Here is a 96,376-nt window from a genome sequence, read left to right on the forward strand (position 1 = left end):
TTAACTAACGTTGTAGAAATACCTAATAGATGGGCTACTTCTCGCTGCGTATGACTACCCGACCGGTAGAGTTCAAAAGCGCACCGCGTACGCTCAGGCAGCTCATCCAACGCATCCACCACCAGGGCCAAAGCCTGGCGATCAATCGCGATCACCTCTGGAGAATGTGATGCACAAGAGGCGTTATCCCCCTCCTCTTCTTTTGCAAACAGCGCTGACTCAAATACTGAGCGGCGGCAACGATCAATGGCGAGATTGCGTACCACACGTGACACATAGGATATGGGTTGCTTAATTTCAAAAAGCGTTGTTGCTTCTGAAATTTTCAGATAAGCGTCCTGCACGACATCATCGGCTTGATCAGTATTACCCAATACCTTGGCAGCGACACAGCAGAGCCGGGGCCGCTGATTAACGAAGATATCTTCTAACTCAGCGCTCCAGGTCTGGGTATCCACTGATTGGCCTCCTGCCTCAATTAACACTACGGAATAAATAGCAATAATTATTATTTGCGTTAAGGGGCAGTAAGTCAACCAATGAGAGCTAAGCCAATTTTCATAACGATATACTTGCTGATTTATCTAAGGGCGGCATGCCAAAGGTATGTGCTTCAGGCGTTAATTGTATCTCCGCTCTAACACTTCAACTTAGCCTAATCACTTCGATGCGGTGTTTACCCTCTTTCGAATAAATCTTTTCACTTCACTGTTAAAAATGAGAACCATTAGCACTAGAATGGGGCCATTACTCTTCATCCTTTTGTCAGGAGTCGTTCATGTTCGAGGTCAAAGGCGCCACCTTTGAAATCAATGGCAAGCCTATTCTCAATCCCATTGAGCACACCTTTCACGAGGGCAAGGTTTACGGTCTGATTGGCCATAACGGCTCGGGAAAATCGACGCTGATCAAGCTCATGGCTCAACAACAGCCTAACACTCAGGGCGACATCCTCTTTGACCAGCGCCCGCTGAGCGAGTGGGGCAACCGCGAATTTGCACGCCAAGTCGCCTACCTTCCCCAGCATTTACCCAGCGCCGAAAGCTTGACCGGGCGTGAGCTGGTAGGGTTTGGTCGCTACCCGTGGCATGGGCTTTTGGGCCGTCATACGCAAAAGGATAAAGACGCCGTGGAGCGCGCCATCGCCCTCACCCACACCGAGGCGTTCGCAGACCGCTTAGTGGATACGCTCTCGGGGGGGGAACGCCAACGGGTATGGCTGGCGATGCTACTTGCTCAGGGCAGCCGGTTCCTGCTGCTTGATGAACCCCTTGCTGCGCTGGATATCGCTCATCAAATAGAAGTGCTGGCACTGATCCGCAAGCTATGCGATGAACTGAATTTGGGCGTCATTATCGTACTGCACGATATCAATATGGCTTCACGCTACTGCGATGAATTAATGGCGCTGCACAGTGGTCGCCTGCTAGCCCACGGCACCCCAAATGACATGATGCTTGATAGCACTCTGGAAGCTATTTACGGGCTGCCCATGCAGGTAATGAAACATCCCAATGGAGAGCACAACATCGCCGTTGCCCAATGATGCGCCGCCTGCGTTACGGCCAGTTAGCGCTGGCCTGCGTCAGCGCGCTTACCTCCCTTCAAGTGGCGGCCTCAACCAATATCGTGACGCTGGATTGGACCATTGCCGAAACGCTGATTGCGCTTGGCAACCCGCCTATTGGGCTTGCGGAAATTCCTCAGTACAAGCGTTGGGTGGGTGCCGACCAGCTACCCACCAACGTTCTGGATATCGGCCTTCGCGGCCAGCCCAATCGTGAGCTGATGGCGCAACAAGCGCCCGACCATGTGCTGCTTTCACCGCTGTTTATGCGCTTGAGCGATCAGCTAAATTCCATTGCTCCGGTAACCGGGCTGGCCACCTACCAACGCGGCGACTCTCTCTGGCAGCGCCTGACACGCACCACCCACACATTAGCCGCATTAAACGGCGATGATTCAGCAGCAGTCTCCCTGATCGACGCTGTCGAAACCTACCTGGAGCATCGAAAAAGCCAGTTACAGGGGCAGCCTCCGCTACTCGTCGTACAGTTTATCGATGCCCGACATCTACGCGTATTTGGTAAAAACAGCCTGTTTGAGGCAGTGCTGGAGCGCTTGGGGCTGGCCAGCGCTTGGCAGCAACCCACCAACCAGTGGGGCTTTTCGACCGTGGCGTTAGAGGAACTGCTGAGCTATCCCGATGCCACCCTGGTGGTGGTCGAGCCGCTTCTTACCGGCATGGATAATGATTTTTCTGGCAATGCACTGTGGCAGCATTTACCTGCGGTTCAAGAACAGCGCGTTATTCAGCTACCTGCCGTGTGGAGTTTTGGTGGTTTTCCATCTGCTAAGCGCTTCGCTGATTTGCTCAGCGAAGCGCTGTTAGCCGATTAATCCTGGCTTAGAAGTCCAGTGCGGCGGAAAGCTTGACCGTACGCGGCTCGCCCTGGGTCAGGTAACCACCGGTTGCCGAGGCCCAGTAGTTTTCATCGGTGAGGTTTTCGATGTTGGCGCGCAGGGTTAGCGTGTTCGTATTGAGCGGCATGGCGTAGCGAACGCCAAGATCCCAGCGAGTCCAGGCATCGACTTCCAACTGATTGGCCGCGTCCAGGTACTGGCTGCCGTTCCGTACCGCTCGGCCACTGAGCGTCCAGCCCGGCGCTTGTGGAATGTCCCACTCGCTGCCAAGAACCACGCGATAGTTAGGCACGCCCACCGCGTCGTTGCCCTGGTTTGTACCATCAGTAGTGTGGGTTAATTCAGGATTAATCCACATCGCGCTGCTCAACAGGCGCCAACCCTCCATCGGCTCGCCGTAAACACTTAGCTCCACGCCACGGTTACGCTGCTCGCCATAGTAGGCGTAAACACCGGTTTCAGCGTCAATAAAGGCATTGGGCTGCTCGATTTGAAACAGACTTAAACTGCCGCCCAGGTTGCCCAAATCGAGTTTGGCGCCGACTTCGTTCTGCTCTGCTTCAATCAAACCAATATTCTGCCCGGCATTCACCGCCGTGGTGGGAGCCGTATCACCCGGCTGTAGCGCTTCAATATGATTAGCATAGAGCGATAGGGAGTCCGTCGGTTTCACGACGATGCCATATACCGGCGAAAGGCGGGTATCGCTGAACCGGTTGTCGAACTCACCTTCATAGCTATAGTTGGTGACCTCGATATCCTGATAGCGCGCTCCCAGGGTCAACAGCAGGCGATCATCCAGAAAGCCCAAGGTATCGGAAAGCGATATGCCGCTGTTGCGCGTGCGGCTACGCAAGTTCGGGTCATCCAAATCACCCCCTATCGACCCAGGCTCCCGGAAAGCCACGTCGGCTGGTTGGTAGATATTCGTCAAGGATGAGGAGGCTATTGCATAGGCCGACCGAGTGGTGCGATAGATGCTTGAATAGCCCAGATCCAGCTGGTGGCTGACGACTCCCGTATCGAAGGCCCCGCGTAAACCGGCCTGCCCGCCGACACCCTCAGCGCGATACGGCACGCTCATCTGGCCGACAGTGGCGGCACCATCCGCGCCATTGACGGTGGGCGATCCATAGGTTCCGTTTTCCCGGGTATTGCTGCCACCCAATGCTGCATAGGCCGTCCAGCTGTCGGTCATGTCGTACTCACCGCGCAGCATGGCAAAGTTGGTCTTAAGCTGTGTATTGGCCCATTGGGGTGCATAGTTGGTACTTGCCGAAGGGGCATTGGGAACACTGTCCATACCAGCGCCTACGTGAACCACCGAACGACCGCTTTGGATGGTATGGGCCTGGTGGCCAATATCCAGCGAAGCACGACCACGCTCACCGCGATAATCCAGCCCCACAACGGCCGACGTTGCACGCTGCTCTTCATTATCAATTGCGCTGTCCCCCCGGCCTCGCTCGATACTGGTACGCACGCCGAACTGATTCTCGGTACCAAAACGCCGCCCAAGCTCTACGCCACTTTCCACATAGCCGCTGTCGGTCACCGCGGTAGTCAGCTGGGTGAGGGGTTCATCTGCGGCGCGTTTGGGCTCAATATTGATCGCCCCGCCCACCCCAGAGCCGCTCGGCGACACGCCATTGGCAAAAGCATTGGCGCCTTTAAACAGCTCCACGCGCTCGGCAAGGTTGGTGGCAACCACTTGGCGCGGCAATACGCCGTAGAGGCCGCCATAAGAGATATCATCACCATCAAGCTCAAAACCACGAATCTGAAACTTTTCAGCGAAGTTGCCATAACCAAAACCGCTTTGTACCGAGGCATCGTTGATCAGCACATCCGCCAGCGTTTTTGCCTGCTGATTGTCGATTAAATCTGCGGTAAAGCCGATCACATTGAAGGGTATATCGGCGGCCGCGCGCTGCCCCCAGGTGCCAATACGCGCGCCAGCTGCCACCTGACCACCGGCAAACGCCGAAGTCGGCGTATCGCCACGCGCCGTTGCTTCGCCAATAACGGTTACGGTTTCAAGCGCGGCGTCGTTATTGGGCGCTTGCGCCCATACAGCGCCAGGCAATGGTAAAGCGCCCAGCAGTACAAAGGTGAAAGAGCGCCAGGAGGGGGAAGGCAGCGACATGAGTGTTCCTTATTTTTAAGAGCAATAGGGGGTAACAGCAGGGCAGCGATGCAAAGGCTACAACAAAACAAACTCATTTTCATTTGATATATAGACGCATTCAGCGTTGATCTGATATTTTATTGATATGCATTATCGTTTAAACTGCCCACATTCATGCTTCCCAGCGCCCAGTGTTGGAGTCCGGTTATGTCTTTTGCGTTACGTCAGACTGCAGCTGCCCTGCCCTCGTTGGCCGACTGTTATAAGGGCCCTTTAGCTCCCTTCACTCCCCCGCTGATTGGCACAGAAATACCCGCAGGCGCGATTAAGGCAGCTCGCTGGCGCAACCCCGCATTGTTAGAACAAGACATTTCGCTTTATGCCTCACGCTACCCAGGCGGCGATAAGCGTGCGATCACGTCGCTGTGGTCGAAATGGCATTTTGTTGCGCTAACCGTGCCTACTCTTGCGGCACAACTTATCCTCAACCGCGATTTACCGGTCGGGCTCGATAATGTCCATGTGATCGTTAATGAACAGGGATGTACAAAGCAGCTTTGGCTCCCTGATGAAGGCGTGCCGTTGGATACGCAAGCCCCGGGTAAGCGCTTTGCCAAATTGATTGATCAACACTGGGCACCGCTTATTGAACGTCTGGCCGCCATATCTGGTGCTGCCCCACGGGTGTTTTGGAGCAATGCCGGCGGCTGGCGGCTACCTGAATTTCTACGTGAATGCGCTGGCTGAGCATCCTGAGGTCAATCAAGAGGCGCTCAGTGCCGCACGGGCCCTGCTGGAATCACGCCACCTTAACGGGCAGCGTAATCCCCTGTTTCAGCCGGTGCGCACGTTTACACCCAAAGGCAGTGATGAAGTGAAGCAAGTGCGCAAGCTTTGCTGCCTGCGCTACTTGCTGGATGAGTTCAGCGTCTGCAGTAACTGTCCGCTGGAAGGCTGTGACCGCGTGGCTCGCAAGCGGTCAACGTAAACTAATACGGTTTAATGATTGATCTGGGCGACGGCATCCTGGCTCGCCACATCACGCTGCTCGCCGGTTAGCTCGCGTAGCTGCCCTTGAGACATTTCCAGCAAACGATCTGCGTGAACGAAGTAGCTGTCATCGTGGCTAATCGCAAACACCGTTTTACCCATATCACGCAGATGGGGCAGCAGTTCGCGATAAAATAGCCGCCTGAACTGCGGATCCTGGTCGGCGGCCCACTCATCCAGCAATAGAATGTCCCGTTCCTCGGCGATAGCCAACAGAAGTGCCAGGCGTTTGCGCTGGCCCTGGGAAAGCTGGGTATTGATTACTCTATCGCCCTCCCACTGCAGCTTTTGCTGCATCTGCAGACGCTTTAACCACGTATCGATAAGTATCGGATCGGCTTTTTCACCGCCGGCTTTCATGGCCAGATCAAACTGATGGAAATCGGTAAATACACTGGCAAATCGCGCCCGAAAGGCATGCCACTGCGCAGACGTAAGCACTTGCCCATCGACCTTGATCTGCCCGCTTTGCGGACGGTACAGTCCGGTTAACAGCCGCGCAAAGGTAGATTTACCACTTCCGTTGCCGCCAATCAGAAAGACCTGTTCGCCACGCGCCAGGGTTAAATTGACCGGCCCGACATGAAACCCCTCGCCCTGCTCACCAGAGGGGTAGTGGTAGGTCACATCGACAAGTTCCAGACGCTGCCAGGATGCAAAGGCATCATCGACCTCAAAACCCGGCTGATAGTCGGCAAGCTTCAGGCTTGCCAGCTTATCAAACGCCACCTGGGCGCTAATCAGAGTCGGCCAGGCACCTACCGCCTGAATAAGCGGCGTGCGTAAAAACAGCAGGGTTAATGCAAACGTGGCCGCCACGGCTGGTGTTGCCCAGCCAAGCCCATTAGCCATAAAGAAGACCACACCAATGGCCCCCAACATCATGATGTTGGACCAGTTACCGGCGCTCAGGTGGTACGTATCGGCACGAATAATATGGTAGCGGTAATCCCGGGCATTAGCAGTGTAGCTGTCATCAAAAAAACGCTTTGCCCGGTCGCGGTTTAACGCCAGCTCTTTGCGCCCTTCAATTGCCGATTGGTAGTCTTTATAAAGGCGATCTTCGGTTGCCCGTACAAGATTAAAATGCCGATATACCTTGGATACCAGCACCCAGCCCACCCCCATGGTGAATGCAATCCATACAATGGTAATCACCACCATTTCCGGTGAGAGCCACGCCAAATACGCAACCGAGGCAAGGGTTAACACCACGCCCTGGACGAGCTCGGGCAGGCGCACAAACCCAATGGTGATATTACGCACATCGCTTGAAAGACTCGCCAGCAGCGTGGCATTACCCAGCTGTTCAAGGCGCTCGATATCCGTATCCAGAATGCGTTTGACAAGCCTTGAGCGAAGATCATAAACAAAATGGTGGCCCAGCAAGGTAAGGGCTAATTGGGTAGCCAGAGTCACCACCAGTAGCACCGCCAACAACCCCAAAAACTGAGGTAGCGCTGACATGGGGCTGCCTACCTCTATTAGGCGTTGATTAATAAAGGCAATAACGCCGACCCCCAGGCCCGCGCTCAAAAGGCTTAAACCAATGGCACCTAAAAACGGCCAGCGGTAGTGACGAAAGACAACCTGCAGCAACTCCATTAGCGCTTCCTGACGGGAATATGAGCGGAAGAGTTTGACGTACTACTCCGTCAAGTCAATGCGCAAAGTGATTTTCATTTACAAATGAGGCAGTCCAGACACAGCTATCGGACGGTAGCTTAATAATGCATTAGATGAGCATCTGCGAAATAGCCGTATGGTTCTAGGAAAATGACAGCAAAACAGTACAGCTAAGTGCACCTAACGCAAAGGGCCAGAAGCGGCTGTGGCGATCTTCAGGCAGCTCCTCTTTCAAAACGTTGAGCACGATCCCACCGGCCACAAACGCATAAAGCAGGCTGATAATGGGTTCGCTCACATCCACGCTTAACCCTATCAGCCAACCGACGATAACCGCCGCGGCCAGCACCCAGCGGCCCTTGCTCAAGTAGATATCCCGATGATGACGCACCAGCCCCTGGTCGTTGACCAAAAAGTGCGCGCTCATTGCCAAAAAGAAGAAGATGATGGCGGGAAGTTCATTATTGCGATAAACCAACAGGTAGCCGATCAGCGCGTTATAAAGCGAGAAAGAGCCAATATGTATCCAAAAAACGCCTTTCAGCTTTTGAAAATTAACCGGGTTCTCCTGCTGGCCTTTATGGGAGTACTTGGTGGCGACTTGCTCAAGCCCATAAAACACCGCCAAACCAATTAACGCCACGATATAGGCGTTATGCTCCAGCACCGCCAGCAGGCCATGGGCGTTAATGGTTTCGTGGGCATCGCTTAGAGCAGGAAAGATATGGATAAAGACATAGGCAACAGAAACGCCACCCGCTAACGAAAGCCAGGCGCTGCGGGGCACAGCGCTTAGCTTACGTAGCCTGCTGGCGAAGATATGTACGGCAGCCAAACCGATAATGAAGGCAATCTGCAGGCCCATATATCATCGCTCCCTGCGAGGGTTTGGGCTTGAAACCTAGTCGCTTAAAACTAGTCACTTAAAACCTAGTCATTTAAAACCTAGTCGAATAGGCTCATACGTTTGGTGACGTTATCGTGCTTTCTTCGCCAGTGAAATAACGCACCCGTCACGTGCAGCACGATCAATACCAAAATGGCCCAGCCAAGACGCCCATGCCATATATAGAGTTGGTCAGAAAGCGCTGGGCGCTCGCTAATTAGAGCGGGCAGATGCCAGTGAAAAAACTCAACCGGGTACCCACCGCTGGCAGTCGCGACCCAACCCAGCAGCGGCATAATAACCAGCGCCAAATAAAGCAGATGATGCACGCTAGTGCTGACAATGCGCTCAAACGCATTCAAGGGCGGATCATGATCAGGCACCACAAACGCCAAGCGGGTAATAATGCGCAGGGTCATCAGCAGTAAAATCGTTAAACCCAAGGTTTTATGGCTGGTATAGAGCAGGTTAGTAAGCGTATTGCCCACCAGCGTCACCGTACGTTCATAGCCGACCGTTCCGATGGTTAAACCACTGGCCAAGGCAAGCAGTACGGCGCCCGCCACCAGCCAATGCAGTACCCGGTGTGGATAAATGTAGTGATCCAGCTCGTGCATTGAGCACTCCTAGCAGCAACGTTATATGGCGTTTAGTCTAGCTATATTAAGTCGATTAATCATTCAACGCTTGGCGCTTGATCTTATAGCGCCTCACTAGGGGCAGCTAACTGTTCACGGATCAACTCACCTAAACGCCGGGCCGGCTCTGATGGCCGGTGGGGCGCACGGTGCAGTGCCAACTCAATCATGGGCAAGGCTGGCAAGCCGCTACTTTCATCCAACGGGCGTAGTGAAGGCGTCAACATACTGCGCGTTACCACTACCACGGCAAGCCCGGCAATGACGATAGGCGCCAACCCCGCCATGGACTGACTGGTATAAGCCACCCGCCAATTACGTCCCGCGCCATGCAGAGCCTGCTCGGCGACTTCTCTAAATACGTCGGCGCCGGGCGAATAAAGGGCCAACGGTATCGGGTCGCTGAGTAGCGGCTGCTGGTTAACCCCCACCGCCCAGACCAACGGCTCGCGGCGGATAACATCACCGCCCGGCGAGTTGCGCTGGCGTGTTACCAAGGCTAAATCAAGCTCGGCGGCTTTAACCTGCTCGACCAAGTGCGCGCTTGTTCCGCAGATTACCTTTAACCCGACGGCCGGATAAAGCTGATGAAAGTAAGCAAACACCGATGGCAACAGCGAGGCGTAGTCTTCCGGAATGCCCAGGGTCAAATCTCCGGTCACCTGCTGGGCCTGCATATCGCCCCACGCTTCGTCGTTAAGCGCCAATAGGCGACGCGCGTGGGTAAGCAGCCGCTCACCGTCAGGGGTAAAGCGGATACGCCGTCCTTCACGTTCATGCAGGCTGAGCGCCAACTGAGCCTCCAGCCGCTGAAGCTGCATGCTCACGGTGGACTGGGTGTAATCCAGCCGTTTGGCAGCCGCCGTGACGCTACCAGTATCGGCAATCGCCACTAGCGTACGCAGCAGGGTGAGATCTAACGTTGGCGCACGCATATATCACCATTCTTGATTAAATTAATCACAAAAGATCGATATTGTGATGTGTTATTGACGAGTATGCTGCTTTGCACATGTTCTAGGCAAGGAGACCGCTCATGCAACGTACTCACTCCCCTATTGTGTTTCCTCGTTGGTATAGTGTTGGCGCCGCGTTGGTGGCCGTCATCCTATGGAGCGTGGCGCCACTACTTGCCGAATGTGCCCATACCTCTTCTCCGCTTCAGCTAACAGCGTTAACGCTGCTAGCGGGAGCCTTTGCCACCCTGCCGTTAAGTCGCCGCGTTAATGTAACAAGCTGCAGCTTGAACTGGCAGCTGGGCATCTGGGTCGGTATTCCGCTGTTGATACTCGGCGCGGTCAGCACTTACTTTATCGGCATGCGCCTTGCCCCGGCGGCCGAGGCTGCACTTATTACCTACACTTGGCCGGTATTGTTCGTGCTGTTAAGCCAGTGGAGCCGCTTTGGCCGGATACGCCTGGCAGGTATTATCGGGGCTTTAATTGCCTTTTCAGGCGCGGCTATTCTGCTGATACCGCAGGCGATCAGTAATGGCTTGGGCGGCGCGACGTTAGGGTACGGGCTTGCCCTGCTGGCAGCTTGCTGCTGGGCACTCTATTCATGGTTAAGCCAGGCCGCCCCGGTTTCGATTACCCCTCTTCTACCCCGCATGCTATTGATTGCCTGCGCAATCGCCACTATTGCCAGCATCGGGATGGAAGGTCAGCTTGTTCTGCCCAGCAGTGAAGCGCTGCTTGCTGGCGTGGCACTGGGTTTGGGCCCGTATGGAGTAGCCATGGTGGCTTGGGATAAAGCCCTGCGTTGGGGACATGCAAGTTTAGTGGGCAGCCTTGCTTATGGCGTACCCATTTTAGCGGGTTTCTTGCTGGTGCTCGCTGGCGTAAGCGTACTCGACTGGCGCTTACCCACCGCCGCCCTGCTGGTGGTTATTGGCTGCTTAAACGCTGGCCGATAAAGAAGGCGACAACGGCGGTTCGCTCACCTGCACGCTGGCCAACAATTCAGGCAGCCAGCTCGGTGTAAACGCATTGTCAGTAGCGTTGTGCAAATCAGCCAGGGACCACCAGCGATATTCTAGAGGGTGGCCCTGGCTTTCTTCTGCCGGCTCATCAAGGTCTACCTCAATAACAATGTCGACGGCATCAGGACAGCGGACAAGAATTTAGCGTAAATTCACGGGCCTAAATAGCGAGGCTTAGCCACGCCTTGTAAAGCCTCCAAGGGTATCGTGAGTTCTGGCTGGCCGACGGCGTAGGGAGCAATTTCGTAGACGTTGTATTTGATCACCCAGCTGTCTTCCAGCGGCGCCGCATTATGGTTTTCGCCTAGTGGCCAGCTTTTGGCATATTGATCGTCATAATCCAGCTCGGCCATCCACCGCTTGTGGGCCTGGGCCAATGCTTCTTGAAACGCCTCCTGCTGACCGCTTATCAACATGTCATTCAAGCTAACAACGCTCTGCTGGCGCTCATCAATGACCATAAACACCGTAGACGGCAGACCGTGCGCTTGCCCGGCGTGGTAGACGTAGCTTGTGAGCTCAAGCACTAAAAGATCATCGTGCTGGGCGTAAATACTAGCCTCCAGCTGCGCGTCACTGGCCATAAATTGCGGCAGTACGTCTCGATCCTCGTCAGCACGCACAAAGAAATCCTGGGCGTAGCTATCCCAGTCCTGTGCTGGCGTTTCGGCCCCATCCGTAATGCCCATGGCAAGCGTCAGTAAGCGCGTTTGCAACTCATCCGTCAGCGTCGGGGCATCTGGAAATGTTAACGCTGATATCTGCACCGTTGAGCAGTGCTCGCCCTGGCACTCGGGTGAAACGTACTGCTTTTCCAACGGCTGATATACCAAGGGACTGGTATTACTCATATCGGTCTCAGCCGACTGACAACCGCTTAACAGCAATGCGGTGATGGGGAATACACTTATTTTCCAACCTGACATGCCTTACCTCCCTGTTCTACGACTCTTGCCGCAAGTTAAGATTGAGACTAGCCAAACGTAAACGCCCTTGCCCACATAGTGGACAAGGGCGTTATCATCTCAAGCTATAACGAATTACATACTAGGCTGCATTTGTGTTGGCTCAGCGCTTACTTCCAGCTCAAAAAGCCCGCTGTCCATACCGCTGAAGCCACGTGCGATGATCGTATACATGCCCGGTAGCAGCTGTTGCTGCAGGCGTGCATCGGTGCCGGTGCCACCATCGTCGTCGCTGTAAGCTACGCCTTCGCCTTCAAGCTCCAGGTAAGCATCAAAATCACTGGAGCGCATATCCACCGTTACCAATGAACTTTCATCAAGCTCAAGCTGATAGGTCAGCGATTCACCGTTAAACCAGCCGCTTAACGTTTCATCCGGCGTTAGCGCACCGTCGTTACGCAGCTCAACGCCTTCCGGCAGCTCGCGTGGCTCCATGGTAACGCTAAACAGCCCGCTATCGTTGCCGTACGCAGTGCGTGCGGTTAACTGATAGGTGCCCGGCTCAAGAAAGTCGGCAATGCGTGCATCCAGGTTACCGCCACTGTCATCGTCTTCACGGTAATAGCCGTTAGGGCCTTCAAGCACCAGATAGGCATCGATATCGTCAGAGGCCATATCAATCTGGTACATGCCCGCTTCCTCCACCTCTACCTGATAGGTAAGCTCTTGGCCACTAAACCAGCCGTTTAACGAGTCGCTAGGCGCAATCGTGCCATCGTTACGCAGCTCGCCATCGCCTGGCAGTTCACGCGGTTCAGCCGACAATGTGAAAAGGCCCGCACTTTCACCATAAGGGGCGCTGGCAGTCAGCGTGTAATCGCCGGGGGCCAGAAAGTCAGAGATGCGGGCATCTAGATTCCCGGCGCTATCATCATCTTCACGCCGATAGCCATTAGGACCTTCGAGCACCAGATAGGCGTCAAACTCATCAGAACGCATTTCGACCTGATACATACCCGCTTCTTCGATGGTCAGGGTAAATTCGCTCGACGAGCCATCCAGCCAGCTGTCCAAGGGAGCATCAACGCTCAGAGCATTATCGCCACTTAGCTCAATTACTCGGCTATTGAGCGTATAAGGCCCGTAGCTGCTTCCATCAGCACCGCTGACCACCACCATATAATCGCCACTTTCTTCAATACGATGGCGGGCGGTGGGCGCGTTGCTGAGCAACTGCAATTGATCATCATAAAGCGCGACCACACCGTTCAAGGCGCCACGCAGGCTAAATTCGACCAGATCTCCCTCTTCCAGGCTGATTGCGTAACGGTCATAGCGGCTGCCATCGTTACCGTTAAGCATGTCGCTGGAAGTAATTTCTCCTGCCATGCGTTCGCCCAGCGTCACGCTTTCAAGCTCTGCTAATGCGCTAGGCGTTGCGCTTTGCTCAGCCGTTTCTGATGCCGATACGGGGTCAGATGCAAACGTTTCAGAAGGCAGGCTCTGGGCGACTAAAAAGCCGACAACAGCACCGCCTGCCGCAACCACTATTAATGCAAAAGGAGAGGATTTAGCCATTAGTGCGCCCTTGATAAAAGATAAAACAGTGGGTTGTTTCTCAGTACTTAACCATATGCAATGGTAAGTAAAATGCTCAATGAGCGATATCATTTTAATGTACCAAAACAACTTTACTTATATTTTGACCTATCTCTTTAAACCGCTGAAATAAAAGGGCATAACGCAAGCAGCAGAAAAAACGTAATTTTGGGGCCAATTGCGTCGAACGTCTTAAAGCTTGCCGAGCTTATCCAGGCGCGTTACCATCGCTTCGCCGATCCGGCACCTCATTGAAACTTGCGAGACTCTCGACACGAATAACTGAGGTACTCCAATGGGAGCCCCTACACGACTACTCCGAACGAGTTGTTTAGCTGTATTGCTTTTAGCTATTACAGCAAATAGCGCGTTCGCAAACGATATAGATGGACAAGAAGGCGTTGCCTCCTACTACAGTGACCGCTTTCAAGGCGCTCTCACTGCCAGCGGAGAAGCCTTTGACCAGCAGGCACTAACGGCCGCTCACCCAAGCCTGCCGTTTGGATCGAAAGTGCTGGTGACCCGCCCTGATACCGGGCAAGAAGTAGAGGTACTGATCAATGATCGCGGTCCGTTTGTTCAAGGACGCATTATTGATCTCTCAAAGCGGGCAGCCCGTGCATTAGGTATGCTGCGCCGTGGTACGGCCCCTGTTATGGTCACGTTGCTGGATTAACGGATAACATACCCGTAAGTGTGTGGTACCCCTTAGCCGCTCAACGCAATTCTAGTCACGCTGTTCGTAATATCGTATAGGGCGCTCTCAACAGAGCGCCCTATTTTTTTGCCAAAAAAAACGACACTGTAAAAAAATAACGAACTTGCAAGCAGGTTAATGATCTCTATGCTGCAAGTACATTGATCCGACATGGCTTTGCAGGAGGCACCCATGCAATCGCGTTATTTTACGCTTACCGACTATCCCAACGGCCTGCCCGAGCGCGAGCTGTTTACTCTAAAAACCCAGGAACTCCCTGAGCTCAATCCGGGCGAAGTGCGCATTCGCAACCGCTGGCTTTCCGTGGATCCCTACATGCGCGGCCGCATGAGCGGTCAGCACACATACGTTGCGCCCTTTCGTCTTGGCCAGCCCATGGAAGGCGGTGCGATTGGTGAAGTGATCGCCTCAAACGATGAGCGCCTGAAAGAGGGCGACATCGTGAGCCACATGGGCGGCTGGCGCGATATTGCACAGATTTCTTCGGCAGGCGTTTATCCACTGCCTGATGCCAAGGTGCCCGAGCAAGCGTACCTTGGAGTGCTGGGCATGCCGGGCATGACGGCCTGGACCGGCCTTAATCTTATTGCCGAATGCCGCCCCGGTGACAACGTTCTGGTAAGTGCGGCAAGCGGTGCCGTTGGCTCATTGGTAGTTCAACTGGCCAAGGCTAAAGGTTGTCATGTAGTGGGCATTGCCGGCGCCGCACATAAGCTCGCCTGGCTTGAATCGCTGGGCGTGGAGCCGGTTACCTATAAGGATCGGGGCGCCCAAGAGCTCAGCGACGCTATACAGCTTGCAAGCCCGGAAGGCATCGATGTGTATTACGAAAATGTCGGCGGCATTTGCCTGGAAGCGGCGTTAAGCCAGCTAAATGAAGGCGCTCGCATTGCCGTGTGCGGCATGATCGATACCTATAATGCTGAAAAACCCACGCCGGGGCCCAGCAATCTGTCGCAGATGGTTGTGCGTAAAGCCAGGATGCAAGGGTTCATCGTGGCAGATCACTGGGAGCATTACCCCGAGTTTCTTAAAGAAGTGGCACCGCAGGTAGCCGCAGGCGATATCGATTATAAAGAGACGGTTAAAGAGGGTCTGGAACAGACACCCGATGCGTTTCTGGAACTGTTCCAAGGCGGCAATACAGGCAAGATGCTGGTTAAATTGACAGATTAATACCGCTGTTTCTAAGCGTACGCTGCTTGAGTAATGTGCAGGGCCGCCCTCTTGAGGGACGGCCCTGTTTTTTTTGGCCAAGATTAATTCTCAAATCAGTTCGACCAAAAGCGAATTGATAATTAAAATAACCGTCAAGCCAATGTGTTTTAACCCATCGTTTGCACCGACTGATGGGTTAGCGCACGTTGCCAGCGGTTAGCTGGCGCCATCGCCTGCTAACCCTTAATACGTTGCTAACAGGGGAACTCTCATGGATGAAAACAAGCGAACTCGCGGTAAATGGCCTGCCTTGCTGCTAGGTCTTTTGCTTATTGTTGCTGGCTTGGCACTCGCCATCGGCGGCGGCAAGCTGCTTAGCTTAGGCGGCAGCGCCTATTACCTGATTGCCGGCATTGGCATTGCGGCTAGCGGCATGCTGCTTGCCATGCGCCGCGGCGCTGCGCTTTGGCTTTACGCCCTGATTTTAATTGCCACACTGCTTTGGGCATTGTGGGAAGTCGGTTTGGATTGGTGGCAACTGGTGCCTCGGGTCGCCATTCTTGCCCTCATCGGCATTATCATGCTGCTGCCCTGGTGGCGCAAACCGCTCCACTCACGCGGCGGAAGTCTTGCGCTGACGGCCAGCATTGCCGCCGCCATCGTGGTGGCCATTGCCAGTTTGATGGATGACCCGGCCCAGATAGAGGGCACCCTCGCAGAGAACCGCACAAGTGGCGATGTGAACCCGGCCCAGGTAGCCGGTGACGACTGGCCTGCCTATGGCGGCACCAATGCAGGCACGCACTACTCCTCGCTTAGCCAGATTACCCCAGACAATATCGGTGAACTCGAAGAAGTATGGCGTATTCAAACCGGCGATGAGCCCGGCTCCAACGCTCCGCCTGAAATCACTAACCAGAATACGCCGCTGAAGGTTAACGACAGCCTGTATATCTGCACATCACACAGCCGCGCCATGGCGCTTTCCCCGGAAACCGGTGAAACGATCTGGGAATTCGACCCACAAATCAGCACCCAGGGCGCCGACGACTTCTCCGGCTGGGCGCACATGACCTGCCGCGGCCTGGCCTATTATGATGCAGCCAACTACGCCACCAGTGGTGAAAGCGCCGACGCTGCCATTGACACAGATACTACCGACGAGCTTTCCGCGCTGTTTGCCGACAGCGATGCTTTTGACATCGATGTTTCGCTGCTGGGTGGCTTTGAAACCACCGCTGCGAATGAGGGTGAAAATGCTCCCTCGGCGATCATCAGCCAGACTGACGTCATGTGTCCGCGTCGCCTTTACCTGCCTACCGCCGATGCCCGCCTGATCGCGCTTAATGCGGATACCGGCGAACGCTGCGAAGGGTTTGGTGAAAACGGTGAGGTGGAGCTAACGCGCAATATCGGCGGTTTTGATCCGGGCGGCTACTACTCCACCTCGCCTGCCACCGTGACTGAAAACCTGGTAATTCTAGGTGGTCACGTCACCGATAACAGCTCAACCGATGAGCCGTCTGGCGTTATCCGTGCCTTTGACGTACGCACCGGCGAGCTGGTCTGGAACTGGGATAGCGGTAACCCGGATGACACCACGCCTATCGAAGACGGGGAAACCTATACCCGCAACTCGCCTAATGTCTGGCCGCCGATCAGCGTTGATGAAGAGCTAGGCCTGGTTTATCTGCCCATGGGTAACGCCACGCCCGACCAGTACGGCGCGGATCGTACCGAAAACGATGAAACCTATAGTGCGGGCTTGGTCGCGCTTGAGCTCGAAACAGGCCAGGTGGCTTGGGTCTATCAGTTTGTTCATCACGACCTTTGGGATATGGATATGCCAGCCCAGCCCGTGCTGATTGACCTGGCAACCGATGAAGGCACCCAGCCTGCGGTGATTCAGCCGACCAAGCAAGGCAGCCTGTATGTCCTCAACCGTGAAACCGGTGAAGCCATTGTCCCGATTGAAGAAATCCCCGTTCCTCAAGGCGCAGTAGAGGGTGACTGGACGGCAGAAACACAGCCACGCTCAGCGCTGAACCTATTGCCACCGCCGCTTACCGAGCGCGATATGTGGGGCGCATCGCCCTTTGATCAGATGATGTGCCGTATTCAGTTCAATTCATTGCGCTATGAAGGCCAGTACACGCCGCCGTCGCTGGAAGGCAGCATTATTTACCCGGGTAACGTCGGCGTAATGAACTGGGGCGGCGTCGCGGTCGATCCTGAACGTCAGGCACTGTTCACCGGCGCCAAGTACCTCGCCTTTGTTTCACGTTTGATTCCGCGTGACGAAGTGGAAGAGGGCCAGGGCTCGGCCAGCGAACAGGGCCTTCAGCCCAACGCCGGCGCACCTTATGCTGTTGAGCTAGGCCCGCTGCTGTCGATTTTTGATCTGCCCTGCCAATCACCGTCTTGGGGCGATGTAACGGGTATCGATCTGCAAAGTGCGGAAGTCGTCTGGAAACATCGTAACGGCACCACCCGCGACAGCATGCCCCTTGGCTTGCCGATTGGCCTGCCCGTGGGTGTTCCGGCACTCGGCGGCCCGCTGACCACCGCAGGCGGTGTTACCTTTATGTCGGGCACGCTGGATCAGTACCTGCGGGGTTACGATATCACCACCGGTGAAGAGCTTTATAAAGCTCGCCTGCCTGCAGGTGGCCAGGCCACGCCCATGACCTATACCGGCGCCGATGGCCGTCAGTACGTTGTGGTAACGGCCGGTGGTCACGGAACCTTTGGTACCTTGATGGGTGACTACGTGATCGGTTATGCCTTACCCGAGTAAGGCTTACCGACCGATATAGTCGACCGACACGAAAACGGGCAGACCCAAAGGCTGCCCGTTTTTATTGCCACTTTTATTTTCTGAAAACTATTTTCTGAAAGCTTAAAAGCGTACTTCCAAACCGCCGTAAACACTGCGCCCCGGCGCCGGCTCATAAAAACGCCCAAAGGTGCCGTTCAAGCGCACGTTGGCATAGTGGTCTTCATCAAACAGATTACGCACGCCCACGTAAGCGTTTAACAACGTATCGCCACCCAGTTGCCAGCCATCGCCTACCCGCAGGTTGACCAGCCAATAGCTGTCAATCTCCGTTTCATTGGCATTGTCGGCCACCATGTCACCCACGTACTGGGTTTCAAGCGTGGCAAAGCGGTGTGACAGCCCCTCCCAAGTTAGCTGATTGACCCAGGTCTGCTCGGGTAAGCCGGGGATGCGATTGCCGTCAAAGCGCTCGCTGGGCGTGGCAAACTCGTCAAACTCATAGCGAGCCAGGGTTAACGCGCTGTTCAAACGCCACTGGTCCGCTAACTGCCAGCCAAGGGAAAGTTCCAGGCCATCGCGGTTGGTATCGCCCGCATTCCGGTAGAAGGTACGCCCACCTTCATCAAAAGGTACCAGCTCATCGCGTACGCGCACCGAGAACAGGGCGAGGTCGTAATCCATGGCCAGCGGCTCGATATATCCCCGCGTACCCACCTCACGATTCCAGGCTTTTTGCGGCTCAATGGACGGGTTGAACCCACCGCCAGCCGGGTTGGCGAACTCGGAGAACGTCGGCGTTTCAAACGCAGTGCCGGTGTTGATATACACCTGATGCTGAGGGCGATAGCGATAGCTTAGCCCGGCGGAGCCGCTCCACTCATTAAAGGTACGCTCGCCGCTTTGATCACCATCGGCCAAGTACCGATCATCCACATCCAGATCAACACGATCAAAGCGCGCGCCCAGGGAAAGCGTTACTTGCTCGGTGAGTCCCAAATCACCCTGAGCAAATACCCCGGTAGAGGTTGCCGTTTGGGTTTCATCCGCCACCTGCTCACCTACGCCGCCCTGAGCATTGACGTCGCGCCGGAAGCGATCATCGTCCTGACGGGCCACGTCCACCCCCGCCACATAGCTTAACGGCAGCTCGCCCAGGGCGATTTCATGATGATACTCGGCACTCGCGCCCATATAGTCACGCTGGTAGCCGATACGGCTATCGCCCACATAGGGCAGTTGCTGTTCAAAATCACGCCGAGCGATAAAGCCTTTCAGGTAGAACTCACCTGGCCCTGCGGACAAATCCTCGTACTGCAAGCCGATAAGTTGCTGATCGACATTCTGCCCGGCGTCCAGCGCCAGCGAATTCGGCGCGGCCTGATGCCGACCGCTTGCCACTTCACCAGCATTCAGCGCGCCGGGGTCTTCCGAGCGAGGGTTTTCCAGAAGATTCACAATCGCCGTCAGCGCCCGCTCGCTACCCAGCTCGCGACGCAGCTTGGCATTGAGCAGGTATTTCTCGGTTGAGCTTTGATCGCGGTAGCCATCCACATTGAGCGCTGAAAAACTGACGTTGTGCGACCAGTCGCCCTGCGAACCACCGGTTTGCAGGGACGCCTTACGATACCCGTCGCTGCCCGCCTCCACCCGCAGGCGCGTACCCGGGTTTTCGCGCCCATCGGCGGTGGTCACATCGATCACCCCGCCCGCGGCGTTGCCGTAAAGCACCGACGAAGGCCCACGAATGACTTCGATACGCTCGGCGCTATCCAGATCAATCGCGTCCAGCTGCGCCTGACCATCGGGCAAGGTATAGGGAATGCCATCGACCATCACCGTAATCCCACGCACCCCAAACGGGGCGCGGGCACCAAAGCCCCGAATGGCAATCCGCTGGCCCTGGGCAAAGTTGTCGCGATTCTGAATGAAAACGCCGGGCACACCGACCAGCGTTTCATCCAGCCGAACACGCTGCTGGCCCTGGGCGATGGTTTCCTGGTCCACGGTGGAAACCGCCGCCGGCGTTGCGTAAAGCTCACGCGCCAAACGCGGTGCGCTTACTTCAACCGTAGGCAATGCCTGTACCGATGCTGGCTCGTTTTGCGCCCAAAGGGGGCTTGAGACCGCGAGACCCGTCAGCATTAGCGACGGCGGCAACAGTTTATACATGGATTCCCTTCCCTTTTTTTGATAATCGTTTTTTTGATAATCGGTTTTTTGATAATTCGGCGTAACTCTGGATGAACCACAACCTAAACGTTAAGTCTAACTAACGTGGACGCATTCGCTAAGTGTGAACCCTGCGTCTACACTTGCAAGGAGTAACGTATCGATTAAGCAAAGGAGGCTTTATGGCGTTTACTGCAACAGATCCTATCAAGATGATTTTCGCGATTATTTTGCCGCCATTAGGCGTCTTTTTTGAAGTTGGCCTAAAGGGACATTTCTGGCTCAACATCATTTTGACACTGTTTGGTTTTATTCCAGGCGTCATTCACGCGTTTTATGTCATTCTGAAGCATTAGGAACGCTTACCCCGTTACCCACAGCCCGAGCCAATGGCTCGGGCTGTTTCGTTTGGGCGGTATTTAATTACTAGGGGTTGCACGAAAAAACCACTAGGCGAGCGTAAGCCACTTTCTCGTAAAGCCTAGCCTGCGAAAGCTTAGCCTGCGTGGCGGCGCTGATGCAGGACATGAACCTTTTCATCCAGACCGGCGATGGGGCCTTCTACTTCAAGCGCCGGTACTATCTGACCGATAGGCAAGGCCTTGATCGGCGACGGTGCCACCCCCAGAGCCGCCAGCCAGCGTCCTAACTGCTCGGATGAACTGATATAAACGATGCGACCAAGCCCGGCCCATCCGTGAGCGGCCGCGCACATGGGGCAGTGCTCGCCGGTGGTGTAAACCGTTGCGTTGGCACGCGCCTCGGGCGTCATGTGCTGGGCCGCCCAGCGCGCCAGCGTGAACTCGGGGTGCTGAGTGGCATCACCGCTTGCAATGCGGTTGCGGTCTTCCGCTAGAATTTCTCCCTCGGCGCTGACCAGTACACTGCCAAAGGGCTCATCGCCCGCCTCAAGCGCCTCTTCTGCAAGCGCCAGGGCCCGGTTCAGATAGATCTGCTCGTGTGCCTTCATCGCGGATACTCCTGTAGGTTAGCCGCTCACGCCTTGCTGATGACCGTGGCGGAAGTCTCGTCTGTTTCAACAGGCGTCTCGCTGAGCTGCTCACCTTCACTTCGGGCGATCACCGTGGTGCCTACCAAATCGCCGGTCACGTTCAACGCCGTGGCGCCCATGCCTACCAGAGCATCAATGGCGGTCAGCAGCACCACGGTTTCGATGGGCAGCCCCACCTGGGCAAACACCGTGGCGATCATGATGATCCCCGCCCCGGGCACGCCAGCGGTACCTACCGAAACCAGCGTGCCGACCAGCACGATCTGCACCATGCTGACAAAATCGAGCGGCGCGCCGATCACATTGGCGGCGAAAACGGCGGAAATCGCGATGCGAATCGCCGCGCCGTCCATATTGAGAGTGGCTCCCAGCGGCAGGCTGAACCCGTACACGCTGCGCGAAATCCCCAGCCGCCGTGCCGCATTGATGGTCAACGGCAAGGTGCCGGAGCTGCTCTGGGTGGCAAACGCAGTGGCCATGGGCGTGCGCGCTTCACGAAAGAAGGTCCGAAGCTTTACCCCGAACAGGCGCATGATCACGCAGTAGATTAAAAGCTGCAGGGCCAGCGCGATATACAACACCATCACCATATCGCCCAACGACAGCAGCGTTTCCAGGCCCTGCTGGCTGACCGTCTCGGCCACAATGGCGAACACACCGATGGGCACCACGTGCAGCACGCCGGCCATGACCTTGAGCGTGACGTCGTTCAATCCTTCGATTACTTCATACAAGCGCTCGGCACTGCCTGGCTGGGTGGCTTGCTGGCGAAGTTTCAACAGCGCAAACCCGAACACCAGCGCAGTAAAAATGATGCCCAGCAGATTCTGTTCGGCAAAGGCGCCGATAATGTTGCTCGGCACGATACCGAGAACGACATCGACCAGGCCCGGGTTTTCCGGTGCCGTGAAGCTGGCGTTTTCATCCAGCGTCATGCCGCTTCCTGGGCTGAACAGCGAGGCCACACTCAGCCCCACGACAATTGCCAGCGCCGTGGAGACGAGATAGTAGGCAAACACCTTGCCTCCCACGCGCCCTACGCTCCCCTCGCGCGACCGATTGATACCCACCATCAGGGTAAACAGCACGATAGGCACGATAAGAAACGTCAGTAGGCGCAGCAGCAGATCACCCACCGGGCCAAGCCAGGTGGCGACTGCGTCACCGCCAAACAAACCAACGACCAGCCCCAGTAACAGTGCAATCGTGACCCGTAAGATCAACGAAGAACGCATATACCCTTTCAACAGTGCCGTCATGCATTCACCTTTACCAAAAGGGCTCAATAGAGCCCGTCAACTGAAAACGTCACTCTAAGTAGCCGGAGCTAAAATACAACCTCTATATACAACAGAACCATGGAAGCTTGTTTAAAGAAGAGCCAGCTTACGCCGAACCTGAACCCACTGCAGCGCGGCGAAAGGCTTGGAAAAGCAACATAAGTTGACTAGGCTAGAGGCCCTCTCTCTTATTAAAGGTATTCGTCCAATGCGCTATTAATGCCGCCGTCCTGTTTTCGACGGCCACGTTCTCCGTCCCTTATTAAAAGGGGAATGTCAGGCATTGATAGGTACATCCGATGACGAAGACGTTTATCTCGCTCGATCGCGTTTCTTATACGCTACCCCACGGTCGCCTTCTGTTTTCCGAGTTAACGGAAACCTTCGACACCACGCCCACGGGCCTGGTAGGGCGTAACGGCATGGGTAAAACGCTGCTGGCCAGGCTAATGGCGGGCGAAATCGCACCTTCAACGGGGCGCTGCATGAGCACTGGCGAAGTGCGCTATTTATCGCAACGCGTTACCCAAGAAGCCTCCGGCACGCTAGCCGACCTGGCAGGCGTAGGCACCACTTTAGCAGCACTTGCCCGTATTGAGGCGGGCAGCCCACATCCAGACGACTTTGATGCGCTGGGTGATCGTTGGGATATCCGCCAGACCTTACAGCGAGAGCTAGAGCACAGTGGCCTTGCACACCTTGACGCGACAGCCCCGGCCGCGACATTGAGCGGCGGCCAAGCCATGCGCGTTGCCCTGATCGGCGTGCTGTTATCCAGGGCGGACTTTCTTATTCTGGATGAGCCCAGTAATCACCTGGACGGCCCGAGCAGGGAAGCGCTTATCGAGCAGTTGACCCATTGGCCCAAAGGGCTGCTGGTTGTCAGCCATGACCGACAACTGCTTGCTCACCTGCCGCGTATCGTGGAGCTGTCGCCGCTTGGACTACGCAGTTACGGCGGTAATTATTCCTTTTACGCCGAACAAAAGGCGAGTGAACAGGCAGCGGCTCAAACGAACCTTGAACACCATCAAAAAGACAAAAAACGTGCAGAGCGCGCACTGAATCAGCAGCAGGAACGTCAGGAAAGGCGTCAGGCACGTGGCAACCGCCAGCGGCGCGATGCCAATCAGGCAAAAATCCTGCTGGATCGCCAAAAGGCGCGCAGCGAACTTTCCGTCGGCCGCCTCGCCCGCCAGCAGGCAGAAACACACAGCCAGCACCTAAGCGCTATCCAGCAAGCGCGGGAGCAGCTTGCTGAAGATGCTAATATCGCGCTACATGACATTGCCGTGCAGCCTGCCAAGCGGATGATTGCTGAACTAACCGATATCACGCTTTCTTACGTTGCAGGAAAGCTTAACCTCAGCCTGCAAGGACAGCAGCGTTTAGGCATTGTTGGTTCCAACGGCTCGGGTAAATCCACACTGCTTAAACTCCTGGCGGGGCAACTTCTACCCCAAACAGGCGAAAGCCGTATTCATGTCAAAAGCGCCTATCTCGATCAACACCTGGCCCAACTGGATAAAACCCAGAGCGCTATAGAGCAGTTAAAAGCGGCCAACCGAGCGGCACCTGTCAGCCTGCTGCGAACCCGGCTGGTACACCTTGGGCTTACGGCTGAGAAAATTAGCGTTGCCTGCGCAAAGCTAAGCGGCGGTGAACAGCTCAAGGTAGCGCTGGCGTGCGCGCTTTATGCCGACCCGCCCGCGCAGCTATTGCTGCTGGATGAACCCAGCAACCACCTCGACCTGCCCTCGCTACAGGCACTCGAAAGTATGCTGAGAGGCTACCCTGGCGCGCTGGTAGTGGTCTCTCATGACCAGGATTTCTTACGCCACCTGGCACTGACCGATTATCTGCGCGCCACATCAGACGGCTGGGTACTGGAGCCAGCCACGAACCGCTAATCATGCCACTGGCGTTTGGCCTTCCTGAAGCCAGTGGTCAAACGCCTCGTCTTGAACGGTGTCGCGAGCGGCGTAGTAGACCAGCCGTAGATGGCGGTCTTCATCGACGATCAGCGAGGTATGTTCAAAATCGATCGCTCCTAACGGCTTTAGATGAAAATGGCGAATGCCATGACAAGGCCCGTGGATATCCTGCCCTGCCCACCACGCTTTAAAATCCGGATCCACTTTCACCAAGGTCTTGATCAGTTGATTGATTGCCGGGTCTTCAGGCGCACGGGCCGCATCACGTTTGAAGCTGGCAAGCAGTTGCCGTGCCTGCGCTTTCCAGGGGTCGAAAAGAGCGCGCGTAGCCGTATCCATAAACAGTAGCCATAGCAGGTTACGCTGCTCCGGAGGATGCTCGGAGAAGCCAAACAGACGAGCTGCGGCGTGGTTCCAGGCCAGCACATCCCAACGTAAATTCAACACGTACGCAGGCCGCGTGGGCAAGTCGTTCATCAGGCGATGTACCAGCGGCGGTACACTGCACCAGGTTTTCCCCGGTTCAGCGGGAAGACGCTGATGCGCCAGTAAAAAAAGATGACGTCGCTCAATGGCATCGAGCTTTAGCGTGCGCGCAAGACGGTCGAGAAAATCCGCCGAGGCGCGAATATCTCGACCCTGCTCCAGCCAGGTGTACCAGGTCAAGCCTACCCCTGCGAGTGCTGCCACCTCCTCACGGCGTAACCCCGGCGTGCGGCGCCGCTTGCCCACGGGCAAGCCAACCTCTTCCGGTGTTACCTGCTCACGTCGGCTGCGTAAAAACTCCCCTAGCTCTGTGCGGGTGCGTTTTAACGAACGTTCCAGCGCCATCTTATTGCCTTTAGTAATAGTATAAATAGTTAAATTGTACCCCCTTTAAAGCCTCTCCAGAATAGCGCCTTCACCACTTGGTAGCGGTCAGCAACACACGCTAACAAGTACATAATGAGCCTGACTGGAGAGCCTGATGGCGTTTTCTTCTCGACTATCGATTTATCTTATTGCCTTGGGCGCCTTTTCATTAGGTATGGCGTCCTATGTCACCGCAGGGCTTATTCCCCTGATCACCTCTGCATTTCTAGTCTCGGATGCGATGGCGGCACAGTTAGTGACGGCGTTTACGCTGGCATATGGCCTGATTTCGCCCATCGCAGTTGCGCTGCTCCCAGGCAATCAGCAGCGAACGGGGTTAATTATCGCGCTAGCACTTTTCGTTGTGGCGAATGTGGCAAGTGCGCTGGCCGCAAGCTTTGCAATGCTAGTGGCTTGGCGAGCGCTGGCGGGCGTGGGAGCCGGGGTTTATCTGGCATTGGGAATTGCGGCCTCAGCGACGCTGGCGCCTGAAGCGCAGCGCGGCAAAGCCATCGCGGTCATTATGGGCGGCATGGCAAGCGGCACGGTACTTGGCGTGCCGCTTAGTCTGTTACTCGCCGAGCAACTGGGCTGGACATCAGCCATGTGGCTGATTGCACTGCTCGGCGCGACTTCCCTGGCAGGCCTTTACCTTAAGCTACCCGACATTCCCGCTGCGCCTTATGTTTCACTGTGGCGCAAGCTGCCTATTTTGAAGCACCCCGCCACGCTGACCATTTTGGCCGTCTCGCTCTTGGGTGCCATAGCAAGCCTTGGCATGTATACCTTTATTGCTCCGTTTATGGCGGCATCCCCTTCCGGCGAAACCGCGTCTATCGCGCTCTACCTATGGGTTTGGGGCGTCGGCGGGATTCTGGGCAGCTTTTTAATTGGCCCGATTGTGGATAAAAGCCAAGGCTCCAGGGTTGTGCTGGTGATTATGCTGTTATTGGCAGTTTCTCTGATTAGCCTGCCAGTCGCCGCCTCCCTGCACCCATGGCTTGCGCTTGTGCCTATCAGCTTATGGGGAGCCGTTGGCTGGGCGTTACAGGTACCGCAAAATAATGCGCTAATGCGCGTTCGCCAACAGCATGGCGATGGTAATCTCGCGGTGGCGCTGAATGAATCAGCCCTATACCTGGGTAGCGCTATTGGGGCGGCAGCTGGTGGGCTTATGCTTTCCAGCGCGCTACCTGTCTGGATACTTGCTGTAAGCGCCAGTGCGCTAGCAGCCGCTGGGGCACTAGTGCAGCTCACCATGGGCCCGCGGAGTCATTAAGCAATTAGTATTAAATACTTAGCGCACGGCAAGCCGTCAGCGGATAAGAAAGAAGGAAATATTGCCTCGGCCTGGAAAATAAATACAAAAAGCCTTTGACGCGCGACGCCAATCGTGACACTGTAGCGTCAGTTGGTTAGCAAGCAGCATGGTTTCAGAAGTGTACGATCTTTTTCGGCAAGCCTGATATTGTATTCCTTGTTTCACCCGCTACTTAATCTGGGTAATACCAGGAACATCATTACAGCGCATATGCGCGAAAGGATTTAATCATGGCAACTGGCACAGTTAAATGGTTCAACGACACTAAAGGCTTCGGTTTCATCGCTCCTTCTGACGGCAGCGACGACCTGTTTGCACACTTCTCCGAAATTCAGTCTGACGGCTTCAAAACCCTTCAAGAAGGCGCTAGCGTTTCTTTTGACGTTACCCAGGGTAAAAAAGGCCTTCAGGCTTCTAACATCAAGCAAACTTCTTAATATTTATTATTAAGTGTTTGTTCAGACCTTAGGGTCTGACTGACAAGGCCCGCTTCGGCGGGCCTTGTTGCGTTTGGGTTCAGTAAAGTTGTAACCAAACCAAACAAGCCGCCAACCACGGCTTGCCTGCCCTTCTTCTATGCGTTTTTAATCCATTTATTCACTCGCACATCAACACTCACGGTGAGTGTCTCCAGTGCTGCCGCTCTTTCGCGGCCCTCAGCGCTTGCCCGATAAAGATGCGGGGTCATGGCCAGCAGATCCGCAATGGACTCTTTACCATTCAGTGTGAGCGAGTAACTGACCGTTTCAGCTACTTGCGCAGTGAATCCTTCCGGCACTAACTGCTCACCACTGCGCTCAGGCTTGAGCGTTGGATAAATGATTTCGCGCAGCTCGCGCAAATGATTTGCGCCTGCTTCTACCTGTAACAGTATCCCCCCCGGCTTGAGCACCCTGGCAAACTCGCTCATCACGTGAAAGCCGAACATGCATAGCAGCCTATCCAGCGAGGCAGATTGCACAGGCAAGTTAGCGTTACTGCCTACTACCCAAGTGGCAGACGGGTCTTTTTGACGACCCTGCTCTTTATGAAAACTCTGTTTGGCCGAGGCCATGGCCGCCCATTTGGAAATATCCAGGCCAATCAGCTCAAGCTGGGTATTATCAGATGCCGCCTGGGCCAGCTGGCGCAAGTAATAGCCCTCACCACAACCGGCATCCAGACAGCTAAGCGGCATATCTTCCGGCGCGCCGCTCAAGGCAGCGTGATTGATAGCGTCTGCAATGGGCTGATAATACCCGGCATTCAGAAAACGCTGTCGGGCAGACACCATGGCCTTGCTATCGCCTGGGTCGTTTGAACGCTTGTTTTGAACCGGCAAAAGGTTCACATAGCCCTGTTTGGCAATATCAAAACTGTGCCCGGCCGCGCAGCGCCAAGCGCCTTCGGCTTGAGTCAGCGGGTCGCCATCAAGCGGGCAGGCCAGGGCTTTAAACGCGGTTCTATTCATAAAGAAAGCTACGGTTGCTGAAAAGATAACGGGTCATGATGAGTCTCTGCGAACAAGGCAACGATAAAAGGTGGGCAGTTTACCTGACCGCGTCAGTACGTACTAACACGCCGTCGTTGCTTGTTGCCCACTCGCCTTCATCACTCTATTGTTGCGGAAGCTTACGCGCATAGCCCTTGAACAACCCATGCTGCCACTGGCGCACCGCGAGCACCGAGGTAGTACCAAAGCGCTGAGTGATGGGCAGGCTGCTTTCCCGTTCACAGAGTTCATGGAACTCCTTGGCCAGCCGCTGCATGATCTGTTGCCACTCGTCGTTACCCGCCCGGGAGAGCAGGCCGTTGAGGACCAGCAGCTTTTCGCTTTCGCTGTCAAAACGTGAGCGAAAAAAGTCGTTGGCAATATGTTGCTGGAAGAACTGCTGAATAGGGCCGCCAGGCCGCCAGCGAAAATTAGGCGCTACTCTGCGTTTAATTCGGTTACCCGGCAACAGCTGGATAAGGGCAAGCCGTTCAAGCTTAAGCAGTTGCTGGGTGCATTCCGCTTCGCTTAGCTGATACTGATGATGAATCTCAGCAAAGCTATAACCATTGATTACGCAAACGGCAATCAAGAATAGCTTGGGGTCGTCAGCAATACTCTGCTCTTGTGCCTGGGTAAGCTCTTGCAGGCGGCGCTCTTCGGTTTGCATGGTCTGCACCAGCTCGGCAAATTCAAGGTTGAGCTGCTCACAGATGCATTCAAGGCGTGCTAACGTGATATTGCGTTCAGCAAAAAGCCGCTTAACTGAGGCTTCGCTTAATCCAAGCCACTGAGCCACATCGGCGTAGGTTTTTCCCTGCATTCGCAGTTGGCGCTTTAAAGTATTAAGCAGTGAGTCGGTTTGAGACACAGCGACCTCCTGGCGTAAAGTATCGAATAACGATACTTTACCGCACAAATAACGCAACTCATCTTTAAAAGGTTGCGTAAACCAGAGCTATAAAGGAAAGTCCGATGACTTCGAGACGCAAACAAGGCTAACGAACCATGCAACGACTGCTCCGCACGCCAGGTGCCTGGCCTTATCTCATCGCTATCTTTCTCAATGCCTTTATGGATTTAGGGCATAAGATTGTGATTCAAAATACAATCTTCAAAAGCTACGATGGCACCGTCCAGATAGTCTTGACGGCGCTGGTGAACGGGCTGATTCTGCTGCCCTTTATCATGCTGTTCAGCCCTGCCGGTCATGTCGCCGATACCTACCCCAAAGTGCGCATTCTACGCTTTTCGGCGTGGGCAGCGGTGGCCATTTCACTGGGTATTACCGCCGCTTACTACCAAGGCTGGTTCTGGCTCGCCTTCGCCATGACGCTACTTCTGGCGATTCAGTCAGCTTTCTACTCCCCGGCCAAATACGGCATGGTCAGAACCCTGTTTGGTAAGCCGCGTCTGGCAGAAGCCAATGGCCTTATCCAGGCGCTTACCATCGGCGCTATTCTGGCCGGCACAGTGATTTTCACCGCCTTCTTCGAAACCTGGACACCTCTTGCGAACCAATCCCCTGACCAACTGTTGCGCCAAATTGCCCCGCTAGGCTGGTTGCTGGTGGTTAATAGTGTGATTCAGGTGCTGGCTCTTTACCGCTTGTCACTGGATGCCCCACCCACGCCAGGCACGCCGCTTACCTGGCAGCGCTACATTAAAGGCAGCGCTCTAAAATACAATCTACGCCTGGTGGCATCGCAGCCCGTATTAAAGCTTTCGATTATTGGTCTGGCCACGTTCTGGTCGGTCGGCCAGGTGCTGCTGGCGGCTTTCCCCGCCTATGCCAAAGGTGCTCTAGACATCGGTAACACGCTGGTGCTTCAAGGTATTCTCGCGGCCAGCGGTATCGGCATCGCACTGGGCTCGGTACTCGCCAGCAAGCTTTCCCGCAATCGGATTGAAACGGGTTTGATTCCCGTTGGTGCCCTGGGCGTGGCCGTTGGCTTGTGGTGCCTGCCGCTCCTCACGTCGCCGCTTGGTCAGGCGCTGAACTTTGTGTTTATCGGCTTGATGGGTGGGCTATTTATCGTGCCGCTCAATGCGCTAATCCAGTTCCATGCCGCTGACAATGAGCTGGGTACCGTGCTGGCCGCCAATAACTGGATTCAAAACCTCGCCATGCTGGGCTTTTTGGTGCTCACGGCGCTATTCGCTTTAGCGGGCGTGGATAGCCACTATCTACTGCTATTGATTGCCAGCGTAGCGATGATCGGTGGCGGCTACACCATCGTTAAGCTGCCCCAGAGCCTGGTGCGCTTTTTACTCGGTTTTCTGCTTACCCGACGCTACCGGGTGGATGTTCACGGCCTGGAAAACATGCCCGCCCAGGGTGGCGTGCTGCTACTGGGCAACCATATCAGTTGGGTGGATTGGGCCATGGTGCAGATCGCCAGCCCCCGGCCGGTACGCTTTGTGATGCTTAAAAGCATTTATCAACGCTGGTATCTACGCTGGTTCTTTAAAGCGCTGGGCTGTATTCCGATTGAACGCGGCGTTGGTGCCGAGCAGGCGCTGACAGCGGTCGCCGATCAGCTCAACGCCGGTGAAGTGGTGTGTCTGTTTCCGGAAGGCGCCATCAGCCGCACGGGACAACTGGGCGAATTCCGCAAAGGCTATGAGCGCGCCTGCAAGATGGCCAACCCCGACGTCAAAATCGTTCCGTTTTATCTGCGCGGACTATGGGGCAGCCAGTTCTCGCACTCCTCCAGCAAATTGAAAGAGCTGCGCTATGCGCCGCTGCACCGCTCAATCGTTGTGGTGTTTGGCCGCACGCTACCTAAAGAGACCCCGGCGGACGTGCTTAAACGGCGCATTTTCGAGCAGGCTACCCGCTCCTGGCAGCTTTCGATGGAAAACCTGCATACCCTGCCGGATGCCTGGATACGCAGCGTCAAGCGCCGCCCCGGCCAACCAGCCCTGGCTGACACCATCAGTCGCCCGCTGAGTGCCGCGAAGGCGTTAACCGCCAGCATTCTGATGGCCAAACGTATTCGCAAGCAAAGCAAAGCGCAAAACGTTGGCCTGCTGCTGCCCACCAGCAGCGCTGGCGTACTTGCCAATATGGCGTCACTACTGGCGGGTAAAACGGTAGTTAACCTCAACTACACCGCAAGCCAGGAGGCGCTGGCGTCTGCCTTGGCACAAGCGGAGATTGAAACCGTTTATACCTCGCAGCGCTTTGTCGAAAAGCTTGAACAGCGCGGGCTGAATATTGCCGAGCTGCTTGCCAAGCAGAATGTTGTCTACCTGGAAGCGCTGCAAGCCTCAATGGGTCGGGGTGAGCGCCTGTTTACCTGGCTTTCAGTGCACCTACTACCTACGGGGCTATTGCGCCTGCTTTATTGCCGAGCGCATGACGCCGAAGCCACCGCAGCCATTCTTTTTTCCAGCGGCAGCGAGGGGCAGCCGAAAGGGGTAATGCTCAGCCACCGTAACCTGATGGCCAACGTGAAGCAGACCTCCGACGCGTTGAACACTGAACATAACGACGTCATGCTGGCCTCACTCCCGCTGTTTCACGCCTTTGGCCTAACGGTTACCCAGTTCTTGCCCTTGATTGAAGGTCTACCGCTGGTGTGTCATCCCGACCCGACCGATGCCGTGGGTATCGCAAAAGCAGCAGCCAAGTATCAAGCGACCATCATGTGCGGCACATCCACGTTCCTGCGCCTGTTTACGCGTAGCTCCAAGGTTCATCCGCTGATGCTGGATAGCATAAGAGTGGTGGTGGCCGGGGCGGAAAAGGTCGACGACAGCGTACGCAGCGCGTTCCAGCTTAAGTTTCATAAGCTGATTTACGAGGGATACGGCGCAACGGAAACCTCCCCCGTGGCGGCGGTCAACCTGCCCGACGCACTGGATATCAACTATCTGCAGGTTCAGCGTGGCGCCAAGGTAGGAAGTGTGGGCATGCCCTTGCCCGGCACGAGCTTCAAGATTGTTGACCCGGAAAGCTTTGCAGAGCTCTCCACGGGTGATGCGGGCATGATTCTGATCAGCGGTCCCCAGGTCATGCAGGGCTATTTGAATGACCCGGCACGCACCCACGCTGCGCTGTGCGAAATTGACCATCAGCAGTGGTACGTGACTAACGATAAAGGCTATCTAGACGAGGATGGCTTTTTAACCATCGTTGACCGCTACTCGCGGTTTGCCAAAATCGGCGGCGAAATTGTCGGCCTTGCCGCAGTAGAACAGGCCGTGAAAGCCACGCTGAACGACCCGGACACGGCCATCATGGCGGTCAACATACCGGATGCAAGTAAAGGCGAGCGAATTGTGCTGCTATCCGAGACACCGCTGGATGCTAAAACGGTCAGGGCCGCGATGCTGGAAAATAGCATATCGCCCATGATGTTACCCAGCTACTGGCTAACGGTAGATACCCTTCCCCGCCTGGGTTCTGGCAAGCAGGATATCGCTGGAGCCAAGCGCTTGGCACAGGAAAAACTAGCCGAAAATGAGAAGCAGCCAGCGCCTTAGCCCAGGCAACCGTGTGTCGGCAGTTTAAGAAGTAGCACGTGTTCACCCCGAACACAGACAGCGCTTCAGCCTTGAGGCGCTACCTGATCTTATCGGCTGAACCTCGGTGTAAATTAGTAGATTTTATTCACTGAAAGCGCTGAGTTTTATCCATGGTTTCTAAATTGATTGTGTATTAGATTGCTACTGGCTATTTCGAGGTAGGGTGTTTCCTCGAAGCCCCATACCCGAAACTAAGGAACGCGTTATGCCCAACCCCGCGATCAATATTTACAAGCAGCGCCGCAGTCAATATGTCATCGGTAAAGATATCCCCATTAGCCAGACTGTAGTAACCGCGCTGATCAAGGAAGCCGTCAAGCAGGCGCCTACCTCGTTCAACTCACAAAGCTCGCGTGCGGTGATTTTGTTCAATGAACAGCACGACAAGTTCTGGCAGCTAGTCATGGATACGCTGCGCAAGATCGTACCGGCTGACTCTTTTGAGCCTACCGAGAAAAAAATTAATAGCTTTGCCGCCGGCGCGGGCACCGTCCTGTTTTTTGAAGACCAGGATGTGATCAAAGGGCTGCAAGACAAATTCCCGCTCTACGCTGACAATTTCCCTGTTTGGTCAGAGCACGCTACGGGTATCGCCCAATTTGCCGTGTGGACAGCGCTTTCAGAAGCCGATATCGGCGCCAGCCTGCAGCACTATAATCCCATCATCGACGACGCCGTATTTGAAGCGTGGGATCTACCGTCTTCCTGGAAGCTGCGTGCCCAGATGCCTTTCGGCTCTCATGAAGCGCCGTTCGGTGAAAAGACCTATATGAATGACGAAGAACGCTTCCGCGTCTTCTCCTAAGCAGCAAAGCCTCCCCGTATAGAAGCGCCTTACCGCCCGCTGGCGTATTCAAACCAGCGGGCGGTAACGTTTAAATACGGCATTTATACCAAGACGTTAGCCGCCCCTGACCTTACGAAGCGGGCTTTTTATTTGAGCTGTCCGTATCGTTAGAACTTTCCGACTCATCTGTATAGCGCGCGCTTTCTGTCTCGCCCGAGCTTTCTGATTCGTCGGAACGTTCTTCGTCTGATGAATCGGATGCTGCATCCGCGCTTTCTTCATGCTCAGACTGGTCCTCGTCTGAATGCTCTTTCTGCTCGGCATCTGCCTTTGACGCAGCCTTCTTGGGCCTTTCACCTTTGGCCACATCGTTATGGCTGATCACCATAACTTCGCGAGGCCACCACTCTGGATGTTGATCGCGAATAAATGTCATCAGCTTTTCTCGAACATTCATTTCCGCGGTCCAGCCGGAAAGCGGGTCAGACGTCATCAAATAGCAGGTAATGGTCTGGGCCGTGGCAGTCTGCCCCGTGACATAGCAGAGCAGCTTATGGTGCTCGACCACACTGTCCTCTTCCTTGGCAACAGCCAGAAACTTTTCTCTGATCACTGAAATATCGGCGCTTAAGTGAAGAATCAGCTCCAGGCCGCGGTATATTTTGGCGCTTTTAACCGAGAGGTTTTCAAAGGGTTTGGAGGTAAAGTAGGTGACCGGCACGATCAGCCGCCGATCATCCCATACCCTCAAACGGATAAACGTATAGAAAATGCCCTCTACATAGCACCACTGCCCTTCGAACATCACCAGGTCGCCGATACGAATCGGTTTAGCAAGCGACAGCTGAAAGGAAGACAGGATATTGCCCAGCACCGTTTGCCCGGCAATACCCACGAGTACCGCCAAGACGCTCGCCGAGGCTAAAATCGATAACCCCAACGTTTCAAAGAGCTGGATCTTGCTTAAAACATAAATCGAAACGCTGATTACCGTAAGCAGAATGATGCCCCGGCGTAAGGCGTATAACGAGGTTAAAAGCTTACGCTCATCCTTGGGTTTGGTGTCGTCAATTTCCCCCACCAGGCGGCGCGTCATGCGCAGCATAATGGTATCTATCAGGCGAAGCGCAATGGTACCGAGGCTCCAGGCCAGTATGGCGATCAATACAATCCGAAAAGTGGTTGTGGCGACAGCGGAAAACGATACGACGTAGTCGAGCAGCGTTTGGGTCACCAACGACATCATGATCAAGGCCATCGGACCTTTAATTCGCGCAGCGAAGATGCTTCGTGCCCCGCTCGGCAGCAAGCGTGCCATCAGCTCAACCAAGTGGTAGCTTCCCCAACCCACGAAGGTAATCACCAACAGAAAAATCGGAATGGCGATCCATTCCCATATCTTGAGCATCCCAAACGAAGCCTTTAAGCGGCTGGGGATATACTCTTCCAGCATTGAAGGACCGTACTCTTCATAAAGATCCGGGATGTAGGTAATGCTGTCTGGCATGATCAACCAGACGGGGTCCTGGTCATCTAACCGGTAGCGCCCCAGGCGAATATCGTAGTCCTGGCCTTCTATTTTCAGCGACGCAAGCTCAATATCTCGGCGCGGCTGGCCCGCCAGGGGGTTTTGACCGGTGGGGTCTTCAACAGCGGCGTCCTGACGACCGGAAAGGTTTGAGGCATTCATCCACTCACCGCGCCGCAATACTTCGGCTAACTGACGGGTCAACAACGCGCCTTGGCTCTGCTGCTCTTCCGCTGACAGGTCATTAAGATTCAGCATGTGTGCCGCTTCGGCAAACTTTTCCTCGTTGGTTAACCTCAAAAAACTGCGTATCGACTCACGCGGGGTTGCGCGCCGAACGTCGTCAGGCGCCTCATCCAACCCTTCATTTAGCGTACTAATCGCGAACCAACGGCTATCCTGGTCTTCTTCTCCCTGAGATTGCGCCGTGCAGAGGCTGGAAAATGCCAATGCTATTACCAGCACTATCCATGTAGGCCACGAGCCGTGTGCTTTCATAATTACTTTATCCATAGAGGTGAGCCGACGTTTGTCCACCAACGATCAGTAGGTAACACTGTTTTATCCGTGTCAGTGGTGAAACGAATTACAGCCTACCTATGTGGATCAAGCAAGCCAAAGCCTGACCGTCTTATCAGCTCAGTCAGGCTTTAGTCTTACCCAGGCGGCGCTAACGTGCCTTACGCCTAAGCTTTACTCCAGCTTGGTAAGCCGCAGCCGGGAAATTCTGGAAGAGGGCAAAAATGAGTCTGACCGCGCTTCTTCCCAGTACTGCTGAAACACCGTGTGCTCGCAACGGCCACTGAGCAGTTCATCAGGCTTTAAAAAGGTAAACATCTGATCGTAAGACTGAATCTCGTTTTCAGACACCCGCCGAATAATGTGCTCAGGCCCCAGCTCACTAGGGTGGCTAAGCCCGGCGGCGCCCAGCATTTCCGCCAACGCTTTTAAGGTATTGCGGTGGAAGTTGTACACGCGGTCTGTTTTGTCAGCGATATCCAGATGGCGGCTGCGGTTGGGATCCTGAGTAGCCACGCCGCTTGGGCACTTATCGGAGTGGCAGTTGAGCGCCTGGATACACCCTAGAGAAAACATGAACCCCCTGCCCGCATTACACCAATCGGCCCCCAGCGCCATGGTGCGGGCAATATTAAAGCCGGAGGTAATCTTGCCTGCCGCGCCAATTCGAATCTCCTCGCGAAGCCCAGCGCCCACCAGCGTGTTGTGCACCAGCGTTACAGCTTCGGTGAGCGGCACCCCCATACGGTTGATAAACTCAAGCGGCGCAGCGCCGGTTCCGCCTTCACCGCCATCCACCACAATAAAATCCGGCCTTTCACCGCTTTCCAGCATGGCTTTAACAATCGCAAACCATTCCCAGGGGTGACCAATCGCCAGCTTGAAACCTACCGGTTTGCCGCCGGAAAGCGTGCGCAGCTGGCCAATAAAGCTCATCAACTCCAGCGGGGTTGAGAACGCTGAATGGGCGGCAGGAGAAATCACATCCTGGCCCATAGGTACTTCTCTTGCCTCAGCAATCTCGGCGGTTACCTTGGCTGCGGGCAATATGCCCCCGTGGCCTGGCTTGGCGCCCTGAGAAAGCTTGATCTCGATCATCTTAACCTGATCATCCGCTGCGTTGGCGGCAAAGCGCTCGGCGTTAAACGTGCCGTCCTCGTGACGACAGCCGAAGTAGCCGGAGCCTATTTCCCAGACCAAATCACCGCCATGCAAGCGGTGGTAGCGAGAGATCGAGCCTTCGCCCGTGTCGTGATAAAAGCCACCCTTGTAAGCGCCGGCATTCAGCGCCTCGATGGCATTACCGGAGAGCGAGCCAAAGCTCATCGCCGAAATATTAAACACGCTGGCAAAGTAGGGCTGGCTACAGCGACTACCGCCCACCTGAACGCGAAAGTCAGCGTCTTCAATGGTATGGGGAAGCAGCGAGTGATTAATCCACTCATGGCCCGGCTGATACATATCCCGAAGCGAACCAAAGGGCTTCTTGTCGCTCTCGTTTTTAGCGCGCTGATAGACCACGGCACGCTGCTCGCGGGAAAAGGGCCGTTCATCCAGATCCGACTGAATAAAGTACTGGCGTATTTCCGGGCCGATCGACTCCAGAAAATACCGAATATGGGCAAGCACAGGATAGTTACGGCTTACCGTGCGCTTGCGTTGGCGCACGTCGTGTAAACCCAGCAAGGCAAGGCTGCCAAACACCACCACGCCCAATAACCATATAAGCGAGAAGGACAGCCCTATGAGTGAAATAGCCAACAGACACCAGCAGGCAACAAAGGCAACGTTACGCAGTGGCAGGCGGGTGAGTCCTCTTGCTTCAATCATGTGCGCTAAAACTCCTTGGGGGGCGGATTAATCATTAGCAAAGTAATGACTAGCATAACGTACGCGGCAACCATAAAGGTAAGTTGAGCATTAAGTGTCGTACGAATGCAGCTGCTGGGAGGACAGCGTATTCATGTTCCATTCAGCGAATACGTTTATGCTACGTGCAGCCAATCGAATACCCATTGGGTTGAATGCCATTGTGTTGAATGCCGTCTGGAGCATGAGTATGACAGTAAAATATTGTGGCGCGGGCCGCCTGGTTGCCGCGCTGACATTGGTGTTAATAGCGACTAGCGCAGCTGCTGAGCAGCCTTCACAGGGTGAGCAACCTTTACGAGTTGAACAACTGCAACGCTGTGGCAATCTGCTGGCGATGGATATTCAAGAATTCTGCCTGCGTGTCAGCGGGCTGGATGACACCGATTTTCAAGTGAAGCTCAACGGCACCCCACTTCACGCAGAAGGCCTTGACCACGATGGAGATCGAGTGCGGGTGCGCATCAATAGCGCCGATGCGCAAAGCGGTCCTCTGTGGTTCGAGCAGCACGAACAGTCCAGCAATCCGGTTTGGGTCAGCCTCAGAGGCAGCCATGTGCTGGCGGCCACGGATCAAGAGACCGCCAAGAACATGGATGACATTACCACCTACGTGGATCTGATCAGTCTGATCATTGAAGAAGACTACGACGGTGCCGAGGAGGCCCAGCGGCTGGCAGAAAAATACGGCGCTGAAGTCGTCGGCATGATCCCGCCGCTCAATACCTATCAATTGCGCTTACCCGTCGACAACCTGGAGGAGCGCGATGCGTTAGTACTCAGGTTAGGCAGCGAGGTCAGCATCGATGCGGTCGTCGTCGAAGAATCCGGCGCAGAAGAAACCGCTGAGAGTGAGGCAAACAACCTACCCAATGCAGATGACCAGCGATGGGCATCCAATCGCTTTCTGGATGCCGTGAACTATTACCAGCGGCGTCTGCCGCAGAACGGGGATATCGAAACGCAGCCCATACGCATTGGCGTCATTGAGAGAGAAGTCGACTTTGATTCGCCGGATTTTGCCGATTACCTGGGCGACTGCCGTAAAGATTCGTCAAGAACCTGTGTTTATGCACGCGATGCCGCCACGCCCGATGGGCACGGCACCACGGTTGCCGGCGTTTTGGCCGCGGCCTGGAATGAAGGCGGCAACAGTGGTTTTCTACGCGGCTTGGACGAGGTAGGCCCTGGCTTTGATGTGATTGTGGACCGCAATTCAGATGCAGGCATTACCGCCAATGTCGCCGCCTCGGTGAACCTTGTGGAAGACGGTGTCCGAGTGCTCAACTGGAGCTGGGGCATCCACCGGGTAGGCGCTACCGATATTAACGGCGACGAGGTTGATTCATTAGTGCGCTCAGGCATTGCCATGAGCGGTTATGAAGAACTGCTTGAAGAGTTCTTCTTATGGCTGCGCCGAGAACATCCGGATGTAGTGGTCGTGAACTCAGCGGGCAACGCATCATCGTTTTCTGGGAGTGATGATTATCGGCTGCCCTCCTCGTTCGTGACCGAGCAGCTGTTCGTAGTGGGTGGGCATGAGCGCAGTGATGAGGACGTCCCGGTGGAAGATCCCCGTTACGTGATCAAACGTGAAGCATCGAATATCGATATGCGCGTGGATATCACTGCGGCGGCCTGTGTGCGCGGATCTTCCCTGATAGAGGGCGAGCAAGGCGAAGCCCACTGTGGAACCTCCTACGCAACCCCATTGGTGGCCGGCCTGTTGGCCGCAATGATGTCGATAGATCCAGAACTCACGCCAGCGCAGTTACGCATTCTGCTCCGCCGCGGCGCCATGACCATCGGTGAAGAGTACGATTTCGAGCCGACTGATGCCGATGACCTGACCGCACCAATTTTACCGTCAGAACGCGCCAATGACCTGAATCATCCGGATATTGGCCTTTCCGCTCGGCTGAATATGTACAAGACGCTGGATCTAACGGTGCAGAGTCTGGAACGAGACCGCTAGGCTATCTAGACCGACGCAGAAAAGCCCACCCCACGGGGTGGGCGATCGCCGCATCATACTCTTTTAGGAACCATCAACTTGCTTGCCGTACGCACCGTGATAACGATGGCGCTTGCGGCAACGACGATCAAAAACGCTCCTAACGTCAGCATCGCCGTGAAGCCGAATAAATCGAACAGTATGAGTCCGGCGACACATCCGCTCAGGAATGAAAAAATCGTTATTAAATGGGTATGTAACTGCTTTTGAAAAAAGCGCCGATCAAGCGATCCATCACGTGACACGAAGGATGACAAGAACGAGCCTAGCGCGATGCCCGCATCGGTCAGTGTGCCGGTCACATGCGTCGATCTCACCCGACCATTGGACAGTTGCGTTGAGGTCGAGTTATGCACCCCCATCAAAAAGCCCAGCATTATCAGCACTTGCGAGTTGAAGTGCGTCGAATACACCAGAATTTCAAAAAGTGATACGGCGACCAGAGCCGCGCCTTCAACTAGAAGTATCAGACAGAAGATGGTTCTTATTTTCTGACCTGCGATCACCGCAATACGGGCAAGCATCCCTCCCATTACGAAGGCAATGAGCAGAGTTGCCAGAAACAGAAACCCATGCGTATCGGAGCTTGCCACTTCGCTTGGCATTTGCGAGACGTTGCCACTCATATGCGAGGGGAGAAAACCAAAGGCGCCCAATGCCATGGCATTGAGAATACCCGCAGCCGTCGCCAGCACCATTGCCAGATAACGATCTTCGGTATGAGATCGAGCTTTCTTCTTTTTGATTAGCACAATTGCGTCTCCAACTACCGGGCTGACAGTGAGTAGTTACGACACTAATACTAAAGAATAATTCTCATTTGTCTAATTAAGTAAGTACTTCCCTATTAGCACCTGGCGCCAAACCTTAAATAGCCAGCAAACACTGCAGACGAAGACTCTCTTGTCACTCCTCCCCTGCAAAGCAAGATTCGTTTAAGCTCTCTATGCTATAAAAAGAGTGAAACATCTGGCATCTATCAGATAACTCACTAAGCTCTTGTCTCTTTACATGACTTCAGGCCACGTTAAGGATGTTATGGGTCTTCAAGAAATCGCTTTTGGCGGCATTTATCTCAGCCCTCTGCTGATTTACGCATTGATTGGGTTTGTCGCCACTCTGGTGACCCGCTCCTTGCTTCATTGGATAGTCGGGCAGTACGCGCTGTGGTACGAGGCATGGTTCGACATCTCTCTTTTTGTCATCTTTACCGCAGCCACCACCTTCATCTTTACCATTTTGCTTGAAAGCCCTTAAGAGAGACCCTTAATGCGCCCTTCGCTTCGTATTCTGCTGACCCTTATTATTGTCGCGATTGCCGTTGCCGCCGGTGCCTGGCTATGGCGCTATTACCTTTATACGCCCTGGACGCGCGACGCCCGCGTGCATGCAGAAGTCATCACCATTGCCCCGGATGTCTCCGGCTGGGTACGCACCCTTAACGTGGCCGACACCGATTACGTTGCCCAGGGTGATACGCTGTTTGAGATCGACGATGCACGCTATCAAGCGGCAGTGAATAAAGCCCAGGCAACGGTAGAACATCGTCAGGCAACGCTTGAGCTCAACCGGGCCGAAGAGGGCCGCCGCAATCAGCTGCGCAATAGCCGCGCGATTAGCGCTGAGGATCAGCAGGTTGCCCAGGTAAATTCGCGCATTGCCGCCGCTGACCTGCAGCAGGCTGAGGCTGATCTGGCAAGCGCCCAGCTTGACCTGGAGAGAACCCAGATTAACGCGCCGGTAAGCGGTCATGTGCTGAATGTGCAGCTTTCGGCCGGTAACTACGTCAACCGCGGAAGCTCAGTACTGGCGCTGATCGCCGCCAATTCTTACTACGTGGTGGGTTATTTTGAAGAAACCAAAATGGCCACAATTCACGTGGGCGACCCGGTCGATGTCGTCTTAATGAACGGCGATACGCACCTTAACGGCCACGTGGTAGGGATTGGCCGGGGCATTGCCGACAGCAATACCAACCTGAACCAGCAACTGCTGCCTCAGGTTGCGCCTACGTTCAACTGGGTACGCCTGGCGCAGCGCATCCCGGTACGTATTGCCCTGGATGAAATCCCCGATGAAACGTTGCTGAGTGTCGGCATGACGGCCACCGTTCATGTCCGTCCTGTCGAGCGTCCTGCCGAGCGCGCTACCGAAACCCAAAACGCACGGCCTGAGTAACCCATGTCGCCGTTCGTTCAAACGTATTTAATGCCCAACGCCACGGCGGTCAAATTTGCCATCAAGACCACCCTGGCGATGATGCTCGCGCTCTATGTGGCGCTCTGGTTTGACTTGGAACGCCCCTACTGGGCGCTGATGTCGGCGGCGTTTCTTCAGATTCGTCCGATGAGCGGCATGGTGATCGAAAAAGGCATCTGCCAGCTTGGCGGCACTTTTATCGGCGCCGTGGCGGGCATCATTATCATGGCCCTGTTCGCTCAAGCGCGTATACCCGCGCTGATTACCCTGACCGGCTGGATCATGCTGTGTACCTATGTCGGCTCGCTATGGCGTAACAACTACACCTACGGTTGCCTGATGGCCGCGGTGACCGCCATGCTGATCGTGGTTATTTCCAGCGGTAGCACGCCTGCGGGGATTTTCGATATCGCGGTGGCGCGCCTTTCTGAACTGGGGCTGGGCGCGGTCTGCGCGATGCTGGTCAGTTCGCTGCTATGGCCATCCCACGTGGGAACGCACCTGGCGACCCAAGCAGACAGCGTCATCAATGAAGCTTTTGAGCATGCCGCCCTGCGCCTGGAAGCCAGCGACGACATTCCTGCGATGCAGAAGGCCCTGCGCGGCAGTTTAGGGCCATTAACCTTACTTGAATCCGATAGCCAGGCGGCCCGCTTTGAAGGCCCGGTCGGCCCTGGCCGAGTGCGCGCGACCCATGTCCTCACACGGCGCACGCTGCGCTTTTTCGCCAATTTGCAGGCGCTCCATCAGCTCATGCACGATCATGCCGACCGGCTTGATCCACAAAGCCTGAAGCTTGCCTGTCAGGTGGCTCAGGGGTTTCGGGAGGCCGAGCACGTTAAAGGCGTTGCTGACGCCAGAAAAACGCTTCAGGCGCTACGCCATCTGGTGCATGAAAATAACGACGAAACCACCTTGGCACCGCTGGATCGTCGCCTGCGCCTGGGGCTACGCGAGTCCATTGGCCACGCCATGGTGATGCTTGACGCCCGCGAAGCGATAGCCTCCCCGGGGCGCTATCAATTGCGCTCATCGCCGCTGGCCTGGCACCGCGACCACCTCGCCGCAAGTATCAACGCGATACGCTCAGGGATTGTGTTCTCGCTGCTCGCGGTCTTCTGGATTGTTACCGCCTGGCAAAGTGCCATGATCGCCATGATGCTGGGCACCCTGTTTTCGGCCTTCTTTGCCAGTCGTGACAACCCGATAGCGATTACCATGATGTTCTACAAAGGCATGCTGGCGGCCATTCCCAGCGCCTTTCTGTTCGGCCATGTGCTGCTCTCTCAGGCCAATAGCTTTCCATTGCTGGCACTCATTTTCGGGACACCGCTATTTTTAGGCCTATTAGGCGCGACTAACCTGGCCACGATGGGCTACTGCCTGGCCTTTACCATCTTCAACATCCTGCTGACGATGCCCGGCAACGGCATGGACTTCTCGTTTGACAGCTTCGCCAACCGGGTAGTCGCGGTGGTAATCGGCCTGAGCTGCGTGGTAATGGGCTTTCGCCTACTGCCAGGGCTGGGGACTCGGCTTAGGCGGCGGCGTTTGATCAAGGCAATATCCAATGATATTCACGAGCTAAGACGCCGTTCAATTCGCGATGCTGAAACCCGCTTTAGCGGCCATATGGCCGACCGCCTTCTGCATCTGGCCCAGCACGACGATATGCTGCCCGAAGAACAGCGCCACCTGTTTATTCTTGGCCTGACCGGGCTTGATTTAGGCACCGCCACACTGCGGCTGCGCGACCGGCTTGACGATGCGCCGCATCCACTCATTCGTGAAGCGCATCAAAATGTGCTGCGTGCCTTAGCGGTGGGTTTTGAAGACAGCGCTACTGGCCACCTGCCAAAAGGCATTCGTGAAGCGGGAAAACAGCTGGAAGACGCCATTACCACCCACGGCGATATCTCCGCCGACCGCCGCGTCCTGCTGGAAGGTCTGATTGAGCGCCTGGAACTCTCGCTTGAGCGCCTGGCGCGCATTATGGCAGAACGTCCGCAGCGTAAGCCTAAACCGCAGGCCAAGCACTTTGCTCAAGAAGCACAAGACCCCTAGCTACTTGGTGAAAACCGGCTCTTTTAGAGCGGTGGAGGCCCCTGGGGCTATATCGGAAGACGTGAAGGAATTTAGCCGCTTGGCAATGGAGGTGCTACATGTCTCGTCCACGCAGAGTCTGGCTTGCGGTCGCCGCCATGTTCTTTCTCAACGGCGGGCTGTTCGGCACCTGGGCTTCGCGCATTCCTACGGTGGCGTTGCACCACGACCTGGATGGCGGACGGCTCGGCCTGCTGCTACTCGTGCTGGCTTTTGGCGCTCTGATCTCGTTTCCGTTGGCGGGCAGAGCTTCGGATACCTTCGGCGCCGCGCGTGCGACCCTCGCGATTGCTCTCGCCTACACCCTTGCTCTAGTGATGATCGCTTGCGCTTTCAACCTCTGGTTGACGGCGGCGGCGCTGTTTCTCTTCGGTGCCGGCCATGGTGCCATGGATGTCACCATGAACAGCTGGGCTGGCGAGGCGGAGCGCTTCATCGAAAAGCCGGTCATGTCATCATTTCATGCCATGTGGAGTTTGGGCGCAGGCGTCGGTGCCGCGGCGGGCTATCTGGCGGTCAGCCTGGAACTATCGCTGCTTACCCACTTTTCGCTTATCGGCATCGCGATGTACGTGAGCATGATCTGGCTTGCGAGTATCGGCTGGAAATCTGAAACAAGGCCCCGTCCGGCGGGGGCGAAACGCTTTCCGCTGCCCCATGGTGTCCTGCTTTGGGTCGGGATCATCGCCCTGTGCGCCTCACTTGGTGAAGGCGCCATCGCCGATTGGAGCGCACTGTTTCTGGTCACCGTCACGTCGGCGACCACGGCCCAAGGAGCAATAGGGTACGCCGTATTTTCGCTGGCCATGGTCATCATGCGCTTGATCGGCGGCGGCGTGATTTCCCGGCTAGGCCCGGCAAACGCGGCACGCTTTGCCGGGTGTTCGGCCACCATCGGCGTGCTTCTCGCCGTCATTCCCGCCAACTTCATGGCCGCGCTGCTTGGCTTCTTCTTCCTGGGTATCGGCTACGCGCTTATCATGCCGCTGGCATTTTCCCGCGCGGCCAACGATCCCGATACGCCACCGGGCGTCGCCATCGCCAGCGTAGCGTCCCTGGGCTATGGCGGCATGCTGCTCGGGCCGCCGTTGATCGGCTTTACCGCTCACTTCATCTCGCTGCACTATGCCTTCGGAATACTTGGCCTGCTGGCAGTGTGCATCGTGTTCATTGCCTCATCACTTGAGCGCTTCTAGCGCCTGTTCAGCCAACGCTGGTTTTCAGCTATCGTTTAGCCGAACAGGCGCGCTAGGTGCTGGGTGTAAGCGGCCATATCGCGCTCGACGTCCGGTGCCTTGATCACATCGTTGGCGATAAAGATGGGCAGCGCTTCCAGGCCAATAAATTCCTGAGACTTGTGGAACGGGAAGTAAACGCCATCAACACCGCGACCCTCAAAGAAGTTATCCGCTTCATCGAAGGCGGCCAGCGGTGCATTCCAGGTAAGTGAAAGCATATAACGACGCCCTTGCAACAAGCCGCCGCTACCGTATTGCTTGGTGGGGTCCTGGCGCGAGCGGCCGTCGCTTGCGTAAAGTGAACCGTGCCCGGCGGTAAAGACTTCATCAATGTAGCGCTTAACGGTCCAGGGCGCGCCCATCCACCAGCCGGGCATCTGATAGACGATGGTGTCCGCCCAGAGGAACTTTTCCACCTCGGCCTCCACTTCGTAGCCCTGCTCAATCACCGTTTCACGAACTTCATGGCCCTGCTCGGCTAACGTACTCCAAGCCACATCATGCAGGGTATTGTTGAGCTCACCGCCAGAATGGGCGAACGGCTTGCCGCCATTGATTAACAGAATCTTCATCGTTAAAAACCTCTTACCCAATAGATAACCTTGCCTGTCGATAGGTGATAACCCTACCGGTATGGCTTGAATGTTGGCTATTATGAGATGCTCACAGGCATGGAAAAACCCGCCCCTTGGCAAGAGACTTTTGATATAAAGTCAACAAACGTGTTTTAACCCAATAGGCGCGAGCCGCAGTTATGAAAACCACCCTTGAAGAGCAGCAGGCATTTATTACCGTAGTGGATAGCGGTTCGATCACCGGCGCCGCCGAACGGTTGAGTATTACGGTGTCGGGCGTCAGCCGAGCGCTTAATCGCCTGGAACGCAAGCTGGGCGCCACCCTACTGCGTCGAACCACGCGGCGCCTGGAGCTGACCGAAGAGGGCGAAACGTTTTTAGATCACTGCCGCCGCATCTTGACCGCGGTAGAGGCGGCGGAAGAGTCGGTTCAGGATCACCACGGCCAGCCTCAAGGGCGGCTGCGGGTAAATGCCGCGCCCAGTTTCATGCAGTTCGTCATTGTGCCAGTGCTTGGTGAGTTTCGCGCCCGCTACCCAGGCATAACGCTACAGCTGGACACCCACGACCGTTTTGTAGACCTGCTGGAACAGCGTGTGGATTTAGCCATTCGTATTGGAGAGCTTGACGACTCATCGCTGCATGCACGGCGCCTGGGCCATAGCCCGCTTCGTATTCTGGCAAGCCCCGCTTACCTTAAGCGCGCGGGCACTCCACAAAGCATTGAAGACCTTGAGCGCCACAGCCTGCTCGGCTTCAGCCAGCTTGACCACCTTAATCGCTGGCCGCTGCGCCGTGCCGATGGTGAATACTTACGCATTACGCCCGCCCTCTCCGCCTCCAGCGGCAGCACGCTGATTGAGCTCGCGCTTAAAGGCGAAGGGATCGTCTGTCTAGCCGACTTCATGACCATCACGCCCCGCAAGGCAGGTGCATTGGTCGATGTACTGCCCAATCATACCGAACGTCAAATGCAGGCCGTCAATGCCGTCTACTACCGTCAGGCCACGCTATCCCAGCGCGCCCGGCTGTTTATGGATTTTCTGGCCGAACGCCTGCCGGGGGAGTATTTGCAGGGTTAAAAGTCTGGGCTAACGATGATTAAAGCCCAAACATCAGCGTTCGATGCGTCGAAAGTCCTGCCATGACACCGTCAGCCACGGCAAAAGTAACGGATCCTCCCGCACGGGCTACATCACCGCAGGCAAAAATGCCTGGAATGGAGGTAGCCTGCATCGCATCGGTTTTGACGATGCACCCCATTGGCGTTTCTTCAAGCTCACACGCCAGTTGAGCCACTAAGGGCCCAAGGTGCAGCGTCGGGGCAACGAAAAGCCCTGCTAGCGAAAACTTACGCCCATCGCTCATCATTAATTCAATGCCCGCACCGGATTGTTCAGCCAATTGAGCAACGGCGCCACGCTCAATATGTGCACCGCGTGCCTCCAACTGAGTCAACTGTTCGCTACTCGGCTCGAAGGCATCGTTCAAAAACAGCGTGGTTGCTCCCCAGTCCGGCAGCATCAAGCCATGGTGCATCGCAAGCTCAGAGGTCGCCAGCACGCCAATCCCTACCTTGCCCAACTCGTAGCCGTGGCAGTAAGGGCAGTGAAAAACGTGTTTGCCCCACAAGCCGGCGAGCCCTGGTAAGCTCGGAAGCTCATCGGTCACGCCAGCGGCCAGAATAATGCGCCGTGCCTGATAGGTGCTGCCATTATTGAGCACTACCAAGAAGTTATCCGCCTGCCCGGTTACCGCCTCCACACGCCCTGCCTGCCACTCAACTGTTGGGTACTCCATTAGCTGACTGCGAGCGTCTGCCGCTATTTCGCCCGGCGGCACACCATCTTGAGCTAAAAAGCCATGCGAATGGGCGGCAAAACGATTACGTGGCTCCCCCGCATCAATCACCACTACGTTTCGCCTTGCCCGCGCCAACTGCAGACCCGCTGCCATGCCCGCATAGCTTCCGCCAATAATCACTGCATCAACACTCATCATCTGTCTCCCGTTGTGCCCGCCAGAGTAAAACCATTTCATGTATCTTTTATTGATACATTAAAGACCTTACAAGAGCAAGTCCCGTATTCTCAGGAGTAAAGGAGTCAGCGAAATAATGCGCTATCAGAGCGTCGGTAGCTGATAACCCTTGCGCGTGGCGATATTGTCAAACTGTTCGGCAAGCTCCGCGAGAGTAACGGCGCCCAAGCGATTGATAAGCAAAGCCTCGGCCTCATGCATGGCGTCAAAAATCGCCGCGTTGACTACCTGTTCTACCGCGCAATCAGGGTTGGTATGATCCGTGCCAATAGCGAAAATGCGCGGCCCACCCACGGCGTTGTGGATGTCCAGCAGGGTTACGTTGTGCAAATCGCAGGCGATACGCCAACCGCCGTTATGTCCCTTTTCGGATTTCACATAACCCGCCTTGCGCAGCCCCGCCATTGTACGGCGTACTACGGCCCCATTGGTGCCCAGCATGGCGCCGATCTGTTCAGAGGTAATCGGCCGGGATTCGCGGGCAATGTGCAAAAGCACATGCAGCATACGAGAAAGGCGGCTATCGGTTCTCACGGGAAAACATCATCCATGTAGAAACAAGGGAAATGAAGGATAGCCGAACTTTAGCATATTCATTACCGGGCGCTGGCATCCACGTCACGCTTTTCCAACGTGCCCGGCTGTGCATGGAGTTTTTGATAGAGCCGTTGTCGATGATGTATATAAACGCTTAAACCAACACCTCCATGACGAATATTTTACCGTTTTGACGGTTAAGCAGAGCAAGAGTATCAGCCGTGCCGAGAGCCTAGTATCTGCTTCAAAACGCGCGATTCCAGTACAAAAGGAACGGACATATGATCCTCACCCTCGACTGTATAAAAACTGCTGCGTAGGCCGTATGCCGACAGTGGTTCAATTCGCTGATAGAGCTGACTGGCATCCTGCTGGTTCTGAAGAGAGTCGTGGTCAGCCACGATCAATGACAAACTGTGGTGGATAACATTAGCCTCGCCTGCTTCAACCTGCTGCCTGAAATCGCGTTCATGTTTCAGCAGATAGCTATCATCCCACCAAAGGCTCGGGCTGGCGGCAACCAAGTGATTAAACAGATCTGGTCGGGTAAACAGAGCATAAATCGCAAACATGCCGCCAAACGAGTGGCCATAAAGGCTCTGGTGATGAGTATCCACCGGGAAGCGTTCAGCGACGGCGGGCATCAACCTATCCTCGATAAAATCCAACAGCTCATCCTGCCCGCCCTGAGGAGGTGTGTTATTTTCCTCTGGTACCGGCGGTGATAAGTCGTAGGAGCGCCGCAAGAAATTATGGGGCGCCTCGCCAGGATAGGCGATGCCGACAATAATGGCCTGGCGAAACTGCTCTTGCGCCCGCTTGGCCTCATGCAGGGAAGCGAAATACGCGTTGGCATCCAGCACATAGATCACTGGGTAACCACCGCTGTAGGGCACCTCGCCTTCGGGCTTGCTGATCAGAATCCGATAGGCAGCGCCCTCCTCATTTTGCATCGACCATTCCAGCGTCTGGTCAAGGGTTACTGGCCGTTCAGGCACCGGCTCCTGGCTCGGCGCCGCCACCGCTGATACGGGCCCAAGCAGCAGCCCATTAAATATTAAAGTACTGATAAATAACTTCATGGCAGGTTGCCTCCTAACCACTGTAGCCCTATTACTGGATTCACCACTGGTACGAGATGCTGCCAATCAGGCTGCGGCCGGCTCCGCGATAGCAATAGATGCCCTCGCAGGAAATATGCTCTTCATCCGTTACGTTAGACGCATTGAGGCTGGCGCGAACGCCCTGAAATGAGCCGCCGAAGTCATAGTGGGCCGCCAGATCAACGAGGCTGTACGCGCTGTTTTTATAGCTATTGGCATTATCGATGTATTCAGTACCGATATAGCGCACCCCGCCCGACAGATGCAGTCGATCAAGCTCGGGAACCCGATAATCCACCCACAGAGATGCTAAATGACGGGGTGTATTCGCTAGATCACTGCCCTCGTTGCCATCGTTATCTTGCGTTATTTCAGCTTGGTTATAGTTGTAGCTTGCCGTCATACGCAGGTCGTCGGTGACATTTCCAACAGCCTCAAGCTCAAATCCACGGGTACGCACTTCTCCGGTCTGCTCCTGAAATAGCGGATTGTCCAGATTAGTAGTTTTACGATTGGTTTCATGGATTTGGTAGATTGCTGCTGTTAGCAGCGTATCACTGCCCATTGGCTGATATTTCAGCCCCAGCTCGAACTGCTCACCGTCGGTGGGATCGAAGTCATTGCCTTCTGCGTCGGTACCGGCCTCAGGCAAAAACGACTGCGCATAGTTAAAGTACGGCGATAGCCCAAAGTCAAACGCGTAAAGCGCACCAAAACGCCAGGTGTTCTTCTCATCCCGGCGTTCGCTGGTAATTTCGGTAAGATGGTTGTGGGTTTCATCGTGCGCCCAATCGTGGCGAACGCCTGCAGTCAGACGCCAGTTATCGAGCTTAATCTGATCCTGTAAATAAAGACCTTTGCGGTGGTTTTTACCACTGTCATCCGTCCAGACGGTACTCGGCTGGGCCACTGGTTGGCTGTAGTCTGGGTTGTTGATATCGATGGAGGGCGCGCTGCCTCCAGCATAAGTAACATCGTTCTCAAGGAAGGAGTAATCAGCACCTAACATCACCTTGTGCTCCACCTCGCCTTGATTAAATGTTGCCTCAAGCCGGGTATCAGTACTCAGAGACTCCATCTCTTCGTAAAGACCCACACTGCTACGACTCAAGGTTGAGCCGGATAAGGCGCCCGCTGAAAGATACTGGTTGGTAGTATCTACTTGGCCGTATCGCAGGTTTTGCTGCAGCTGCAGATGGTTATTAAAACGGTGGTTCAACTCATAGCCCAAAGCCCACTGCGTTTGATCCAGCTTATCGAAGTTCTCATCACTGGACCAAAAATGGGTCAGGTTTTCACCGTCCTGATAAGGGCGCGGAGAAGCGGAGGTTAGACGCTCCTGATACTGAGTGATAAAAGTGATGTCGGTGCGATCACTAATCTGCCAAGAGAGAGACGGCGCCAGCAAAGCAACATCATTACCTACCTGCTCAATATCCGTTTGCGCATCGCGCATCACGCCCACCAAACGGTATTGAACATCGCGCCCCATATCGCCACCAACATCGAATTGGCCTTGCAGATGATCATGGCTACCTACCTGAAGCTGCACTTCCCGCGTTGCGTCTGCCTGAGGACGCTTACTGACGCGATTAACCAACCCACCCGGTGAAAGCTGGCCATAGCGCATTGAGTCCGGACCTTTGACGACTTCGATGCGCTCCAGGTTATAAGGCACGGTGGAATAGTAAGACAACCAACCGCTATTTGGCTGGCGCAATCCATCAAGGAAATCGCCATGGTAAACCGTCGGGTAGCCCCGTATTGAGATCAAGTCAAAGCGTGGATCCATACCCGCCGCTTCAGTTCGAACCCCAGCAGTATAAGCGACCGCCTGCTCTACCGTCTGTGGTTGACGGTCACGCAGCTGTTCATCCGTTATAACACTGACACTTTGCGCAAGCTCTATAAGCGGCGTATCAGTTTTGGTGCCCGCCGAGGTGCTATAAGCCAAATAACCGCCGTTACTGATTTTGCTTCCCAATACCTCAACGGTATCCAAAACCATGGCTTCTGCTTTATCAGCTTTCTCCATTACGTAATCGGCAGGGCCCTGCTTGACCACCTGCAAACCACTACCCTGAAGTAACTGTGTAAAACCTTCTTCCACGCTATAACGTCCATGCAAGCCATCGCTTTGCAGGCGTTCTGTGAGGCTCGAGGGAAAGGATAGAACGATACCTGCATGACTGGCAAACTGGCTTAATACGCTGCCTAGTGGCCCCGGCTCGATACTGTATGTACGGCCTGCCGCCTGCTGTGTTTGGCCCTCCACTGTTTGTTGCGCCTGCGCTAACGGCGCGGATAGTGGGGCCATCAGCAAGCAGCCCAATATAATACCCAGCACGCGCGAGGGTTTGTTGTAATGCTGGCGAAGAAGCATGGGCGTTTGGCAGAGCTTAAAATGCATTGTCATCGTTATCTCGTTAATTTCAGAGTCAATAAATCTCTCTATGGGTCGAACGAGATCGAAAAAGGGACAAAAAATAATAGAGTTTTTTTAACTAACCTCTTTTATGGTTACCCAGTAGTGGGTCAGACGGTCGATTTTAACCGGCAACGCATTGGCAATAGCCTGTAGTGCCCGGCCAGTATCATCAATAGGAAAAGAGCCGGACACCCGCAGCCCGGCAATCGAGGGGTCACAACGCAGCACGCCTTTGCGATAACGGCTCAATTCGGCCACTAAACTACTTAGCGGCCAATCCACTACCACTAGCAAATCGCGTGTCCAGCTATCTGCTTGCGGGGCGGCGTTGGCAACCTTCACATTACGTGTACTCATCCACGCCTGCTCACCGGCAACAATACGCTGGGTCTTATCACCAGCCGACAAGGGGATCAACTCGACCTCATCTTCCAGCACAGTGACCTGGGTAGACATATCTTGCTTGCGCACCGTAAAAACGGTTCCCAACGGTATAACCAGGCCCTGTTCAGTGCGTATCTGCAACGCTTTATTAGCAGCAACTTTTTTGGCGCGTTCACTTGTGCGTATAAAGATTTCGCCTTCGTAGAGCCGGATCACTCGTGCCGTCGAGGTTTCCACAACGTCCAGTGCAGTGGCAGTATTGAGTATCAATTGCGTACCATCCGCCAAACTATATTTGCGACGTTCGCCTCGTGCGGTACGATGACTGGCCATCCAGCTTTGCGTAGGGGCTTGTCGCCATGCCAACGAACCAATCGCGCCTCCGGCAGCCAACAAAGCAAAACTGCGCAATACTGCCCGGCGGCTATGTCCCTGATACTGTTTAAGCTGCAACGTATTGAGTGACGCGGTGCCGGGCACTGACTGTAGCTGTCGGCGTAATTTTTCCACCTGTTGCCAAGCATAAGTATGAGCCGGATCGGCCTTCAACCAGGCGTCATGTGCCTGCTTTTCTTGCTCGGTAACATCCTCGGAGCGCAGCAGCGCATCCCACCGGGCGGCAGATCTGAGGGTGTCTTTACGGGCTGCCTGATTATCAATCATCGCGGTTATTCACACATAAGCAGCAAACAATGCTCAGTGGCTTTGGCCATATACTTTTTTACTGAGCTTACGGATACTTCCAAACGCTCGGCGATCTCGGCATAGCGCAGCCCTTCCAAATGGCAGAGTAGAAATGTCTGGCTGACCTTATGGCCCAGCCCCTCCAGCATCGCATCGATCTGAAACAGCGTTTCCAGAATAAGCGCCTGCTCTTCCGGAGAAATGACTACAGGCTCGGATTGATGTTTCAGCGCTTCCAGCCAGGCCTTTTCCAACGCATCCCGGCGCACAAAATCTATCCATACCCGACGGGCAATAGTGGTCAAAAAACTGCGCGGTTCATAAATTTTACTAATTTGGGCAGTATTGCCTGGGGAGGTAAGAATGCGCAGGAAGGTATCTTGAGCCAGATCAGCCGCCTGCCAACTACAGCCCGTTTTGCGCTGCAGCCAGCATTGCAACCAGCCATAATGTGTATTGTACATTTCGGCCAGCGGCGTATTTTTAGCTGAACCAGGCATTGCCCTCTCCAAAACAGTCAGCAAACCGAAGTAATTCTAATAATAGTAACTATTTAATGCAAATAATTACCATTTGTTTTAACTGTGTTTTTGGAGGGGTCTTTTTGAGTTCATGGAATGCGCTAAGCCATCGTAAGCGATAAGCCTCTTGATACCGTTGATTACTGTGGCGTGGCAAACGCGAGTTAACGCTCTGACTGGCCTCTACGAGTGATGCTTATTTTGCAGCGCATCGCTAAACGCGGCGGCCAGGATGCCCGTGGGCATGGCGATAATGCCGATGCCTGCCACAGCGGTTAAGCCTGCAAAAAACTTACCCAGTGCGGTGATGGGCGTGACATCGCCATAGCCCACTGTGGTCAGGGTGGCGATGCTCCACCATAGGGCGCGCGGTACGCTGCCAAAAGCTTCCGGCTGGGCGGCGGCTTCTACCACATACAGGCAGCAGGATGAAAACAGCAGTAAAAGCCCTGCCACTCCGGCACTTAGCAACAGTTCATGGGTGCGAGATTTAAGGGCGTCTGCCAGGGCAGACCATGCCTGGCTAAACCGTCCCAAACGTGCCAGACGCAATATGCGCGCTAAACGCAGAAGCCGCAGTAAGAAGGCATTGTTATGGGTCATAAAACCCAGGAAGAAAGGCAGAATGGCGATTAAATCCACCAGCGCCCAGAACGAGAAGATATAGCGAATACGCCCTGTAACACCGCGATAACGCGGATCTTCACCGATCGTATATAGCCGCAGCAGATACTCAATCGTAAATACACCGATAAACACGGCCTCCAGCGCTGTAAATAGCCCTGGCGCCATCGCTCTGAGCGTCGGCTCGGTTTCCAGTATGGCGGTAAGGGATGCAAGCAGTATGAGCAGACAAATAAGCTGGTTGAGTCTCGACAACCCCTTTTCATGCCAGGCTTCTGGTGCTAACTGGTGATAGAGCTTGGCTTTATTCATGCCCTCGCTCCAGCGGGCACCGGTTGACGCACATCAATCGACGTACTGCCACAGTGGCATAAATATTCAGGTGCTTATTCCCTTGGTCGTCTCAGGCTTTGAACCTTTAATGGTTAGAACCACTTTTTATTAACTAAATCCAAGTAAACCCGAAGGCGTAATCGATTGTAAAGAAAAAGGCATGGTGTCTTTTAAATCTTGATTAGTCAGGTATGGGTGTCCTTAACGCAAAGCCCCCGACCTGGGCCGGGGGCTTATCAAATACCTGAGCTTACAGCATCAAGCTTAGGACTCTACGTGGAACGCCATGGTCGCGTTAACTGCCTTTTTCCAACCGGCATAAAGCTCGTCGCGCTTTTCGTCTTTCATCTGTGGCGTAAAGCGCCGCTCTAGCGCCCACTGTTCTACGATTTCATCGCGTGATTTCCAGAAACCGACTGCAAGACCGGCAAGATAAGCCGCACCCAGTGCGGTGGTCTCGTTCACCTCGCAGCGCAGTACGTCCACTCCCAGTATATCGGCTTGGAACTGAGCAAGAAAATCATTGGAGATCGCCCCGCCATCGGTGCGCAGCTCGGTCAGCGCAATGTCGGCATCTGCCTGCATGGCTTTGAGAACATCGGCGCTTTGATAGGCAAGCGATTCAACCGCCGCGCGCACAAAGTGCTCTTTTTGGGTGCCCCGAGAGAGCCCAAACATGGCGCCGCGCACGTTGGAGTTCCAGTAAGGCGCCCCCAGGCCGGTGAAGGCAGGCACCATATAAACGCCGTCATTATCCTTGGCGCGGGTGGCGTACGCTTCTGAATCGGACGCCTTGCCCAGCATTCTCAGGCCATCACGCAGCCACTGGATTACGGAGCCTGCCACAAACACGCTGCCTTCCAGAGCGTACTCCAGCGTGCCATCCACTTCCCAGGCAACGGTAGTGAGCAGGCCGTTTTTGGAGGGCGTGGCGTGGGTGCCGGTATTCATCAGCGTAAAACAGCCGGTGCCGTAGGTATTTTTCGCCATGCCCGGCTTGAAGCAGGCCTGGCCGAACAGCGCGGCGTTCTGGTCGCCAGCGATACCGGCAATCGGTACCTCCTGGCCCATCAGGAACTTAGGCAACACGTTGCCATAGATTTCACTGCTGGATTTAATCTCGGGCAGCATCGATTCGGGTACGCCGAACAGCTCGAGTAGCTCCGGGTCCCACTGCCGATCACGAATATTAAACAGCATCGTGCGGGATGCATTGCTGACATCGGTCGCGTGTACGGCACCGCCGGTCAGGTTCCACACCAGCCATGAATCAATGGTGCCGAACAGCAGATCGCCCTTTTCGGCTTTCTCCTTAACGCCCGCTACGTTCTCGAAAATCCACTTCAACTTGGTGGCGGAAAAATAAGCGTCAATCACCAGGCCGGTTTTATCGCGAATCATATCGGCGTGGCCCGCTTCACGCAGCTCATCGCAGATCTCGGCGGAGTGACGCGACTGCCAGACAATGGCATTGTGCACGGCCTGCCCGGTATGTTTGTCCCATACCACGGTGGTTTCACGCTGGTTGGTAATACCGATGGAGGCAATTTCGGAAACATCCACGCCGCTGTTATTAATCACCTCGGTCAAGGTGGTCAGCACGCTGGTCATGATCTCGCGGGGGCAATGCTCGACCCAACCTGGGCGCGTAAAAATCTGTTCGAACTCATGCTGCGCTACGCTGGCTATCCGGCCTTCATGGTCAAATAGCATCGCCCGCGAGCTGGTGGTGCCTTGATCAATAGCGAGGACGTAGTTTTTCTGGCTCATGAAATGCCTCTCAAGCGTTAACGTTAAACGATTATTTTAAAATCAAATCAGCATGCTGGCTTAATAAACCCGGCTGACTTAATAAACCCGGATAATTTAATAAACATAGGCGGCAAGCCCGGCGAGGATGCTGCCGACAGCAGGCCCCAGGATCGGCACCCAGGCGTAGGACCAGTTGCTCGTCCCTTTATGCTTAATGGGAAGTAGCGCGTGAGCAATGCGCGGCCCTAAATCCCGAGCGGGGTTGATCGCATAGCCTGTTGGCCCGCCTAGCGAGGCACCAATGGATACTACCAGCAGCGCCACTGCCAGCGGACCAAGCCCTGACGGCGTATGGCCAAACATGATAATGACAAACACCAGCACAAAGGTACCAATGATCTCGGTGACCAGGTTCCAACCGTAGGAAGGGATAGCCGGGCCTGTGGAGAACGTCGCCAATATGCTTGAAGCATTTTCAGTAGCGTCGTAATGCTTTTTATAGGCCAGGTAGCAAATGGTTGCACCCAACCAGGCGCCAATGACTTCAGCCGTAAAGTAGGCGACGGTGGTCATAGCGTTGATAGGAATACCGGGGGCGTACTCGTTCGCCGGGCCTACCAGCAACGCAAGCGTAACGGCAGGGTTGATATGGGCGCCGGTGTCATAGGCAACATAAACCGCACAAAAAACCGCGAGTCCCCAACCAAAGAAGATAACGATGCCATCACTACTGTTACCGTTGGTTTTATTCAACAGCACATTAGCTACCACTCCGCACCCCAATAACGTTAATACGGCCGTACCGGCTATTTCGTGTAGAAAAATTGTTTCAAGCATTGCTACTCAGCTACCCCGTTTGACCGACTCGTCACTCTTTGAAGCAGCCGGATGTTCTTTTTAGAAAATTTCGTTTTCTTTTTGGCATCCTATAGCGGGCATTTTAAAAAACAATATAAAAAAACGAACTTTTACATAATCACAATATAAGAATATGATTTTAATATAATTATATGCAAATATAGACATTAGTTTAATGCGTGTTCGCTTATTATAAACAACCACTAACTCGATCACACAAAGATCCTAAATTGTCAACTAACGAACATTTTATTTTGGATAGTTATTGAATAGTTTTCTTCTGTGCATATTTTTTAAAAAAGTATAACCGTAGTGATTTTTGGGTTAGCAAAACGTGACCTATACTCAGGGTGGCAGCGATTGAGCTGGCCATCCTAAGCCCGTATTAAAAGCGGGCCTGACCACGTTTTTTGGGGTCACTTATCAAGGAGGAACGTACTATGTCGAGGTCTTCACCGACGACCTATCTAAGCGGCATCCACCCGCTTCATGCCTTATTACTTGCAAGCACCTTTCCACTTTTTCTTGGCGCTACGCTAAGTGATTACGCCTACTCGAAAAATTTCCATATCCAGTGGAGCACGTTTTCTTCCTGGTTAATTGCCGGGGGGCTTGTTTTTGCGGGACTGGCTTTTCTATGCGCAATTATCGGCCTCTTTCGTGCCGAACATCGCCGCGGGCTTGTCCTGGTCTATCCATTGATTTTGCTGGTCACCTGGATACTCGGCTTTATCAATGCGCTAGTTCATGCCCGTGATGCATGGGCCATGATGCCTACCGGCCTTATTCTTTCGATCATCGTTACCGTACTGACCGTCGCGGCGATTTGGATCGGTTTTTCTCGGCGCACCGTCGGAGCAACGTCATGAAATATTTTGCACTTCGCTATACAACGCCTTTGGCACTGCTGCTGACTGCCAGCGGCGCTTACGCTTTTGATGTCGAACAGCCCTTCGGCCCCAACCCTACACTCCCTGAACCGCAGCGCGGGCTGCTGCCAGATATGACGGTTCCCGAACCTGCCGAATGGGGCGACCAGCTGCCTACGGTTCCCGAAGGCTACACCATCACCAGGATCGCTTCTGATCTCAAGGTACCCCGGCAAACCATCATGCTGCCCAACGGCGATATTCTGGTAGCCGAAGGCAGTGGCGGTAATGCGCCAGCGTTAAAGCCCAAGGACGTAATCGCCGGCTATATCAAGGACCAGGGCAACACCTCTGTAGAAAGCGGCGACCGCTTAACCCTGCTGCGCGATGAAAATGGTGACGGCAACTACGAACAGATGATCTTCGCGGAGGATCTGAACGCGCCGTATGGACTAGCTCTGGTAGATAACAACCTCTATGTGGCCAATCAGGACGCGCTGGTGCGTTTTGATTATGAAGAGGGCCAGACAGAAGCCAGCGGGCCGCCTGAAGTCATTGCGCAGCTACCTTCAGAGATCAATCACCACTGGACCAAGGCGATGACCGCCAGCGCCGATGGCCAATATCTTTATGTGGGTATCGGCTCTAACAGCAATATTACCGAGCGCGGTATGGAGGCTGAGGTTAATCGCGCCGAAGTGTGGGAAATCGATGCCGAAACGGGCGCTCACCGGCCCTATGCCACTGGCCTGCGCAACCCGACAGCGCTTGCCATTCATCCTGATACCGAGCAGCTCTGGGCAGTGGTGAACGAGCGTGACGAGTTGGGCTCGGACTTGGTGCCGGATTATCTCACCTCCGTTCAGGAAGGCGGCTTTTACGGCTGGCCCTACAGCTACTGGGGGCAACATGTCGACCCACGCGTACAACCGGAAGATCCTGAAAAGGTAGAATCCGCCATTGCGCCTGACTACAGCCTGGGCTCTCACGTGGCACCGCTTGGCTTGGCGTTCTCTACCCCAGCCATGGGCGAAGAATACGCTGAGGGCGTTTTTGTCGGCGAACACGGCAGTTGGAACCGTGCCGATCCGGTTGGTTACAAGGTAAGCTTCATCCCCTTCAACAACGGCCAACTCTCTGACAGCGATCCGATTGATTTTGCCAGCGGGTTTCTTACCGATGATGGTAGAGCACTCGGCCGCCCTGTGGGCGTGACGGTTGATCCGGACGGCGCGCTGATCATCGCCGACGATCTGACCAATGCGATCTGGCGGGTGACACCGGATAATCCGCCCGCTCAACAGGCGTCCGAAGCAGACGACGCTGAGACAGAAGATCCTGAAGCAGCAAGCCCTGATATAGAAGGCTCTAACACAGAAGACCAGGAAAACGAAGATCTGGAAACAGACGAGTCCGTGACAGAGACCACTGAATAACCCAGCCAGTTGTCAGCGCCTCAAGTGGCTAAGGGCCAATCAAACGCCGGGTGGGCATTCCCCATCCGGCGTTTTTACCTACTGAAAATGCTTAAAACCCCAGTAGCCGCTTACGCACTGGCCGAATAGCCACCAGTGCCAGTATGCCGAGCGCCAACCACTCCAGCCAAACAGGCAGCAGCTCCTGCACCTCGCTTGCCTGCTCGACAGGGTTCCAGCCTGTCATACCCAGCACCGTGTCAAACACCCAGCCCACCAGCACGGTCACAGCAAGCACGCTGGTAAGGTATACGGCCAGTGCCGGATTGCCCAACTCGCGGCGCAGAATGGCCAACGTCGCCAAGCTGGTGATCGGCCCCGCCAGTAAGAATACCAGCGCCATGCCGGGTGAAATCCCGGCCAACAGCAGCCCGGCGGCCACCGGCGTAGCCGCCGCTGCGCAGATATAGAGTGGAATCCCCACTACGGCCATCAGTACCAGCGCCAGCAGGCCGCCCGAGTAATAAGCCAGCGTATCCGGCGGTACCAGGCTAACCAGCACGCCGGCCAGGAGTAGCCCGGCAAACATCCACGTACTGATGTCGTCCAATAAATCGCTGAATGCATAACGCAATCCGGCTTTCAGGCCAACGGGTTCGCCGGTGTCTGAATCGGGCGTATGGCAACCCGATGAAGCGCAGCAGCCACCGGACGTGGCCGGCACTGGCGTTTCAGTTTCACGCGTAAACCCGACCAGCAGCCCGGTCACAATGGCGGTTACCAGCGCACCTGCGACCCGCACTACCGCCATCAGTGGGCCAAGCAGTACGCTGGTAAGCAAGATGGAATCAACCCCGACCCCAGGCGTGCTGATTAAAAACGACGTGGTGGGCCCACGTCCGGCACCGCCACGGTGCAAGGCAATAGCAGTGGGAATTGCGCCACATGAGCACAGCGGTAACGGCATGCCAATGAACGCCGCCCGTACAATGCTGCCAAGGCTGCGGCCGCCCATCCAGCGCTGGAGCAAATGTTCCGGCAACCATGCCTTGATCAACCCAGCAATTAGCAGCCCCAACAGCAGCCACGGGGCTGCCGTTAGTGCGATTTGCATTAGTTCGAATATCAGCGTCATGTCATCATCTACTTATCCACAGAGGGAATAGGGTCTAGCCTAAACCCTGTAATCGTTACAGGGTCAAGCTGATGAAAAACGCTTATCGCATTGGTGAGGTAGCTACCCGCACCGGCTGCTCACCGGAGAGTATTCGCCATTATGAAAAGCTGGGGTTATTGCCTGCTCCAAAACGCAGCGAGCAAGGCTATCGGCACTACGATCAAGCAGCGCTAGAGCGTATAGGTTTTATTCGTCATGGTCGCAGTCTGGGGCTTGATCTACATAGTATTCAGGAATTGCTGGCACTTTCTGACCACCCTGATACCGACTGCGGCGCAGCTGACGACATCGCCACTCGACATCTTCAGCATTTGGAAGCGCGCATTGCCAAGCTGCAAGCGCTCGCCGCTGAGTTACGCCAAGTGGTACAACAGTGCCGGGGCGGCAAAGCCGCCGACTGCCAGATTATTCAAACGCTGTACGACCACACCCACACCTGCAGCGAACGCGGCTGTGGGTAAAGAGATGCTGGTAATAAAGGCATAGGTAATAAAGGCATAGGTAATAAAAACGTAGGTAAATAGGGAGGTGGCACGCGGAATTGAATTCCCTCATTTTCACGCAGCGTCGTCTACGCTGAGGTTAGAGTAATCGTAAACAAGGAGTAGCACATGATCGAAACAAGGGAAGAACTCGACGAGATCAGAAAGACTTGCCGCACAATGGTAACCAAAAGCTCAAGCCTTTCGGCGGGCACGGCGATCATTCCCATTCCCGGTTTAGATATCGGCTCAGACGTTGCCATATTGTTAAGGCTGATTCCCAAAATTAATGAGAAATTCGGTTTAACGCCCGAACAAATCGAAAGCCTGGATACAGAATCCAAAGTAATGGTGATGACTGCCATTTCCAACGTGGGCAGCAAGATGGCCGGAAAATACATCACCAAAAAACTGGTTGTATCGCTGCTGCAAAAGATGGGCGTTAAGGTTGCCGCGAAAGGCGCTACTAAATTTGTGCCCTTTATCGGCAGCGCCGTGGCCGGAGGTATCAGCTTTACAGCGATGAAGTATATGGGCAATAGCCATATCGACGACTGCTATGAAATTGCCTTGGCGGCGATGGAGAACGACCTTCCTGCCAACGCGACAGAGCCTATGTTTGAACCCAAGCCATCCGAGCTTGATTAGAGCAGTCTGTTACCATCGTAGCGCTTACCGTTATCGCTCCCCCTATAAGTAAGCGTCAACCTCGCTCCACCGTTTAAACCCTAAACGGTGGACGACCAACAGCGCCAATACCCCCTATTGCTTGGCAAAAGCCAGTAGATACATAATTATGCTGTGCTTTTTCAAGAACATAACTGTCCCTTCAGGCATGCCAAACAGATCCTGCCACGAATATTAAACATTCTCATGTACATTTACATTTAAGAACCGTTTTTATATGATCCTTCGCCATTAATCGACACAAAACCAGCGAACAAGCGCCGTCAAGGCGTGCAAGGGATCCTATGAAAACGTCATCACTTCATGTCTTGAACACGGCCCGGCGGCCAGTGCAACATGCCACGCTAACCGCGCTTGTTTCCGCCTCTTTACTCGCCTCTGGTAGCGCTTTCGCGCAAACCACTAGCGCCGATAGTCCTGAAGCGCTGAGTACCGTCACGGTGACCGGCACCAATCTGTATGAAAACGTTGGCTACACGCGGCGCACCACCAGTGCAGGCACCGGTTTAACGCTTACCCAGAAAGAGCTGCCGCAAGCCATTAGTATCGTTACGGAACAACGCATCCAGGATCAGAATCTGGATTCCATCGAGTCGGTGTTGAGTAACACTACCGGTATTTCGGTGCGCAATGTCGATAGTGATCGCGTTAGCTTCGCATCGCGCGGATTTCGTATCAATAGCTTCCAATACGATGGGATTCCTACGCTCAATCGAGATAATCGCTGGTATTTTGGAGAGGGACGGCTAAATACAGCGATCTACGACCGTGTGGAAGTAATCCGTGGCGCCAACGGCTTGACCACGGGCTCGGGCAACCCCGGAGCATCGATCAATTTCGTACGTAAACACGCCGACAGCCGCGAACTTACTGGCTCTATTTCCGGCACCGTGGGCAGTTGGGACAAGCGTGGCACAACCGTCGATGTCACCACGCCGCTCACGGCCTCTGGCAATGTACGCGCTCGCTTTATCGGCGGTTATGAGGAAGGTGGTGCCCACCTTGACCGCCAGGACAAGCGTCGCACCTTCGGCTACGGTATTATCGATGCCGACGTAACTGAATCTACAACGCTCTCCCTGGGTTTTGACTATCAGGATAGCCACACCTCCTCGCCCACCTGGGGTGGTTTACCGCTATGGTTCAGTGACGGGACGCCCACCAACTATTCGCGCTCGTTCAGCGTGGCGCCGGACTGGTCCTATTATGACTTCGAGTCCGAGAAAGTTTTCGCGGAAATCAGCCACCGGTTCGACAACGACTGGCAGGTGCGCGTAGTCGGCGCTCATGAAAAAACCGATATGGACGGCAAGCTGGCCTACCCCTACGTGGAATCAACCCTACCGGATCAAATGGGTGCTGGCGGCGTTACCTTCTTTACCGGGTGGAACCGTGGGCACCGTGAAGTCGACTCTGTAGACGTGCAGGCAAGCGGCCCATTTGCGCTTTTAGGCCGTGAGCATGAGCTGGTCATCGGCGGCAACTACAGCGACCAGACCAATAACTACGAAAACACCTTTATTGATGGGTTTACCGTCGATGATTTCAATAGCTGGGACGGTTCGGCCCCCAACGAAGGCTGGGCGCCCTTTACTCCCTCTGAAGCATCCAGCACCCGTCAGAAAGCCGTTTATACCGCTTCCCGCTTCTCGCTTGCTGACCCGCTAACACTGATTGTCGGCGCACGCTATACCGAGTGGGAAGGCATGACCCAATTCCGCAGCCTTGATCAACAGAGCAAGTACGAAGTCACGCCTTATGGTGGTCTAGTATACGACTTCAACAATACCTACTCGGCCTTTGCCAGCTACACCGAGATTTTCGAGCCACAGAATTACCTCAATGTTGACGGCACTTACCTGGACCCGGTGGTAGGTAAGAACTACGAAACCGGCCTCAAGGCGGCCTGGCTCAACGGCTTGCTTAACGGCTCCTTCTCGGTCTTCCGTATTGAGCAGGAAAACGTTGCCGCAGCCCTCCCGATGGGCCCAGGCCAAACCGAGACGTTTTATACCGCCGCTGAAGGTGTCGTGAGCGAAGGCTTTGAAGTAGAGCTGAGCGGTGCAGTGACTGATGATCTGGATATGACCGTTGGCTACTCTCACTTCACCGCGAAGACCGAAGACGACACGCTCAATATTAACCAGCCGCGCTCCTTGTTCAACCTGTTTGCAAGCTACAACGTGCCGCAGAAACCTGAGCTGACCGTGGGCGGCGGGGTTAACTGGCAAAGCAGCCTTTTCGCCGGCAACCTGTCTACACCAGCAGGTATTCCTACCGAATACGAGCAGGATAGCTACACTCTGGCCAACCTTTTCGGTCGCTACCAGTTCACGCCGGAGCTATCGCTTCAGGTTAACGTGAAGAACCTGTTCGACGAGAAGTACTACAGCAATGTGGGTGGCTACGGCGTTTATGGCGAGCCACGCAGCATCTCCTCAACGCTGCGCTACGCGTTCTAACTTGCTGGCGCAAGCGTTAGCACCGTGCTGACAAGATCGCCTCCATTCGGTACTTATCGGGTGGAGGCGCTTGCATAATTGAACCGGAGAACCTAATGACCTGGTTACGTAACCGCAAAACGCTCGGCTTGGCAGCTCTTGCCACCCTTACGCTTGCCTCAACGCTGGCAAGCGCACAGCAATACCCGCTTGAAATCGAACATGCCCTGGGCACGACGGTACTTCAGGAAAAACCCGAACGGATCGCGACGGTAGCCTGGGCCAACCACGAGGTGCCGCTGGCGCTTGGCGTGGTACCGGTGGGCTTTGCTGCCGCCAACTTTGGCGCCCCCAACGGCGATGGCCTGCTTCCCTGGGTCGATGCCAAACTTGAAGAACTCGAAGTATCACCCCCGGCGCTCTTCGATGAAGGCGACGGCATTGATTTTGAAGCCGTGGCTGCCAGCCAGCCGGATGTCATCCTTGCCGCGTACTCAGGCCTTAGCCAGGCGGACTATACCACCCTGAGCCAGATTGCCCCGGTAGTCGCCTACTCCGAAGGGCCCTGGGCGACGGACTGGCGCGATATGATCCGTCTCAATAGTGCAGGCATGGGCATGAGCGATGAAGGCCAGGCGCTGATCGAGCGCCTTGATGCACAGATTGCCGATACCGCCGCGAACCACCCCGAGCTTGCCGGAAAAACGGCCATGTTCGTTACCCACCTTGACCCCACCAATTTGGGCCGCATCTCGTTCTATACCGACAACGATGCGCGGGTGCGATTTTTCCATGATCTCGGGCTGACCTCGCCTGAGGTAGTCAAACAGAACTCGGCCCCCGGAAAATTCTCGGGCGAAATCAGCTCAGAGCTGATCGATGAGCTTAATGATGTGGATATTCTCGTGACCTATGGCGGGCAGGCGCTGATTGACCAGCTCGAAGCCCACCCGCTGACCTCCCGGCTTCCGGTGGTTGAGCGCGGCGCCATCGTGTTGCTCGACAATAGCCCGCTGGGTACCGCGGCCAACCCTACTCCGATGTCGATTTCATGGTTGTTAGACGATTATGCTGACCTGCTCTCAGAAGCCGCCCACCACGCAGAGTAGCGGTGTTACAGCGCCTCACCTCAGGCCAGCCACTCGCACCACTCAATCGCGTAAAAAGCTGAGCACGCGCTTTGCGGGTGGCCTACTGCTGCTAGCGTTGCTTGCCCTTGCGTTAATGCTTTCCGTAGCGTTCGGTGCCCGCGAAGTTGGCTGGCCAGAGATTATTGCAGCGCTCAGCGGACAAGTTGACACCATTGGCGACGCCGCAGTGGCCAGCCGTTTGCCGCGTACTCTGCTGGCAGTGCTTGCTGGTGCCGCGCTGGGCGTATCGGGTGGCGTTATGCAGGGCCTTACGCGTAACCCGCTCGCAGACCCCGGCCTTTTAGGCGTGAATGCCGGGGCGGCGTTGGCGATTGTGATCGGCATCGCCTGGTTTGGGATCGATGAAACCACCGCCTATATTTGGACGGCCATTCTGGGGGCCGGGCTTGCCGCCGTGGCGGTTTACGCGATAGCAAGCCTCGCCCGTGGTGGCGCCACGCCCCTTAGGCTGGCGCTTGCCGGAGCCGCTACCACGGCGGCATTAAGCTCGCTTGCCACCGCCGTTATATTGCCACGTGGCGATATTGGCGGGCTGGTGCAGTCCTGGCTGGTAGGCGGTGTCGGCGGCGCCACCTATGAACAAATCACGCCCGTGCTGCCCTTTTTGGCTGCTGGTTTTGTAATCACCCTACTGGCCGCGCGTAAGCTCAACCTGCTGGCGCTGGGCGACGATACCGCCGCCGGGCTGGGCGAAAAAGTCGCCGTCGCCCGGGCCATGTCGGCGGTGGGCGCAGTACTGCTGTGTGGCCCTATCACCGCGATATGTGGCCCGATTGGTTTTGTGGGTTTAGTCGTGCCGCACGCCTGCCGACTGCTGGTCGGGGGCGATTACCGCTGGTTGTTGCCGTTCTCCGCCTTGGCAGGCGCTGTTCTGTTAACGCTTTCAGATGTATTTGGCCGACTGGTGGCGCACCCTTCCGAACTTGATGTGGGTATCGTCACCGCTTTTATTGGCGCGCCCGTGTTTATCTGGATCGTACGCAACCGCAAAGTAGGCTCCCTATGAACCGCCTGACGCTTCAACCAGCCGCCAGGTTCAGCCAAATGCGCCGGGTGCAAGCCAGACAGCGCGTGCGTATGCTGGCGATTTTAGGGGCTATCCTGCTAGCCGGTGTAATGTTGACCCTAACGCTGGGGCAGTCATTCACACCACTTACAACGGTGCTACGCATTCTCGGTGGTGCCGAGGTGCCCGGCGCAGGTTTTACCGTGCGTGAGTTACGCTTGCCACGCGCGGTTATCTCAATACTTACCGGCGCCTGTTTCGGCCTGGGGGGTATCGCCTTTCAAACCATGCTGCGCAACCCACTCGCCAGCCCCGATATTATTGGCATCAGCACCGGGGCGAGCACCGGCGCCGTGTTCGCTATCGTGGTGTTTTCCATGAGCGGCCCAGCCGTATCTGTCGTGGCAATTGTTGCCGGGCTAGGCGTTGCGCTGTTGATCTATATGCTTTCCTGGCGGCAAGGCGTCACCGGCGGGCGGCTGATCTTGATCGGGATCGGGCTCGCCGCGATGCTGCAAAGCGTTACCGCTTATCTGCTGATGCGCGCCCCCAGCTGGACGCTACAAGAAGCGCTGCGTTGGATTACCGGCAGCGTAAACGGTGCCCAGCTTGATCAGGCGCTGCCGTTGTTGATCGCCCTGCTGCTGTTCGGCGGGCTGCTGTTAAGCCGCAGCCGCGATCTTGAAACCCTGCGCATGGGGGATGATATCGCGGCGGGGTTGGGCGTTCGCTTAGCCACCACGCGTATTACCATTGTGATCTCGGCCGTGGCGCTGGTCGCCTTTGCCACGGCCGTTTCAGGCCCGATCGCTTTTGTGGCGTTTCTATCCGGCCCTATTGCGTCACGCCTGATGGCGCATCGCGGCTCGCTGCTGATACCTTCTGCGCTGGTAGGCGCCCTGCTCGTTCTACTGGGCGACTATGCGGGCCAGTTCTTGTTACCCGCCCGCTATCCGGTCGGCATTGTGACCGGCGTATTAGGCGCACCCTATCTGGTTTATCTGATACTTCGCGACAACAAAAGCAGAGGCACCCTATGAGCGCTTCGTCGCTACTCGCCCAGAGCCTGGTTGCAGGCTATGGCGAACGTACCATACTCAATGACGTCAGCCTGACGGTTCAAGCCGGGAAAACGACCGCCATTGTGGGCGCCAACGCCTGTGGAAAATCGACCCTTCTGCGCGTGCTCTCGCGGCTGCTTACTCCTGAACAAGGCGAGGTGCTACTCGATGGCAATGCCATTCACCGACTACCCACCCGCCGTTTAGCGCAGCAGCTGGGCTTTCTACCCCAATCTCCCATCGCGCCAGAAGGCATTACCGTGCTTGAACTGGTGAGCAGAGGCCGCCACCCGCACCAAGGGCTTTTCAAGCGGTGGAGTGCTGCCGACGAAGCCGCCGTGGCAGACGCCTTGAGTGCTACCCATATGACTGCTCTGGCCGAATGCGCGGTGGACGAACTCTCCGGCGGGCAGCGCCAGCGGGTATGGATCGCCATGGCGCTGGCCCAGCAAACCGACGTACTGCTGCTGGATGAACCCACCACCTTTCTGGATATCAACCACCAGATCGAAGTGCTCGACCTGCTTACCGACTTAAACCAGACCCGTGGCACAACGATTGTGATGGTGCTTCATGAGCTCAACCTGGCCGCCCGCTACGCCGATAGACTGGTCGCCATGGCGGGCGGCAACATCTACGCGGTTGGCGAACCGGAAGAAGTATTTACCGAACAGATGGTCCGTGATGTATTTGGCCTGGAAAGCCGAGTCATCGACGACCCGGTAACCGGCAAACCGATGATGATACCGCTGGGGCGGCATGGAGCGTGTAAATAAAGCAATACCCCTCTTTTGCAGCTAAAGAGGGGTATTTAATGTAGTGGCTGGCCTGAACAGGCGGGTAGAACATTACCCGCCTGACTCAACTCTTAGCAATCGATCTTGAGTGCTTTCAACCGCTCATTGTCGATTTCTATCCCCAGCCCCGGTAATTCAGATAAGGCCAGGCGGCCCTGAGAAAGCGTTAGCGGCTCCGTCAGAAGCGCTTCACGCAGCGGGTTGTCTGCCGACACGTCGAACTCAACCCAGGTCGGGGTGTGGGCTCGGTCCGGGTGCGGCTGCGGCGGGATCGCGGCCGCGAAATGCGCCGCCGCCATAATCCCAACGGCACTTCCCCAGACGTGAGGCGAGATTCTTAACCCGTTGAGATGGGCCATATCAGCGATGCGCAGTGCCTCTACATAGCCACCACACAGGTTGAGGTCCGGCATTAGAACGTCAACGCCTCCCGTGGCGGCCAACTCACGAAACTCCACTGCATTGACCGACGCCTCGCCCGCTGCAATGCGGCCTGCACGGCGAGCTGCAAGGCGGCGAAAACCGGGAAGATCCTCCGGCGCTACCGGCTCCTCAATCCAATAAGGACGCAGCGGTGTCAAAGCAGCCATCGACTCCAGCGCGATATCCGCCGTGTAGGCACCGTTAATATCCGCCATGATCGCTACATCATCACCCAGAATTTGGCGGGCACTCTGCATCCGCTCAAGGTCACTTTTGACGCCATGACCGATTTTAATCTTGTAGCCTTCAAACTGTCCGGCAACGCGTTCGAGCTGCGCTTCCAATGGCAGTGCCGCGGGCTCATGGAAATAGCCGCCAGACGCATACACCTGCACCGACTCTTGCTCTTCCCCGCCCAATAATCGGTAGATCGGTAGTCCCAGCAGTTTGCCCAAGGCATCGTGTAGGGCGATATCCAAACCACTAACGGCAGCAGCAAGCTGGCTTTGGGCACGTACGTGATAAAGCACGTTCGTCATACGCCGCCAGATCACTCGATGATCAAACGCGCTTTTGCCCACGTAAGCCTCGCGAAGGATATCCAGGTAGGCAAGTGTGGTCTTTGGCGGGCCATAGCATTCGCCAATACCTATAATACCCGCCGATAGACGCACGAAAACGAGAGTTGCCATTCGCGCATGGCCGATTTCCCGAGCGCTTCCATAGCCCCCGTCCGCCGGTAGATAGCTACCGATGGGCACCATATCAATCGCCTCTATAACAGCATCCTGGGCAACCGAGCGGTTATTTTGCAGATGGTTCATACGACTAAATCTCCAGACTAAATCAGGCTAGGCAGCCATAGCGTCAAAGCAGGAATAAACGTGATCAACAGCAGTGACACCAGAAGCGCCGCGATAAAGGGAAGCGTTGCCTTTACCGCACGGGGGAATGAGATATCGGCGACGCGAGCCAGAATGAAAAGCACTAGCCCAACCGGGGGCGTGAGTAGACCAATCATCAGGTTCAGCACCATAATGATGCCGAACTGAACGGGGTCGACGCCCGCTTGAATAGCCAGTGGCAGCAGCACGGGTGTCAGGATGGTGATGGCTGCAACCGTCTCCATAAAGCAGCCGACCACTAACAAAATCAGATTGATCAGTATCAGAATAACGATAGGATTATCGGCTACCGTCATCACCGCTTCTGCGAACGCAGCAGGAACGCCTTCACGCGTCAAAATCCAGGCAAAGATCGAAGAGGCGGCAACGATAAGCAGCACCACAGAAGTCATTTCCACCGTTTCGCGAAAGACGGTGATGATCTGACGCCAACCTGCGCTGCGATAAACCAGCGTTGCCAATACCAATACATAGGCCACGGCCGCAATAGCGCTCTCGGTTGGGGTAAAAATCCCCAGCACGATACCGCCTACGATAATGACGGGGATAAGCAGCGAAAGCGCTGCATGTATAAACGTAGAAAGCAGACGGCGTAGCGAGAAGCGCTCGCCAATCGGATAGCCACGCCGATGAGAGATCACTGCGACCATCGCCATCAGCATCGCCGCAATCAGTAAGCCAGGCACAATGCCGGCAATGAACAGCTGGCCAATGGATGCAGACGCCACAACCCCATAGACCACAAGCGGAAGCGACGGCGGAATAATCGGCCCGACTGTCGAGGAAGCCCCGGTAATTCCCACGGCAAAATCAACATCGTAGCCTTTATCGCGCATTGCCTTGATCTCAACGGCACCCAAGCCACCAGCATCAGCGATTGCCGCACCCGACATACCCGCAAATATCACCGAGGCGCCTACGTTAACGTGCCCCAGGCCACCGCGCGTCCACCCCACCATCGCATCGGCGAAGCGGAAGATTCGCTCGGTTACCCCGCAGACATTCATCAAGTTGCCTGCCAGGATGAAAAAAGGCACAGCGAGTAGCGGAAAGCTATCGACACCACCCACCATGCGCTGAATCAGAATAATATCCGGGATCCGGCCAGAGGCCAGTAGATAAACCAGCGATGACCCAGCCAACGCTACCGCGACCGGCGCACCGATCAATAGCAGACACGCCAACGCTACGAAAAGCAGAATGATCATTTCTCCTCCTTGCCTCGCCAGAAAGCAATGCCCTGGCGGGCCAAACGAAATGCCATCGCCGCGCAGGCTACGGCAACCACGGTATAAAGCCAGCCTTTCGAGATCGGCAGCGTACTCATGCTGGAATGCCAAACCCTTTGGCCGACCTGCCATGCAAGCCATGCCACGTAGCCAAAAAATGCTGCGCTAAGCAGGTTATTGAATCCTCGCAGCCAACGCTTCGCCTTATCCGGCAAGATGAGCTCAAGGATTTCCACGTAAATATGGCCACGTCGGGAAGCAGCGCCCGCCGCGCCAATGAACACCAGCAGCACCAATAGCATGCGGGCGCCCTCTTCAGTCCAGCCGATGGAGTGGTTAAATACATAGCGCGACAAAAACTGCGCAAAAACCACGCCACCCAGCAGCACCAGAACCCCTAGTGCCACATGATCTTCAAACACCCATTTGGGCGGCGGACTATCCGCGCAGACGCCAAGCGGTTGCTCAAGATCACTCCCGGCCACGCTCTCGCGGCCGGGTTGTGCTGACATCGCCGCTACTTCACCACGGTGATCGCCTTTATCCCCCATCATTACTCAATCGCCTCCAAACGCTGGTATTGATCAACGGTCCAACCGGCGTTCTCATCGGTCAGTTTCGGCCTTACCATTTCAGCGAAGGGTTCGCGGTCTACCTCATGCACTTGCGTTCCCTGCTCCTGGAACCAAGGCACCAAGTCTTGCTCTTGCTGGTGGATATCCAGGCTGCCCTGCTCGGCAGCTTCGCTGAAAACGTCCTGGAATAGCGCCTGATCCTCGGCGGAGAGCTGTGACCAAGCGCTACCGTTCATAATGATCGGCTGGCTATCAAAGATATGCCCGGTCAACGAAATATCGGACTGTACTTCATCAAACTTCATCGCCTGGATGATGGGCAAAGGGTTCTCCTGGCCATCAACCACACCTTGCTGAAGCGCCAGGTAGACTTCCGAAAAGGCGATTGGCGTAGGGTTGGCCCCCACCGCTCTGGGGAACATCAGTAACAGCGGAGCATCCGGCACACGAATTTTCATGCCCTGCATATCATCTGGGGTAAGGATCGGCTTATTGGCGGTGACGTGGCGCTGGCCGAAATAGATCAAACCAAGCGGTACATGCCCGGTAGTATCTTCATACCCCTCGGCAAGTTCCTGGAAAAGGTCGCTTTTTGAATAAGCCATCCAGTGATCAAAGTCTCGGAAAACGAAAGGCGCACTACCCAGCGCAATCGGCGGATAAGCATTCCCCGCGAATGCATTACCGGTATAAATGATGTCTACCGTCCCCAGGTCGAGGCCTTCGTTAAGCTCAACCTCATTACCTAGCTGGGATGAAGGAAAAACCTCAATACTGTGCCGCCCCTCGCTGCGCTTTTCGATTTCCTCAGCCGCCCATAGCGCCCATTTATGATGACTATGGCTTGCCTCATAGATATGACCAAACACAAAGTCATTAGCTTGAGCTAAAGGTGCTAACGACAACGCAAGAAGAAAAGTTGTTAGTTGATGACGTGCTCGCATTATTAACTCCTTATTAGTTTTCAACCCGCCCTTGACAGTACACTCCGGCTAAACAAATTTATCAATTTGTTTGTTGTGAGCTTAGAAAAATGGAAATATGGCTTTGTTTTAAAAGTAGAATAAATAAAATAAGGAGTTATTAAACGTGACAACAAAGACTAAGGTAGAAAAGACTAAAGACTTACATGAGGACATGCGAAGCTGGATTCTTCGCGGCCAATATCTTCGCGGTTCGCGGTTACCCACAGAGGCTGAGCTATCGAGCCGCTATGAGTTAAGTCGCAGCGCGGTAAGGGAAGTTGTTGCGCAACTGAAAGCTGAAGGCCTTGTAGCATCCCGCCAAGGTTCTGGACTTTTTGTCGTCGCAAGACCCACTACAGCACTTGATGCACCAAATTTTGTTAACAACTTTAGCGACATGATTGCGCTGTTTGATTTCCGAATGTTAATTGAAACTGAGTCGGCGGCTTTAGCTGCATCAAAACGTAGCGAAAGTGATATTGAGCGTATTGAAGCCAAGAGCCGCAATTTACAAGAAGTCTTTCGAAATGGCGGACAAGGCACTCAGGAGGATTTTGATTTCCATCTACAAATTGCTAAAACATCGGGTAATAAGTTTCTTCTTAGCTCCATATTAGCCCTACAAACTGGGGTGATTTTTTCTGCCAAACTAGGCCAAAAAACATCGGATTTACCCAGGTTTCTTCAGTCCAAACAGGTCACCCAGGAGCACGCTGCGATCATTGAGGCTATTCGTGCGGCTGATGAAACGCAGGCAAGAACGTCCATGCAGCGCCATATCGAAGCTTCACTTTCGCGCATTTTGCATGGCCAGCCGTAAGCGCAATATCTTTGCGCTTGGAAAACCGCGTCATCGACGACCCGGTAACCGGAAAACCGATGATGATACCGTTGGGACGGCATGGGGCATGCAAGCGTAAGCATGCATTTACTGCTGATATGGAGACACAGGCCTGAAGAAGATGTGGATGTGCTTGGCCGTTCTGTACAACCTGGTGCTTAAGGCAACTATCAAGCAATCCTTGGTAGCAGCCTTAACGTCACACCCCTTTATCGAAACTTAATGCCTGTTAAATGGGGGAAAGAGGCTGCTCAATGGCACGCCCAACCTGTAGCACTTTGGCGTCATCAAATGCCTTGCCCATAATCTGGACGCCTACGGGCAGCCCTTGATGATCCTTACCAAATGGCACCGTCAGTGCGGGTAGTCCTGTCACATTGGCGGGTGCGCATAAGCGCACATACGCTTCGGAGACACTCTCTTGGCTGCCGTCTTCCCAATCAAACGTATCCTGCTCCAAGCTTGCTGCTGTCTGGGGCACGGTGGGTGTCAGCAGAACGTCGATCTCTGAAAACAGGGAACACCAGCGCTTAGCGATGAGGCCTCGGGCACGCTGCGCCTTCAGATAAACGCCTGCTGGCAGCAGTTGTCCGGCTTCGAGCAAGGTGCGTACATCATCACCGTATAGCGATGCTGATTGGCGTATGTCCTTGGCGTGTACGGTTGCTGCCTCGGCCACCATCAGGCCCCACTGAGCCGGAATAAGGTAGTCAGCCAGCGGAATATCCACCTCCACCAGCACGGCGCCCTGTTGTTCCAGATGTGCTGCCGCACGCCTAACAGCCGCAGCGACTGGCTCCGCAACGTGGTCAAAATAATAGTTACGTGGGATACCAACACGCAGCCCATGCACACTCGACTGTGCGTTGATATCGAAAGAGGCAGGAGGAGTACGGCTAGCAGGGTCGCGCGCATCAAAGCCCATCACTGCCTGCAATAACAGGCCAACATCCTCTACCGTGCGCGCCATAGGGCCCGCATGATCGAGCGACCAGGCCAGGGGCATAGTGCCGTGGCGAGAAACCAAGCCATACGTCGGCTTGAATCCGACCAGCCCGCAAAGTGCTGCGGGCACCCGAATCGAGCCACCGGTATCGGTCCCCATGGCTGCCCAGGCTCCGCCGTAAGCAACCGCTGCTGCAGCCCCCCCACTAGAGCCCCCCGGCGTACGCTGTGGATCAAGCGGATTGCGCGTTTGTGGTGTGGTCAGGCCGAAAGCGAACTCATGCGTATGTGTCTTGCCCAGGATTATGGCTCCGCCACGCAGCAAGGCATCCGTTACCGCGCTGTTGGCCTCTGCCCGATGACCGTCCCGAACACGGGAGCTGGCAGTGGTGGGGTGGCCAGCAATATCGAACAGGTCTTTCAGTGCGACAGGAATTCCATGCAGCGGCCCACGATAACGGCCATGTTGAATGTCTCGCTCGGCCTTAAGTGCCTGCTGACGGGCGGCTTTTTCCCATACAGATACAAAAGCGTTGATCTCGAGCTCTCGCTCACCAATACGCGCCAAGGCTGCATCCACCAATTCTACTGGCGATAGTTCGCGTGCCGCGATGGCGGCACTGGCTTGGGCCAGTGTCAGGTTTAATGGGTTTAGCATGGTTTGTTCCCCTGGCTAGCATCAAAGGCAAATGAAGGAGTGCATGATTCATCGATAGGTAATTCGTCAAGCCGGGCAATGACCGTGTGTATGTGATGCAGCACATCAGCAATCATTGGCGCACGTTCAGAGTCCAGGGGCAGCCCCAGGCTGGTAGCTAGAGCCAGAGTTTCCTCGGCGGACATAGGAGAGACATTTTGAACAGTCATGCTTGATTTCCTTTCTTTATTGAAGTGCGCGCTTGCATAAGCAGCAGGATAATGGCGAGCAAGGCCAGTGCAGTGATCACCGCACCATAGATATTGACCGCAGCCAGCAAGCCGGCCTTCTGAGCCAGGAAGCCGACAGCCATCGTGGGCACGCTATGAGCCAGATAACTTTCGATATAAAACACGCCCATCAGCGCAGCACGTTCATGGGGCTCGGCCAACGGCAGAACACTGCGCACAGCCCCGAGAAAGCTCGCGCCAAACCCGAACCCCGCAATGACCGACCCGACCAACAGCAAGACAGCGTTTCCCTGGTTAGCCCCGACCAAAATGACGACCAGTCCTGCGACCAAAGCAAGTTCACCAGACAAGAGGGTTGTAAAAGAACGCAACTTGCGAGCCGCCAGAACCGCTGTGGCGCCGGTGAGCGTTAGTGCTGCGACGACAAACCCACCCAGCCATGGCGTGTTTACATGCGTAACGTCAACGACCAGCGATGGCATAAGCGATAGATAAAAACCACCTAGCATCCACACTGCCATGTTCGCAGGGGTGACAGATAACAAAGCCTTGCGCGCTTGCGGCGGCACGGTAAGGCGTGGTTTCAGGCTTGCCCATGCCCCCGGGCGATTCGCCGCCGTCTCCGGCGCCAACCAAATCAAGCCCAGCAACACCAGAAAAATAGCCAGCAGTAACACGTACACCATGTGCAGCGGATCAGGCGCCAATACAACCAACGAGGTACTGCCTAGCGCACCGGCTGCCATGCCAAGCAGCGGTGAGATGCTGTTGATCACAGCTCCCCGCTCCCGACCAACATCGAGTATCGCCGCACCAACTGCCGCAGTAGCCATACCAGTGGCAAAGCCCTGCAGAGCGCGCGCACCAATCAGCCAACTCGGCCCGGCCGCACACAAAAAGCCCACCATAGCGATGATCTGTAGCGACAACGCCAAGGTAATAACCGGGCGTCGGCCAATATGATCTGAAAGCCTCCCCGTCACCAGCAGTGCCAAAAGCAGTGCCAGTGCGTAAGCGGCAAAAACCACCGTCAACAGTGTTGCGCTAAAGCTCCACTGCTGCTGATAAAGCTGATACAGGGGGGTAGGCGCACTCGATGCTGCCAAAAAGGCAATCATTGTCGCGGTGTGCAGGAAAACAGAACGGGAGGAAGACAGATTCCAGTTCGAGGAACGGCGGAGGGGAGCAGAATCGTTGATGGACATGATCTCTCTCAAAAGGCAAAATATTAGCTTTAAAGAGCATAATCTCAATAAATCACTAACGCAAATATTTTGCTTTAGTGATTTATTGCACCGTACCGACGAATAGGCACTGAAGGAGCACATGATCAACAAACCCACCCCCCGTCCAGGTGGCCGCAGCGCTCGTATTCAGGCTGCCGTTCATCAAGCCGTTCGAGAGCTGCAACAAGAGCAAGGCCGGGCCGGGCTTACGGTGCCCGCTATCGCCACACGCGCTGAAGTCACCCCCTCGACGATCTACCGTCGCTGGGGTGATCTTGCCCAGTTACTGGCCGACGTTGCCGTCGAGCAACTACAGCCAGAGCAGCCGCCAGCCGATACGGGAAGTTTGCGTAGCGACTTATTAGCCTGGCTTGTTGAGTACTTTGAGGAAATGTCATCAGCCCCAGGGCGGGCGATGCTCCGCGATGTTCTAGGCACAGAAGGCCATACCAGCGCAGGTAAATGTGATGGCTTCTTGCGTCAGCAGATCGAAGTAATCAACGAACGCGGCCTCGCCAGAGGAGAGCAGCCGATAGATATAGAACTGGTCACCCAAATAGTAGTGGCGCCTCTGATGTACCGCATACTGTTTGCCAACGAAACACCGACTGAGCAGGCCATAGAAGCACTTTTCGAACAATTAGTAAGCTCAACAGATGCTTAATAAAAAAGCCCCGTGTTCTGGATAACACGGGGCTTTTGGCAAGGGGTGCTGTTGGGCTCAAGACGCCTCGACTGCGGCACGCCCTTTAATGATCGAGCGGACAAGCAGCAGATACGCCACCGAACCACAGGCGGCCATGGCCAGAACGACCGCTTCAAGCGTATGCGGCAGCACGGCGGATAGCGCGCTTAATATCCCGGCGATACCAAACTGGGCCGCCCCCAAAAGCGCTGCAGCCGTGCCACCGCTGGTAGGAAAGAACTCCAAAAAGCAGGCTTGAATATTGGGTGAGATTGCCCCTACCGTGCCGATGGTCAGCATCATGGCGGCCAGGAAGGCATACATTGACCAGTCCATGAAGGCAGCCATCACCAGCAATAATATGCCGACCGCCTGGCAGCCCGTTGCCAACTGAAGAATGCGAAACGACGGCAATCTGGAAAGCAGTATCCGATTAATTATATTGAAGATAAGCATGGCGACGATGTTAGCCGCAAACAGCATCGAAAAACTCGAAGGCGACTGCTCGAAGTGTCCCTGATAGATAAAGGAAGCGTAGGTGATGAACATCATCAGGGTAGAAAAAGACGCGGCCTGCCAGGCAATGAACGGCAGTGCTGGCTTGGTAGATAGCACAAGCTTGTAACGCGCCAGCAGGCTCATCTGCGGGCTTTTGGCGCGTGACACCTTACCCTTGCCGGAAAACAGTACTCGCACCAGCAACGGCACCAGCAGCACCGCGTATGCCGCCAAGGCGAAGAAGATATAGTGCCAGGAGCCTAGCGCTAGAATCGCGCTGCCCACACTCGGCGCAATCCCCGGCGCCAGCACCATGATAAAGCCCATCATCGAAAACAGTTTCGCGGCGTCGCGGCCCGCCACCCGGTCGCGCACCAGCGCCGGTACCGACACCAAGGTCAAACCCGCGCCAATCGCCTGAATGGCCCGCCCGCCCAGCAAGGTGTTCAAGGAATCCGCCATGCCGATGGCAATGCTTGAGATCGCAAAAATCGCCAGCCCACTCATCAGCACCCGCTGGCGTCCGAAGCGGTCTGAAAGCGCACCGCCAATTAACTGACCCAACGCCATCGCGAACACGTATACCGATACGCTCAGCGATACCGCCTGCTGAGAAATCCCCAGCGATTCGCCGATGACCGGGAAAGCCGGTAGATACGTATCCATGGAAAACGGGCCCAGCATCATGGTCAATGCCAGGCTCAGCACCACAATGAAGGGCGTTTTAGATTGGGTCATGAGAGCTCGCGATAAATGGCGTAATGATGAACATCCTCAGCGATATGATACCGATTGATGCCATTATCAGCCAATATTCGCCAATTTAATGGCGCTGCAACCGCGCGCTACTCGCTCATTTTCAGCTCTTTGACCACGGCATCAAGATGACGAGAGTTGATTTCAGCAGGTGAGTTGGCGCCAATCAGCGTCATGGTGACGCGCATGTCAGCGGCGATCAGGTCGAGCAGATGAGAAACGCCCTGTTCACCTCTTGCCGCCAGTGCGTAAGCGTAAGCCCGCCCCAGCAGCACGCCTTTCGCGCCGAGCGCCAGCATTCTCACTACATCAAGCCCAGAGCGGATACCGGAGTCTGCCAGTACCGTCAGCTCATCGCCCACGGCTTCGGCAATATGCGGCAACGCCTGGGCGGTGGAAATGGCCCCATCCAGCTGGCGCCCGCCATGGTTGGAAACCACGATGCCATCAGCCCCCATGCGCACCGCGTCTCGCGCATCTTCCTTGTCCAGCAGCCCTTTTATGATCAGCTTGCCCTTCCAGCTATCGCGAATCCATTCAAGCTCGCTCCAGCTAATCGAAGGGTCGAAGTTTTTGGCCAGAAACCCCATGTAGTCGTCCATGTTCATCTGGCGTCCGGTATACGCCTCGATATTACCGAACGACAGCGGCTTGCCCTTGAGTCCCACATCGAACGCCCACTGCGGGTGGGTGATTGCCTGAGCGTACTGGCGCAGCTTGGCATTGGGGCCCGACATACCCGAGCGACGGTCGCGATAACGCGAGCCCGGCAGCGGCATATCCACGGTAAACACCAGTGTTTTCATGCCCGCTTCCCAGGCGCGATCCAGGGCGTTTTTCATAAAGCCGCGATCTTTCAATACGTAAAGCTGCGACCAAAGCTCGCCGTGGGCATTTTTCGCCACTTCCTCAATCGAACACACCGACACCGTGGAAAGCGTGTAGGGAACCCCGGCTTTCTCGGCTGCACGCGCGGCCTGTACCTCACCACGCCGGGCGTACATTCCCGTTGCCCCGATAGGTGCCAACCCCAACGGCATTTTCCAACGGTTGCCAAACAGCTCGGTTTCAAGCGATGGTGTGCCACCACCCTGCAGTACGCGTTGACGCAGAGGAATCGCCTGTAGCGCCTCCACGTTATTGCGCAGCGTGCTTTCGGTCACCGAGCCACCATCAAGGTAATCGAACAGAAAACGAGGGATACGCTGCTTGGCAGCCTGCCGGTAATCAGAAGGGCTTGAAATGATCATGAATTCGCCTTAACTCGACACGGGAAACGGAGAAGTGACCGTACACTTGAAACCTTAATGCTAACCCCAGCTAGCGTACCAAGTAAAGCCGCGTCTAGAGCGATTCGCGCCCCTGAACTTTAGTCTATGAGCGGTTTTGTTCATGCCCAGACTCGTGCTCAGCCATTAGTGCAACTACCCAATCAATGAACACACGCAGCTTGGCGCTTACATGACGGTTGGGCGGAAACGCGATAAACATTGGCATGGGATTAAGGTGCCACTCCTCAAGCAAAGGCACCAGCTCACCCCGTGCGACGTGTTCCCTGGCCATGTAATCAGGTAGCAAAATCGCACCAAGCCCCGCCAAACCTGCCGCTAGCCCCGCATTGCCATCATCGACTGTAATCCTATGGCGTCCCTGGATGCTAACACTCTCTGCTTCGCGGCGAAGGGTATAGAGAGAAGCCAAACCGGCACGCCACTTGAAGCTAACGATGTAATGAGGCGGAGCGGATAACGCTCGCGGATGCGACGGTACCCCCGCCTTTTGTAAATAGCTGGGGGCGGCGTAAACCCCCATCCTCAGCTCCCCTACCCGACGCGCCACCAAAGATAAATCGGTAAGTTCTCCGCCGCGCACCACGCAATCCACGCTTTCATCAATCAAATCCACCATGCGATCGCTTACCCCCATATCGAGCTGAATATCGGGATACTGCGCGTAAAAAGCCGGTAGTGCCGGTATCAAAATCATTCGCGCAAACGGGCTGGGCACATCGACCCTAAGCCGTCCGCGAGGCGAAACCACCGCATTGGAGAGGCTGGTTTCAGCATCATCCATATCGGCTAACAGTTTTATAACGCGCGCGTAGTAGGCCGCGCCATCTGCCGTCGCATTAACTTTGCGTGTGGTGCGGTTGAGAAGTTTTACCCGCAGCCGTGCCTCCAACTGCTGCACCAGCTGGGTCACGCTGGTTTTACTGATATGCAGCGTTTCAGCGGCCTTGGTAAAACTGCCCGTCTCGACGACCCGAGCAAATGCCTGCATTGCATTGAAACGGTCCATTACAGCGATACCGCCTTGTGATTGTTTGGAAAGTGCGAACAGTGTTGATCAGGATTCTCCGTTTATCCAGCTTGAAGGCAGGCCTAGAGTAGGTTCACCCAACGGACAGACCTGCATTGAACGACTGATGGAGAAAATATATGGCAAAGCGTGACGTAGTTTATCCCCAAGGCCGACAGGCTCTTTATGACAAGAATGCCTATTCTGCAGCCGTCCGCTCGGGCGACTTGTTATTTGTATCGGGCCAGGTGGGTAGCCGTGAAGATGGCTCGCCTGAGCCTGACTTCGCCGCACAGGTTCAGCTTGCCTTCGACAACTTGCAGAGCGTGCTGGACGCCGCGGGCGCAAGCTTTGACGATATCGTCGATGTCACAAGCTTCCATACAGACCCTGAAACTCAATTCGCTACCGTGCTGGAAGTCAAGACCCGCGCGTTCCCAGATAAACCCTACCCAAACTGGACGGCGGTCGGCGTAAACTGGCTGGCAGGCTTCGATTTTGAAATCAAAGTGATTGCGAGGCTACCCAAGTAACCCAGAAGGTTCGCTTGTTTTGCAACAGCAGTGGTGAAGCCCGACATTGCAGAAACCCGAAAAACGAACAATGCTTGAACAGTGTTTGTAGTAAAGGAGTTTTGCAATGGCGGACTTCAAGCAGCGCGAGTGGGTGAAATGGAAATGGGCAGACAGCTGGGCCGAAGGCCAAGTGACCCGGAAATTTCAGGAAGAAGTAACCCGCAAACTGCAGGGCAGCGAGGTAACTCGCAAAGGTAGCGAGAAGAACCCCGCGTACTTAATCAAGCAAGAGAACGGCAGCAGAGTCTTAAAACTTCATACTGAGCTTAAGAAGGCATAGGCAAGGAGGCCACAGTGCGCATCCCACAGCCCGAAATACTCCATTTTGACAGCGATGAAACGAGCGGCTATCCCAATTCCCCCCTGCCTGTACTGATTTACCGCGAGGTTCTTGACCTCAGCAGTGCAGATGAGCGGGCCGATGCTTTTGAAAGCATGTTCAAGCAGCACGGCTGGCCGCCAGCGTGGCGTTACTATCTATATGATTTTGACCACTTCCACTCCACCGCCCACGAGGCGCTAGGCATTTTTCAGGGTCAGGCAAGAGCCCGACTGGGCGGTCCCAATGGCCGAGAAACAGTGCTTTATCCAGGCGATGTTCTGGTGCTGCCCGCCGGGGTTGGGCATGCCTGCGTAGAGGCTGACGACGATTTCTGCATGGTCGGCGCCTACCCACCAGGACAAGACCCGGAGAACGAGCGCGGCGACCCGGCCGAGCTTGCAGCGGCACAAGCGCGAGTGGCTTCCGTCACCATTCCAGACACTGCTCCGGTGGGCGGCCCGCTCAAGCCAATGTGGGAACAGTAACCATAGACGCGGCCAATCAAGCCCGCTAGACGACTGGTCTAATTAGGCGTAAGCTAGCGGTATGAACATGACACCAGTCACCGGCGATGTCCGGCAGCACATTCTTAACACCGGCCAGGTCATCATCGGTGGCAAAGGGTTCTCAGCAGTGGGCCTTAACGAGATCCTCAAAGCCGCCGGGGTGCCCAAGGGCTCTTTTTATCACTACTTCAGCTCCAAAGAAGCGTTTGGCGAAGCGCTACTGCAAGGCTACTTCACTGAGTATCTCGCGCAGACGGAAGAACGCCTTACCCAGCCGGGCGCTTCCCATGCTGAACGTTTGCTCAGCTACTGGGCACATTGGCGGGATACCCAACACCACTGCGACCCCAGCGGCAAATGCCTGGCGGTGAAGCTTGCCGCTGAAGTCAGTGATCTTTCAGAACGCATGCGCTGCGTGCTGCAACAGGGCACCGAGCGCATTATTGCCAGGTTAGCGCAGTCGATCGAAGCCGCGGTTGCCGATGGCTCGTTGCCTCAATCTGTCAGCGCTCAAGGCAGTGCCCTGGAACTAGCCACCACCCTCTACCAGCTATGGCTAGGCGCCAGCCTGCGCGCCAAGATTACCCGCGACCGGGTGCCGCTGGATGCCGCCTTCAAAGCCACCTTCGCGCTATTAAACCTCGACCCCAACCGCTCTCTCACCCAGGAAAGGTCTCAATCATGAAAATTCTCGTTGTGGTTACCTCGCACGATAAACTTGGCGACACCGGCAACAAGACCGGCTTCTGGCTCGAAGAGCTAGCTGCGCCCTACTATACCTTCATCGACGCAGGCGCCGAGTTAACCCTGGCCTCCCCCGCCGGTGGCCAGCCGCCGCTCGACCCCAGCAGCAATGCACCGGACGCCCAGACCGAGGCTACTAACCGCTTCCAAGCGGACCTTGACGCCCAAGCAGCACTGGCCAACACTCATCAGCTTGCCGATATCGATATCGCCGAGTTCGACGCGGTGTTCTATCCCGGCGGCCACGGCCCGCTGTGGGATCTGGCCGAGAGCGCCACGTCCGTGCGCCTGATCGAAGACGCCATTGCCGCCAACAAGCCGGTCGCCACGGTATGCCACGCCCCCGGCGTGCTTCGCCATGTAAAAGGCAGCGACGGCAAACCGCTGGTTTCGGGCCGCAAAGTCACCGGCTTCAGCAACAGCGAAGAAGACGCCGTGGGTCTGACAAACGTGGTACCGTTTTTAGTCGAAGATATGCTCAAAGAGAGCGGCGGCGAATACAGTAAAGGCGATGACTGGAGCTCTTACGTACTCGTCGATGGCCTACTGATTACCGGGCAAAACCCCGGCTCGTCTGAAGCCACCGCCGAAGCGCTGTTAAAGAAGCTTTCCTGATAATTAACCAAGGAGAATGGAATGCCGGCTTACGTTGTACTGACTCGTGAACGCACTCACGACGCCAAGGAAATGGAGCAATACGCCACCAAGGCCAAAGCCGCCCGCGAAGGCCACGACCCGAAGCCGCTCGCCTTCTACGGTGACTTCGAAGTAATGGAAGGCAGCGACATGGAAGGCGCGGTAATCCTGCGCTTCTCCGACATGGCCGCCGCCCGCGCCTGGTATCAAAGCGACGCCTACCAGGAAGCCCGCAAGCATCGTTTTCAGGGTGCTGATTATCGCGTTTTTATTGTTGATGGGGTTGAGGAGGCTTAAGAGCCTTTCCTGCAGTTACGCATAGACGCACAAAAGGCCGTTCGTAGTTTAACGAACGGCCTTTTTTATCGCGGCTTGATAACAGCAGACCACGTATGTTTTCAGCAGCTCGGCGCCAGCGAACCCATCAAATTCAAAGATGCCCCGTATAATTACCGAACGGTAACTAGCATTAAGTTCTAATCCTTATACGTAGCAATAATTACCGATCGGTAACTTATAAGTTGTTAGGTGCTAAGTTTAGGCTTAGACTTACCGAACGGTAATTAAATCGCAGGTTCTCATGCCTACTAATGATATTTCAGCCCCTCTAACCACTACCATTCGCCAAAGCGAAGACCTCGGTAAACTGGTGCGCCAGCTGCGTAGCGAGCAAGGACTGTTACAGTACGACTTAGCTGGCCTCGCGGGCACGGGCAATCGCTTTATCGTTGACTTGGAGCGAGGCAAGCCGACTCTTCAATTGCAGAAGGTGTTGGATGTACTGGATTTGCTAGGGCTTGAGGTCATCGTGCGACGCAAGGGTGGCGACCGTCATGGCAAGTGACGATACGCTAACAGTTTACCAAGGCGAGAAAGTCGTCGGTTGGCTTTACGATATCCAACCGCTGCGCTTCGAGTATGCTCTAGAATGGCTGGAGTACTCCAAAGCGGTAAGTCTCTCACCCTCGCTGCCGCTCACGCAGCAGGTTCATGCTGGCGATAACGTGCTGGCCTACTTTGAAAACCTGCTACCAGAAGGCGATCTGCGCCATCATTTAGAGCTTCGCCACCACACCACGACCGTTTTCGGTCTGCTGAAAGCTATTGGTGGGGATACGGCTAGCGGCTTCACCTTAATGCCACCGGACGAGTCACCGGCCCAACCACACTATCAGCCTATCAGTTGGGAGAGCGTAGCAGAGCATTTACAACACCGGGAACGTGGCTCTTTGATTTCGCAACAGGGCGAAGAACCACGTATATCTTTGGCCGGTGCTCAAAATAAATTGCTACTGATGGTGCAGCCAGACGGAACCCCCGCCATACCTGAAGGATCGGCACCCTCTAGCCATATTCTCAAGCCAGACATTCAAGGCTTGAAAGGTGTATGGGCCACCGCCCTCAACGAAACCTTCTGTATGCAGTTGGCCGCTGAACTTGGGTTTGACGTCGCCGAGGCGAATTACCAGCCCGAAACCCGCGCCTGCCTTGTGCGCCGATACGATCGCATTCCCGATGCACACGGCAACTTACGGCGCCTGCATCAGCTCGATTTCTGCCAGCTCGCTGGCACACCTTCGCTGATCAAATATGAAAGCGACGGCGGCCCAGGCCTCATTCTCTGTCGTGAACTCCTGCAGGAGGTTGGAACACCAGCCAAGGATCTGCAGCGCCTGATCGGCTGGCTATTCTTCAACTTGCTGATCGGCAACAACGACAGCCACGCCAAGAATCTCGCCATTCTCTACTCTGACGAAGGCCCTCGGTTGGCGCCATTTTACGACTTGATGAGTACGACGCTCTACAGCGGACTCTCGCGACGCTTTGCACTTCGCATCAACGGTGAGGATCGTCCCGGCAACATTGAGCGTTCTCATCTCGAAGCAGTGGCCCGTTCACTACGCTTTCAACCACGTTATTTCCTACGCCAAGGGTTCGAACTCGCTGAACGCATGCCAGCGGCCATCGACAGCACCCTTACCACACTGGGTACCGTAGCTCATAAAGGCTCTGAGCAGACTCTGCTAGAGCGGCTGGAGCAGCGGCTTTTAAGTAATTGTCGAAAGCTTCCGGAGCGATGGTCGGCACAATAATGTCTTTTCCAGGATGCTGACTACCGCGTGTTTATTGTGGATGGGGTTGAGGAGGCTTAAGCCTTTTTGCAATTACGCATAGACGCACAAAGGGCCGTTCGTGGTTTAACGAACGGCCCTTTTGTATTTTAAATATCAACATGCCTAAGCCGAATGGCTCCAAACAGCTCGGTTGCCTCACCTTTGGCGATTAAGGTGTGCTTCAACTCGCCAATAGCTTTCAAGGCTTCTTCCAATCCCAGCGACTGCATATCAGGTTGCTTGATGTTTAATTCAGCTAATTGCTGCTCATCGTAGCCTTGTAACAAACTCCAAGAGCGTGCGTAATCGCTGATCACGCGGGCGACGGCTTCACCTTCTGTGGAGACCAAGCCTTGATTGGTTAAGGTGCGGCTGAGCAAACTCACCGCCTGCTCGAACTCTATTCCTCGCTCGGTTAAGCGTTGCTGGTTGAGTGTATAGCCATAAACCAAGTGGTCTTTTAGTACCAGGGTGGCCCATTTGCGAAACTGCACGCCGCGCTGAGACTTCACACGGTAACCCACTGAGATAACCACGTCTAAATTGTAGTATTCGACCTGATAGATTTTACCATCAGCGGCAGTTGTTGCATTTTTTGCAACAACTGACTCCCTTTCAAGTTCACCCTCTATAAAGACGTTGCGAATGTGGCGAGATATTACAGATTTATCCCTCCCAAATAGGTTAGTCATCTGATCTAAACTTAACCACACGGTTTCCTGCTCCAGCGTTACCTCAATGTGTGTTTGTCCATCTTCGCTGGTGAATATCTGGATTTGTTGGTCATTCATGATCGCTTTCTTTAGGTTTACAAGCTCAATGCATTTCCAAAGCAAGCTCCCTTCAATGCAGCGTATATCTTTTTTTGCTGCAAAAACGTTCATTAGCCTGCTATAAGGCTAATCAAACTTTATCAAAAAACATTCTGCAATGTGCATCAGACGTTTTCAGGCTTTGTACCCATCTGCGTTTTGCGTTTGGCTCAGCCAAACAGTCTTTTGCTAAAGCCTGGGCCGATTCAATGTATGAAAACCATCACCACCAGCACCACTGTCAGTAATAGCAAATACACCCTGGCATGAATACGATCAGGGATGCGCCCGATCCAGATCGACGCTAGGCGGATACCGAGCCATGAGCCCACCGCAAGTACCAGCAAGGCGCGCAGATCCACATAACCTGCATACCCGTTTCCTAACGCTGTGTGATTGGCCGACAGCAACACATATGTCGCGGTGCCACTCACCGCCATGGGCAACGACAACGGGTTGGCCATGGCCGTGGCCGCCGTCATACTGGCCCCTCTGCGTCGCATGAGCGGCACGGTCATCACGCTACCACCCACGCCCAGCAAGGCGGCCACTGTACCAATGCATGTACCCGTCATTGCTGTTACCGCACGCCCTATAGGACGCACATCACTTCCCGTTTGATGCAGAAAACCAGGCCGCAGAACGGCATCCGCAATAGTGATGCACAGATAGCCGATGAAAACCCAGCGGACCCAGTTCCCACTTAACGATACTGCCACTGCCGCGCCGAGCACCGCCCCCATGGCGATATAACCAACTAATGGGCGCACTAGATGCCACTGCACGGTCTGTCGCCGATGATGACGCCATGTTGCCATTGAAGCCGCGAAGATCATCAGTGCAGTCGAGGTGGCCACCGCAATATGCATGGCCGCCAAACCCGTCGCGCTATCCGACCCATGGACGGCAATCAGTAAGGTATACAGCAAGGGAACCACCACAAACCCACCACCGAAACCGAACAGTACGGTGGTGACGCCCGCCAAACCGCCACAAAGAAGTAATATGCTATACACCGCCACTCTCCTAATAAGACTCAATAGCAGAGAGAATATTGCGGCTGGAACTGGCCGACATTCGTCTTTTGGACAATAATCATCGCATTTCGGCCAGAATGACGATTATGCTCAATACTCCTCTAACAGACGTGGATCATGTGGCACGGCCCATGGTGGCCATCGGCACTGACTACAGCCCTGGCACACTCCTTGACTTTCATACCCATCGCCGCGCCCAGTTTCTCTATGGCATGACAGGCGTGATGGAAGTCAATACGGATGACGGCACCTGGATGGTGCCGCCCTATAGCGGTGTCTGGCTGCCTGCGGGCAAGCGCCATCAAGTGCGTATGAATGGGGTGAGCACGCGAAGCCTGTATATCGAGCCCCATGTCGCGCCACGCGCTTCATGCAGCTGTGAGGTACTGGTCGTGACGCCGCTGTTGCATCACCTGCTGCTGGCTTCCGCCCATATACCCGCACTCTATGATGAAAGCGGCCGCGACGGTGCCCTGGCACAATTACTCCTATACGAACTGCAACAGGCTCAGGCCCTGCCGCTGTTTGCTCCCCTGCCCCATGACCCTCAATTAGCCAGTCTGTGCCGAGATTTTCTCGGCCAGCCACATATTCACAGCCTCCCCGAGGACTGGGCCCGGCAGTTGCATCGCAGCCAGCGCACCTTCAATCGCCTATTCCGTCAGCAGACAGGCATGTCCTTTGCCGTATGGCGTCAACAGGCCTGCCTGATGGCTGCTATTCCCAAACTGCTATCCGGCAGTTCCGTTACTCGCACCGCGTTGGAACTCGGCTACGACAGTCCAGCCGCTTTCTCCAGCATGTTTCGTAAGGTGCTTGGCCAATCGCCAACCGCTTTCGTTCAAGCGGCAAATCGCCAGGAGGAAGAGTAACAAGCAGATGGTCCAGGCATTACCAAGCCATTCCGTATTCATCGATTTAAGCCAACAGCCACCCTGAGGATTATCTTCTAATTGAGTGACCTAGAAGCCCTAGGTAGTTGCTCAAACCCTCATCACCGAACACGCATGCTGCTTCCTCCGTCGGACAATTTGTAAAGGCAGCTTTTTCCAGCAGTTCTGCTAGATCCCGCTTTGATGCGGCTCTATCTACTTTATGTGATATCGCGGCATCAGTCATGATGGCTCGCAATACTGCATACAGAAAATAAAAAATTATTCTACATTAGTCTAAAAATGGGCATATTATAGGTTATTTAAGCCTTAAAGCATGTAGCCTGTATGCAGTTATTCTTTTGAGAGAATTAATAGAATGTATACCGAAGAACCCAAGCAGTTGGTGGAATACGCTAGAGAGCGACTGCGTGAAGCGATACTGACTAATCAATTAAAAGCGTCCGATTCGTTTAGCCAAGTGCAGTTGGCGCGTGAGTTCGGCATTAGCCGAACGCCATTGCGGGAAGCAGTACGCCTGCTGGAGCATGAAGGATTAGCCACTGTTAATTTTAATCGTCGCGTCACGGTGTCAGAGTTGACTCCTAAAGATCTCGATTCCCTTTATGCAACACGCATCCTTCTGGAGTCATTAGCGCTACATACCAATATCACCAAAATGGATCAGGCATTTCTTGAAACTTCGCGGCAGCGTCTTCTTGATATGCGAGAGTTCGAAAAGGTTCATGACGTTGAAAATTGGTCAAAAGTACATAGAGAGTTCCATCTTCAGCTGGTGCTGGGCACCGGTGCTCGTATCGATCAACAGATACAGCACTACTTTGACCATTCCGAGCGCTACCGACGCTTATATCTGGGCGACTCAGATCGCAACTGGAATAAAGGCATGTCAGACCACTCAGATCTACAGCATGCGTGCGAAACCGGTGATCGCTTTAATGCCGTCCGAATCCTGACAAAACACTATGAAAGTACAGCCTTCGGTGTGCTTGAAGTGATTGATCCCAATTACTCGCCTGACCTTATGATTGCCGCCAAAACAATGACAAAAGGACTCATTTTCCTTGAATGATTCGATGTTCCATTAACGCCAACACTCACTTCCTTGAAGGAGATAACAACAATGAGAATACTAGATACGATTGAAAAAGTACCCGGTGGCCTAATGGTCATCCCTCTACTTTTGGGAGCATTCGTCAACACGTTTGCCCCTGGGATATTAGAAATTGGTGGCTTTACACAGGCGCTGTTCCGCGATGGCGCTATGGCCGTTATTGGGGTGTTCCTAGTGTGTATGGGGGCTCAACTACCCATTAAGGCCACTGGTGCTGTTGCCGAAAAAGGCGGCGCTATCATGCTGGGCAAGCTCTTTGCTGGCGTGATTATTGGACTTTCGGTAGGTTTTCTGATCCCAGGTGGCATGCTATTGGGGCTGACGCCATTAGCTATTATTGCGGCAATGACAAACTCTAATGGTGGACTGTTTCTTGCGCTTACCACAGAGTTTGGCAACAAGACTGACCGCGGCTCTATCGCTGTTATCGCGATCAATGACGGTCCATTTCTTACATTGGTCGTATTAGGCGCCGCAGGCTTAGCACAAATACCACTACTGGCGGTTGTCGCCGTCATCACTCCTATTTTGATTGGTTTTGTATTGGGAAACCTCGATTTAAAACTGAGAAGTTTCCTTAAGCAGGGAGAGCAACTGCTAATTCCTTTCTTTGCCTTTCCCCTGGGCACCGGGATTGATTTCCGCACACTGATCGAGGCTGGTTCCTCTGGAGTACTGCTAGGTGCTTTAGTGGTAACGATCTCGGGTGGTTGCGCCATGCTGTTTCTATGGGTGGTTCAGGTGCTGCGTCGGCGCCCACCAAAACAACGTAACTTAATCTCGGGCATTGCAGAATCCTCGACGGCTGGCAACGCCGTGGCAACACCTGCCGTCGTGGCGGCGGCCGACCCGGCTTACCAGGCGATCATGGAGGTGGCGACAGCGCAGATTGCTGGGGCCGTTGTGACCACTGCCATACTGCCCCCCCTGTTAACGGTTCTGGTTCATCGATGGCAGTTACGTCGGGGAATTGATCCACTGAATGAATACGATGATCCAGAACTCAATGGTACGCCTGCCGTCATCGAACAACAGTCATGAACGTCGGCTTTAAGACTACGAGGTAAGCTTATGGCACTGCAATATTTACTCCCTGCCGAAGGCGATAACGCGGGTATCGCCACGAGACGACTAGAGGCAGGAGAGACTCTAGAGCTTGACGACAACACGGTTACTCTCAAATACCCGGTGCCCCAAGGCCACCGAATTTGTATCAGCCCCATCCTGAAGGGCGAGGCGCTACTGTCTTGGGGCCTCTCATTTGGCACCGCCATCGAGGATATTGCATTCGGTGATTATCTCTGCAATGCCAAGATGCGTGAGGTCTTAAGGGCGCGTCAGCCGGAGGATTACGACGAACAGCTTAAGGTCAATTTCGAGGATAAGGACACTATTGTCGAACGCACACTTCCCGAAGCCCCCAGCTTTGGCAATAACGTTGCTGATATCGTGGATGGTTTGACGTTCCAAGGTTTCTATCGCGGCGAAAGCCGCGGTTGGGGAACACGCAACTATCTGGTGATTATTGGGGCAACTTCACGGTCTCGTAGTGCGGTGCTGGAGGCAGCAGAGCGTCTCCAGGCGAAGTGGCCTGCATACGGTAACTTCGATGGTGTGGTTCCCGTGGTTCACACCGAGGGTGGTGGCCTGGATGTACCTAATAATCGTGACCTGCTGCTGCGTACGCTGGCAGGGTTTGCAACCAATCCAAACAGTGGTGCCGCCATTCTGGTCAACGAGCATGGCTCTTGGTTAACCAATGATGAAATTGCGGAACAGCTCTCTCATCTTGCCTTGCCCGAGGCTGAATATCGGGTTAGCTATCAGATGGCAGATGATGATGGCTTCTTCGACTCTCTTGTCAGTGAGTGCGAGCTGCTGATTCCTCAGGTGGCGTCGTTTGAGCGACAGCCTGCTCCTGTTTCCGGCCTAAAACTGGGGCTGCAGTGTGGGGGCTCTGATGCGTTTTCAGGTGTAACAGCTAATCAAGTATTGGGCAAAGCCGTCCATGAGTTAATCCGGCGAGGAGGAAGTGCCAACCTTGCCGAAACGGATGAGTTGATCGGGGCGGAGCAGTATGTCCTACAAAAAACCGCGAGCAGGAAAACCTTTGAGCGCTTTTTAACGGTTCAACAGCGTTTTAAAGACTATGCCACCGCTCATGGACACACAGCGGAAGGGAATGTGTCAGGCGGTAATATTTATCGAGGCCTGTATAACATTACGCTGAAATCAATTGGTGCAGCGCGCAAAAAGGATCCTCAGACGTATCTCGATTATGTGATTGATTACGCACAACCAATGCGACGCCCAGGTTACTACTTTATGGATAGCCCAGGTAATGACCTGGAGAGTATTGCTGGCCAAGTGGCAGCAGGCGCTAACTTGGTACTGTTCACGACGGGGAACGGCTCCATTACCAATTTTCCCTTTGTGCCCACGCTTAAAATCGTGACCACCCACGAACGCTTTCAGTTGCTTGAATCGGATATGGATTTCGACGCGGGGCAAGTGCTTGAAGGAGAGAGCCTGGAACTCGCCAGTGAACGCCTACGCCAACTACTTCTTGAGACAGCATCGGGGATCCGCTCGAAAGGAGAACATACAGGACAGTACCAAACTCAAATCTGGCGTAATGCCTTCTTCCCCAATGCGACTCAACTGATACCGACCGTTACGGAGTCAGAACAACGATTTAGCGGTGTACCACTGCTGGTTGCTGATCGGGACGATACTCTGGTGCGCACGCGTTCCAAAGGGGCTCCCATGTGCTCATTGGTGCTACCGACCAGCCTTTGCTCTGGGCAAGTCGCCGAACAGATCGCAGCCCATATCAACCAAGGCGGTCATCAACCAACTCGGGAGAAGGCTATCGCCTTACCCCACACAGAGGGGTGCGGCGTATCAGGCGGTCAGTCTGAAGAGATCTTTCGGGATACGATGATTGGCTACGCCACTCATCCGCTCGTCAAGCGTTGCGTCTTCCTTGAGCATGGCTGTGAGAAAACACACAACGACTACTTTCAGTCGGCGCTTAATGATCGTGGCATTGCTCCTGGCCAGTTTGACTGGGCGAGTATTCAGCTTGAAGGGGGCATTTCGGCTGTTAGCCAGCATGTTGAAAAGTCCATCTCTAAGCCGTCCCCATCGACTGAATGGCCGCAATTGCCTCTCCATGTTGGCCTAACGACCAGCCCCGGCATAGGCCATGACGCTTTACAACGGTTGGCGGATCTCACGCATCGGCTCCTCTCGAAAGGGGTGGGCGTGGTGCTGGCGGCGAACGACCCGTTGCTTAAAGAGGCGGCTTTTTGTGACAGGCTAGCTATCTATCATGCTCGGCCCACACTGGCTTATTCTCAGCAGTCGACCCATGCAGGGCTGCAGGTAATGGATTGCAGTACATCGGATTGGCTTGAAATAGCGACTGGCCTGGGAGCAACCGGCTGCCGTTGCTTGATCACAGTGCCCACTAACTACCCATATCAGCCTCACCGGTTCATTCCCACACTTCAACTTTCACCTACGGGGCAGGATAAACACTTCGATGGCTGTCTCGTGACGCCAGAGGAAGAGAGTGCTGAAGTTTTGACTGAACAAATCATCGACACACTGGCTGGTGACTACACTCCCCTGCGTCAGGCGGCGCCTAACGTGGGCTTCCAAATCTCTCGAGGGCGCTTCGGCGTCTCCCTGTAACCATGGTCATTTCACGTGGCCGATAATATCTATTGACGAGGACTTCAATGAAAGTTGCTAATATTCAAGGCAATGCCTGTCTTATTCTTGATCAACACTTAGCGTGTAATATCGCTGATGAAAGTAACGGCCAGTTTGGTCCCACTATGCCGGATCTGTTTACTCAGTGGGAGGCCTTCAGTCAGTGGGCTGCTTCGCATACCCCAAGCATTACGTTTGAGTGGAATGAATCCGAACTTGAGGCCGTCTCGCCCCGGCCTAGTCAGGTCTTTGCGATTGGCCTTAACTATGATGAGCACTCAAAAGAAACGGGCATTGGCATTAACCATGAGTTTCCGCCCGTTTTTCCCAAGTGGGCTAGCAGTATTGCTAACCCTAATGGCACAGTATCTGTACCGGAAGATAGCCATATAGATTGGGAAGTGGAGCTCGTGGCAATTATCGGCCAGCGAGCATCCAACGTGACTCGAGAGAACGCAATGGAGTATGTGGCTGGCTTTGCCGTAGGTCAGGACTTCTCAGACAGACAACTTCAATTTATCGGTGACGCTCCGCAGTTTGGTCTCGCCAAGTCGTGCGCTGGATTTGCCCCCGTGGGGCCATACATTGTAACGCCCAATGAGCTGGCCAATATGGGCGAGGCTGCCATTACCTGCGAGGTAGATGGCGTTGTGAAGCAAGCTGGCACACTCAATCAAATGATCTTTCCAGTGGCGGATATTCTCGCCATTTTAAGTAAGATCGTCACCCTTAACCCCGGCGACCTAGTGTTTACTGGAACGCCTTCCGGTGTGGGGTACGCACGCAAGCCGCAAGAATTTCTGCAACCGGGCAGCTGCATTGTTAGTACGATCGAAGGAATTGGTAGTATCCAGCAGCAAGTGGTGAGCCGTTAGACTCACTGTATTATCTAAATGATGGAACCATGAAGGACAATTCATTTCCAACAATGCAATAAAAAGACTTTAAGTCTGAATAACTAACGGTTACGGCCTATAAGCTAGATCAATAAACTTTATAGGCCGTTACGACTTGTCGAAGTAACGTCGTCCTATTCTCTTTAGCAACTGGGTTTAGAGTCAGATGCGACTTTCGCTTGTTTTATTCCCCAGTCGCTCCCCATAGGCTGAAGAAGCCAACCCACCACGACTCTGCCTCGGCTTTTTCATCATAACCCCCAACGCCACATTTTAATCACCACCTTGGCGTGATACAAACTGGTAAACAAGGTCCTGTTTACGTTATGACAGCATAGGGAAAGCTCGCAGAATAGAGGTCTCGACACCACTTAACTGCCAGCCTGGCATGGCTAATGCTCATGAATGACGAGCTACAACCTATCTTCCGTGCGCTTGTGTAGGACCCTGATGTTGAACGGCTATTCATTGATGGTTCCCACGTCAAGGTGCACTAAGACAGCACAGGGGCTGCTACAGAAAAGGCGGCAAGTCATTGCCAAGCCTCGCCAAAATTCACCTTGCCGTTGTCGCTTATACGCTCCCAACGCTTTCAGGATAACGGGGCGTGAAGTACATCACAGTGCGAAGGTCTCTGCGTTGATAAACGACTCCATCTCCGAGAACGGCCTCTCCCAAACCATCGCATTCAAATGTTCTTCTGACAATCCGAGGGCATACCAAGCTGCTGCCAGATGAGCCGATTACCGAACCTATTCGAATCAATTTATGAGCCGATTACGGGTTATATTCGGCTCATAGGCTAACAGCCGCTAAAATCAGACCACAAAGGGAATTGCACTATAGCGCTAAGCGCTGGAATTAAAGCTCTTTTCGAACGATCTCCGTCCCGGCACTCAAGGCACTGAGCTTGCCTCTGGCCACCGAGCGAGACAGCGGCGCCATGCCACAGTTGGTGCACGGGTAAAGCTTATCGGCATCAACGAATTGAAGTGCCTTTCTAAGTGTTGCGGCGACCTCTTCCGGCGTCTCGATGGTGTTGGTGGCGACGTCGATGGCACCCAGCATCACCTTCTTGCCGCGCAGAAGTTCGACCAGCTCGATGGGCACGTGGGAGTTCTGGCACTCCAACGAAACAATATCGATGTTGGATTTTTGCAGCCGGGGGAAGACTTCTTCATATTGCCTCCACTCCGATCCCAGCGTTTTTTTCCAATCCGTATTGGCTTTAATGCCGTAGCCATAACAGATATGGACAGCCGTTTCGCATTTGAGCCCTTCAATGGCTCTTTCCAAGGCGGCGATTCCCCAATCATTCACCTCGTCGAAGAATACGTTGAACGCAGGTTCGTCGAACTGAATGATATCGACTCCCGCCGCCTCTAGCTCCTTGGCTTCCTGATTGAGCGCTTTAGCGAATTCCCACGCCAGCTTCTCACGACTTTTATAGTGATCGTCATACAGCGTGTCGATCATGGTCATCGGACCCGGTAGCGCCCACTTGATGGGCTTGTCGGTCTGGCGGCGCAGGAACTTGGCGTCCTCGACGAAGACCGGCTTATGGCGGTTGACCGCATCCACGACCGTCGGCACGCTCGCATCGTAGCGGTTACGAATTCTCACGGTTTTGCGCTTTTCAAAATCGACGCCGCTAAGATGCTCGATAAAGGTTGTCACGAAATGTTGACGCGTTTGCTCGCCGTCGCTGACGATATCGATACCGGCCTGCTGCTGTTCCTGCAGCGACACGCGCAGCGCATCTTGTTTACCTTCAATCAACGCCTCGTCTTCAAGTTTCCAGGGCGACCAAAGGGTTTCGGGCTCGGCAAGCCAGGAAGGTTTGGGCAGGCTGCCCGCCGTCGAGGTGGGTAAGCGTTTACTCATGAGTCATCATCCCGTGCATTTGATTAGTTAAAGCGAGCCGTTGGAAGACCACTGCTCAAGCATCGCCTGATAGGGTTTGATGAAATGCTCTTCAGCAAATTTCCCCTGCTCGGCGGCCAACTGGCTACGTTCTTCTCGGTCGTAGACGATTTGGGTCAGCGAATGATCCGGGTTCTTCAGATCGGGCTGATAGACATTGCCCGCTGCCGCATTGGCGTTGTAGATCTCGGGCCGGTAAATCTTCTGAAAAGACTCCATGGTGCTGATGGTGCCGGCAAGCTCAAGATTGGTGTAATCGTTGAGCAGATCCCCGGAAAAATAAAACGCCAGCGGGGCAGCACTGTTGGCAGGCATAAAGTAGCGAACCTCAAGCCCCATCTTCTTGAAGTACTGCTCGGTCAGCGACGACTCGTTCGGCTGATACTCAACGCCCAATACGGGATGCCGATTATCGGTGCGGTGATAAACCTTGTTATCGGAAACGCTCAAGCAGATGACCGGGGGCTTGTCAAAATGCTCTTGGTAAACCGAGGAGTTCACGAAGCTCTTGAACAGGTTGCCGTGCAGCACGCCAAAATCGTCCGGGATGCTGAAGCTCGACTGGTGCTTATTGTGCTCGGTTAGCCGCACGCTGAAATCGTAATCGCGCACGTAGGAGGAAAAGTTGTTACCCACGATGCCTTCAATACGCCGACCCGTTTGCGTATCCACAAAGCGGGGTTTGAGTATCTCGATGATTTGAAACGGCTGGCCCTGGCCGTCAGCACCCACCGCCATATTCACGGAGACGATATCGAGCTCGACGCTGTAACGACGCCCTTCCGGGTTGTCCCAATGCACCAGCGCATTGAAGCGGTTATTGATCATGTCCAGCGTATTACGCAGGTTTTCTCGCCGCCTCTCGCCCCGGGCTAGATTGGCGAAGTTGGTGGTAATACGCGTATTGTCCGACGGACGATAATTCTCATCGAAGCCGATACGCTGGATAGTAAATGCGACGTCGTTATTCATCATCTCGCCTCCAATAGTAAAAATCGAACCGGTTCTTCGCTTCTGCGGAACGGCCCAATATTTAAAAACCGGGCGGCTTTACAGCTTTTAAGCCTGACAGCCTTATTCATGAGAAGCTGGCAGGCTCTATAACGAAGAGTACTGGGGATTTTATACAGGAGCACAAAGATGAATAAAAATGGTCTTATTTCATGGGAAGTTTAGAAAAATTCATAATAGGATGGAAACATAG

The 96,376-nt window shown here is 54.8% G+C and carries 86 protein-coding genes; 44 read left to right on the plus strand and 42 right to left on the minus strand.

The window, feature by feature from the left end; translation table 11 throughout:
- The coding region (locus ACT3R7_RS08995; RefSeq protein ID WP_444280549.1) for a sigma-70 family RNA polymerase sigma factor at nt 1-458 on the minus strand (458 nt) is incomplete at its 3' end.
- 320 nt (nt 459-778) lie between these two features.
- Here ACT3R7_RS08995 and ACT3R7_RS09000 point away from each other — a divergent pair.
- Nucleotides 779-1,546 (plus strand): ATP-binding cassette domain-containing protein, encoded by a 768-nt coding sequence (locus ACT3R7_RS09000; RefSeq protein WP_192537533.1) that lies wholly within the window; start codon nt 779-781, stop codon nt 1,544-1,546.
- Nucleotides 1,543-2,400 (plus strand): ABC transporter substrate-binding protein, encoded by an 858-nt coding sequence (locus tag ACT3R7_RS09005; protein WP_225736093.1) that lies wholly within the window; start codon nt 1,543-1,545, stop codon nt 2,398-2,400. The genes ACT3R7_RS09000 and ACT3R7_RS09005 overlap by 4 nt, the downstream gene beginning before the upstream one ends.
- 7 nt (nt 2,401-2,407) lie before the next feature.
- Here the strand turns inward: ACT3R7_RS09005 and ACT3R7_RS09010 are convergent, their stop codons facing one another.
- Nucleotides 2,408-4,570, minus strand: coding sequence for a TonB-dependent receptor (locus ACT3R7_RS09010; protein WP_192537534.1), 2,163 nt, complete (start codon nt 4,568-4,570; stop codon nt 2,408-2,410).
- 189 nt (nt 4,571-4,759) lie between these two features.
- Between ACT3R7_RS09010 and fhuF the strand changes: the two genes are divergently transcribed.
- Both fhuF and ACT3R7_RS09020 read left to right on the plus strand, forming a co-directional pair.
- Nucleotides 4,760-5,299 carry a siderophore-iron reductase FhuF gene (fhuF, locus tag ACT3R7_RS09015; protein WP_263974096.1) on the plus strand — a complete coding sequence of 180 codons (540 nt, stop codon included), beginning with the start codon at nt 4,760-4,762 and terminating at the stop codon, nt 5,297-5,299.
- On the plus strand, nt 5,283-5,540 hold the full coding sequence (locus tag ACT3R7_RS09020; protein WP_287078388.1) for a (2Fe-2S)-binding protein: 258 nt from the start codon (nt 5,283-5,285) through the stop codon (nt 5,538-5,540). The genes fhuF and ACT3R7_RS09020 overlap by 17 nt, the downstream gene beginning before the upstream one ends.
- 11 nt (nt 5,541-5,551) lie before the next feature.
- Here ACT3R7_RS09020 and ACT3R7_RS09025 read toward each other — a convergent pair whose 3' ends face one another.
- The 4 genes from ACT3R7_RS09025 to ACT3R7_RS09040 all read right to left on the minus strand — a co-directional run bounded on the left by ACT3R7_RS09025 (nt 5,552) and on the right by ACT3R7_RS09040 (nt 9,687).
- Nucleotides 5,552-7,207, minus strand: coding sequence for a multidrug ABC transporter permease/ATP-binding protein (locus ACT3R7_RS09025; protein ID WP_192537535.1), 1,656 nt, complete (start codon nt 7,205-7,207; stop codon nt 5,552-5,554).
- Nucleotides 7,208-7,370: 163 nt separating this feature from the next.
- Nucleotides 7,371-8,093 carry a hypothetical protein gene (locus ACT3R7_RS09030; protein WP_192537536.1) on the minus strand — a complete coding sequence of 241 codons (723 nt, stop codon included), beginning with the start codon at nt 8,091-8,093 and terminating at the stop codon, nt 7,371-7,373.
- A gap of 80 nt (nt 8,094-8,173) precedes the next feature.
- Complete coding sequence (locus ACT3R7_RS09035; protein WP_192537537.1) at nt 8,174-8,731, minus strand: cytochrome b; 558 nt, start codon at nt 8,729-8,731, stop codon at nt 8,174-8,176.
- 83 nt (nt 8,732-8,814) lie between these two features.
- A complete protein-coding gene (locus ACT3R7_RS09040; protein ID WP_192537538.1) occupies nt 8,815-9,687 on the minus strand; it encodes a LysR substrate-binding domain-containing protein in 873 nt (290 codons plus the stop codon).
- A gap of 101 nt (nt 9,688-9,788) precedes the next feature.
- On the opposite strand from ACT3R7_RS09040, the gene ACT3R7_RS09045 reads away from it, so the two are divergent.
- Nucleotides 9,789-10,667 (plus strand): DMT family transporter, encoded by an 879-nt coding sequence (locus ACT3R7_RS09045; protein WP_496199016.1) that lies wholly within the window; start codon nt 9,789-9,791, stop codon nt 10,665-10,667.
- 218 nt (nt 10,668-10,885) lie between these two features.
- Here the strand turns inward: ACT3R7_RS09045 and ACT3R7_RS09050 are convergent, their stop codons facing one another.
- Nucleotides 10,886-11,659: an RsiV family protein gene (locus tag ACT3R7_RS09050; protein WP_192537540.1), complete on the minus strand. Its 774-nt coding sequence runs from the start codon at nt 11,657-11,659 to the stop codon at nt 10,886-10,888.
- A gap of 114 nt (nt 11,660-11,773) precedes the next feature.
- The gene (locus ACT3R7_RS09055) at nt 11,774-13,216 is read right to left on the minus strand and encodes a hypothetical protein (protein ID WP_192537541.1); all 1,443 of its coding nucleotides are present in this window, start codon (nt 13,214-13,216) and stop codon (nt 11,774-11,776) included.
- 316 nt (nt 13,217-13,532) lie between these two features.
- Between ACT3R7_RS09055 and ACT3R7_RS09060 the strand changes: the two genes are divergently transcribed.
- The 3 genes from ACT3R7_RS09060 to ACT3R7_RS09070 all read left to right on the plus strand — a co-directional run bounded on the left by ACT3R7_RS09060 (nt 13,533) and on the right by ACT3R7_RS09070 (nt 17,910).
- Nucleotides 13,533-13,913, plus strand: coding sequence for a septal ring lytic transglycosylase RlpA family protein (locus tag ACT3R7_RS09060; protein ID WP_192537542.1), 381 nt, complete (start codon nt 13,533-13,535; stop codon nt 13,911-13,913).
- Nucleotides 13,914-14,126: 213 nt separating this feature from the next.
- Entirely contained in the window at nt 14,127-15,131 is a 1,005-nt protein-coding gene (locus ACT3R7_RS09065) for an NADP-dependent oxidoreductase (protein ID WP_018917924.1), read from the plus strand.
- A 253-nt stretch (nt 15,132-15,384) separates the two neighbouring features.
- Complete coding sequence (locus ACT3R7_RS09070; RefSeq protein WP_192537543.1) at nt 15,385-17,910, plus strand: glucose/quinate/shikimate family membrane-bound PQQ-dependent dehydrogenase; 2,526 nt, start codon at nt 15,385-15,387, stop codon at nt 17,908-17,910.
- A gap of 102 nt (nt 17,911-18,012) precedes the next feature.
- Here ACT3R7_RS09070 and ACT3R7_RS09075 read toward each other — a convergent pair whose 3' ends face one another.
- Nucleotides 18,013-20,061: a TonB-dependent receptor family protein gene (locus ACT3R7_RS09075; protein WP_192537544.1), complete on the minus strand. Its 2,049-nt coding sequence runs from the start codon at nt 20,059-20,061 to the stop codon at nt 18,013-18,015.
- Nucleotides 20,062-20,243: 182 nt separating this feature from the next.
- On the opposite strand from ACT3R7_RS09075, the gene ACT3R7_RS09080 reads away from it, so the two are divergent.
- Nucleotides 20,244-20,417: a YqaE/Pmp3 family membrane protein gene (locus ACT3R7_RS09080; RefSeq protein ID WP_192537545.1), complete on the plus strand. Its 174-nt coding sequence runs from the start codon at nt 20,244-20,246 to the stop codon at nt 20,415-20,417.
- A gap of 140 nt (nt 20,418-20,557) precedes the next feature.
- Here the strand turns inward: ACT3R7_RS09080 and ACT3R7_RS09085 are convergent, their stop codons facing one another.
- Nucleotides 20,558-21,031, minus strand: coding sequence for a nucleoside deaminase (locus ACT3R7_RS09085; RefSeq protein WP_192537546.1), 474 nt, complete (start codon nt 21,029-21,031; stop codon nt 20,558-20,560).
- A gap of 26 nt (nt 21,032-21,057) precedes the next feature.
- A complete protein-coding gene (locus ACT3R7_RS09090; RefSeq protein ID WP_192537547.1) occupies nt 21,058-22,332 on the minus strand; it encodes a dicarboxylate/amino acid:cation symporter in 1,275 nt (424 codons plus the stop codon).
- 320 nt (nt 22,333-22,652) lie between these two features.
- Between ACT3R7_RS09090 and ACT3R7_RS09095 the strand changes: the two genes are divergently transcribed.
- The gene (locus ACT3R7_RS09095; RefSeq protein WP_192537548.1) at nt 22,653-24,263 is read left to right on the plus strand and encodes an ABC-F family ATP-binding cassette domain-containing protein; all 1,611 of its coding nucleotides are present in this window, start codon (nt 22,653-22,655) and stop codon (nt 24,261-24,263) included.
- Here ACT3R7_RS09095 and ACT3R7_RS09100 read toward each other — a convergent pair whose 3' ends face one another.
- Nucleotides 24,264-25,118: a helix-turn-helix transcriptional regulator gene (locus tag ACT3R7_RS09100; RefSeq protein WP_192537549.1), complete on the minus strand. Its 855-nt coding sequence runs from the start codon at nt 25,116-25,118 to the stop codon at nt 24,264-24,266.
- Nucleotides 25,119-25,254: 136 nt separating this feature from the next.
- Here ACT3R7_RS09100 and ACT3R7_RS09105 point away from each other — a divergent pair, with 136 nt between their 5' ends.
- Nucleotides 25,255-26,418 carry an MFS transporter gene (locus ACT3R7_RS09105; RefSeq protein ID WP_192537550.1) on the plus strand — a complete coding sequence of 388 codons (1,164 nt, stop codon included), beginning with the start codon at nt 25,255-25,257 and terminating at the stop codon, nt 26,416-26,418.
- Nucleotides 26,419-26,690: 272 nt separating this feature from the next.
- Nucleotides 26,691-26,897, plus strand: a complete 207-nt coding sequence (locus ACT3R7_RS09110) for a cold-shock protein (protein WP_018917934.1) — start codon at nt 26,691-26,693, stop codon at nt 26,895-26,897.
- A gap of 137 nt (nt 26,898-27,034) precedes the next feature.
- On the opposite strand, the gene ACT3R7_RS09115 is transcribed toward ACT3R7_RS09110, so the two are convergent.
- The gene (locus ACT3R7_RS09115) at nt 27,035-27,910 is read right to left on the minus strand and encodes a putative RNA methyltransferase (RefSeq protein WP_192537551.1); all 876 of its coding nucleotides are present in this window, start codon (nt 27,908-27,910) and stop codon (nt 27,035-27,037) included.
- Between the two features lie 145 nt (nt 27,911-28,055).
- Nucleotides 28,056-28,802 (minus strand): helix-turn-helix domain-containing protein, encoded by a 747-nt coding sequence (locus tag ACT3R7_RS09120; RefSeq protein ID WP_192537552.1) that lies wholly within the window; start codon nt 28,800-28,802, stop codon nt 28,056-28,058.
- Between the two features lie 137 nt (nt 28,803-28,939).
- Here ACT3R7_RS09120 and ACT3R7_RS09125 point away from each other — a divergent pair, with 137 nt between their 5' ends.
- Both ACT3R7_RS09125 and ACT3R7_RS09130 read left to right on the plus strand, forming a co-directional pair.
- Nucleotides 28,940-32,422: an acyl-[ACP]--phospholipid O-acyltransferase gene (locus ACT3R7_RS09125; RefSeq protein ID WP_496199017.1), complete on the plus strand. Its 3,483-nt coding sequence runs from the start codon at nt 28,940-28,942 to the stop codon at nt 32,420-32,422.
- Between the two features lie 247 nt (nt 32,423-32,669).
- Nucleotides 32,670-33,269 (plus strand): nitroreductase family protein, encoded by a 600-nt coding sequence (locus ACT3R7_RS09130; RefSeq protein WP_192537554.1) that lies wholly within the window; start codon nt 32,670-32,672, stop codon nt 33,267-33,269.
- 112 nt (nt 33,270-33,381) lie between these two features.
- Here ACT3R7_RS09130 and ACT3R7_RS09135 read toward each other — a convergent pair whose 3' ends face one another.
- Together ACT3R7_RS09135 and ACT3R7_RS09140 are read right to left on the minus strand one after the other, a co-directional pair.
- Nucleotides 33,382-35,277: a mechanosensitive ion channel family protein gene (locus ACT3R7_RS09135; protein ID WP_226940173.1), complete on the minus strand. Its 1,896-nt coding sequence runs from the start codon at nt 35,275-35,277 to the stop codon at nt 33,382-33,384.
- 195 nt (nt 35,278-35,472) lie between these two features.
- Nucleotides 35,473-37,128, minus strand: a complete 1,656-nt coding sequence (locus tag ACT3R7_RS09140) for an FMN-binding glutamate synthase family protein (RefSeq protein WP_193091993.1) — start codon at nt 37,126-37,128, stop codon at nt 35,473-35,475.
- A 229-nt stretch (nt 37,129-37,357) separates the two neighbouring features.
- Between ACT3R7_RS09140 and ACT3R7_RS09145 the strand changes: the two genes are divergently transcribed.
- Nucleotides 37,358-39,142 (plus strand): S8/S53 family peptidase, encoded by a 1,785-nt coding sequence (locus tag ACT3R7_RS09145; protein ID WP_193091992.1) that lies wholly within the window; start codon nt 37,358-37,360, stop codon nt 39,140-39,142.
- Nucleotides 39,143-39,195: 53 nt separating this feature from the next.
- Here the strand turns inward: ACT3R7_RS09145 and ACT3R7_RS09150 are convergent, their stop codons facing one another.
- Nucleotides 39,196-39,933 (minus strand): YoaK family protein, encoded by a 738-nt coding sequence (locus tag ACT3R7_RS09150; RefSeq protein WP_318782746.1) that lies wholly within the window; start codon nt 39,931-39,933, stop codon nt 39,196-39,198.
- 286 nt (nt 39,934-40,219) lie between these two features.
- On the opposite strand from ACT3R7_RS09150, the gene ACT3R7_RS09155 reads away from it, so the two are divergent.
- The 4 genes from ACT3R7_RS09155 to ACT3R7_RS09170 all read left to right on the plus strand — a co-directional run bounded on the left by ACT3R7_RS09155 (nt 40,220) and on the right by ACT3R7_RS09170 (nt 44,679).
- The gene (locus ACT3R7_RS09155; RefSeq protein WP_192537557.1) at nt 40,220-40,438 is read left to right on the plus strand and encodes a DUF1656 domain-containing protein; all 219 of its coding nucleotides are present in this window, start codon (nt 40,220-40,222) and stop codon (nt 40,436-40,438) included.
- 12 nt (nt 40,439-40,450) lie between these two features.
- Nucleotides 40,451-41,359 (plus strand): efflux RND transporter periplasmic adaptor subunit, encoded by a 909-nt coding sequence (locus ACT3R7_RS09160; RefSeq protein WP_192537558.1) that lies wholly within the window; start codon nt 40,451-40,453, stop codon nt 41,357-41,359.
- A 3-nt stretch (nt 41,360-41,362) separates the two neighbouring features.
- Entirely contained in the window at nt 41,363-43,444 is a 2,082-nt protein-coding gene (locus ACT3R7_RS09165; protein ID WP_192537559.1) for an FUSC family protein, read from the plus strand.
- Between the two features lie 98 nt (nt 43,445-43,542).
- The gene (locus ACT3R7_RS09170) at nt 43,543-44,679 is read left to right on the plus strand and encodes an MFS transporter (protein ID WP_192537560.1); all 1,137 of its coding nucleotides are present in this window, start codon (nt 43,543-43,545) and stop codon (nt 44,677-44,679) included.
- Between the two features lie 35 nt (nt 44,680-44,714).
- Here the strand turns inward: ACT3R7_RS09170 and ACT3R7_RS09175 are convergent, their stop codons facing one another.
- Nucleotides 44,715-45,293, minus strand: coding sequence for an NAD(P)H-dependent oxidoreductase (locus tag ACT3R7_RS09175; RefSeq protein ID WP_192537561.1), 579 nt, complete (start codon nt 45,291-45,293; stop codon nt 44,715-44,717).
- Nucleotides 45,294-45,475: 182 nt separating this feature from the next.
- Here ACT3R7_RS09175 and ACT3R7_RS09180 point away from each other — a divergent pair, with 182 nt between their 5' ends.
- Nucleotides 45,476-46,378, plus strand: coding sequence for a LysR substrate-binding domain-containing protein (locus tag ACT3R7_RS09180; RefSeq protein WP_192537562.1), 903 nt, complete (start codon nt 45,476-45,478; stop codon nt 46,376-46,378).
- Between the two features lie 19 nt (nt 46,379-46,397).
- Here ACT3R7_RS09180 and ACT3R7_RS09185 read toward each other — a convergent pair whose 3' ends face one another.
- The 9 genes from ACT3R7_RS09185 to ACT3R7_RS09225 form a co-directional block, all read right to left on the minus strand.
- A complete protein-coding gene (locus ACT3R7_RS09185) occupies nt 46,398-47,294 on the minus strand; it encodes an NAD(P)/FAD-dependent oxidoreductase (RefSeq protein WP_192537563.1) in 897 nt (298 codons plus the stop codon).
- 126 nt (nt 47,295-47,420) lie between these two features.
- Nucleotides 47,421-47,870 carry an Rrf2 family transcriptional regulator gene (locus ACT3R7_RS09190; RefSeq protein ID WP_192537564.1) on the minus strand — a complete coding sequence of 150 codons (450 nt, stop codon included), beginning with the start codon at nt 47,868-47,870 and terminating at the stop codon, nt 47,421-47,423.
- Between the two features lie 218 nt (nt 47,871-48,088).
- Complete coding sequence (locus tag ACT3R7_RS09195) at nt 48,089-48,955, minus strand: alpha/beta hydrolase (RefSeq protein ID WP_192537565.1); 867 nt, start codon at nt 48,953-48,955, stop codon at nt 48,089-48,091.
- Nucleotides 48,956-48,995: 40 nt separating this feature from the next.
- Nucleotides 48,996-51,392, minus strand: a complete 2,397-nt coding sequence (locus ACT3R7_RS09200) for a TonB-dependent siderophore receptor (protein ID WP_225736095.1) — start codon at nt 51,390-51,392, stop codon at nt 48,996-48,998.
- 84 nt (nt 51,393-51,476) lie between these two features.
- Nucleotides 51,477-52,451 carry a FecR domain-containing protein gene (locus tag ACT3R7_RS09205; RefSeq protein WP_192537566.1) on the minus strand — a complete coding sequence of 325 codons (975 nt, stop codon included), beginning with the start codon at nt 52,449-52,451 and terminating at the stop codon, nt 51,477-51,479.
- Nucleotides 52,452-52,456: 5 nt separating this feature from the next.
- A complete protein-coding gene (locus tag ACT3R7_RS09210; protein WP_192537567.1) occupies nt 52,457-52,972 on the minus strand; it encodes a sigma-70 family RNA polymerase sigma factor in 516 nt (171 codons plus the stop codon).
- 204 nt (nt 52,973-53,176) lie between these two features.
- Nucleotides 53,177-53,929 (minus strand): ion transporter, encoded by a 753-nt coding sequence (locus tag ACT3R7_RS09215; RefSeq protein ID WP_192537568.1) that lies wholly within the window; start codon nt 53,927-53,929, stop codon nt 53,177-53,179.
- Nucleotides 53,930-54,214: 285 nt separating this feature from the next.
- Nucleotides 54,215-55,720 (minus strand): glycerol kinase GlpK, encoded by a 1,506-nt coding sequence (glpK, locus tag ACT3R7_RS09220; RefSeq protein WP_192537569.1) that lies wholly within the window; start codon nt 55,718-55,720, stop codon nt 54,215-54,217.
- A gap of 96 nt (nt 55,721-55,816) precedes the next feature.
- On the minus strand, nt 55,817-56,539 hold the full coding sequence (locus ACT3R7_RS09225) for an MIP/aquaporin family protein (RefSeq protein WP_192537570.1): 723 nt from the start codon (nt 56,537-56,539) through the stop codon (nt 55,817-55,819).
- Nucleotides 56,540-57,000: 461 nt separating this feature from the next.
- Here ACT3R7_RS09225 and ACT3R7_RS09230 point away from each other — a divergent pair, with 461 nt between their 5' ends.
- Both ACT3R7_RS09230 and ACT3R7_RS09235 read left to right on the plus strand, forming a co-directional pair.
- Nucleotides 57,001-57,429, plus strand: coding sequence for a DUF2231 domain-containing protein (locus ACT3R7_RS09230; RefSeq protein ID WP_192537571.1), 429 nt, complete (start codon nt 57,001-57,003; stop codon nt 57,427-57,429).
- Nucleotides 57,426-58,865: a PQQ-dependent sugar dehydrogenase gene (locus ACT3R7_RS09235; protein ID WP_192537572.1), complete on the plus strand. Its 1,440-nt coding sequence runs from the start codon at nt 57,426-57,428 to the stop codon at nt 58,863-58,865. Before ACT3R7_RS09230 ends, ACT3R7_RS09235 begins: the two co-directional genes overlap by 4 nt.
- Before the next feature lie 91 nt (nt 58,866-58,956).
- On the opposite strand, the gene ACT3R7_RS09240 is transcribed toward ACT3R7_RS09235, so the two are convergent.
- A complete protein-coding gene (locus tag ACT3R7_RS09240; RefSeq protein WP_192537573.1) occupies nt 58,957-59,979 on the minus strand; it encodes an SO_0444 family Cu/Zn efflux transporter in 1,023 nt (340 codons plus the stop codon).
- A gap of 71 nt (nt 59,980-60,050) precedes the next feature.
- Between ACT3R7_RS09240 and ACT3R7_RS09245 the strand changes: the two genes are divergently transcribed.
- The 7 genes from ACT3R7_RS09245 (at nt 60,051) to ACT3R7_RS09275 (ending at nt 67,625) form a co-directional block, all read left to right on the plus strand.
- Nucleotides 60,051-60,482, plus strand: coding sequence for a MerR family transcriptional regulator (locus ACT3R7_RS09245; protein ID WP_018917960.1), 432 nt, complete (start codon nt 60,051-60,053; stop codon nt 60,480-60,482).
- A gap of 150 nt (nt 60,483-60,632) precedes the next feature.
- A complete protein-coding gene (locus ACT3R7_RS09250) occupies nt 60,633-61,151 on the plus strand; it encodes a hypothetical protein (RefSeq protein WP_192537574.1) in 519 nt (172 codons plus the stop codon).
- A gap of 323 nt (nt 61,152-61,474) precedes the next feature.
- Entirely contained in the window at nt 61,475-63,652 is a 2,178-nt protein-coding gene (fhuE, locus tag ACT3R7_RS09255; protein ID WP_192537575.1) for a ferric-rhodotorulic acid/ferric-coprogen receptor FhuE, read from the plus strand.
- Nucleotides 63,653-63,747: 95 nt separating this feature from the next.
- Nucleotides 63,748-64,740, plus strand: coding sequence for an iron-siderophore ABC transporter substrate-binding protein (locus ACT3R7_RS09260; protein WP_192537576.1), 993 nt, complete (start codon nt 63,748-63,750; stop codon nt 64,738-64,740).
- Nucleotides 64,700-65,788, plus strand: a complete 1,089-nt coding sequence (locus ACT3R7_RS09265; protein WP_192537577.1) for a FecCD family ABC transporter permease — start codon at nt 64,700-64,702, stop codon at nt 65,786-65,788. The genes ACT3R7_RS09260 and ACT3R7_RS09265 overlap by 41 nt, the downstream gene beginning before the upstream one ends.
- Nucleotides 65,785-66,828 carry a FecCD family ABC transporter permease gene (locus tag ACT3R7_RS09270; protein ID WP_192537578.1) on the plus strand — a complete coding sequence of 348 codons (1,044 nt, stop codon included), beginning with the start codon at nt 65,785-65,787 and terminating at the stop codon, nt 66,826-66,828. Before ACT3R7_RS09265 ends, ACT3R7_RS09270 begins: the two co-directional genes overlap by 4 nt.
- Nucleotides 66,825-67,625, plus strand: coding sequence for an ABC transporter ATP-binding protein (locus ACT3R7_RS09275; RefSeq protein ID WP_192537579.1), 801 nt, complete (start codon nt 66,825-66,827; stop codon nt 67,623-67,625). Before ACT3R7_RS09270 ends, ACT3R7_RS09275 begins: the two co-directional genes overlap by 4 nt.
- Before the next feature lie 92 nt (nt 67,626-67,717).
- Here the strand turns inward: ACT3R7_RS09275 and ACT3R7_RS09280 are convergent, their stop codons facing one another.
- From ACT3R7_RS09280 to ACT3R7_RS09295, 4 genes are read right to left on the minus strand one after another with little or no spacing between them, the layout of a single operon-like run.
- Nucleotides 67,718-68,893, minus strand: a complete 1,176-nt coding sequence (locus ACT3R7_RS09280) for a mandelate racemase/muconate lactonizing enzyme family protein (RefSeq protein WP_192537580.1) — start codon at nt 68,891-68,893, stop codon at nt 67,718-67,720.
- A 17-nt stretch (nt 68,894-68,910) separates the two neighbouring features.
- A complete protein-coding gene (locus tag ACT3R7_RS09285; RefSeq protein WP_192537581.1) occupies nt 68,911-70,182 on the minus strand; it encodes a TRAP transporter large permease in 1,272 nt (423 codons plus the stop codon).
- On the minus strand, nt 70,179-70,757 hold the full coding sequence (locus ACT3R7_RS09290; protein ID WP_192537582.1) for a TRAP transporter small permease: 579 nt from the start codon (nt 70,755-70,757) through the stop codon (nt 70,179-70,181). Before ACT3R7_RS09290 ends, ACT3R7_RS09285 begins: the two co-directional genes overlap by 4 nt.
- The gene (locus ACT3R7_RS09295) at nt 70,757-71,722 is read right to left on the minus strand and encodes a sialic acid TRAP transporter substrate-binding protein SiaP (RefSeq protein WP_192537583.1); all 966 of its coding nucleotides are present in this window, start codon (nt 71,720-71,722) and stop codon (nt 70,757-70,759) included. Before ACT3R7_RS09295 ends, ACT3R7_RS09290 begins: the two co-directional genes overlap by 1 nt.
- Nucleotides 71,723-71,867: 145 nt before the next feature.
- On the opposite strand from ACT3R7_RS09295, the gene ACT3R7_RS09300 reads away from it, so the two are divergent.
- Entirely contained in the window at nt 71,868-72,563 is a 696-nt protein-coding gene (locus ACT3R7_RS09300; protein WP_192537584.1) for a FadR/GntR family transcriptional regulator, read from the plus strand.
- 250 nt (nt 72,564-72,813) lie between these two features.
- Here the strand turns inward: ACT3R7_RS09300 and ACT3R7_RS09305 are convergent, their stop codons facing one another.
- From ACT3R7_RS09305 to ACT3R7_RS09315, 3 genes are read right to left on the minus strand one after another with little or no spacing between them, the layout of a single operon-like run.
- The gene (locus tag ACT3R7_RS09305) at nt 72,814-74,187 is read right to left on the minus strand and encodes an amidase (RefSeq protein WP_192537585.1); all 1,374 of its coding nucleotides are present in this window, start codon (nt 74,185-74,187) and stop codon (nt 72,814-72,816) included.
- Nucleotides 74,181-74,396, minus strand: coding sequence for a hypothetical protein (locus tag ACT3R7_RS09310; RefSeq protein WP_192537586.1), 216 nt, complete (start codon nt 74,394-74,396; stop codon nt 74,181-74,183). The genes ACT3R7_RS09305 and ACT3R7_RS09310 overlap by 7 nt, the downstream gene beginning before the upstream one ends.
- On the minus strand, nt 74,393-75,622 hold the full coding sequence (locus ACT3R7_RS09315) for an MFS transporter (RefSeq protein ID WP_225736096.1): 1,230 nt from the start codon (nt 75,620-75,622) through the stop codon (nt 74,393-74,395). Before ACT3R7_RS09315 ends, ACT3R7_RS09310 begins: the two co-directional genes overlap by 4 nt.
- A 121-nt stretch (nt 75,623-75,743) precedes the next feature.
- Between ACT3R7_RS09315 and ACT3R7_RS09320 the strand changes: the two genes are divergently transcribed.
- Nucleotides 75,744-76,307: a TetR/AcrR family transcriptional regulator gene (locus ACT3R7_RS09320; protein ID WP_192537587.1), complete on the plus strand. Its 564-nt coding sequence runs from the start codon at nt 75,744-75,746 to the stop codon at nt 76,305-76,307.
- Between the two features lie 57 nt (nt 76,308-76,364).
- Here the strand turns inward: ACT3R7_RS09320 and ACT3R7_RS09325 are convergent, their stop codons facing one another.
- From ACT3R7_RS09325 to ACT3R7_RS09335, 3 genes are all read right to left on the minus strand, one after another.
- The gene (locus ACT3R7_RS09325) at nt 76,365-77,564 is read right to left on the minus strand and encodes a Bcr/CflA family efflux MFS transporter (protein WP_192537588.1); all 1,200 of its coding nucleotides are present in this window, start codon (nt 77,562-77,564) and stop codon (nt 76,365-76,367) included.
- Nucleotides 77,565-77,671: 107 nt separating this feature from the next.
- On the minus strand, nt 77,672-78,832 hold the full coding sequence (gene lldD / locus ACT3R7_RS09330) for an FMN-dependent L-lactate dehydrogenase LldD (protein WP_018917968.1): 1,161 nt from the start codon (nt 78,830-78,832) through the stop codon (nt 77,672-77,674).
- Nucleotides 78,833-78,956: 124 nt separating this feature from the next.
- Nucleotides 78,957-79,880 (minus strand): LysR family transcriptional regulator, encoded by a 924-nt coding sequence (locus tag ACT3R7_RS09335; RefSeq protein ID WP_192537589.1) that lies wholly within the window; start codon nt 79,878-79,880, stop codon nt 78,957-78,959.
- 140 nt (nt 79,881-80,020) lie between these two features.
- Between ACT3R7_RS09335 and ACT3R7_RS09340 the strand changes: the two genes are divergently transcribed.
- The 8 genes from ACT3R7_RS09340 to ACT3R7_RS09375 all read left to right on the plus strand — a co-directional run bounded on the left by ACT3R7_RS09340 (nt 80,021) and on the right by ACT3R7_RS09375 (nt 84,756).
- The gene (locus ACT3R7_RS09340; RefSeq protein ID WP_496199018.1) at nt 80,021-80,413 is read left to right on the plus strand and encodes a RidA family protein; all 393 of its coding nucleotides are present in this window, start codon (nt 80,021-80,023) and stop codon (nt 80,411-80,413) included.
- A 106-nt stretch (nt 80,414-80,519) separates the two neighbouring features.
- Complete coding sequence (locus ACT3R7_RS09345; RefSeq protein ID WP_192537591.1) at nt 80,520-80,735, plus strand: hypervirulence associated TUDOR domain-containing protein; 216 nt, start codon at nt 80,520-80,522, stop codon at nt 80,733-80,735.
- 14 nt (nt 80,736-80,749) lie between these two features.
- Nucleotides 80,750-81,262: a cupin domain-containing protein gene (locus ACT3R7_RS09350; protein WP_018917972.1), complete on the plus strand. Its 513-nt coding sequence runs from the start codon at nt 80,750-80,752 to the stop codon at nt 81,260-81,262.
- Between the two features lie 61 nt (nt 81,263-81,323).
- A complete protein-coding gene (locus ACT3R7_RS09355) occupies nt 81,324-81,968 on the plus strand; it encodes a TetR family transcriptional regulator C-terminal domain-containing protein (RefSeq protein ID WP_496199019.1) in 645 nt (214 codons plus the stop codon).
- Complete coding sequence (locus ACT3R7_RS09360; RefSeq protein WP_192537592.1) at nt 81,965-82,642, plus strand: type 1 glutamine amidotransferase domain-containing protein; 678 nt, start codon at nt 81,965-81,967, stop codon at nt 82,640-82,642. Before ACT3R7_RS09355 ends, ACT3R7_RS09360 begins: the two co-directional genes overlap by 4 nt.
- A 21-nt stretch (nt 82,643-82,663) precedes the next feature.
- A complete protein-coding gene (locus ACT3R7_RS09365) occupies nt 82,664-82,960 on the plus strand; it encodes a DUF1330 domain-containing protein (RefSeq protein ID WP_192537593.1) in 297 nt (98 codons plus the stop codon).
- Between the two features lie 283 nt (nt 82,961-83,243).
- Nucleotides 83,244-83,507 carry a type II toxin-antitoxin system Y4mF family antitoxin gene (locus ACT3R7_RS09370; RefSeq protein ID WP_192537594.1) on the plus strand — a complete coding sequence of 88 codons (264 nt, stop codon included), beginning with the start codon at nt 83,244-83,246 and terminating at the stop codon, nt 83,505-83,507.
- A complete protein-coding gene (locus ACT3R7_RS09375) occupies nt 83,497-84,756 on the plus strand; it encodes a type II toxin-antitoxin system HipA family toxin (protein ID WP_192537595.1) in 1,260 nt (419 codons plus the stop codon). Before ACT3R7_RS09370 ends, ACT3R7_RS09375 begins: the two co-directional genes overlap by 11 nt.
- Nucleotides 84,757-84,884: 128 nt before the next feature.
- Here the strand turns inward: ACT3R7_RS09375 and ACT3R7_RS09380 are convergent, their stop codons facing one another.
- Nucleotides 84,885-85,661: a virulence RhuM family protein gene (locus ACT3R7_RS09380; RefSeq protein ID WP_225736098.1), complete on the minus strand. Its 777-nt coding sequence runs from the start codon at nt 85,659-85,661 to the stop codon at nt 84,885-84,887.
- A 134-nt stretch (nt 85,662-85,795) separates the two neighbouring features.
- On the minus strand, nt 85,796-86,605 hold the full coding sequence (locus tag ACT3R7_RS09385) for a sulfite exporter TauE/SafE family protein (RefSeq protein WP_192537596.1): 810 nt from the start codon (nt 86,603-86,605) through the stop codon (nt 85,796-85,798).
- 38 nt (nt 86,606-86,643) lie between these two features.
- Here ACT3R7_RS09385 and ACT3R7_RS09390 point away from each other — a divergent pair, with 38 nt between their 5' ends.
- The 5 genes from ACT3R7_RS09390 to ACT3R7_RS09410 all read left to right on the plus strand — a co-directional run bounded on the left by ACT3R7_RS09390 (nt 86,644) and on the right by ACT3R7_RS09410 (nt 93,228).
- On the plus strand, nt 86,644-87,498 hold the full coding sequence (locus ACT3R7_RS09390; RefSeq protein WP_225736100.1) for an AraC family transcriptional regulator: 855 nt from the start codon (nt 86,644-86,646) through the stop codon (nt 87,496-87,498).
- A 379-nt stretch (nt 87,499-87,877) separates the two neighbouring features.
- A complete protein-coding gene (locus tag ACT3R7_RS09395) occupies nt 87,878-88,591 on the plus strand; it encodes a GntR family transcriptional regulator (RefSeq protein ID WP_192537597.1) in 714 nt (237 codons plus the stop codon).
- 51 nt (nt 88,592-88,642) lie between these two features.
- Nucleotides 88,643-89,674 (plus strand): 2-keto-3-deoxygluconate permease, encoded by a 1,032-nt coding sequence (locus ACT3R7_RS09400; protein ID WP_496199020.1) that lies wholly within the window; start codon nt 88,643-88,645, stop codon nt 89,672-89,674.
- A gap of 30 nt (nt 89,675-89,704) precedes the next feature.
- Nucleotides 89,705-92,332: a UxaA family hydrolase gene (locus tag ACT3R7_RS09405; protein WP_192537599.1), complete on the plus strand. Its 2,628-nt coding sequence runs from the start codon at nt 89,705-89,707 to the stop codon at nt 92,330-92,332.
- Between the two features lie 47 nt (nt 92,333-92,379).
- A complete protein-coding gene (locus ACT3R7_RS09410) occupies nt 92,380-93,228 on the plus strand; it encodes a fumarylacetoacetate hydrolase family protein (RefSeq protein ID WP_192537600.1) in 849 nt (282 codons plus the stop codon).
- Between the two features lie 882 nt (nt 93,229-94,110).
- Here ACT3R7_RS09410 and ACT3R7_RS09415 read toward each other — a convergent pair.
- Together ACT3R7_RS09415 and ACT3R7_RS09420 are read right to left on the minus strand one after the other, a co-directional pair.
- Nucleotides 94,111-95,133, minus strand: coding sequence for a methionine synthase (locus ACT3R7_RS09415; protein WP_192537601.1), 1,023 nt, complete (start codon nt 95,131-95,133; stop codon nt 94,111-94,113).
- Nucleotides 95,134-95,160: 27 nt separating this feature from the next.
- Nucleotides 95,161-96,144, minus strand: a complete 984-nt coding sequence (locus ACT3R7_RS09420) for a DUF1852 domain-containing protein (RefSeq protein ID WP_192537615.1) — start codon at nt 96,142-96,144, stop codon at nt 95,161-95,163.
- Between the last annotated feature and the right edge of the window lie 232 nt (nt 96,145-96,376).

The organism is Halomonas sp. AOP43-A1-21 (genome assembly GCF_052376775.1).
GTDB classification, from domain to species: domain Bacteria; phylum Pseudomonadota; class Gammaproteobacteria; order Pseudomonadales; family Halomonadaceae; genus Vreelandella; species Vreelandella colorata.

What these genes read in the sequence shown, in the direction of transcription:
- ACT3R7_RS09080 (WP_192537545.1), top strand. Translation starts at nt 20,244, where the DNA reads ATGGCGTTTACTGCAACAGATCCTATCAAGATGATTTTCGCGATTATT.
- ACT3R7_RS09420 (WP_192537615.1), bottom strand. Translation starts at nt 96,144, where the DNA reads ATGAATAACGACGTCGCATTTACTATCCAGCGTATCGGCTTCGATGAG.
- ACT3R7_RS09355 (WP_496199019.1), top strand. Translation starts at nt 81,324, where the DNA reads ATGAACATGACACCAGTCACCGGCGATGTCCGGCAGCACATTCTTAAC.
- ACT3R7_RS09240 (WP_192537573.1), bottom strand. Translation starts at nt 59,979, where the DNA reads ATGACGCTGATATTCGAACTAATGCAAATCGCACTAACGGCAGCCCCG.
- ACT3R7_RS09160 (WP_192537558.1), top strand. Translation starts at nt 40,451, where the DNA reads ATGCGCCCTTCGCTTCGTATTCTGCTGACCCTTATTATTGTCGCGATT.
- fhuE (WP_192537575.1), top strand. Translation starts at nt 61,475, where the DNA reads ATGAAAACGTCATCACTTCATGTCTTGAACACGGCCCGGCGGCCAGTG.
- ACT3R7_RS09295 (WP_192537583.1), bottom strand. Translation starts at nt 71,722, where the DNA reads ATGCGAGCACGTCATCAACTAACAACTTTTCTTCTTGCGTTGTCGTTA.
- ACT3R7_RS09095 (WP_192537548.1), top strand. Translation starts at nt 22,653, where the DNA reads ATGACGAAGACGTTTATCTCGCTCGATCGCGTTTCTTATACGCTACCC.
- ACT3R7_RS09075 (WP_192537544.1), bottom strand. Translation starts at nt 20,061, where the DNA reads ATGTATAAACTGTTGCCGCCGTCGCTAATGCTGACGGGTCTCGCGGTC.
- ACT3R7_RS09180 (WP_192537562.1), top strand. Translation starts at nt 45,476, where the DNA reads ATGAAAACCACCCTTGAAGAGCAGCAGGCATTTATTACCGTAGTGGAT.
- ACT3R7_RS09210 (WP_192537567.1), bottom strand. Translation starts at nt 52,972, where the DNA reads ATGCCTGGTTCAGCTAAAAATACGCCGCTGGCCGAAATGTACAATACA.
- ACT3R7_RS09410 (WP_192537600.1), top strand. Translation starts at nt 92,380, where the DNA reads ATGAAAGTTGCTAATATTCAAGGCAATGCCTGTCTTATTCTTGATCAA.
- ACT3R7_RS09130 (WP_192537554.1), top strand. Translation starts at nt 32,670, where the DNA reads ATGCCCAACCCCGCGATCAATATTTACAAGCAGCGCCGCAGTCAATAT.
- ACT3R7_RS09280 (WP_192537580.1), bottom strand. Translation starts at nt 68,893, where the DNA reads ATGAACCATCTGCAAAATAACCGCTCGGTTGCCCAGGATGCTGTTATA.
- ACT3R7_RS09230 (WP_192537571.1), top strand. Translation starts at nt 57,001, where the DNA reads ATGTCGAGGTCTTCACCGACGACCTATCTAAGCGGCATCCACCCGCTT.
- ACT3R7_RS09375 (WP_192537595.1), top strand. Translation starts at nt 83,497, where the DNA reads ATGGCAAGTGACGATACGCTAACAGTTTACCAAGGCGAGAAAGTCGTC.
- ACT3R7_RS09340 (WP_496199018.1), top strand. Translation starts at nt 80,021, where the DNA reads ATGGCAAAGCGTGACGTAGTTTATCCCCAAGGCCGACAGGCTCTTTAT.
- ACT3R7_RS09205 (WP_192537566.1), bottom strand. Translation starts at nt 52,451, where the DNA reads ATGATTGATAATCAGGCAGCCCGTAAAGACACCCTCAGATCTGCCGCC.
- ACT3R7_RS09405 (WP_192537599.1), top strand. Translation starts at nt 89,705, where the DNA reads ATGGCACTGCAATATTTACTCCCTGCCGAAGGCGATAACGCGGGTATC.
- ACT3R7_RS09145 (WP_193091992.1), top strand. Translation starts at nt 37,358, where the DNA reads ATGACAGTAAAATATTGTGGCGCGGGCCGCCTGGTTGCCGCGCTGACA.
- ACT3R7_RS09125 (WP_496199017.1), top strand. Translation starts at nt 28,940, where the DNA reads ATGCAACGACTGCTCCGCACGCCAGGTGCCTGGCCTTATCTCATCGCT.
- ACT3R7_RS09105 (WP_192537550.1), top strand. Translation starts at nt 25,255, where the DNA reads ATGGCGTTTTCTTCTCGACTATCGATTTATCTTATTGCCTTGGGCGCC.
- ACT3R7_RS09225 (WP_192537570.1), bottom strand. Translation starts at nt 56,539, where the DNA reads ATGCTTGAAACAATTTTTCTACACGAAATAGCCGGTACGGCCGTATTA.
- ACT3R7_RS09055 (WP_192537541.1), bottom strand. Translation starts at nt 13,216, where the DNA reads ATGGCTAAATCCTCTCCTTTTGCATTAATAGTGGTTGCGGCAGGCGGT.
- glpK (WP_192537569.1), bottom strand. Translation starts at nt 55,720, where the DNA reads ATGAGCCAGAAAAACTACGTCCTCGCTATTGATCAAGGCACCACCAGC.
- ACT3R7_RS09100 (WP_192537549.1), bottom strand. Translation starts at nt 25,118, where the DNA reads ATGGCGCTGGAACGTTCGTTAAAACGCACCCGCACAGAGCTAGGGGAG.
- fhuF (WP_263974096.1), top strand. Translation starts at nt 4,760, where the DNA reads ATGTCTTTTGCGTTACGTCAGACTGCAGCTGCCCTGCCCTCGTTGGCC.
- ACT3R7_RS09195 (WP_192537565.1), bottom strand. Translation starts at nt 48,955, where the DNA reads ATGAAGTTATTTATCAGTACTTTAATATTTAATGGGCTGCTGCTTGGG.
- ACT3R7_RS09260 (WP_192537576.1), top strand. Translation starts at nt 63,748, where the DNA reads ATGACCTGGTTACGTAACCGCAAAACGCTCGGCTTGGCAGCTCTTGCC.
- ACT3R7_RS09070 (WP_192537543.1), top strand. Translation starts at nt 15,385, where the DNA reads ATGGATGAAAACAAGCGAACTCGCGGTAAATGGCCTGCCTTGCTGCTA.
- ACT3R7_RS09380 (WP_225736098.1), bottom strand. Translation starts at nt 85,661, where the DNA reads ATGAACGTTTTTGCAGCAAAAAAAGATATACGCTGCATTGAAGGGAGC.
- ACT3R7_RS09170 (WP_192537560.1), top strand. Translation starts at nt 43,543, where the DNA reads ATGTCTCGTCCACGCAGAGTCTGGCTTGCGGTCGCCGCCATGTTCTTT.
- ACT3R7_RS09045 (WP_496199016.1), top strand. Translation starts at nt 9,789, where the DNA reads ATGCAACGTACTCACTCCCCTATTGTGTTTCCTCGTTGGTATAGTGTT.
- ACT3R7_RS09400 (WP_496199020.1), top strand. Translation starts at nt 88,643, where the DNA reads ATGAGAATACTAGATACGATTGAAAAAGTACCCGGTGGCCTAATGGTC.
- ACT3R7_RS09250 (WP_192537574.1), top strand. Translation starts at nt 60,633, where the DNA reads ATGATCGAAACAAGGGAAGAACTCGACGAGATCAGAAAGACTTGCCGC.
- ACT3R7_RS09335 (WP_192537589.1), bottom strand. Translation starts at nt 79,880, where the DNA reads ATGGACCGTTTCAATGCAATGCAGGCATTTGCTCGGGTCGTCGAGACG.
- ACT3R7_RS09365 (WP_192537593.1), top strand. Translation starts at nt 82,664, where the DNA reads ATGCCGGCTTACGTTGTACTGACTCGTGAACGCACTCACGACGCCAAG.
- ACT3R7_RS09235 (WP_192537572.1), top strand. Translation starts at nt 57,426, where the DNA reads ATGAAATATTTTGCACTTCGCTATACAACGCCTTTGGCACTGCTGCTG.
- ACT3R7_RS09185 (WP_192537563.1), bottom strand. Translation starts at nt 47,294, where the DNA reads ATGAGTGTTGATGCAGTGATTATTGGCGGAAGCTATGCGGGCATGGCA.
- ACT3R7_RS09285 (WP_192537581.1), bottom strand. Translation starts at nt 70,182, where the DNA reads ATGATCATTCTGCTTTTCGTAGCGTTGGCGTGTCTGCTATTGATCGGT.
- ACT3R7_RS09050 (WP_192537540.1), bottom strand. Translation starts at nt 11,659, where the DNA reads ATGTCAGGTTGGAAAATAAGTGTATTCCCCATCACCGCATTGCTGTTA.
- ACT3R7_RS09275 (WP_192537579.1), top strand. Translation starts at nt 66,825, where the DNA reads ATGAGCGCTTCGTCGCTACTCGCCCAGAGCCTGGTTGCAGGCTATGGC.
- ACT3R7_RS09345 (WP_192537591.1), top strand. Translation starts at nt 80,520, where the DNA reads ATGGCGGACTTCAAGCAGCGCGAGTGGGTGAAATGGAAATGGGCAGAC.
- ACT3R7_RS09315 (WP_225736096.1), bottom strand. Translation starts at nt 75,622, where the DNA reads ATGTCCATCAACGATTCTGCTCCCCTCCGCCGTTCCTCGAACTGGAAT.
- ACT3R7_RS09370 (WP_192537594.1), top strand. Translation starts at nt 83,244, where the DNA reads ATGCCTACTAATGATATTTCAGCCCCTCTAACCACTACCATTCGCCAA.
- ACT3R7_RS09270 (WP_192537578.1), top strand. Translation starts at nt 65,785, where the DNA reads ATGAACCGCCTGACGCTTCAACCAGCCGCCAGGTTCAGCCAAATGCGC.
- ACT3R7_RS09115 (WP_192537551.1), bottom strand. Translation starts at nt 27,910, where the DNA reads ATGAATAGAACCGCGTTTAAAGCCCTGGCCTGCCCGCTTGATGGCGAC.
- ACT3R7_RS09005 (WP_225736093.1), top strand. Translation starts at nt 1,543, where the DNA reads ATGATGCGCCGCCTGCGTTACGGCCAGTTAGCGCTGGCCTGCGTCAGC.
- ACT3R7_RS09395 (WP_192537597.1), top strand. Translation starts at nt 87,878, where the DNA reads ATGTATACCGAAGAACCCAAGCAGTTGGTGGAATACGCTAGAGAGCGA.
- ACT3R7_RS09060 (WP_192537542.1), top strand. Translation starts at nt 13,533, where the DNA reads ATGGGAGCCCCTACACGACTACTCCGAACGAGTTGTTTAGCTGTATTG.
- ACT3R7_RS09215 (WP_192537568.1), bottom strand. Translation starts at nt 53,929, where the DNA reads ATGAATAAAGCCAAGCTCTATCACCAGTTAGCACCAGAAGCCTGGCAT.
- ACT3R7_RS09290 (WP_192537582.1), bottom strand. Translation starts at nt 70,757, where the DNA reads ATGATGGGGGATAAAGGCGATCACCGTGGTGAAGTAGCGGCGATGTCA.
- ACT3R7_RS09030 (WP_192537536.1), bottom strand. Translation starts at nt 8,093, where the DNA reads ATGGGCCTGCAGATTGCCTTCATTATCGGTTTGGCTGCCGTACATATC.
- ACT3R7_RS09110 (WP_018917934.1), top strand. Translation starts at nt 26,691, where the DNA reads ATGGCAACTGGCACAGTTAAATGGTTCAACGACACTAAAGGCTTCGGT.
- ACT3R7_RS09175 (WP_192537561.1), bottom strand. Translation starts at nt 45,293, where the DNA reads ATGAAGATTCTGTTAATCAATGGCGGCAAGCCGTTCGCCCATTCTGGC.
- ACT3R7_RS09000 (WP_192537533.1), top strand. Translation starts at nt 779, where the DNA reads ATGTTCGAGGTCAAAGGCGCCACCTTTGAAATCAATGGCAAGCCTATT.
- ACT3R7_RS09200 (WP_225736095.1), bottom strand. Translation starts at nt 51,392, where the DNA reads ATGACAATGCATTTTAAGCTCTGCCAAACGCCCATGCTTCTTCGCCAG.
- ACT3R7_RS09310 (WP_192537586.1), bottom strand. Translation starts at nt 74,396, where the DNA reads ATGACTGTTCAAAATGTCTCTCCTATGTCCGCCGAGGAAACTCTGGCT.
- ACT3R7_RS09035 (WP_192537537.1), bottom strand. Translation starts at nt 8,731, where the DNA reads ATGCACGAGCTGGATCACTACATTTATCCACACCGGGTACTGCATTGG.
- ACT3R7_RS09040 (WP_192537538.1), bottom strand. Translation starts at nt 9,687, where the DNA reads ATGCGTGCGCCAACGTTAGATCTCACCCTGCTGCGTACGCTAGTGGCG.
- ACT3R7_RS09165 (WP_192537559.1), top strand. Translation starts at nt 41,363, where the DNA reads ATGTCGCCGTTCGTTCAAACGTATTTAATGCCCAACGCCACGGCGGTC.
- ACT3R7_RS09025 (WP_192537535.1), bottom strand. Translation starts at nt 7,207, where the DNA reads ATGGAGTTGCTGCAGGTTGTCTTTCGTCACTACCGCTGGCCGTTTTTA.
- ACT3R7_RS09065 (WP_018917924.1), top strand. Translation starts at nt 14,127, where the DNA reads ATGCAATCGCGTTATTTTACGCTTACCGACTATCCCAACGGCCTGCCC.
- ACT3R7_RS09135 (WP_226940173.1), bottom strand. Translation starts at nt 35,277, where the DNA reads ATGAAAGCACACGGCTCGTGGCCTACATGGATAGTGCTGGTAATAGCA.
- lldD (WP_018917968.1), bottom strand. Translation starts at nt 78,832, where the DNA reads ATGATCATTTCAAGCCCTTCTGATTACCGGCAGGCTGCCAAGCAGCGT.
- ACT3R7_RS09415 (WP_192537601.1), bottom strand. Translation starts at nt 95,133, where the DNA reads ATGAGTAAACGCTTACCCACCTCGACGGCGGGCAGCCTGCCCAAACCT.
- ACT3R7_RS09155 (WP_192537557.1), top strand. Translation starts at nt 40,220, where the DNA reads ATGGGTCTTCAAGAAATCGCTTTTGGCGGCATTTATCTCAGCCCTCTG.
- ACT3R7_RS09265 (WP_192537577.1), top strand. Translation starts at nt 64,700, where the DNA reads ATGCTGACCTGCTCTCAGAAGCCGCCCACCACGCAGAGTAGCGGTGTT.
- ACT3R7_RS09360 (WP_192537592.1), top strand. Translation starts at nt 81,965, where the DNA reads ATGAAAATTCTCGTTGTGGTTACCTCGCACGATAAACTTGGCGACACC.
- ACT3R7_RS09085 (WP_192537546.1), bottom strand. Translation starts at nt 21,031, where the DNA reads ATGAAGGCACACGAGCAGATCTATCTGAACCGGGCCCTGGCGCTTGCA.
- ACT3R7_RS09325 (WP_192537588.1), bottom strand. Translation starts at nt 77,564, where the DNA reads ATGACCCAATCTAAAACGCCCTTCATTGTGGTGCTGAGCCTGGCATTG.
- ACT3R7_RS09245 (WP_018917960.1), top strand. Translation starts at nt 60,051, where the DNA reads ATGAAAAACGCTTATCGCATTGGTGAGGTAGCTACCCGCACCGGCTGC.
- ACT3R7_RS09090 (WP_192537547.1), bottom strand. Translation starts at nt 22,332, where the DNA reads ATGACGGCACTGTTGAAAGGGTATATGCGTTCTTCGTTGATCTTACGG.
- ACT3R7_RS09010 (WP_192537534.1), bottom strand. Translation starts at nt 4,570, where the DNA reads ATGTCGCTGCCTTCCCCCTCCTGGCGCTCTTTCACCTTTGTACTGCTG.
- ACT3R7_RS09140 (WP_193091993.1), bottom strand. Translation starts at nt 37,128, where the DNA reads ATGATTGAAGCAAGAGGACTCACCCGCCTGCCACTGCGTAACGTTGCC.
- ACT3R7_RS09305 (WP_192537585.1), bottom strand. Translation starts at nt 74,187, where the DNA reads ATGCTAAACCCATTAAACCTGACACTGGCCCAAGCCAGTGCCGCCATC.
- ACT3R7_RS09320 (WP_192537587.1), top strand. Translation starts at nt 75,744, where the DNA reads ATGATCAACAAACCCACCCCCCGTCCAGGTGGCCGCAGCGCTCGTATT.